We start from the raw sequence: 114,058 nt of genomic DNA, 5'->3' as shown, positions 1-114,058 counted from the left end.
CGGTCAGGATCTGGCTGGCCTGCCGGGCGGTGCGGCGGGCCTCAGGCAGGTACGGCGGGCGCTTGTTGTCGATCTGCACGATGTCGCCGGAGAGCGTCACCCGGGCCCGGCCGTGGTCGACGATCAGCACCGCGTAGACGCCGCCGGGGCCGATGGCGAGGAAGCGTTCGCGTACGTCGTACTCCGTGCCGGCCCACGCGAAACCGTCCAGCGGCCAGTCGATCAGCTGCCACGCGGGGCCGAGCCGCATGTGGGTGGCCGCGCCGACGTGTTTGCGCCGCGCCGCCCGGTCGGCGCGGCGGCGCCGGGCCCAGTCGGCGGGCGTGATCCGCGGGACCGCCGACCGGTCCAGGAGCGGCTCCCAGGGTGCGAGAACCTTGCGCACCAGCGGCCCGGTCTGCCCGTGGTAGCCGATCTCCCGCAGCAGTGTGCGCAGCTCACCGGCAGCCTGTTCGGCCTCCTCGGCGGTGCCGTTCGCGAGCCGCTCCAGCAGCTCCGCGACCCGGCGGATCGTCTTGCTGTCACCCTCGTCGGTCATGCCTCCTATGTAACCTCAGGACGGCTACACCGGAGGAGCACCGAGTTCGGCGTGGACAATCACATTCGGCCGATCGAGTGCCCTGGGGCCTCGGCCTCCCACTGCTTCACCGCTCGGATCTCGTCCGCCACGGACGGGGTGACTGCTCGTGCACGATCACGGCCGTTCACCATGGTCGCGGGCCGGGGTGGGTCAGAGGAGGTCGGCGGCCTCGGCGATCTGGCAGACGGCGAGCAGGCGGAGCAGGTGCCAGTCGGCGGTGAGCCACTCGGCGGGGGTCTGCGGGGCCGCGCCGGGCTGCGGCACCGAGCGGCCCATCCGGACCGCGCCGGCGGCGATCGAGCGGGCGTACGCGGACAGGCCCTCGGCGTCGATGGCGCGGCCCGCGTCGGTCAGCGCCTCACGTACCTCAGCCGCGTGCTGGTCGATCCGGGCCAGCAGGGCCGGCGAAGCGTAGGCGGCGACGAGACCGTCGACACCGACCCGGGCCATCATCTCGTCGAGGTGGTCGGCGGCCGGCAGAGCGGCGGCGGCAACGGCGGCGATCGGGGCGAGGGCGATGTTCTCGGTCGTCATGCGGACGACACTATGAGGCGGTGACCAGGAAAGACAGGGGGGTAACCGAACGGCACCCGGGTCACCACCGGCTTGTCACAGGTCGAGCACGAGGCGAGCGCCGGCGGCGCGGGAGACGCAGATGAACATGGTGTCGTGGGCGGCCCGCTCGGCGGGGGTCAGCAGGCTGTCGCGGTGGTCGACCTCGCCGTCGAGGACCGGGGTCTCGCAGGTGCCACAGGTGCCCTCCCGGCAGGAGAACGAGACCGGGGCGCCGGCCTCGTCGGCCATCTGCAGGATCGTGCGGTCCGGCGGGACGGTGACGGTCACGCCGGTGCGGACCAGTTCGACCTCGAACCTGCGCTCGGCGGACGGCGCGAGTGGGACCGGGTCGAAGCGTTCCAGCCGCAGCATCTCGGCGGGGCAGCGGGCGGACACCGCGTCGAGCAGGGACGACGGGCCGCAGCAGTAGACCAGGGTGCCGGGTGACAGGTCGTCGAGGATCCGGTCCAGGTCGAGCAGGCCGGGATGAATGGTGACCTGTGCGCCGTACCGTGCGGTCAGCTCGTCCCGGAAAGGCAGTGTGCGGCCGCCGTAGTGCAGCTGCCAGTCGGAGGCGGCGGCGAGCATGGGCAGCAGCGGGGTGATGCCGATGCCGCCGGCCAGGAACAGGTAGCGCGGCGCGGGCTCGAGGGCGAAGTTGTTCCGCGGGCCGCTGACCTGCACCAGGTCGCCCTCGGCGAGCTGGTGGGCGTGTATCGAGCCGCCACGGCCGTCCGGTTCGAGTTGCACGGCCAGGCGCCACACCGAGCGGTCGGCCGGGTCGCCGCAGAGCGAGTATGGGCGTACCAGAGAGGGGTTGAAGCGCAGATCTATGTGCGCACCCGGCGCCCAGGAGGGAAGCGCGCCACCCTCGGGGCGGCGCAGGTCGAGCGCGACCACACCCTCCGCGATGGCCGAACGCCGGTCGATCCGCAGCTGCATGGTGATCAAGTCCACCGGAGGTGAGCCTGCGGCAGGCGCAAGCATTGCTTACCCGGTGGGCGGAAAGGTTGCGATCGACGGCTGTCCCTCTTCTGACAGCTGTCCCGGCCGCTCAGGCTGGCATGGTGAGTGGCGGCGCGACGCACGCGCCGGACACACCGGGCCGCCGGGGAGGTCGATGTGGTTCGGCTGGAGCTGCTGGGCGGCTTCCGGGTGACGTACGGCGACGCCGCCGTCCCCGACGAGTTGTGGACCCGCCGCAAGACCGCCGCCCTCGTCAAACTCCTCTGCCTGGCACCGCGCCACCGCCTGCGCCGGGACCGTCTCGCCGCCCTGCTCTGGCCGGGCGTCACCCCGCGGGCCGCGGCCGCCAACCTCCGCAAGACCGTGCACCTGGTCCGCCGGATGTACGCGGGACGCTACGACGTCCTGCCCATCGAGTCGATCGGCGACATGATCGGTCTGCCGGCCGAGCGGATCTGGGTCGACGTGGTGGAGTTCCGGGCCGGCATCGCGCGGGCCCGCCGGTCGCAATCCCCGCACGACTACGCGTCGGCCGTCTCGCTGTATCGCGGTGGGCTGCTGCCGGGCGAGGACGACGACTGGCTTGAGCCGCACCGCGCCGACCTGCACCGGGACCACGTTGCAGCGCTGGAGGAGTACGCGGGACTGCTGGAGGCCACCGGCCAGCTCGCCGAGGCCGCGCGGGTGTCCCGGCTGCTGGTCGCCGACCCGTCGGCGCAGGTCCGGCTCCTGCGGGCGCTCACGCTGGACGGGCGGCGGGAGGAGGCGGTGCGGGCGTACCGGGCGATGGCCGCGCCGGGGCCGGAGACGCGGAAGCTGCACGTCGAAGTGCGGGTCCGGCATCTGCCGCGGCTGTCGGCGCTGCTCTGGGAGCAGATCGGCGACGCGCGGATGGCGGCCGGGGACAACCGGGGTGCGCTCTCGGCGTACCGATCCGGGCTGGAACTTCCCGCTCCCGCGCCGGAGGTGGCCCGCCGGCATCGCGCCGCGGCGGCCGCGTGCCTGGGCGAAGGCGACGCCGAGCAGGCCGAACGCCACCTGCGTCTGGCCGAGGAGCTCACCACCGACCCGGCCGAGCAGGCCCGGATCGTCGGCCTGCGCGCGGAACAGGCCGGGCTGCGCGGCGACATCGACACCGCGCTGGCCCTGGCCGACGTCGCCCGCGCGCACGCGGGCATGTACGGCACGGCCGACGACGCCTGCCGCGCCGAGGAGGCGATGGTGCTGGTCAGCGAGCTGCGCGGTGAGTGGCGTGCAGGCCTCGGCGCCGAGCTGAGCCGCTCCGGTCCGGCGCTGGACGCGGGCGTCTTCGGCCGGGCCTTCGACCGTCACCAGTGCATCGGCCTGCGCCGTCTGCATGCCGGGGAGGACGTCGAGGAGTTCGCACGGCAGATCCTCGCCGAGACCAAGTCGGTGCGGGCGCAGGCGTTCGCCTGGTGCCTGCTCGGCGAGTCGCTGCTGCTGCGCGGGCGTTTCGACGAGGCGGCCGGTTGTCTGGACGAGAGCACGGACCTGCACGCCCATCTCGCCGACGAGGGTTCCGCCGCCGCGGCGGTGGCATGGCAGCGTCTGGGGGAACTCGCGGTGTGCCGGCGACGGTTCGACGAGGTCGGGCCGACGCTGCGGCAGGCGTCGGCGGTCGCCGCCCGCGCGCCGGCGCCGCGGCACGTGTGGACGCGGATCCACGCCACCGCGGCGTTCGCCCGGGTCGAGCTGGGCGAGCCGGAGATCGCAGTCCGATCGGTACGCGCGGCGGCCGCCGCCGCTGCCCGGCACGGGGACTGCCCGTCCTGCGGGGCGTTGCTGCATCCGGTGGCTGCGGAAGCGTACGCGGCTCTGGGCGATGCCGAGCAGTCCTGCGCGCACGCGTTGGCGGCGGCGGAATCGGCAGCCCGGTTCGACGGCCCGGTGTGGCAGGCGATGGCCGCGGCCGCGGCCGCAGGCGCGGCACTGTCCACGGGCGACAGCGCGGCGGCCGAGGAGCGGTTCCGCACCGCGGCCGATTTCTACGAGGCCGCCGGGTACGTGTACTGGGCCGGACACGCCCGCCGGCACGCCGCAGCCGGAATACCTGGGCTCGCCATCTGACCACCATCAGCCAGATTGATGATGGCCGCCGCCGCGCCGGTCGCCTACCGTGCCGGTATGGCGAGTGAGACCGGGGTGGACGGTGGCGTTCGGATCGAGGTGGTCGACGATCCGACCGGTGAGGAGATCGCCAAGCTGCGGGACTGGCTACGCGTGGACGTGCCGCGGCTGCGGATGACCTCGGTGCACCACCCGGTCCGGCCGGGCGAGATGAGCGGCGGCGTGCTCGCGGCGGTCCAGACCGCCGCGCTCTCCCCCGAGGTGTTCGCGGCCCTGATCACAGCGGTCGGGGGCTGGCTCGCCACCCGGACGATGAGCCGCCGCACCCGCATCCGGATCAAGATCGACAATCGCGAGTTCGAGTACGAGGGACCCGCCAACGCCAGACCGGAGGAGATCGCGCGCCAGTTGGGTCAGGCTGTCGGTGCGCCGCGACCGCCGCAGACCCCGCCGAGGTGACGGTGCGACTCTCGGCTGAGACGCAGCCGTCCGGGCGCGGCGAGTAGTGGCGCGGCTGCCCGACCCGCGACGCTCCCGGGTGGTGCTGATCGGCGCCGCCAAGTACGTGCACCCCGGCCTGGACGACGTGCCCGCCGTAGCCGGCAACCTCGCCGCGCTGCACCGGCTCCTGACCGACCCGGACGCCACCGGCATTGACCCGGCGGTCTGCCGGATGGTGCCCGACCCGCCGGACCTGGCCGCCGTGATGGAGCCGCTCCACGAGGCCGCGAGTCAGGCCGAGGACATGCTGCTGGTCTACTTCACCGGCCATGGCCTGCCCAGTGACGACGGCGGCCTGCGTCTCGCCGTCTCCGGGACCGATCCGCGCCAGTCGTGGACCTCGGTGCCGTACACCGAGGTCGCCGAGCAGGTGCGCAGCAGCGCCGCCGAGGTCAGGCTGGTCATTCTGGACTGCTGCTACAGCGGGCGGGCGATCGGGCAGTTGTCGCAGTCCGAGCTCGGGCCGCAGGTGGACATCTTCGGCGCGTACGTGCTGACTTCCAGCTCAGACGTGTTGCCGTCGTTCGCGCCGCCGGGCGAGCCGCACACCGCGTTCACCGGCGCCCTCCTCGACGTCCTGACCGCCGCACAGCGCGGACCGGGCGGGCCGCTGCCGATGTCCGCGCTGTTCGACCGGGTCCGCCGACGGGTGCGGGCGGCCGGCTTCCCGGAGCCCCGGCAGGTCAACACCGACCGGGCCGGTCTCCTGGCGCTGGTCTCCGGCACCGGCCAACCGGACGACGCGCCGGTCCCGCAGCAGCAGCCGGCCGGGCTCCTCAGCCGGGTCATCGAGGCGGCCGGCTACGACCCGGACCTGGCCGGCACCGAGGTGAGCGTCAGCGTCCGGTTCGGCATCGAGCACCTGTACGCGAAGGGCCACGTGCAGTTCCGGCAGCGGCGGTTCCCGGTCGAGCACGTGCTGCTGGTCCGGGACGGCGACGTCGGACCGGAGGACGTGGCGACCGCCGAGTCGCTGCTCGCCCGGTACCGGGCCCGCGGGTACGACATCTCGGAATGCACCCTGATCCACACCGGGCGCCCGGCCGACGCCGGGCTGCGGGAGCAGGCCGCGCAGTCCGGCGTCGACCTCCGCTCACTGCTGCTGTTCCAGACCGGTGTCGACCTGCCCGCCTTCGTGGCCAGCCAGCACACGGTCCTGACCGCCGACAACCGCTATCCCGCAGCCGGCTACGTTCCGCAGCGCTACCGGGAACCGCCGGGCCGGGAGATCCTCGCCGAACCGCTGCGGGACCGGCTGCTGTCCTGGGTCGCCGACCCGGACGGGCACCTGATCGTGGTGCTGGCGCCGTTCGGGCACGGCAAGACCTATCTGCTGCACGAGCTGGCCCGGGCGATGCACGAGCGACCGGGCTATCCGGCGGTGCCGGTCCTGGTCCGGATGGCCGATCTGCAGAACAGCCACGATCTGGACCACCTCGTCGCGTACCAGCTCAGCCAGGACGGTCAGCGGCGCGTCGACCTGGACCGGCTGGCCTACCTGCGCCGCGAGGGCCGGCTGGCGCTGCTGCTGGACGGCTTCGACGAGCTGGCCCGCCGGGTCAGCTACGACGAGGCCGGTGCGCACCTGGCCGCGATCGTGCGGGCCTGCGAGGGCCGGGCCAAGGTGGTGCTGACCAGCCGGCGCGAGTTCTTCCTCACCGACGCCGACACCGAGCTGGCGTTCGGCCGCCAGCTCGCCCCGGCCACCGGCCGGCGCATCGTGACGATCACGGACTTCGACACCACACAGGTACGCCGATTCCTCAGCACCCGTGCCGCCGACCCGGACCGGTGGGTGGACCTGCTCACCGAGCTCGGCCTGCTCGAGCTCGCGGCCAACCCGCGGATGCTGGACCTGATCGTGCGGACCGGGCACGAGCAGTTGCGGGCGGGGGCGGAGCACGGGACGGTCACCAGGTCCTGGCTGTTCGAGAGGGTGCTGACCGTGTGGCTCGAGCGGGAGCACGAGCGCGCCAACCCGTACGTATCGAGACCCGGACCGTGGCTGGCCGCCATGCGCGTGGCTCTCACCGAGCTGGCCCTGCGGCTCTGGGCCGCGCCGCTGCTCTACCTGACCTCGGCCGATCTCGCCGCCGTCGCCGAACCCCTCACCCGGCTGCCGGGCGCCGAGTCGCGCACCGTGGAACAGGCCGTGCACGTGCTCGGCTCGGGCACGCTGCTGGTCCGCATCGGCGACGACCAGTTCGAGTTCGTCCACCGGTCGATCATGGAGTGGCTGGTAACGAGCCACCTCGCCTCGCTCCTGTCCGGCGATGACGCCGAGGCGGACCGCTACCTCGCCACCGCGCTGAGCCCGGTCCAGATCGACCTGCTCGGCGAACTGGTCGAGCCGGAGCGACTGGCCGCCTGGCTGGGGACCGCGCTCGGCGACGCGGCGCTGCGCGGTAACGCCCTGGCCGTCGCGCAGCAGCTCCAGATGCCGTTGCACGAACGGCTCGTGCTGCGCGGCCAGGACCTGCGGGGCCGGGACCTGCGCGGACGCGACCTCACCGGGGCCGATCTGACCGGCGCTGACCTCTCCAACGCCGACCTGACCGGCGCGGATCTGACCGGCGCCGACCTGACCGACGCCGTGCTGGCCCGGGCGCGGCTCAACGAGGCCAAGCTCACCGAGGCCCGGGTCGGCGGCGCCGACCTGACCGACACCCACCTGCTCGGCGCCGACCTGCGGTCGGTGCACTGGTCCGGCGTGGGCCGGGTGCGGGGCGCCGCCGCGGTGGCGGCCCAGATGGATGCGGCCGCGAACAAGGCGCTCGCCACCGCCGGTTTCCTCCCGCGGTTGCAGCTGCCCACCACGACCACGGCGCTGAGCCTCGCCTTCGATCCCACCGGAAGGTTCCTGGCCGTCACCGCCGGCGCCGGCGTGCAGATCTGGGATGTCGCCGACGGCCACTACCTGTGCACGCTCACCGGGCACGACGGTCGTGTCCGGCAGGTGGCCTGGGCGCCGAACGGCGCGCTGCTGGCCACCGCCGGCACCGACAGCGTGATCCGGATCTGGCGGGTGACCGACGGTGCACCGCTGCGGATCCTGACCGGTCACAGCGGCCGCGTCTCCTCGGTGACCTGGTCGCCCGACAGCGCCTGGGTGGCCAGCGGCGGCAACGACGGCACGGTACGCATCTGGGCGCCGTCGGGCGGCATGCAGACCCAGCTTCTGAACAGCCACAATGCCCGCGTCCGGGCGGTCGCCTGGTCCCCGGACGGCGAGTTGCTCGCCGCCGCCGACGAAGCCGGAACCGTCCTGCTCTGGGGACCGGACACCGGGCGCCAGGAAGTGACCATGGCGCCGAACTCCGCGAAGGTCGAGACGCTGGCCTGGTCACCGGACGGCGCGCTGCTGGCCACCGGCGGCAGCGACCGGATGGTGCGGATCTGGCGGCGTGACGGCACCCAGGACCGGGCCCTCGCCGGGCACACGAGCGGGGTGAGCGCGGTGGCCTGGTCGCCGGACGGCCGCATGCTGGCCAGCGGCGGCTACGACCGGACGGTCCAGCTCTGGCCTTCCGACAGCAGACAGCCGCAGGAGATCGTGACCGGACGGGCCGGTGCCATGCGTGCGCTGGCCTGGTCCCCCGACGGCGAACTGCTGGCCGTCGGGGACGAGAGCCACACCGTCCGGCTCGTGCAGACCAGTGACCTGACACAGGTGCGGGAACTGTCCAGTGAACGGCCGGGCATCACCTCGGTGGCCTGGTCACCGCGCAGTGATGTGCTGGCCGCCGCGGGCGCCGGCCAGGAAATTCGGGTGTGGCGGGCCTCGTCCGGCACGCCGACCCGACCGCTCTTCAGGGGCAGCGGCGGCGTTTCGGCGATCGCCTGGGCCCCGGACGGCGCTTCGCTGGCCGGTTCCGACGGCCGATCGGTACGTGCGTGGCACGCCGATTACGGCGTCTCGCAGTGGAACCCACCGGTCGCGGCGAGCGGCGTGCGGTCGTTCGTATGGTCGCCGGACGGGCGGCACGTCGCCACGGTGGCCGACGAGATCCTCGTCCGGGTATGGGACCCGGCGACCGGCGACGTGCGGAATCTGACCGGGCACACCGATACCGTCCGGGCCGTGGCCTGGTCGCCCAACGGCACCCACCTCGCCTCCGGCGGTAAGGACCGGGACGTCCTGCTCTGGAAGGCCGATCAGAACACACCGTTGCGTGCCCTCCGCGCGGGCTCACCCCCGATCCTCACCCTGGCCTGGTCACCGGACAACCGGTTCCTGGCCGCCGGCGGAAAGGACCGGCTCATCCGGATCTGGGACGCACCCGCCGGAACCCTGCTGCGGAGGTTGACCGGGCACACCGAGAGCGTCCTCGCCGTGTCCTGGTCACCGGACGGCCGGATGCTCGCCAGCGCCGGGCAGGACGGCACCGTACGGATCTGGCGGACCGGGGATGGCAGCGTGGCGCACACGTTGACCGGGCACGCGGACACCGTCCGCTCGGTCAGCTGGTCGCCGGACGGCACGCACCTGGCGTCGGGCGGGGACGACGGGACCGTACGGATCTGGCGTGCCGACGGCGAACCGGTGGCGATCCTGCTGGCCTGGACCGACGGCTGGGCCGTGCTACGACCGGACGGCCGCGAGTACATGCTGTCCGGCGCTCCCCGCGGGGCGTTCTGGTGGGCGGCCGGGCTGGCCCGCCTGGAGCCCGGCGAGCTCGACGCGCACACCACGGCGGTCACCCGGCTGACCAAGCCGCCCTCGCTGCTGAATTCGTGACGGTTGCCTCCGGGCATCGATGAGGTTAACTTGGGAGCGCTCCCACCCAGGCTTTGCCGTTCCCCCAGGAGTAGTGCATGTCCCCAACCCGTTCCCTCATCGCCGCCACGGTGGCCGGTGCGACCGTCGCGGCCGGCGTCTGGCTCGCCACCGGCACCGCCTCCGCCGACACCATCAGCGGCACCCTCTACCGCGACCCGGACACCGCAGTGGCCCGCTGGCTGCAGTCCAACCCGAACGACTCGCGCGCCTCGGTCATCCGCGACCGGATCGCCAGCCAGCCCGCCTCCCGCTGGCTGTCCAACTTCAACCAGTCCACCATCCGCAGCGAAGTCTCCGGCTACGTCAACGCGGCCAACAGCGCAGGGCAGATCCCGGTGCTCACCGTCTACGGCATCACCAACCGGGACTGCGGCGGGGCGAGCTCCGGCGGGGCGCCCGACCTCGCGCAGTACCAGACGTGGATCAGCAGCATCGCTCAGTCGCTCGGCAACCGTACGGTCGTGCTGGTCCTCGAGCCCGACTCGATCGCCCTGCTCACCTGCCTGAACAGCTCAGAGCTCGCGGCCCGCAACGCCGCGCTGCGCACCGCCACGCAGACGCTGAAGGCGGGCAACCCGAACGCCAAGGTGTACCTCGACGCCGGGCACTCCGCGTGGAACAGTGCCGGCGAACAGGCGTCCCGGCTCGCCGCGGCGGGCGTGGCAGACGCGGACGGGTTCTACACCAACGTGTCGAACTACAACTCGACCTCGGCCGAGACCGCGTACGGGCGGGCGATCATCAGCGCGCTCAACGGTCAGGGCATCAGCGGGAAACGGCAGGTGGTCGACACCAGCCGCAACGGTGGGGCCAGCGGTGACTGGTGCGGTGACGACAACACCGACCGGCGGATCGGGCAGTACCCGACGGTGAACACCGGCGACGCCAACGTCGACGGCTTCCTGTGGATCAAGCCGCCGGGTGAGGCGGATGGATGCCGGTATTCTGCCGGGTCGTTCCAGCCGGAGCTTGCTTACAGCCTGGCCAGTTCGGCGCCCAACCCGCCGTCGTCGCCGCCGCCGTCCTCGCCTTCCTCCTCGCCCTCGTCGCCGCCCTCGTCCTCGCCGCCGCCTTCCTTGCCGCCGTCTTCTTCGCCGCCGCCGTCCTCTTCACCGCCGCCGGTGGGCGGGGCGTGCGCTGCGAGCTACCGGACGACGAGTTCGTGGCAGGGCGGATTCCAGGGTGAGGTCACTGTGCGGGCCGGCAGCGGCACGCCCAGCGGCTGGGTCGTGTCGTGGACCCTCGGCTCCGGGCAGTCGATCAACCAGGCCTGGGGTGGGGTGCTCAGCGTGACCGGGTCCACGGTCACCGTGCGCAACGCGGCCTGGAACGGTCAGCTGCCCGCTAACGGCAGCACCACGTTCGGCTTCATCGGATCAGGCAGCGCGGGGTCGCCGACGTTGACCTGCGCCGCGGGCTGATTCTTTCGTCGAGGCCGGGTGCGGGAGGATCTCCCGCACCCGGTCCCGGCGGGCTGCGGCGCTTCTGCCCTCGCCTCCCACAGGCCGAAGCGCGGCGGCGGCCCACGCCTGTCCACAGGGCCGCGCGGAGCCGGTCGGTGATCGCGGCGGCCTGCCCGCGCGCATGGTCAAGCCTCGCCCTTCCGGCGATCGGCGAACCGCCAGAGGTCGGGCTACAACCACCTTCCCAGTGGCCGGCACGCGCAACCGCAGCCCACGCCTTTCGAGCGGGCGGGCGCACTGCCGCAACCTCAACCTTCCAGCGGCCGGGCCTTATCACGTCATGTTCCATGATCGCGGTGTCCGGTCGTACACCGATGGTCTTTTGCCCTTGCGTTGCGGCCTTGGGCCGCTGTCACCAGGCGGTTGCCTTGTATACCGCGGCCGCTACGTCGGTGGGGGTGCCTGACGTGGCGTCGATCAGGATGTCCTCGAGCTTCTCCCGGGTCAGGATGTGGTCGAGTTCGGCGGCCCGGTCCAGGAACCACGGCTCGTCCGGATTGCGGCGGCGGAGGCGTTCGCGGACCACCGGCAGGCCGACGTGCAGACGGCAGACCTGCAGCGGCACACCCAGCGCGTCCTGGTAGGAGGCCCGCTCGGCCCGGCTCTCGATCACGCCGGCCAGGATGAGCCGGCGCGCGCCCGCCTCGACGAAGTTCGCGGCCACCGCCCGAAGGTTGCGGAGGGTGATCGCGCCGTTGAACGGGTCACCGGGTGGGGCCGGCCAGGCGCGCCGAAGCCAGTCCACGTCCAGAACGGCATGCGGGATCCCCTGCGCCGCCAACAGATCGCCCAAAGCTTCCGCTGCCGAGGTCTTACCCGAACCCACCGTTCCGGTGATCAACAACGCCCGAACGGGGATCTCCGTCATGCCGCCACGGTAGCGATCCCCGGAATTGTCATACCCCGCGCCTACAGTGGCGGCCATGACGGAGGCAGCGGCCCGGGCCCACATCACCCGCTTCAACACCGCGGTGACCAGCGGCGACTGGTCACCGTTCATCGCCGCCCTGCACCCGGACGCGGTGATGACCTTCATCGGGCCGCCGGCCGGCCCGTTCCACGGCCGGGAGGCGATCGCCGAGGCCTACGCCGCCGACCCACCCGGCGACACCCTCAAGGTCGTCGACATCCGCTCCGACGGTGAGACTGACCTCGTCACGTTCGAGTGGTCACGTGGTGGCACGGGCACGCTCACCCTGCGCCATGCGGCGGGGCAGGTCACTGCGCTCACCGTTCGCTTTGATTGACCGGATTCCCCTGAAATCTGCATGTCGCGGCTTTGCTTGTTCGGGCGGCCTCGCAGATTGCATTGTGCGGCGTTCGGTGCCAGGTGCTCAGGCCGGTTCTTTGGACCGACTGCTTGCGCCGGTAGCTTGGACAGGCCCCTCGGACCGGCCGCTTGCGATGGCTGCTTGGACAGGCCCCTCGGACCGGCCGCTTGCGACGGCTGCTTGGACAGGCCCCTCCGACCGGCCGCTTGCGACGGCTGCTCCGACCGGCAGCTGGACTGGCCGGTGCGCTGCCCTGGAAACCGCAACGCTGCTGCGCCGCACCGTCCCATTCGGCGAGCGGTTGCGCAGGCAGCCTGCGCGGGTGCTTGGATCGGTAGCCTGCGCCGGTTGCCTATATCCCGCTCCCTGCGCCGGCCGCTTGGGGCGAGTCAGATCGTCACGGCCGACCGGTCGGTGTGGTTCCCGTGGCCCGGGCCGTCTGCGGGGCGAGTCAGATCGACACGGCCGACCGGTCGGTCTGGTTTCCGTGGCCCGGGCCGTCTGCGGGGCGGCGGGTCAGCACACGCGGGCCGGTCTCCGTGATGGCGACGGTGTGTTCCGAGTGTGCCGTGCGGGATCCGTCCGCCGACCGGATGGTCCAGCCGTCCTTGTCGAACCGGATCTTGTCGGTGGTGGCGCAGAACCAGGGCTCGATAGCGATGGTCAGGCCCGGCTGCAGTTTCATCCCCCGGCCGGGACGGCCGTCGTTGTGGATGTGTGGGGCCTCGTGCATGGTCCGGCCCAGGCCATGCCCACCGAACTCGTCGTTGACGCGGTATCCGTACCGCCGCGCGACCCCGCCGATCGCGGCGGAGATGTCACCGAGCCGATTCCCCGGGTGGGCCACCTCGATGGCGGCGTCGAGCGCCACCTCGGTCGCCTCGATCAGTTTCAGGTCGGCCTCCGCCGGAGTACCGACGATGACCGAGACAGCCGCATCAGCCACCCAGCCGTCGATCCCGACAGCCATGTCGATGGTCAGCAGGTCGCTGTCACGCAGCACGTAGTCGTGCGGAAGCCCGTGCAGCACCGCGTCGTTGACCGACAGACACAGAACGTTGCGAAACGGCCCGTTCCCGAACGACGGCGCGTAGTCCCAGTAGCAGGACTGAGCCCCGCGCTCCTTGATGCGCCGCCGAGCGTGGTGCTCAAGGTCCATCAGGTTCATGCCGACGGCTGCGACCCCGCTCAGCTCCGCAAGCAGCTCCCCGACGAACTCGCCGGTCACCGCCATCTGCTCGATCTCCGTGGGCGATTTGAGCTCGATCACGACGGCTCCTCCTTCTCCGATGCGGTATTTTTATACCACGCCTGATCGACCGCAGCCGGTCGCGCCCCGACAAGGGAAACCGCGGCCCTTTCACCGCCGCCGCCTCCGGCCAGTTGCGTCATCGCCCGCCGAGAATCACGGGACCGGACCCCTCGCCGCCCTGCGTAGCCGGTCGGTGACGCCGACGGGGCGTGGTCTTCTGACAACCGCTTCAGGTTCCGCGCTGCCGTTCGCGTCCCCGCTCGTAGCGCTCGTAGCCAGGACCTGGCCACCAGTGCACGCCCGTCGATCTGGTCGCGTCGCGCACCCGTAGTCGGCACCTTGATCGCCGCTGCAGGCCCGATTCGAGCCGGGCTCCCCGCGCAGCCATCAGCTTGAACAGCGCCGGAAACCCGCTGGTGTGGGTCGCGTTGCCGCGTGGCACGTGGGGCTCCTAGACTGCTGGCATGGTTCGCCGACCGTTGACGCCCGGACAGATCGCTGCGGGCCAGCGTCTCGGCGCAGCCCTTCGGCTGGCCAGGGGTGGTCGCAGCATTGTCGAGGTGGCTTTGGCCGCCGGCATCTCACCGGAGACTCTGCGCAAGATCGAAGTTGGCCGCCTGCCCGCGCCGGCGTTCGGCACTGTGGTCTGCCTGAGCGAGGTCCTCGACGTTCCGCTGAGCGATCTGGCCGAAGTATGGCTGGCCGACATGCCCGCCCGCGCCGCCTCCTGACTACGCGCGCCGCCTTGCTGATGCGCAGCGTTCTGATCGCCAGTCCGGGTCCTGACGGCCAGTCCGCCGCCTGAACTCAGTCGGCCGCCCAACCGCTGGTCCCTTCCTGGTCTCAGCCCATCGCCCGACTGCCAGACAGCACGCTGACCGCGGTCCGCCGCCCGACTGCCAGCCCGCACCTGACCACGTCCGTCGGCCCGCTGCCAGCCCACACCCTCACCACGTCCGTCGCCCCACTGCCAGCCCGCACCCTGACCACGGTCCGTTGCCCGGCTGGCAGCGGTCTCCTGGCCGGGGTCGACCGCCCACTGCCAGCCCGCGTCCTGATCACGGACCGTCGCCTGGCCGGCTATTCAGCTCCTGACCGCGGCGTTACGTGATCGGTCGCATCCGCCTTCGCTCGGTGGGAGCCGCACCGGGTTCGCGGTGACGATCAGGCGCCGGGAGGGTGGTTGCTTCCGGCGTCCTGCCACAGGTAGACGGCGAGGGACAGTGCCGCGAGCGCAATCGCTACCCGTAGCGGACGTTCCGGCATGCGCCGTACCAGGGCCAGCCTAGCCAGCTGCCGAGCAGACAGCCGGCCGCCAGTAGCGCCGCGGCGGTCCAGTGCACAGGGGCGATCAGGGCGTACAGGATTGCGGCGGCCAGGTTGGCGGCGCCGAGGACGACGCTTTTGACGGCGTTCGTCACGGCCAGGGCTTCGGTGGCCGCCAGGGACATGGCTGCCAGCAGGAGGACTCCGGCCGCCGCGCCGAAGTAGCCGCCGTAGATGGCGATCATGAAGATCGCTACGCCCAGTGGTGGGCGAAAGCCGGGTTTGGCATACCAGGTGCGCAGCGGCTCGCGCAGTAGCAGCGTGATCGCGCCGAGGACGATCAGCCAGGGAACGATTCGTTCGAATGCTGACGAGGGGGTGCTCAGCAGGAGCACCGCCCCGGCAGTGCCGCCGGCAACAGCGATCGCGCCGTGCCGGAGGTTGCGGCGGCCCTGGCCACGCAGTTCCCGGCGCGAGCCGGCTGCGGCGCCGGCTGCGCTCGACAACAGGGCGACCGTGTTGGTCATGTTCGCGGCGACGGGCGGGATGCCGACGGCGAGCAGGACCGGGTAGCTGACGAGCGAGGCGAGTCCGGCCATTGAACCGGTCAGGCCGGAGCCGACGCCGCCGAGAACAAGCAGAACGGCGTGATCAACATCCACGCGGTGTCACGGTACCGGCTGGAAACGGCCGTCGACCCGGCGCGGGATGTTGTCGTAGTCGTCACGCAGCTCGGCGGGGAGCAGGTCGGCGGGCGCGTTCTGCCAGGTCACCGGTCGCAGGAAGCGGCGGATGGCGGACGTGCCGACTGACGTGTGCTGGGTGTTGGTGGCCGGCCAGGGACCGCCGTGGTGCTGGGCCCAGGAGACGGCCACGCCGGTGGGGTAACCGTCGTAGATGATCCGCCCTACCTGCGAGCGGAGCCGGCGGGTGATTTCGGCGGGCAGTGCGGTCTCGCCGGGGCCACGCTGCACGGTGGCGGTGAGCGAGGACGGCAGAGTCGCCAAGGCGGCGAACAGGTCGCCCTCGTCGGTGTAACGGGCGATGACGGCGACGGGACCGAAGCATTCCTCGGTGGCCTCGCGAGGCAGATCGTCCGCGGTTGCGGTGAGCAACAGCGGCGCGCCGCGGAAGCCGTTTTGGGGAGTCGGCATGGTCGCGGAGGCGGCGTCCGGCGCGGACGACAACGCGGAGCCGGCGGAGCCGGGCGCGGACGGCGGCTTGCTTATCGGAGTATCCGCAGCCGAGGCGGCCAGGGAGAGGCCCGGCGTGTTGCTCAGGGCGGCGGTTCCGCGCTGGTAGGAGTTGGCTATGCCCTCATTGAGCATGATCATTGGCTCGGTGGCGGCGATAGCCTCGCGGGCCGCCTCCACCAGGGCGTCGCCGTCGGGGCCGGCTGGGACGAAGGCCAAGCCGGGTTTGGTGCAGAACTGACCGGAGCCGAGGGTGAACGAGCCGGCCAGGTCGGCGCCGATACGAGCGGCTCGGTCGGCGGCCGCAGCGGGCGTGACCACGACCGGGTTGAGGCTGCTCAGCTCGCCGTAGAACGGGATCGGATCAGGGCGCTTCTCGATAATGGCGACCAGCGCCCGGGCACCGCCGGTAGAGCCGGTGAAGCCGACCGCGCGGATCGCCGGGTGGGCGACCAGGTCTGCTCCGGCCTGCTGGCCGTGCACGATGCCGAGGGCGCCGTCTGGTGCGCCGGCTTTGCGGGCGGCCTCCACCAGCACGTCGAAGACCAACTGGGACGTCGCAGGGTGTGAGCCGTGAGCTTTCACCACGACCGGGCAGCCGACGGCGAGCGCAGAAGCCGTGTCACCGCCGGGAACGGAGAAGGCCAGCGGGAAGTTGCTGGCGCCGAAGACGGCGACCGGGCCGATCGGCACGAGCATCCGCCGCAGATCCGGCCGCGGTCCCATGGGGGTGTCGCCGGCGTGGTCGACGGCGGCTTCCAAATATCCGCCGTCCGTGAGCACCTCAGCGAACAGCCGCAGTTGGTAGGTAGTGCGGGTGAGTTCCCCGTTGAGGCGGGTCGCGCCGAGACCGGTCTCCCGGTCGGCGACCGCGACGATGCGGTCCCGTGCCTGCTCAAGGGCGTCGGCCAGCGCAGACAGCAGCGCGGCACGACCATCGCGGCCGAGCGCCTCTAGGGGCTCCGCCGCGGTAAGGGCAGCAGCGCAGAGACGGTCGACTTCGGCGGTGGTGGTCTCCCGCGCCACGATCTCGACGGTTTCGCCGGTGCGCGGGTTGATGCTGGGTACCTCGGTCACTGGGTTCCTCCGATGTCGGCGCGGTCGACGGTCCATTCACGTACCCGGTCGCTGAGGGTCACACCGAGCCCGGGCCGCGCGGAGAGGTGGATCCGACCGTCCCGGATCTCCAGCTTCTCGTTGAAGAGCGGATACAGCCAGTCGAAGTGCTCCACCCACGGCTCGTGGGGGTATGCCGCTGCCAGGTGCACGTGGATCTCCATGGCGAAGTGCGGCGCGAGCATCAGGTTGCGGTGCTCGGCGAGGGTCGCGAGCCGCAGGAACTGGGTGATGCCGCCGATGCGTGGCGCGTCCGGCTGGATGATGTCGACCGACTCCTGCTCGATCAGCCGGTAATGCTCGGCGACGCTGGTCAGCATCTCCCCCGAGGCGATCGCTGTGTCCAGACTGCGGGCGAGGGCCGCATGCCCCTCCGCGTCGTAGGCGTCGAGCGGCTCCTCGATCCAGACCAGGCCGAAATCCTCGAGCGCCCGCCCGACCCGCTGCGCGGTGGGCCGGTCCCACTGCTGGTTGGCGTCGACCATGAGCGGCACGTCATCGCCGAGGTGCTCGCGAACCGCCCGGACCCGGGCCAGGTCGACCGCCGCCGACGGATGCCCGACCTTGATCTTGATGCCGCCGATGCCCGCTTCGAGCGAGGCAGTGGCGTTGGCTTTGATCTGCTCGATCGGCTCGTGCAGGAAGCCGCCGGAGGTGTCGTAGCAGCGGACCGCGTCGCGGTGGGCGCCGATCAGCTTGGCCAGCGGCAGCCCGGCCCGTTTGGCCTTGAGGTCCCAGAGCGCCACGTCGATCGCCGCGATGGCCTGGGTGCTGGCGCCGCTGCGGCCGACTGACGCGCCGGCCCAGACGAGTTTGGTCCAGAGCCGGCCGATGTCGCTGGGGTCCTCGCCGATGAGCTCGGGGGCGACCTCACGGGCGTGAGCGAACTGGGCCGGCCCGCCGGCCCGCTTGCTGTAGCTGAACCCGACGCCTTCGTGGCCGCTCTCGGTGCGGATCTCGGCGAACAGGAACGCGACCTCGATCATCGGCCGCTGCCTGCCGGTGAGCACCTTGGCATCGCTGATCGCGTTCTTCAGGGGCAGGGTGACCGAGGAGAGGGTGATTTCAGTGATGCGGTCGGACATGTGATCACCGGACCAGACAAGGGCGCTTGGGGTCGAAGCGCCAACCGGGAAGGAGGTACTGCATGGCGGCGGTGTCGTCACGCGCGCCGAGGCCGTGTTCGAGGTAGAGCTCGTGTGCGGCGGCAAGAGCATCGCGGTCCAGCTCCACACCGAGGCCGGGGGCTCGGGGTACGCCGATACGCCCGCCCCGGATCTGCAGCGGCGACCGGGTGAGCCGCTGCCCGTCCTGCCAGATCCAGTGCGTGTCGAGCGCCGTGATCTCCCCGGGCGCCGCGGCGCCGACCTGAGTGAACATCGCCAGCGAGATGTCGAAGTGGTTGTTGGAGTGCGAGCCCCAGGTGAGCCCGAAGTCGTGGCACAGCTGGGCGACGCGGACCGACCCGCGCATGGTCCAGAAGTGGGGGTCGGCGAGCGGGATGTCGACAGCGTGCGCCCGCACGGCGTGCGCCATCTGCCGCCAATCGGTGGCGATCATGTTGGTGGCGGTCCGCAGCCCGGTGGCCCGGCGGAACTCAGCCATGGTCTCGCGACCGGACAGATCACCCTCGGCGCCGACCGGGTCCTCCGCGTAGGCGAGCACGTCACCCAGGTCACGACAGAGCCGAACCGCGTCCGCCAGGAGCCACCCGCCGTTGGGATCGAGGGTGATCCGGGCCTGCGGGAACCGGGCGGCAAGGGCGCGTACCGCCTCGATCTCCTGCTCGCCGGAGAGGACGCCGCCCTTGAGCTTGAAGTCGGTGAACCCGTAGCGGGCCTGGGCCGCTTCGGCGAGCGCCACGATCGCGTCCGGGGTGAGCGCCGGCGCACGGCGCAGCCGCTCCCAGTCGTCGGCCGGGTCGGTCTCGGCGAGGTAGGACAGGTCGGTCTGCGCCCGGTCGCCGATGTAGAAGAGGTAGCCGAGCATGGGCACGCTGTCGCGCTGCTGTCCCTCACCGAGCAGCTCGGCCACCGGCACCCCGAGGTGCTGCCCTAGCAGGTCGAGCAGCGCGGACTCCAAGGCTGTGACCGCGTGGATCGTGGCGCGTAAGTCGTACGTCTGCTGTCCTCGGCCCTGCGCGTCGAGATGGGCGTGGGTGGCAGCGATGCTGCGCAGCAGCGAGCCGTATCGGGCGATCGGCTCGCCGATCAGTGTCTCGCCGGCGGCTTCCAGAATGCGCCGGATGGCCTCGCCGCCGGGCACCTCCCCCAGTCCCACGTTGCCGGTGCTGTCGGTGAGGATCACGACGGTCCGGGTGAAGAACGGCCCGTGCGCGCCGCTCAGATTGAGCAGCATGCTGTCGTGACCGGCGACCGGAACGACCTCGACCCGCGCGATCGTGGGAGAGCTGGTCACGACCTGACCTTGTCGATCAGCGCGGTGAGGACGGCACGCTCGTCGGCGTCCAGCTCGGTCAGCGGCGGCCGAACCCGGCCGCCGTTGCGCCCGACCGCGTCGAGGCCGGCCTTGATGATGGAGACCGCATAGCCGCGGGACCGGTCGCGAATGTCGAGATAGGGAATGACGAAGTCGTTGAGCATCCCGTAGACCGCGGCGCGGTCCTGAGCGCGGACCGCGGCGTAGAAGCGCAGCGCGAACTCGGGCAGGAAGTTGTAGAGCGCCGAAGAGTAGGTGCTGACGCCGAGCTGCAACAATGGCAGGGCGAACGTCTCCGCGGTGGGCAGCCCTCCGACGTAGATGAGCCGGTCACCGACCTTGGCGTAGGTGCGGGTCATCCGCTCGATGTCGCCGACCCCGTCCTTGAGGCCGATGAGGGTCGGGTTGCGGTCGGCGAGCTCGGCGACGGTCACGTCCTCGAGGACGGCGTTGGCCCGGCTGTAGACGATGACGCCGAGATCGGTCGCCCGGCAGACCGCGTCGACGTGCGCGATCAGGCCGGACTGGCTGGCCTCGGTCAGATACGGCGGGAGCAGCAGGATCCCCGCGGCGCCGGCGTCCTGAGCGGCCTTGGCCTGCTCGATCGCCTGCGCGGTGCCGCCGGTGGCCGGGGCGACGACCGGCACCAGGTGGCCGACCTCGTCGACCGCGGTCCGGACCACGGTGTCGATCTCCGGAGACGTGAGGCTGAAGCCCTCCCCGGTGCCGCCTGCGGCGAAGAGGCCGGCCACACCGAAGCTGGCCTGCCAGGCGAGATGTTCGCGATAGCGGGGTTCGTCGAAGGCGAGGTCATCGCCGAAATGGGTCACGGGGAACGACAGCAGTCCGGAGGCAAGCCGGGCGGCAAGGTCGGGAGGGGGAATCTGCGTCACTCGGCCACCGTAAGAACGCCCGGTGATGCCTGTCCAACATCGTTTCGGCATTGCTTGATACCCTCAAGGCATCATGGCTTCGAGCGCCGTCAGGACGCGCGGGAGAGCGGGATTGCCCGACTGGCGCGGCCAGAGCAGGTGCAACTCGACGGGCTCATCGATCGGCGTGATGATCTCCAGATAGGCGACATGCGGAACGCCGATCCGTACGGCTGACGCGGGCACGAAGGCCACGCCGCGCCCGGAGGAAACCAGCGACAGCATGGTCATCACCTGGCTGACGGCGTGCACCACGTTGCCCTGGTCGACCGGCACCATGCTGACGATCAGGTCGTAGAAGTACCGCGCCTTCTGTTGCGAGTGGAAGATCAGCGGCTCACCGGCCAGGTCGGCGGCGACCAGCGGCCGGTTCAGGGCGGCCAGGCGATGATCCTCGTGCACGGCGATGAGCAGGGGTTCACGGTGCAGCAGACGGGACTCGAACAGCTCCGGATCGAAGGGCGGCCTGGCCAGGCCGAGATCGAGGTCCCCGGCGGCCAGGGCGGCCACCTGCTCACGGGTGACCATCTCGAACAGCTCGATGTGCACCTCCGGCAGTTGGCGCTCCAGTTCGTTGAGCAGCCGGCCGAGAACCTCGAAGGTGGATGCCGAGGTGAACGCGAGCCGGACCAGGCCGTAGTACCCGGACGAGACGCGCTGGGCCAGATCCGGCGCCGCCTCGGCGATCGCGAGGATGCGACGGGCCTCGGCGAGAAAGGCCTCACCGGCCGGGGTGAGCGCCACTCGCCGGTTGTCCCGGTCCAGCAACTGGGCGCCGACCGCGGCCTCCAGCTTCTGGATCTGGCGGCTCAGCGGCGGCTGGGTCATCCGTAACCTGGCCGCAGCACGGCCGAAATGCAGCTCCTCGGCCACGGCGACCAGGCCGCGCAGCTGTTCCAGCGTGTACGTCATACCTTCAAGGTATCAATCGATGCAGGAATGGGTTTGGACATGCATGAACGGGCGGTCATACGCTCGCCGGACAAGTGACACCCCTCACAGCGGAAGACTCCCCATGAATAAAAGACTTCCCGCACTCGGACTGGCCACCGCGCTCGCCCTCGCCGGCTGCGGCGGCAACCTGGACTCCGACGACTCCGGCTCCGCTGCCGCGGCGTACCCCGAACGTGCCATCACCCTGCTGATCGGGCAGGACGCCGGTGGCAGCACCGACCTCATCGGCCGCGCTCTGGCCGATCCGGCAAGCGCCGACCTCAAGCAGCCGATTACCGTCACCAACCGGCCGGGCGCCAACGGCGGTGTCGCCGCCAAGGAACTCGCCGCGGCCAAGGCCGACGGCTACACGATCATGGTGTTCGTGGGTTCCCTCGCGTACATCACACCGCTAGCGGTGCCGGCTGACCAGGCCGTCGACATCAACAACTATGAGGTCGTCTCGGGCATCTCGCAGGACGACTACGTGCTGATCACTAACCCGAAGACCGGCTTCAAGACGGTCAAGGACATCGTCGACGCCAAGCGTGCGATCAAGTACGCCACCACGGGCGTCGGCACCGGCAGCCAGCTCACCTCCAGCCTGCTGTTCGCGCAAGCCGCCGTGAACGCGACGGCCGTGCCGTTCAACGGTGGCGCGCCGGCACTGACGGCGGTCCTCGGTGGCCAGGTCGACGTGGCTGCGGTGCAGCTCGGCGAGGCCAAGGAGCAGATCGAGGCGGGCAAGGCGGTCCCGATCGTCACCTTCGCCGAGAAGCGCCCGACCTACATGCCGGACACCCCGACCGCCGCCGAGGCCGGCTACAAGGTGCCGGTGCAGCAGTCCCGGGCGATCGTCGCGCCCAAGGGCACCCCGCAGGAGGTCCTCGACCGGCTGCGCAGCGCCTTCCAGAAGTCGTTCGCGGAGCAGAAATACAAGGACTTCAACACCCAGCGGCTGCTCACGCCGAACGAGGTCGACGGCGCCACCCTGCTGCAGCAGTGGAACGGCTCGCTCCAGACGTACAAGGATCTGGTGGCGCAGCACAACCTGGACTTGAGCGGCAAGTGAGCACCGAGCCCGTCGACGAACGGCCCCCGCCCGCGGGACCGCTCAGCAACATGATCGCCGCCGCCGTCGTGGTCATCCTCGGCGGCGCGGCGATCGCCGGCTCCCTGGCACTCGGCGCCGGCAGCATCGCCGAACCCGGTCCGGGCACCTGGCCGCTGATCATCGGTGCGATCCTCGTCGTGCTCGGGATCGCCCTCGCGGTCCAGGCCAGGCACACCGGCGAAGCCGAACGCTTCACCCGCAGCGGGCTGCTCGTCGTCGCCGCGGTGGCCAGCATGATCGCGTACGTCGCGGTCATCGCCACCATCGGCTTCGAGATCCCCACCCTGCTGCTGGCCTTCGTCTGGCTGCGGTTCCTCGGCCGCGAGTCCTGGCGTACCTCGATCATCACCAGCATCGGCATCGTCGTCGCCTTCTACGCCCTGTTCGTCGGCGCGCTCGACGTCACCATCCCCCACCTGTTCTGAGTCATTGGGAGGACCGTTGTCCTCGGTGCTCGACGGCTTCGCCGTCGTCCTGGAGCCGACGAATCTGCTCTACTGCCTCGTCGGCGTCGTCATCGGCATGCTCATCGGTGTCCTGCCCGGTCTGGGCCCCGCCGCCACCATCGCCATCCTGCTGCCCGTGACGTTCGGCCTCGAGCCGGTAACCGCGATCATCATGCTGGCCGGCATCTTCTACGGTGCCCAGTACGGCGGCACCATCACCTCGGTCCTGTTACGGCTGCCCGGCGAGGCGTCCTCCGTGGTGACCGTCTTCGACGGGCACGCCCTGGCCCGGCAAGGCAAAGCCGGGACCGCCCTCGGCATCGCGGCCATCGGCTCGTTCGTCGGTGGCACCCTCGCCATCGTCGCGCTTACCTTCGTCGCCCCGTTCGTCGCCGATTTCGCCCTCGACTTCGGCCCACCCGAGTACACGGCTCTCGCCCTGCTCGGCATCCTGCTGGTCGCCACGATCAGCAGTGGTGGCCGACTGCGCGCGCTCACCGCGGCAGCAATCGGCCTGCTGCTGGCCACCGTCGGGCGCGACGACTTCACGAGCGCCGAGCGCTTCACGTTGGGCAACCTCAACCTTGCCGACGGGCTGGACTTCGTGCCGATCGCGATGGGCCTGTTCGGTCTCGGCGAGATCCTCTACAACCTGGAGGAGCGGCACCGCAAGGTGCAGGCCCCGGCTGCCGTCGCCAACGTCTGGCCCAGCCGCGCCGACCTGAAACAGTCCAGCGGCGCCATCGGCCGCGGCTCGGTCCTGGGCTTCTTCCTCGGCATCCTGCCCGGCGGCGGCGCTGTGCTCTCCTCGCTGGCCGCGTACGCCTTGGAGAAGCGCCGGTCCAAGCATCCGGAACGGTTCGGCAAGGGTGCCATCGAGGGCGTCGCGGCGCCGGAGACCGCGAACAATGCCGCCGCGACCTCGTCGTTCATCCCGCTGCTGTCGCTCGGCATCCCCGCCAACGCGACGATGGCAGTCATCTTCGGCGCCCTGCTCATCCAGGGCGTCACTCCCGGCCCGCAGCTGGTCACCGACAACCCGGAGCTGTTCTGGGGCGTCGTGAACTCGATGTACATCGGCAACATCCTGCTGCTGATCATGAGCATTCCGCTGGTCGGGCTGTTCGTGCGCATCCTGCGGGTCCGCGCCGCCATCCTGGCGCCGATCACCGTGCTGATCACGCTGGTCGGGGCGTACACCGTCAACAACAGCGTCTTCGACATCGGGCTGGTCATCGCGTTCGGCATCATCGGCTACCTGATGAAGAAGCTCGGCTTCGACCCGGGTCCGATGGTCCTCGCCTTCGTCCTCGGCAGCCTGCTGGAGACTTCGCTGCGCCGGTCGCTGCTTCTCTTCGACGGCGATCCGACCGGCTTCTTCACCCGTCCGATCTCCGGCGTCCTGCTGGCGCTGCTGATCGCGGTTGCTCTGCTCCCCCTCGCTCAGACAATGTTGCGCCGCCGCCGACCAGCCTCGGACGGCCAGGGTGCCGGCGCTACGGCGCCCGGCGAGATCGCACCAGCCGGCGAGGCAGCGCCGGATGAGACAGCGCCCAGCGAGAAGGCGCCAGCTGGGAGGGCCCCTGGCACCGAGAAGCCTGATGGTACGACGCCCGCCGGGAACGGCCCTGAGAAGAAGGAAACCCCCACATGACCGTGCTCGTCGGATACCTGCCCACCGCCGAAGGGGAGGCTGCCTTCGCCGCCGGCCTCGACGAGGCAAAACGCCGTGGCGAAGACCTGCTCGCGATCAACTCGCCGCGCAGCGGCGCACCCGTCAGCGTCGAGGCCGCCGACCCGCACCGCCTCGACGACCTCACTGCCCGCGCCGAGCGGAGCGGCGTCGAGCTGCGCATCCAGACCACCCCGCACACCGGCGAGTTGGCTGACGAGCTACTGCACATCGCTGCGTCGGAGAACGCCTCGGTGATCGTCATAGGGCTGCGCCGGCGGAGCCCGGTCGGGAAGTTGTTCCTCGGCAGCACTGCTCAGCGCATCCTGCTGACCGCCGACCGCCCGGTCCTGGCGGTGAAACCCTGACGCTAGAGTTCGATCATGCGAGTGGCCCGGGATCTTGCTTCGCTCCCGTACGCGCGGTACCTGCAACCGTTCACCGGTGCGCTGGAACCCGGCGACGACCACAGCGAGATCCACCTCGACGACGTCGAGGTGGATGAGGCTCAGGCAGGCGGCTCCCGCTTCTCGGAGAGCGCGATGACCGCGGTGACGTTCACCGGTGGGAACTTCGAGCGGGTCCGGCTCGACGACGTGTGGATCTCGCGGAGTCGCTGGATCGGTGGCAGTTGGGCCGAGTCGGGGCTGCTCAACGTCACGATTCTGGACGGGGTGCTGGCGGGCGTGCAGGCGTACGGTGCGACGTGGCGCCGGGTCGTCGTGCAGGACTGCAAGGTCGACAGCCTGAACCTGCGGGGTGCGAAGCTGCAGGACGTGGAGTTCCGCGACTGTGACCTGTCGGAGGTCGACTTCGGTGGCGCCACCCTGAACGGGGTCACCTTTCCGGGTACGGCGCTGCGGCGGGCCCGATTCGGCAGGGCGACGGTCAAGAAGCTCGACCTGCGCGGAGCTCGCGAACTCGACATCGCCGAGGGGTGGGATTCGCTGCGCGGGGCGGTCATCGACAGCGGCCAGCTCGCGGAGGCCGCGCCCGCCTTGGCACAGACCCTCGGCATTGTCGTCCGCGATCGATAGTCGGGCGGTCGCTGAGAGAGCGCGCGCGATGACAGAACCGTCGGTCGCGCGCGGTTCCCCGCGACTTCGGCGAGGGCACGGCGCCGACAGCGGCCGTTGCTGAAGACAGCGGCCGTTGCTCAAGACAGCGGCCGTTGCTGAAGACAGCGGCCGTTGCTCAAGACAGCGGCCGTTGCTCAAGACAGCGGCCGTTGCTCAAGACAGCGGCCGTTGCTGAAGACAGCGGCCGTTGCTGAAGACAGCGGCTCGGGCGAAAGCAGGGCGACGGCCGGAGCGGGGGCGAAGGCGGAGGCAGGGCCGAATTCCGAAGCGGGGTTGAAGGCTGAAACGCGGCCAAGAATCCGAAGCGGAGCGGGAATGAAGGCCGACACGGTAGCGAAGCCCGGCGCAGGGTGCGGGCCGGAGCGGGACCGAAGCCGGAGTCGGAGTTGGAGGGCGCAGGCGATGGCAAAGCTACGGGAAGATCCACCAGTCGCGGTCGGGCAGTTCGACCCAGTAGTCGGGGGTTCCGGTGAACGGCCGCGGGTCCGTCAACCGAAGGCCTGCGTAAAAGCAGCAGTAGGCGACCGAGTGTCCGCGGTAGAGGTACGTGTGCAGGATTTCGGCGGGCGGGTCGTCAGCCGCGGACCAGCCGCCGCCGGGGTGCAGATCCGAGCCGATGGTTGACCCGTCTCGCATGATGCTGCCCTGGTTGCCGCTCTTCGGGTTTGCGTACATCGCGTAGCAGACGGTGTCCGCCGACAGCCGGCCTGAGACGCCTGGTGTGCTGGCCAGGAAGCCGTAGCGCTGGCTGAGTACGCAGCCGCCGGGCACGTCGGTGACGGCTACGATCCGGTTGTCGTCGTCGTAGTCCGGGTCGTCGGGCTCCTCGTAGTCGATCACTACGCCGCCGAGCCTGTTGATTGCTTCGCGTGCGGTCAACCCGGATACGCAGCAGAAGCTGTCGCCGTCGTCGTCGAACGAGCCGAGTGCGGTGATCAGCCGGTGCGCCTCCTGAGCGGCCTCCGCCTCCGCCGGCGACAGACCGGAAGAAAGGCCGGACGACGACAACCCGGGCCGAAGGGCAGGGGACGATCCGGGCGGGAAGGCAGGCGACAAGTCCGAGGACGATCCGGGCGGGAAGGCAGGCGACAAGGCCGAGGACGATCCGGGCGGGAAGGCAGGCGACGGGCCCGGGGACGATCCGGACCGCGGGCCGGGTGAAGGGTCTGGCGTGCCAGCGGGGGCTGTGAACAGGTCAGGGGTGGGTCCGGCCAGGCTGAGCCGCCCGGGTGACCAGCCGCCCATCATCGGTCGCCACGGGTCCGCGCCGGCGGCGGCCAGCGCCCGGGCGTGCGGGGCGTTGCGGGCCTGCACTGCGATCCACAGCGCGGTACGCCCGTCATGCATCGCATCCACGTCACTCGTCAGGGCGGCCAGCTCGGCGACCACCGCGGCCGAGCCCCATTCAGCCGCCAGATGCAGTGGCCGCCGGTTGTCGCCGAGGTCCGCGTCGGGATCCGCGCCGGCGGCGAGCCGGGATCGGACCTCTGTGATGTCGTCCCAGAAGCCCCACGACAGACCTGGCCAGGCGTGCGATTCAGTCACGATGGTCGATCATAGGCGGGTCACGGCCTGCTCAGGGGGCACACGGAAAACGTGATCCCGGTGGGTGTCCCGCTCACCGGCGCAGGTCGCCGAACTTGCAGCACGATGGGAAAGGCTAGGCGGCAGACCGGAGCAAGGGCGGAGAAGGAAGTGTGGCTAAGCGTGGGGCCCGACCGCCACCGTCCCGATGGTCAGGGACGGCGTGCCTTCGAGGATCCGGCCGAGGCGCTGCACCTGCTCGTCAAGGTCGGCCAACTGGCCACGCGTCAGCCGGCCCAAGGGCTCCACCGTCACCGCTATCCGCCGGCCGGAGCGGCGCTGATGCCACACCCCGGCGACCACGCCGTCCACCAGGAGGACCGGATAGTTGCCGGCCTGCCCGCCGGCGAGCGCACGCGTAGCCGCCGCGCCCGGGAACAACACCTCGCGAGGGCGGCCGCCAACGGCATAGCTGTCGAAGTACGGCAGCAGCCGTACCCCGGACGGCTCCTCCCCCGCCGACAGCGGTTCGTCGGCGTTCTCCCAGGCAGGCTTCCCTTCCAGCAGCACCGAGCGCAGCGCTTCGCCCAGGGAATCGAAGAGCGACACCGCCCAATCCCGCGATGCCGCCAGCCACTTGGCGAAGGCCTCCGGCGTCGCCGGGCCGTAGGCGTGCAGGTACTGCCGCACCAGCCAGGGCAGCGCGACATCGCCGGCCGCCGGGCGCGAGCCGACCGGGCTGGTGAACGTGACCTTGCGACCACGCCCGGCACCGAAACACATGGCCCCGCGGAACATGATCACGTCCATCGCCGCGTACCACCGCGGCCACGTCGTCTGGAAACCCTCCATCGTCGGATCGGCCGCCCACCCGCCGACCCGGTCCGCGAGGGCCACGGTCAGCTCGTCCGCAGTCATCTCGGTGTTCGGCAGGACAGCGGCGGCACCGGCAACCAGCTCGGAGATCTGCTCCGCGGTCAGCCCGAACCGTTCCGCCGGCAGCGCCGAGAGCGCGCCGCACCACATCGGCAGGTCGGCGGTGGGGAGGAGGTGCACGGTTCCCCGTACCCCTCTGGTCTTGATCAAGCTCTTGTCTGTGCCGACCGCGGCACGCACGTCGGCCCGGGTGGCTGCGGCCGTGCGCATCGCGATGGAGATCTCGGCCGCGGACATCACCTGGGCATGCGCGCCGCACATGGCGCGGGCGGCATCGGCCGGCCCGGCCTGCGGATCCGGCGAGGCCAGCAGGTGGCGAGCCAGGCGGCGGGCACACGCTTCCTTCCAGGACAACCGGGGTACGTCCACGCGGCCGAGCCTAGACCGCCGATCCGAAAAGCCCCGGCCTCGACCGACGGCGCGAGAAGAGCGTCCGCGTAGTCTGGATCGGGTGAGTATCGCCGCCGTGAGTTTCGACAACCGGTTCGCCAGTGAGCTGCCCGAGCTGGCGATCCCCTGGCAGGCCGAGAAGTTCCCCGAGCCCCGCCTGCTGGCCCTCGATGAGGCGCTCGCCGCGGACCTGGGCTTCGACCCCGAGTGGCTGCGCAGCGAGGAAGGCGTCCGGCTGCTGGTCGGCGAGGGCGCTCAGCCGGTGGCGCAAGCTTACGCCGGGCATCAGTTCGGCGGTTACTCGCCGCGGCTCGGTGACGGTCGCGCGCTGCTGCTCGGCGAGCTCACCGACAGTGCCGGCCGGCTGCGCGACGTGCATCTCAAGGGTTCCGGGCGCACACCGTTCGCGCGCGGCGGGGACGGGCTGGCGGCGGTCGGGCCGATGCTGCGTGAGTACGTGATCAGCCAGGCCATGCACGCCCTGGGCATCCCGACCACCCGTGCCCTGGCCGTGGTGGCCACCGGCGGCACCGTGTACCGGGAGTCACCACTGCCCGGCGCGGTACTCGCCCGCGTAGCCGCCAGCCACCTGCGGGTCGGCAGCTTCCAGTTCGCGAGGGCGACCCGCGACCTCGAACTGCTGCGCCGCCTCGCCGACCACGCGATCGCCCGGCACTACCCGGAGGCGGGCTCCTACCTCGGGTTGTTCGAGGCGGTGGTGACCGCGCAGGCGTCGCTGATCGCCCGCTGGATGCACGTCGGCTTCATCCACGGCGTGATGAACACCGACAACATGACGATCTCCGGCGAGACCATCGACTACGGGCCGTGCGCGTTCCTCGACGCCTTCGACCCGGCGACGGTGTACAGCTCGATCGACCACGCCGGCCGGTACGCCTACCGCAACCAGCCCGTCATCGCCGAGTGGAACCTGGCCCGGCTCGCGGAGGCGCTGCTCCCGCTCTTCGATGACGACGAGGAGCAGGCCGTCAAGCTGGCGACCGAGGCGCTCGGCCGGTTCCGGCCGCAGTACCAGGAGGCCTGGGTCTCCGGTATGCACGCCAAACTCGGTCTGCAACAGGGCGCCGAAGAGCTGATCGACGACCTGGTCGAAGCGATGCAGGCCGACAAACCCGACCACACCAAGTTGTTCCGGACCCTGTCGGCAGCCGCCCGCGGCAACGCGCCCGCACCGATGCCGGAAGCCTGGATGTCGCGGTGGGGTGCGCTCAATCCGGACCTGGACGGGATGGACCGGGTCAACCCGGTCTACATCCCGCGTAACCACCTGGTCGAAGAGGCCCTCGCCGCCGCCACAGCCGGTGATCTCGACCCGTTCCACCGCCTGGTCGAGGTGATCAGCGCCCCCTTCGAGGAACGGCCGGGCCTGGAGCGATACACCGAGCCGGCCCCGCGCGAGTTCTGCGACGGCTTCCAAACCTTCTGTGGGACCTAAGGGGCCCGCGATCCTCGCGCCTTCTCCTGCTCGACAACCGCATCAAGGTCGCTCAGCCGGTGCAGGCCCTGCAACGGCTGGCGCATCCGATGATTGCCGGCCAACGCTGCCTCGTGATGCGCCAGATAGTTCCAGTATCCCGCGCTGTACGGGCAGGCGTCCTCCCCGATCCGCACCTTGGGGTCGTACCGGCACCCACCGCAGTAGTCGCTCATCCGGTTGATGTAGGCGCCCCCAGCCGCGTACGGCTTGGTGCTCATCCGCCCACCGTCAGCGAACTGGCTCATCCCGATGACGTTCGCCGTCATCACCCACTCGTAGCCGTCGACGAAGCACCGGTGGAACCAGTCAGCCACCGCCCCCGGCCGCCACCCCCGCTGCATCGCATAGTTCCCGAGCACCATGAGCCGCGGAATGTGGTGCACCCAGCCACGATCACGAACCCCGGCCAGCACGTCGGACAGGCAGCGCGCCTGCACCGCGTCGGCGTTGAGCTCGGCGAACCACTTGGGCAGCTGCCGGTGCGCGCGCATCTCGTTCGCGGCCCGGTAGTCCGGTTCGAAATACCAGTAAAGATGCCAGACGAAGTCGCGCCAGCCGAGGATCTGCCGGATGAACCCCTCGGCGCTCGCCAGCGGCACCGACCCGTCCCGGTACGCCTGCTCGACCCGTTCGATCACCTCGAGCGGATCCAGCAGTCCCAGGTTCAGTGCCGCGCTGAGCATGCTGTGCGCCATCAGCGGGTCACCGGCCAGCATCGCGTCCTCGTGCGGCCCGAACGCCGGCAGCCGGTGCTCGACGAAGTGCCGCAGCCGGGCGAGTGCCTCCGCCCGGGTGGCCGGGAAGATCCGCGGGCCGTCGTTGCCGACGAACGCGATCCCCTCCCGCTCCCACTGGTCCAGGTCCGCGCGTACCTGTTCGTCGATCTCGTCCTCGGTGATCGGCGGAGGCGGTGGTACGCCGAGCGTGGCGGCGCCCCGCGGAGGTGCTTCCCGGTTGTCGGTGTCCAGGTTCCACCGGCCGCCGGCCGGCTCACCGCCGTCCATCAGCACGTCGTGGTGCTGCCGGGCGTGCCGGTAGAAGTCCTCCAGGCGCAGGTGGTCCCGCCCGTGCGCCCAGGCCACGAAGTCCTGCGGCGCGGTGACGAAGCCGCGGGGCGGCAGCATCTCGACGTCCGGAAGCCGCCGGACCAGGCCGCGGGCGGCCCGGGAGGTGGGGTGGCAGACGCTGAGTGGTTCGGTGACGGCTTCGGCGTACGTCTCCGCCTGCACCAACCGCACGTTGGGCTGCTGGGCCCGGTGCCGCAGGGCCGACAGAATCAGATGGGCCTTCTGCCGGTGGAACCTGCGGCGCCGGAACACCGCTTTCGACTCGACGAGCAGGACCGGCTGGCCGGGCGAGTCGAGGAAGTGCGGGCCGAGCTGGTCGGCGAACAGCCAGCGACGTCTCATCCCTGCATGCTGCCGCAGACCAGCCCGCTCCGGGCCTCAGGCGCGCATCACCGTCGCGATCGGGATGCCGGCCGCGCGCAGCGCCGGGATGAACCCGCCCAGCACGCCCGCGATGATCCCGGCGATGATGCCTGCCACCCCCGCGTCCCACGGGAACTGCACGTTGCGCAGCAACGGCTCGGAATCGCCGATCACCATCGACACCACTTTCAGGCCCGCGATGCCCACGCCGATGGCCGCGGCCGCGGTCAGCAGCCCGGTCAGCATCGTCTCGGCGAGCACGATGCCGGCCAGCAGCAGGCGCGGCGTGCCGACCGCGCGGCGCAGCGCGAACTCCTCGACGCGCTCGCCGACCGTGGCCAGACCGACGTTGAGGATGCCGGCGACGCCGATCAGCAGGACCAGGCCGGCCATCGAGAGGAAGACCAGGCGCAACAGCTTGAGCTGGTTCTCCATGTCCTTGCGGGACTCGGTGAGGTTGGCGTACGACTCGATGCCCGCACCGCGCAGTTTGGCGGTGAGCACCTGCTCGACCGTGCTGCCCTGGGTGGTCATGACCTGCACCGGCATGCCGAACTCGGGGTTGCTCATGCTGCTGACCGGCACCCAGTTGGCCAGCTCGTCCTGCCGGACGTAGGCGCGCGGCTGGTAGTCCCCGTCCTTGACGACACCGATGATCTGCGGGGTGATGTTCGCCGTGGCGCCGCGCATCCGCATCTCGGCCGGGATCCGGTGGTCGGCGAAACCCTTCGCGGCCTCCTCGTTGATCACCAGGCGCGGCGACAACGAGGGGACCGTGCTGAAGTCGAGCCAGGAACCGGAGACCTGTCGCAGCGGCCGGTACGTCATCAGGTCACCACTGACGGCGGTCAGCATCACCTCGATGGCCTCACCGGTCGGCGGACCGGGCACGCAGACGCCGTTGTTGTCGCAGACCTCGGTGCTGCCACCCCAGCCGGGCTGGTCGAACGGCCCGGCGCCCGGGTTGATCGGGCTGACTCCGGGCTCGCCGATGATCGCCTGGGACGCCATGAGCGCGACCGCGTCGCTGCCGGTCACCGTATCGGCGACGATGCCCGGGGACTTCTCGTGCGGCATCACGTCGATGACGAGCGTGCCGTCGTACCCGGAACGCAACTCCAGGTCGGACATCATCGCGCGCTCGGCGATGCTGGCGCCGGCCTGGACCGTCACCACGGCGAGCACGCCGAGGAAGAGGCTGATCATGGAGAGCAGCGTGCGCAGCTTGCGGGCCCGGATGCCCTGGACGCCGATGATCAGCGCGGACCGGTAGCTGCCGGAGAATCGCCTCATACCGGCACCCGCTCGGTCAGCACGCCGTCCACCAGGCTCATCGTTCGGCCCATCCGGGCGGCGTGGTCACGGTCGTGGGTGACCAGGACCAGGGCGCAGCCGCGGTGGGTGGCGTTGAGCAGCACGTCGATCACCGCGGTGCCGGTCTCGGTGTCCAGGGCGCCGGTCGGTTCGTCGGCCAGCAGAATTTGCGGGTCGCGGACCAGCGCGCGGGCGATCGCCACCCGCTGCTGCTCGCCGCCGGACATCTTGGCCGGCCGGTTCTTCGCCAGGTGGGCGATGCCGACCTGGTCGAGGGCCTCCAGGACGCGGGCGCGGCGCTGCCGGCGCGGCAGCCAGCCCTGGCCGTTGACCAGCGCCATCGCCACGTTCTGCGCCGCGGTCAGGTGCTTGAGCAGGAAGAAGCGCTGGAACACGAAGCCGAAGTGGGAGCTGCGCAGTTTGGCGGCCCGGCGCTCGGGCAGGCGGCTGATGTCCTGCCCGTCCAGCCGGTAGGTGCCCTCGTCGGCCCGGTCGAACAATCCGAGGACGCTGAGCAGGGTGCTCTTGCCGGAGCCGGACCGGCCGACGATGGCCACGCTCTCCCCGCGGTGAACCGTGAGGTTGACGCCGTCCAGGATCGTCCGGGGTTCCTCCTGCCCCTTCAGGATCCGGGTGATGCCGGTCAGGTCGATCAGTGGCTCGCTCATCCGGGCTGCCCCTGGGCCGGGTCGGCGGTCGGCAGGTTCGGGCCGGGGATCGCGATGGTCTCGTCGCCCGTCAGCCCCTTCTTGATCTGGACGACCTTGCCGTCGGTGAGGCCGAGGACCACGTCGACGGTCGTGCGGGTCTGGTCCGGCCCGACCACGTCGACCTTGCCCTTGCCCTGCGTGCCGGCGACCGCCTCGACCGGCAGGACCAGCACGTCGGTCGCCTTGTCGGTGATCACGTCGAGGGTGACGGCGGCGCCGTTGATCAGCTTGACGTTCTTCGGGGCGGTGCAGACCAGCTGCATACCGGTGGCCTCGGAGCCCTCCGGCGCGGCCGGCGCTTCCGCTTCAGGCTTCGGGACCGGCGCGCCCGACGGCCCACTGGTCGGATCCGGTGAGGGCGGCGGCTCCGGAATGCTCCCGGCCGGCAGCGCGGCGATGGTGCCGCGCGCCTTGCACTTGAACGGCCCCGGACCGTTCTTGATCTGCGCCGACACCGACTTGACGGCGCCCGAGATCCGGTACGCCTGCTCGCTGTCGATATCCGCCACGATCGCGTACCCGGCGTGCCGCGCGGACACGATCGGCATGCCCTCGGTGACGGTGGACCGGTCCTCCATCAGGCGGCCCGCCATCGTCGAGTTCGCCGGGATGGTCACCTCGTTCGGGTGGCCGTCCTGCCAGACCGTGGCCACCCACACCTTCTCGGTGGACGCCTTGGTCGACGGCTGCCGCTGCACGTACCGCACCTCGCCGTCGACCGGCGAGACGATCCCGAACACCGGGTTGATGGCGACCTTGCCGGCCAGGCTGATCTGGTTGCTCAGATCCTGCTTCGTCGGCTTCACGGTGGTCTGCACCGTGCCGCGCTCCTCCAGACCCGGTGTCTGAGCGGTCTCCTCGCCGGACGAGCAGCCGGCCAGCAGGACCAGCGCCGACATCACCACCCCCGAACGGGCCAGCCTGCGTCGATTCACGGTTCGCCTCTCCCCCGACACGTCACGAAACCACCCGAACACTCAGAGATGATCTCGAATGGCCGGTGCGGCGGAGGAGACGGTACAGGTTCGACGCAACCCGGCCTAGTCCACGGTGACTCTCTTCTCTGGGCGGCGCCGCCGGTCCCGGATCCAGATGACCGCCGGCTTGCCGTCGCCGGAGTCGCGGCGCTCGATGTCGAACAGCCCGATCGCGGTCACCAGCCCGCCGAGCTTCGGATAGCCGTAGCTGCGCGGATCGAAGTCCGACCGCTGCTTGGTGATGATGTGCCCGACCGCGGCGAGCGGCGCCCACCCGTCGTCACCGGAGGCGGCCTCCACAGCCGCGCGGATCAGGTTCATCAGGCTGGTGTCGCCGCGCAACTGGGTCGCGCTGAGCAGCACCGGGCTCTCCACCGGCGCCACCTCCACCTGCTCCACCAGGTTCTCCGTATAGATGAACTTGTCGCACGCCGCGACGAACGGTTTCGGGGTCTTGCGCTCGCCGAACCCGTAGACGGTCAGCCCCGACTCCCGGATCCGCGACGCCAGCCGGGTGAAGTCACTGTCGCTGGAGACGATGCAGAACCCGTCGAACCGCCCGCTGTACAGCAGGTCCATCGCGTCGATGATCATCGCGGAGTCGGTGGCGTTCTTACCGACCGTGTAGGAGAACTGCTGGATAGGCTGGATCGACTGCGCCAGCAACTGCTCCTTCCAGCTGCGCAGACTCGTCCCGGTCCAGTCCCCGTAGGCCCGCTTGACGTGCGCCGTCCCGTACTTCGCGACCTCGGCGAGCAGCCCGTCCACGATCGCCGCCTGAGCGTTGTCCGCATCGATCAGAACGGCCAGCTTCGCCGAGTTGTCGTTTGCCACCGGCACATTATCGGGGCACGCCCCGAGCTCAGCGAATCGGTCACCTTCCGCAGTCCGCGGAAACCCATTCGGGGTACGGGCATGCCCCGCACCCGCAGAATCGTGCCCGTCCCGCCGTGGCCCCGCGACCATTGCGCCACTCCAGGCCGCAGCGCGGCCGCCGGGCTTAAGCAGTAGTCTCGCGAGCCGTGCACTACTACGTGACGTCCGCACCGGACGGTCTGGTCGCCGAGGAATTCGTCCGCGACGCGGACTACGTGACGCTCGGCCTGCGCGGCGCGGTGTGGAGCACGGATTCGCCGCGCTGGCGCAGCTCGGCGTCCTTCTGCTGGGGACTGCGCCACGATCCGGACCTGCGTTCCCGGGTGACCCCCGCGGACCGCGACACCGCCGAGGACGCCTTCCACCGCTTCGGCGGCGGCGAACTCCCCGGCGAGGACGCTCTACGGGCCGGCTTCCTCGAGTACGAGGCCATCGCAGCCGCTCCCCCGCTGCGACTCGGCGCGCCGGTCGTCCCGGGCGGCTTCCACGAGCGGCGCCACTACCGGGTCCTGTTCGCCGGCGACGGCCCGGCAACCCTGCCCGCCGACGACCGCACCACCGGCTCGGACCACTTCAGCTGGGAGCTGCGCCGCGTCGGCCGGGACATCGCCTGGGCCCTCGACGTAACGGCGCTGCTCGCGACCGCCAACGGCAACACGGTGGGCCCGGTCATCGACGAACTGATCGCGACGCTGCACCGGCAGGGCCTGATGCCCGTGACCACTGAACGCTTCGCTTGAGGTCAGCTCATTCGCCGGTCGAGTTCGGCGAAGAGCTCCGCGGAGCCCGGATCCATCAGGCCGACGTCGACCATGTACGACGGGAAGCCGCGACGCCGCCGGTCCGGCTGCATGCGACCCGGTCCGGGCAGCACGGACACTGCGGTCGGATCGGTCGGGGTGATGATCAACCGGGTGAACGGGCCGAACCCGGACCGATGCACCGACTGCACCGCCGACCAGGGCAGGAACATCGGCGCGAAGCCGGTCGAGGCGAACTCGAGCCCAGCCTCCGACGTGCGTACCCATCCAAGGTTTCGCATGGTGAGGCCGACGCCGGTGCCGATCGCCAAACCGAAGACCGCGGTGCTGCCCACCGCGCCCGCGATCTGCCCGGCGGCGAACTGACGCCCCTGGGCCGCCAGGATCAGGATCGACAGCCCGCGCCCCACCGCGCTCAGCGCCACCATCACGAGCGCCATGGTCAGCCAGACCCACCACCGGCGTACCCGAAACTCTTGATCAACTAGAACCATCGGCAGAGAGTAGTCGCAGCACACCGTGGGTCGGCCGGTACCCCAGCCCGGCCATGGCCGCGCTGGAGTCATAGATCCGGTCCAGGCTGCGCGGCACCGGAAGCCCACGCCGGCGGAAGGCCTCGACCACCTGAGGGGCGCGCTCCGCCAGCACGGCAGGGGCATCGTGATGTACGCCGGCACAGTCCTCCCGCCGGAACGGATAGGGCCCGGCGATGTTGAAAGTCCCGCTCCCCCGCGAGACGGCGAGCGCGGCCGCCGCCGCAACGTCGGACAGCCCGACCGCACGGTGCAGCAGGTGCGCCGCGAGCACCGGCAGCGGTTCCGGAAAGCACCGGGCGATCCGCAGAATCACCCCGCGCCCGGCGACCAGCTGCTCGGCGGCCAGTTTCGTCTCGTCGTAGATGTCCCGCGGCCGCGGCGTCACGGTCTCGTCGACCCAGACCGCCCGGCCGGCCGGCACGAGCGCATGGCCGTACACGCTGGTGCTGCTGATGAGAACGAACCGCGCCCCCGGCGCCTCCTCGGCCAGCGCCGCGGTGACACCGACGTTGACCGCCCGGAACTCATCGTCCGCGACCCGGCCGACGTGCGGCGCGTGCAGCGCGGCAGCATGCACGATCACGGCGGCGTCCCGGAGCGCTTCCCGGCGCACCGCGCGCTCACGAAGGTCCCCGACCAGATCCGTCCGCCGGCCCGGCAGCCGGTCGACGCCGCGGACCACGCGGCCGACGTCCCGCAGGGCCGCCGCGATCGCCGCACCGACCAGCCCGGACGAGCCGGTCACGACAACAGTGGGCCTTGTCTCGTCCACGCCGACGAATGCTTCCAGCCGAGCCGGGTGTTCAGCGACCGGTTATCGGTGATCGCGCAGCCAGGTGCGGGCGGCTTCGCCGGCGCCGGTCCAGGCGTCGCGCAGCATCGGCCGGTACAGCAGGCCGGCGATCGCGCCCGGATACTCGAACAGGATCGGCAGGCGGTGGCAGGCGTCGGCGACGACCTCGATGGTCTGCCACGCCGGGCGGTCGGCCGTGGCCGACCGGTATATCTGAGCGAGCCCCTGCAGCGCGAGGTCCTCGGCGAGGGCCGCGCGGCTGGGCCGGCTCCGTGCCGCGAATGTCCCCTCGTCGCGCAACGCACCCAGGCTGTCGGCCCAGTGGCGACGGAGAGTTCCGTCGGCCGCGGCGCCGTGGTGGCCGGTCCGATCCTCGATCCAGGCGCGCCCGAGCGGATCCGAAAGCTGCCAGGTCGCGGCGAGGACTTCTGCCGGGCTCCAGCGGCCGCCGAACCAGCGCCGCCGCCCGCACGCCACGCGCAGGTGGCGCGGGAACGCGGAGGCGACGGCGATGTGCTGGACCAGCCGGGCGGCGTCAAGATGGCCGGGAGCGCAGCCCAGGTCGCGGGCCTCGGCCGGGATGACGCCGTACCGGGCGATGGACCGGATCGCGACGAAGCCCTCCCGGGCCAGGCGGTGGAGGGTCAATCCCGGGCGTCGATGGCGTCGTAGGCGTCGCCCTTGGCGACGAATCCGTCGTCCTCCCAGAAGACATGCTGCCCGCGGGCGCGGACCAGTTCCTCGAGCAGCTCAGTGAACGAGAAGGCCAGGATGGCGGAGTCGCCGACCAGGCCGTGCACCTCGGTGTCGCTGTCGTAGCACCAGCCCAGCCGGTCGGCGCCGAGGTCGATGCTGATCAGGGCGCTGCTGTCGTCGTCCTGCCGGGCGATCACCCACCAGCTGGCGGTGATGTCGTCGTCGACCTGCTCGCCGAGCACCTCGATGTTGGACGGCACCAGCTCGTGCGGGCCGCAGACGCGCCACGCGAACGGCGCGCCGGTGAACAGGGTCAGGCCGCCGCAGGCCCGGTAAAACTCCTGCAGGTCCTCCGGCAGGACGGGCAGCTGCGGCGGGATTTCGCCGGCCGGCTGCGCGAAGACACACGTCGGGTCCTCGCGCAGCCGCGCGACGAGCTCACTCAACTGGCTCAACGGTCCGGTCTCACAACCCGTAGAGGTATCTGGTGAATTGCGAATAGTACTGCTGGCGGGCCTCCTGCGAGACCCCGGCGGCGTCGAACATCCGCTCCGACAGATCGTAGATCTCGCGCGGGCTGACCGACTTCCAGTTCACCTTGCCGCCGACGCGCTTACCGGTCCGGGCCTCCAGCCAGTCGCGGTAGACCGCCTTGGTGGCGTCGTGCTCGGCCTTGGTCAGCGCAACCGTCGTGCTGGCCGCGGCCCGGCTCTTGTAGCCCTTCACGTTGTGCTTGGCCCACACGTCCAGGACGCCGTGGTGGTTCTCTAGTCCGGTGTGGGTCGGCCGGTACGGCACCGTGTCCCCGGATTTACAGGTGCACGGCCGCCCGGCGCCACAGTTGTGCACCAGCAGGTCGTGCTCGCCGGCGTGGACGTAGTAGGTGTGGGTGGCGTTGACCGTCAGGTTGTAGACGGTCGTGGTGGCGGACCGCTCGGCCAGCCGGGCGACGGTGACGACAGCGCCGGAGTCGTCGCGCAGCTTCTCACCGGGCCGCAGGTCAGCAGCCGGCACCCAGCCGCGGTCGAGGCTGTAGAACTTGTGGCCCGCCGTGGCGGTGACGGCGGCCGCCCGGTCCCCGGTCAGGGTCAGGTCGACGAGGTCCTTGTCGCCGGTGCCCTCGACGGTGGCGATCACCTGCTGCGGTTCGGTGCGGCCGGTGGCCGGGTCGGTCGCCTGGACGGTGTCGCCGGGCTCGAGGTCCTCGATCGTCCGGGTGGTGCCGTCGGCGAGCAGCACCGGGGTGCCGGCGACGAACGAGTTGGAGGTGAGCCGCTGCGTGTTGCCCTTGGCGTTCTTGCAGCTCTCGCCGGTCGTCGTCTCCTTCTGTTTGGCCCGTTTCGCGTCGGCCGCTTTCTGCGAGGTCGCCTTGGCCTGACCGCCCGCGTCCTTGGCGCCCTTGGCCGCCTTGGCCGCCTCGTCGGCGTACTTCTTGCTGTCGGCGGCTTCCTCGGTGGTCTGGACCGCCTTCTTGATGTAGCGCGGGATGTTCGCGAGGGCGTTCTTCGCCGATTTCAGGCGGCTGTAGGCGTCGATGAGCCGTCTGCCCACGCCGATCGCCTTGATCGCGACCTTGGCGGCCTTGAACATCTTGCCCCAGGGCACGGCCTGCAGGGCGGTGGAGATGCAGGCGACGATGTCACCCTCGGTGATGCAGGCCTTGGCGTCGTTGAAGCCGACCAGATCGAGGATCAGATTGACGATCTCGTCGCCGATCTGCTTCACGAAACCCTCGGCCTCGTCGACGATCTTCTTGGCGTTCAGCCAGTCCGGGTTGTCGGTCTCCTGTTCGCCCTCACCGCCGGCCGGCGTGTTGGCGTCGGTGGTGGAGCCGGCCGCGTTCGGGTTGTTCATCCGGTACTCGGCGGCGGTGACACTGCCGTAGAAGGCGCCGCCGGAGTCCGGGTCCAGGCCGGTCGGGTCGGTCAGGACGGTCGGGCGGGCGTTGGTGTACGAGTACGTCGACACCGCCTGATCGGTGGCCGGCTGGGTGACCGGGTCCTTCGCGGCGAACCGTCCGGTGCCCGGGTCGTAGCTGCGGGCGCCCATCGCGTACCGGTCGCCCTGGCTGACGTCCTGATAGCTGCCGGCGTACTGCAGCGGGTTGGCCGGGGCGTCGTCGTCGGCCTTGGTGGTGCCCCGGTCGACACCGAAGGCGTCGTAGTCGTAGTTCCACTGCGCGGCGCCGGTCGGCGAGACCACCCCGGCGACACCGCCGAGCCAATCTCTGAGGTACGAGTGGGCGTTCAGCCCGTCGGCCGACGGTACGAGCAGCGCCAGAGGTTGCCCGGACGGGTCGTACAGATAGTCACGTTCGACGGTGCCACCCGCGCCGGTCTGCCGTTCCTGGGCGAGCAGCGGCCGTTCGCCGTTGATGTCCCAGAGCCAGCTCTGCGTGATCGCCTCAGCGCCGGTGCCGGTGACCGCGGAGATCCGGTTGCCGGTCGCGTCGTACGCATAGTTGGTCGTCTTCCCACCGCTGGTGGCCGACGTCATGGTGTGGTCGAGGGCGTAGGTGAACCGGTCGGTGCCGGCCTCCACCTGGTTGCCCTCCAGGTCGTACGCGAAGGCGCGGGTGCTGGCCCGGCTGCCGGTGACCGTCTCCCGGGTGAGCTGGTCCGCGCCGTCGTACTGATAGGTCGTGGTGGTGTTCTCCCCCGGCGCCACCCGCTTCTTCGTGGTGCGGTTGCCGACCAGGTCGTACGTGTAGTCGGTGCGCTCGGCGCTGGCCCCGTCACAGGTCTGCGCGCCGAAGCACTCCGCGGTCAGCCGGTTCGCCGCGTCGTACTTGAACGCGGTCGCCTCGGTGATCGTCGGCTGGCCCGGCTCCCCGGTGGTCTCGACGATCCGGGTCGGGTTGCCCACCTTGTCCAGCGTCAGGTCGAACGCGCTCAGCGTGGTGTCGCCCTTGTCGGCGGCGATCCGGGTCAACTGCCCCGCCCGGTCGTACTGGCGGCTCTCGGTGATGCCGGTGGAGGCCGGGTAGGTGATGCCGGTCAGGTTGTCGGCGACGTCGTAATCGAACCGGTACTCGGCGCTGGAGCCGCCGCGCGCGGCGGTGAGAGTGCGGACCCGGTCGCCGTCGTCGTAGGTAGCGCCGATCTTGGTGCCGTCCGGGTAGGAGCGCTGGGTCACCCGGTCGCTGCTGTCGTACGTGTACCCGAAGGTCTGCTCCCCACGGCTGAACCCGGTGAGCCGGTCGGTCGTGTCGTACTCGTAGGACTGCGTGCCCGCCGGATCGGCGGCGCTGACCAGCCGGTTCTTGGCGTCGTAGCCGAAGCTGTAGGTGACGCCGCCGGAACCCAGCTGCTTGCTGATCATCCGGCCGAGGTTGTCGTAGGCGTAGAAGATCGTCCGGGCCGGCCGGTTCGGGTCGGGCCGCCCCTCCTCGACGATCCGGGCGGTGACCTCCTGGACCAGGTTGGAGTCGGCGTCGTAGACGTACTCGCGGCGCCGGCCCAGCGGGTCGGTGGTGACCGTGGTGCGGTTGGCCCGGTCGTACTCGGTGGAGGAGACCCGGCCGAGCGGGTCGGTCCGCTTGATCACCCGGCCGTTGGCGTCGTAGCCGTACACCAGGGACTGCCCACCGGGCGCGTCCGGCCCGGTCACCTTGGTGAGCCGGTCGGCGTCGTCGTAGCCGAAGCGGGTGACGTTGCCGGCGGCGTCGGTCTGCGTAACGGGCCGGTTGAGCGGGTCGTATCCGGCGCGGGTGACGTTGCCCAGCGGATCGGTCACCGTAGCGGGGTTGCCGGCCAGGTCGTAGCCGTAGCGGGTGGTGTAGTCGCCCGGGTCGGCGCCGGAGACGTTGCCGCGCGGCTCGGTGACCGCGACGACCCGCCCGTCGTCGTCGTAGCTGGTGGTGACGACCCCACCGGTCGGGCTGGTCTGCTTGACCGGGTTGCCGGCGTTGTCGTACTCGATGCCGGCGGCGCCCGCGCCGGGGCCCTCGCTGCCGGTGCGGCGGTTGGCCTCGTCGTAGCTGTTGGTCAGCTTCTCGCCGCGCTCGTTGGTCATCTCGACGACGTTGCCGTTGTTGTCGTAGGCGACCGTGGTGCCCTGTTTGAACTGGTCCTGCTGCTGGGTGGGCCGGTCCAGGGCGTCGAAGGCGGTGTCCACCTCGACGCGCTGGCCGCCGCTGCCGTACGGGCGGTCGGCGCGGATCAGGTTGCCGTTGAAGTCGTAGTGGAAGATCGCGGTGAACAGGTCCTTCTGCGCCGGGTCGGCGTTGCCGCGCGGCGAGGTCTCGGTGGCGACCCGGCCGTTGCGGTCATAGGTCCAGCTGGTGGTGAGGTTCTCGCCGTCGGTGACCGAGGTCCGCCGGCCGCCCGCGGTGTACTTGGCCGCGGTGACGTTGCCGACCGGGTCCTTCACCTCGACGAGCCGGCTGGCCTTGTCGTAGGTCAGGCGGGTCGAGTTGCTCAGCGGGTCGGTGGTGACCACGACATTGCCGAGCTCGTCGTACGTCGTCCGGGTCGGCTGGCTCTTGCCCGGCTCCCAGATCTCGGTGATCTGGTTCTGCTGGTTGTAGACGTACCGGGTGCGGTAGGCGTCCTTGTTGCCGCCGGACACCGTGCCGCGCGGGTCGACCAGCGAGGTGAGCCGCCCGGTGCCGTCGTAGGTCATCTCGGTGCGCCGGCCGGTCGGGGCGATCTCCGCGGTCCGGTTGCCGTGGGCGTCGTACTCGTACCGGGTGACCTTGCCGCGCGGGTCGGTGCGGCTGGTCAACTGGCCCTTGTCGTCGTAGGCGTACCGATATCCGCTGTCCTGCTTGGGGTCGCGCTGGGCGACCATCTCGTTGAACTCGTTGTACTCGTACTTCCAGTCGTTGCCGCGGCCGTCCTTGAACGAGGTCAGGTTGGTGCGGCTGTCGAACGTGCTGGTCTCGGTGAAGGCGAACGGCTCCGGCGCGGTCCGGGCGACCGGGTTGCCGCTTTCGTCGAAGCGGGTCTCCTCCTGGTTGCCCTTCGGGTCGACCACCAGGCTCTTGTTGAGCCGCCCGGTGTAGCGGTGGTTGACCACGTCGTTGCCGCCGTTGCGGCTGTAGAGCAGGACGTTGTTCTTGTAACCGTCGGTCACCACCACGCCGTCCGGGTCGGTGGTCGTGGCGATCTGCTCGGCGGCGTTCCAGGCGAAGCTGGTCTTGCCGCCCTCCGGGTCCAGCTGCTCGGCGACCCGTCCGGCGGCGTCATAGGTGTTGCGGATCAGCTTCGCGCCGCGGGCGTCGGTGATCTCGGCGAGCCGGCCGGCGGCGTCGTAGCCGTAGCTGGTCACGTAGTTGCGCGGGTCCTGCACCTTGAGCAGGCGCCCGTCCTGGTAGTCGAACTGGGTGGACCGGCCGTCCGGCAGCGTGATCTTGGTGATCAGCCGAAGGTCGGCGCGGGACTCGAAGCGGGCGACCCGGCCGCTGGCGTCGGTGACGGTGCTGAGCACGCCGGCGGTGTTGTAGCCGAGGGTGACGCCGTGGCCGCGGGCGTTCTTGATCGACTGCAGCTGACCGTCGGCGTTGAAGCGCAGCACGCGCCGGTCCGGCGGGACGAGTTGCCAGCCTCCGTCGATCTTGGTGAGCCGGGCCCGTACGCCCGCGGGCGGCTGGTAGGAACCATCCTCGTTGGTGGTGTAGACCGCCTCGGAGCCGTCCTCGGCCCGGACCCGGGCCGCGCCGTTGTCGGCCGCGATCACCCGGATGTCGTAGGAGGAGCTCCAGCCGGCGCCGAACATGCCGGTCGCGGTGTTGCCGGACGAGTAGTAGCGCGAGTGGTTGAACGGGATGCCGTAGGACGGCAGCGCGAAGTCGCGCTCGACGCGCAGGTAGGCGCCGGTCGCAGTGTTGACGGTGGCGCCGCGCAGCGCCTGGGCGACCACGGTCGAGCCGAGCACGGTGGCGCAGCCGCAGCCGGCGGCCTGCCCGGCCGGCACCGCCGGCACGTCGTCGATCTTGCGCGGCTTGGCGGGAGCGCTCGCGGCGCTGGTCAGCTCGGTGCCGTCGGCAGCGATCTCGGTGACCGTGACCGTGTAGGTCCGCGCCGGGTCGAGCACCCAGCCGTCCGCCGCGCCGAAGCTGCGGCACAGCAGCGCCGGGCTGTAGCAGCGGCTCAGATCCTTCTGCGCCAGCTCGGCGGAGCGCTGCTCGGCGCCGGATTCGGCGTCGGTGACCGTGGCGAACCAGCGGCCCCACGAGTTCGGGTCGCCCTCGTTGACCTCGGCGTCCCAGTAGACGACCAGCGAGGTGTCGCCGAGCAGGAAGCCCGGGCGGGCGATCGGCCGGCCGGGCAGCGCGGCCACCTGCGCGGAGACCTTCTGCGCTGCGGCGCGCGCTTCGCTCTTGCGCTGCGCCTTCTCGGCGGCCGAGGGCACGCTGGGCTTGCCGTCAGCCTGCACAGCCGGGGGTACGGGTGGCAGAGCTTGCCCGTCCGGAAGGCCATGGTTCGGCGTGGCAGTGGATGGCAGTGGGCTGTTCACCGGTCCGGCGCCTGGCGTGGCCACCGGAGCGGCCGCGGCCGGCGACCACGGCTGAACGGCGAGGAACGCCGACAGCAGAACCACAACCAGGACATGGCAGAGCAGCCTGAATCGACTCGACACGCGCACCGACACTCCCCCGTGTTTGGGCGTTTGAAGTCCGCGAAGGACGATGTCGCATCGAAGTCCATCTACGCATCCCCTTTAGGGGGGATTGACATCTACCACTGGGAGCGTTCCCATCGCGCGCGGGATCACCCCCGGCGGGGGATCACAGCGCGGCCCGGTTCTGCAACGATCCGTGGCTATGAGTGCGCAGGCGACGCTGCTGTTCGTCGTGGTGGTGGGCGCCAGGTTCGCGGTGCCACTGTTCATCCCGCGGTATCCGCTGCCCGCGATCGTGGCGGCCCTGGTGCTCGACGGCGTGGACCAGACGATCTTTCAGGCATTCGGGTACGACCCACCCGGCTACCAGGGCTACGACAAGGCGATGGACATGTTCTACCTGTCCGTCGCGTACCTGTCGGCCCTGCGGAACTGGACCAGTCTGCCCGCCATGCGGGTGCTGCGGTTCCTGTTCTTCTACCGGCTCGCCGGGGTGGTGCTGTTCGAGCTCACCGAGTGGCGTCCACTGCTGCTGATCTTCCCGAACACCTTCGAATACTTCTTCATCGCCTACGAGATCGTCCGCCTCGGCTGGGACCCGGCGCGGGTGAGTATGCGGCGGTGGGTGGAGACCGCGGCCGCCATCTGGATCTTCGTGAAGCTGCCGCAGGAGTGGTGGATCCACGTCGCCCAGCTCGACGTCACCGACACCCTGGCGGCGTACCCGTGGCTGATCCCGATCATCGCGCTGGTGCTCGCCGGCGCGGCCGCCTTCGGCTGGTTCTGGCTGTGGCCGCGGCTGCCGCAGCGCGCCTGGTCCTGGCACGTCGCCGCGGACCCGCTACCGGTCGAGATCGACACCGCGGCCGAGCGGGACCAGTGGATCGCCGCGCACTGGCGGGTCTTCTCCGCGGCCACCGCCGAGAAGGTGGCGCTGATCGGCTTCCTCTGCGTGATCTACGGGAACGTGCTGCCGGAACGCCGGTCCAGTCACCTCGAGCTGTTCCTCGGCATCGCCGGCTTCGTCGTGATCAACGCGCTGATCAGCCTCAGTGTCGCGCGGCGCGCCGGAAGCCTGGAGTCGACGGTCGCGGCGTTCGGCGTACGGTTGCTGATCAACGCCGGTCTGGTCGTGGCCGCCGACTGGCTGCTGCGCCGCTTCGGCGGCGACCTCAACACCGGCATAGCCCTGTTCTTCGCCGTGCTGATCAGCCTGCTGGTCACCCTGGACGACCGATTCCGCCCAGTCTCCCAGGTGCGCTTCTCCGACGAACCGGACCCGGCCGGTGAGGTGTCCCGCTCGGGGACACCTCACAGACCGGCTACTTCTTGACGTAGTTGCGCAGGGCGGAGACGGCCGCCCGGTCACTCACCTGGGCGTAGATCTTCTTGTCCGGGCCGACGAGAACCACGTACGGGCACTGCTTGTCGTCGCCCGACAGGATCCTGGTGACCAGCACCTTGCCGGTCGCGACCTCGATGACGCGCAGCTGCCAGTTCGCCTTCATCAGCGAGACGTTCAGCGGCTTCGGGTCGTCGTACTTGCAGGTGCGGATCTTCGCGCCGGCCTTGACCCGGTCCAGACAGGCGACCATCTGCACCTTGCCGGGACTGTCGGCGGCCCAGACGTTCTTCACCGACTTCGACAGGCCCTCGTCGAAGTAGTACGTGCCGTCCTGGCTGCGAACCCCGTCACCGTCGTCGACCAGCAGAACCACCGGGTGCGGGGCCTTGCCGGCCCGTTTCGGCGACTGCGGGTAGTAGACGTTCTCGTCGCAGACCCGGTTCAGGTCGTAGATCTTCTCGGCCGCGTACGTGCTCGCCTCCGGGCCCAGCGGCGCGTTCTCGGTCGGCTCCGCGGACGGGCTCGGGTCGAGGTCCTCGCCGAAGGTCGGCGGCGGCGTCGGCCGGTTGACGTCCGGCGAGGCGGCGGTGTTACCGGTGTCCTTGAGCAGGAAGTAGCTGCCGATGCCGCCGCCACCGGCGATCACCACGAGGATCGCCACGACCACCGCGGCGAGCACACCGTTGCGGCTGCGGCGCGGCGGTGGCGTCGGGGTGAAGGGCGCGCCGAACTGCGGCTGGCCCGGGCCGGGCGGCGGACCGAACGGCGGCTGGCCGGGCTGACCCGACACCGGCTGACCGAAGGGTTGGCCGGACACCGGCTGGCCGTAGGGCTGACCCGACACCGGCTGGCCGTAAGGCTGGCCGGAGGAAGGCGCCGGGAACGGCGGCGGCGCGTCGCCGCCCGGCGCTGCCGAGACGTATGGCGACGGGAAGGGCGGCGGCGATCCGGCCTGACCGGGCGCGCCGGGCTGCGGCCAGGCAGGCGGCGCGGACTGGAACGGGGTCGTGCCGGGCGTCTGCGGGCGCTCCCAGAACGGGGCCGACGATCCGCCGGGCGCCGGCGGGTACTGAGAGGTCGGCTCAGCCCCGCCCGGAGGCGCGAACTGCGAGGTCGGCTCCGCACCGGGCGTCGGCGGACGCTCCCAGAACGGCGTCGCCGGGTTGGCGGGCGGGAACTGCGAGGTCGGCGGCAGCCCGGTGACCCGCGGCTGCTCCCAGAACGGCGCCGCAGGCGCCGTCGTCTCCGGCGTCTCCCCGGCCGGCGTCACCGACGCCGAGCCGACAGCCGGCGCCTGCGCTGCGAACGGGGTGGTCGAATCCGCATCCCCGGCCGACGGTTCCGGCTGGAAGGGCGTGGTCGCATCCGCTTCGCCGGGCTGCGACGCGAACGGCGTGGTCTCATCCGCGGCCTGCTGCGACCCGAAAGGCGCGGTCGGCTCCGCCTCACCAGCCGAAGGCGACGCGAACGGCGCGGTCGGCTCAGCATCGCCGGCCGCTGGCTGCGACGCGAACGGCGAGGTTGCATCTCCATCGCCAGCCGACGATCCCGGGGCGAACGGCGTGGTTTCATCCGCGGCCGGCTGCGACCCGAAAGGCGCGGTCGGCTCCGCCTCACCAGCCGAAGGCGGCGCGAAAGGCGTGGTCGGGTCCGCTTCGAACGCCGGCTCGGACGGCGTCACCGGGGCCGCATCGGGAACCTGCGGTGCGGTGGGTTCCGCGGTCGAATCCGGGCCAGGCACCGGTGCGGCGCCGGACGCCGGGTCCGGCGCCGGGTTGGTTCCCGGGTCCTCCCCCGTGCCATTCATTTCTGTTCCTCCCCGTCAGCGACGAGGCCCGACTCTATCGAAAGGGCTTCACATCCCCCGTGACCAGGTACCCACGCCCCGGAAACCTGCCGGAAACAGGCCGCGACCTGCACATTCCGGGCGGCACAACACGGCCCTCGCCGACAGTAACCCTCGCTGACCTGGCAAAAGCAGCAATCCGGGCGTCGCTGCCCCAGCGGGCCGGGCCCGCCGGGACAGCGGTCGCTCCGCGAGGAGGGTGGCGGCCAAACGTGCCCGGAGCGGACCGGTCACTCCGCGCGCAAGGCGGTAGCCGCCCGCGCCCGCGAAGCCCATCCCGCCGGAAGCAGCGCGCTGAGCACCGCGAGCAGCACACCAGCACCGGCGAGTGCCGCGAGCAGGGCCGGCGGATAGACCGCGAGCACGCTGGACGGCAGCGTCACGCCCGCGGCGCCGGCCATCACCGGCACGGCCCAGCCATGCAGGAGCCACCCCAGGGGTACGGCGAGCAGCCCCCCGACCGCCCCGATCACCAGCATCGAGCTGATCACCATGACGCGAACCTGCCCCGGTGTCATCCCGATGGACTTGAGCACGCCGATCTCGTGGGTGCGCTCCCGCGTGTTCAGGACGACCGTGTTGAGAACCCCGAGCCCGGCAACCGCGGTGAGCAGCAGCGTCAACGTCGCGATCAGCCCGATCATGACCGCGATCAGCTCGTTCTCCTGGGTCTCCGCGCTGAGTTCGGCGCCCGCGGCGAGGTCGCCGAGCGCGCTGGTGAGGCTGCCGACGTACGCGCCCGCATCGGTGCCCTCGTCCAGACCCACCTCGAAGTTGCGCGGCGTCAGCTCCTCGTACAGCCCGTCCAGTTCGGTCACGTTCGTGATCAGCACCGGGTCGGAACCGTTGCTGAACGCCTCGCCGACAAGCGTGAGGGTGCGACGGCCCAGCTCGGTGCTGATGGTGATCGTGTCCCCCACCTCCGCGCCGGTATGCCGCAGGAGCCGGCCACCGGCGACCGCCTCGCCCGCCGTCTGGTACCAGCGCCCGGAGATCAGCGGATACCCGGTCCACGAGGAATCCCCGTCGTACCCGCGCACCTCGACAGGATCGGCCGACCCGGCGAGGTTGGCGTCCACCTCGGTGATCGCGGTGACGTGGGCGGTGCCGCTCTGCGCCTCGATGACGGACCGGACCTGTGCCGGATCGGCCGGAGCGTTCCCACCGCCCGGCGCCGGCTGCGCGCCCGGTGGTGCCTGCGCGCCCGGCTCCGGCTGCGCGCCCGGTTCCGGCTGCGCGCCCGGCTCCGGCGGCCCGCTCATCCCGCCCAGGTTGACCAGCACCGGCACCGCCTCGGTCCGGTTTCCGGCCTCGGCGACCCGGGTCAGCGACGACGACAGCCCGACCGCGAACACCACCGTGCTCACGCCGAGCAGCACAGCGACGACAGTCACCGCGGCCCGGGCCGGCCGGGCGAGCGGTGTCCCGATGCCGAAGCTGACCGGCCGGGGCAGACCGGTACGGGCGAGCGCGCGCCGGATCCGGAACCCTCGGCCGCTGCGCGGGGCACGCCCGACCGCGATCGCCTGAGCTGCGGAGAACCGGCCGGCCCGGATCGCCGGCCCGGCCGCGGCGAGCACCAGCAGGACCACCGCGCACGCCACCACGGTGAGATCGATCCAGATCGGCACCGACGGTTTCGCGTTCGTCGCGTACGCCTGCTCGGTCTGATTGAGCAGCGGAAGCGCGACAAGACGCCCGACCACCACGCCGAGCAGCGCCGCCGGGATGCCGACCAGCAGGATCTGCCCGGCGTACGCGCCCACCACCTGCCCGGGCGTCAGCCCGAGCGCCTTCTGCACGCCGATCGTGCGGAACCCGGCGACCACCGCCCCGGAGACCACGTTCACCACGATGAGCACCGACATGACCAGGCCGAGCACGGCGAATGCCACCACGAACGGCACCATCACCTTGATCCGGCCCTCCAGCTCCAGCTTCACGGCCAGATAGGAGACGGACCCGGTGAGCGAATCCGCGGGCAGGCCGGCAGTCGCGGTATCCAATGCGGAGGCGACCGCGGTCTCGCTGCCGGCGTCGGCGAACCGGTAGAGCATCTGCCGGCCGCTCGCCGCGGCCCGGGAGTGCAGCACGTCGGTCTGCTGCGGCGAAACCCAGGCGATGGCGCTGTCGGTGGCCGAGGAGGCGATCCCGGCGACCGTCAGCGTGGGCCCGTCGTTCACGGTGACCTGGTCGCCGACCTTCCAGCCGTGCCCGCCCGGCCCGGCGATCTCCGGGGAGAGCACGATCTGCCCGGTGCCGCTGAGCCACGAGCCGTCGGAGATCTCCAGTCGGTCCACCGTGGAGTCCGCGTCGGCCCGTCCGGCGATCGTGCCCGGCGGCCGCTTCTGCCGGCCTCCGCTGAGCTGGCCCTCGACCGTCTCGTACGGTCCGGCGGCCGCGGCGACACCGGACCGGGACGCGGTGGCGGCCAGGTCGGCGGCGCTCACCTTGGTGGCGTCGAACGCGGCGGTGACGTGCGCGCCGTTCTGGCTGCGGAACGCACGGTCGAACGGCGCGCTGGACCCGACGATCAGACCGAGAGCGAGTACGGCGGTCGCGCTGGAGAGCAGCACGACCGCGAAGACGACGAGGCTCTGCAGCCGGCGCCGGCGCGCAGCCGTCCAGGCGGTCTTCAGTACGGCTCTCACGACGGCACCTTCTCCGCGAGGTGGCCGTCGCGCACCTCGACCGTGCGGGTGGCGCAGCGATGCGCGAGGTCCGGGTCGTGCGTGACCAGCAGAATGGTCTGCCCACCACGGCTCAGGTCGCGCAGGATCTGCATGATCTGCTCCCCGGCCGCGGCGTCGACCGCGCCGGTCGGCTCGTCGGCGAGCAGCAGCGGCGGCTCGTTGATCAGCGCCCGGGCCACCGCCACCCGCTGCCGTTCGCCACCGGACAACCGGGCCGGGTACGAGTTCGCCCGCGCCGCCAGACCGAGACTGTTCAGCAGTTCGTCCGCCCGGGTCTGCGCAGCTCGCCGGGACGCGCCGATCAGCTGGGCCGGGAACAGCACGTTGTCCCGGGCGGTCAGGTCCTCGAGCAGGTGGAAGAACTGGAAGACGATGCCGATGTTCGCCCGCCGGAACCGGGCCAGGGCCTTCTCGGACAGCTTGTTCAGCACCGTCCCGGCGACCTCGACCTCGCCGGTGGTCGGCCGGTCCAGGCCGGCGATCAGGTTGAGCAGCGTGGACTTGCCGCTGCCGGACGGTCCCATCACCGCGACCGCTTCGCCGGGCGAGACGGTCAGGTCGACGCGGTCGAGGGCCGGGGGCCCGGCGGACTCGTACTGTTTGCCGACGGCTCGTAGCCGTACCAGGTCAGTCATGGTTCCGAAAGTTAGGGCCGCGGCCCGGCCGCGGTCGTCGGCCGCGGGTCGGGACCACGCGCGCCGGGTCATCCCTGAGATGTAGACGCCACGATGGATGTTCGCGGCCGGACCGGACGGCAGAATGAGGCCGTGGTTCAGTCGCTGTGCACCCGCCTCACCGCGAAGTGGCGCGCCGGTGAGCTGCGGGTGTGGGCCGATCTGGTGCTGGTCCTGGTGCTGACGGTGTTCGCCGTGGCGCTCGCCGTCGAGCGCGGTGACGCGGCGCAGCCCGATTCGATGGTCTTCTGGCCGGGCCGGCCGGACGCTCCACCGGACGTCCGGCTGATCCTCGAGGAGGAACCGTCGAAGGCGGACCTGTTCGCGACGAACCTGCTGGCCATCGCGCCACTGCTGGGCCGGCGACGGTGGCCGCTGCTGTGCTTCGCCGTCCAGGTCGCGGTGCTCGCCGGCTTCGACGTCGAGGCCAACCTGGCCAACCTCGCCGCCCTGCTGATCGGCGCCTACGCGCTCGCTCTGCACGGCCGGTCGGTGCCGGTGTCGATGACGGCGCTGCTGATCACCTGTGTGGCGGTCGCGGCCACCTCGGACAGCACCTGGCCGCGGCTGCCGGACTGGGCCGGCGGGTTCTTCATCCTGGTGCCGATCGGGCTGCTGGGGGTCACGGTCCGGGCGGCCCGCAGCCGCGCCGTCGCCTCCGAACAGCGGGCCGAAGCACTGGAACGCGAGCAGCATGCGGCCACCCGGCTCGCGGTCGCCGAGGAGCGCGCCCGGATCGCCCGCGAGCTGCACGACGTGGTCAGCCACCACGTCAGCGTGATGACCATTCAGGCCGGGGCGGCCGGGAAGGTGATGGACGCGCATCCGGAGATGGCCCGCGAGGCGCTGTCGGCGGTCGAGGCGAGCGGACGGGAGACGATGGCCGAGTTGCGGCACCTGATGGGCGTGCTGGCGCCCGGCCCGGACGACGAGCTGCTCCGGCCGCAACCGGGCCTGGACCAGTTGGATTCGCTGGTGGAGAACGTGCGGCGGGCCGGGCAGCCGGTGACCCTGCGGACCACGCCGGTGTCGCTGCCGCACGGCGTCGACCTGGCTGCGTACCGGGTGGTGCAGGAGGCCCTGACCAACGCGCTGCGGCACGCGCCGGGAGCGCGTACCTCGGTCGACGTCGCCGTCGGCGAGGACGAGCTGGTGATCTCGGTGGACAACGACGCGCCACCGCCACGAGCCCGGCCGGCGGAGAACGCGGGCGCCGGGGCCGGTCTGCTCGGTCTGGCCGAGCGGCTGCGGCTCTACGGCGGCACCCTCGACAGCGGCCGGCGGGTCGGCGGCGGCTTCCGGGTGTGCGCGCGGATCCCGCTGCCCCGGCAACCCGGCGCCGCGCGGCCGGACCGGCTCGAGGAGAGCAGCCCGTGACGCGCGTGGTGATCGCGGACGACCAGGCGCTGGTGCGTACCGGGTTCACGATGATTTTGGCGGCCGAGGGCATCGAGGTGGTCGGGCACGCCGCGACCGGCGCCGAGGCGATAGCCGCCGCCCGGCGGCTGCGCCCGGACGTCGTCCTGATGGACATCCGGATGCCGGAGATGGACGGTCTCGAGGCGACCCGGCGCATCCTGGCGGACGCGCCGTCGACCGCGGCCGGCGATCCGGTCCGGGTGGTCATTCTGACCACCTTCGATCTCGATCAGTACGTGTACGCGGCGCTCGCGGCCGGCGCCAGCGGCTTCCTCCTGAAGGATGTGACTCCCGACCACCTGATCCACGCGGTCCGCCTGGTCCGCGACGGCGACGCGCTGCTCGCCCCGGCGATCACCCGCCGGCTGGTCGAACGCTTCACCCGGCCGGATGCGGAACGGACCGCCCTGCACCGGGACCTGGCCACCCTGACACCGCGCGAGCTGGAGGTCCTGACCCTGCTGGCCGGCGGCCTGAGCAACCTGGAGCTGGCCGCCGAACTGCAGCTCAGCGAGGCGACTGTGAAGACCCACGTGACCCGCATCCTCACCAAACTGCAGTTGCGCGACCGGGTGCAGGCGGTCGTCGTCGCGTACGAAACCGGTTTGGTGACACCCAGCGCCCGGCGGCCCGGCTGATGCCGGGCCCACAGCGGATCCTGGTGCGCCGGTGGCTGCGGGCGCTGTCGTGATTCTCCGGACATCCGGGCGCACCCTGGATATATCGCGGCGATCCACTACAGTGCACGCGAACTGAGATCGTCGGCGAAGGGCCGGGGCCGTGGGCAAGACAATCGGGACGCTGCTCGTCGCCGTGCTGCTCACCTTCGCCGTGTACATGGCGATCTTCCGGGGCTGGGGCGCGCACCCGCCGGAGCCCACGACCAGCACCGTCGCGTCTCTGCCCTCGGCCAGCCAGCCGCCGCTCGTGGCGGCCGCGCTGCCCGGCGTCACGGCATCCACGATCCGGGAGGCGTGGCGGCAGCGCTGGGAGGTGCCGATCAAGGAGACCAGCCGGCAGGTGACCCTGTCGCCGGCCTACCCGAACGGCAAAGGGAACCTGCGGCTGACCATGACCCGTGTCCCGGAGGATGCCGAGGCGGTCTGGGGTGTCTCGTGCGCCCGCTCCGGCAAGCCGGCCCCGTACAGCAGGGCTGATCTGACCGAACTGCTCGACTTCTGCCTGCCGCCCGAGGTGGCCGGCGAGCGCCGGGCCGAGATCGTCGCCTGGCTGGCGCCGCTCGACGACAGCACGTGGCGGGTGCACCGGCAGTTCACCGGGTTCACCGCGGTGGTCAAGCACTCCCAGCCGAAGGACAAGGCGCCTCCGTCACTTCAGCTGGCCCTGACCGGCGGCACCTACTTCCCCGCCTGAACGGCCTGCCTACGCCGGCTTCCAGTTCGGGTCGCGGCCGATGAAGCCGAGCAGCCGGGTCTGCACGTCGGCGTCGTCGGGCACCGGGACCGCCGCGCCGTACTGACCGGAGGACCGGATCACCTGCTCCATCTGCTGCATGCCGCCCAGCAGGCCGGCGCTGAAGCCGGCATCGAGCTCCTCGTCCTGCCCGGTGGCGCGGGCCAGGTCCCAGGTGTGCATGAACACGTCAGAGGTGTAGAACTGGTCGATCGCCCGGTCCAGCGGGATCTCGCCGATGTGCTGGTTGACGAGGATGCGCTGCGGCGTGCCCGGGTCGTCCAGCAGCTCCTGCACCGCGGCCTGATGCACCCGCCAGGCCTCGACCGGGTCCTCGTCGACGCTCGGGCCCTTCGGCAGCTGCACGTCACTGCCGGCAGCGAGGAACCCGGGCAGCCACTCGACCAGGTGGCGCACGACGTCGCGGGCGGTCCATCCGGCCACCGGCGCCGGCGCGTCCCAGTTGGCGGCGCCCTGGACCCGGGCGGTGAACGTGGCGGCGATCTCGCGGTGCCGCTCGGCGGGCGAAAGGTCGGACAGCGTCATCTCGGCTTCCTTCCAGGTTTCAACCGTTCGGTTGAAAAGAACCTAGCACGCGCTCACGCCAGGACGAAGACGTAACCCTTCGCCTTCAGCTTGCGGATGGTGTTCGGAAGCGACGCGACGGTGGGCCGGCGATCTCCACCACCGTCATGCATCAGGATGACCGCGCCCGGACGGGTATCGCGGACGGCACGCCGGGTGATCGTGGGCGCGGGCGGCCCCTGCCAGTCCCGGGTGTCGACCGTCCACCCGAGAATGCGCAACCCCTCGCCCCGGACCACAGCACGGGCCGCGGGGTCGCTGGCGCCGTACGGGAAACGGAACGTCTTCGGACTGCGTCCCGCAGCCTTGCGGATCTTCCGTTGCGCCCGCTCGACGTTGTCCCGCGCCGCCGTGCGGGACAGCTTGGTGAAATCAGCATGATCCCGGCTGTGGTTGCAGATCCGGTGCCCCTCGCGAACGATCCGCCGCACGGTCCTGCGGTAGTCACCGACATTGTTGCCGAGCAGGCAGAACGTCGCCTTGACCCGGTTGCGGCGCAGGATGTCGAGCACTTGCGGCGTGTATGGCGACGGCCCGTCGTCGAAGGTGAGCGCAACTGTCTTGGGCCGCCGTGGCTTCTTCGCCGCCCTCACCTTCACAGGCTTCTTCTTGACCGCGGCAGTTGCGCGGCGCGGAGCCTTCGCAGCTCGCGGCCGGGCGGCCGGGGCCGGAGCGGTCGAGGCTGGAGCGGTCGAGGCTGTAGCGGCAGGCGGCTCGGCGGTGACAGTCGGATGGATGCGCTGGTCATGGTGATCGGCGACCGCCACCACCAGCGCTCCGAGAAGCAGGGCGGTCACCACCTTGGCCGGTCCTCGCATCAGCGATCAACTCCTGAGCCCCCCGACGGCCTGGCCTCAGCCCTCCTTCTTAGCGCCCCGACGCAAACCGGCCGGGCGCAGACCGGCCCGGCGCAGACCGGCCCGGCGCAGACCGGCCCGGCGCAGACCGGCCCGGCGCAGACCCGCCCGGCGACCACCCGGTTGTAGCGGCCCACTCCTCCGCCACCGCGACGACCAAGTCGACGACCGGGTCCTTGACGTCGGTGTAGACGCCGAGGTCGCCGACCGCTGCCGCCAGCACCTCCTTGAACCGCGCGTACGCCGGCACGGCATGCGGATGCGCCCGGAACCAGTCACGGAACAGCAGGGCGAGCCGCTCGTTCGGCGACCCGGCGAGCCGGCAGTGCAGGTTGACCTCGGCCAGACCGGGCCGCCGCCGGTTCCAGTAGCGCTTGGCCCACAGCTGCGGCGCGTCGTCGCAGCCGGCCGGCACGTGATCCTGCTCGTACGGCAACCGGCTGAACCCCAGCCCGGCCAGCGGACCGTCGAACGCCGCAGCCGCCGCCTCCAGGCCGGCGACGCTGACCTGCAGGTCGAAGACGGGCTTGGCCGCCATCCCGGGAATCGAGGTGCTGCCGATGTGTTCGACCCGCAGAGCCAGAGGTGCGAGCGCCTCCTGGAGCTCAGCAGCCAGCTCGATGCCCTGTCGCCCCCAATCCTGCTCATAGGGAACGATGAACGCGGCAACGGAAGCATCTGAAGACGGCACGCCAGGAGACTAACGGGAGTCTGAGTGATCATCATCGCTGGAACGCTGCACGTCGAGCCCGCGCAGCGGGACCGCTACCTGACCGCGGCCGCCGAGTCCACGGAGCTGGCCCGGCAGGCACCCGGCTGTTTCGACTTCGCGCAGTCCCCCGACCCGCTCGACCCGGGCCGGATCAACATCTACGAGCGCTGGGAGTCCGACGCCCACCTGGACGCCTTCCGCACCGCGGGCGGCACCGAGCCGGACTTTCCGCCCCTGCTGTTCGCCGACGTCAGCAAGTATCGAATCGACGGCGTAGAGGCGCCATGAGTTGATCACCCGGCGGCCCGCTCCGTAAGGTGCAGGCCATGGCCCAGTCCCGCCGTGCGCTCCCCATCGTCAGCCTGACGCTCGGCGCCGTGGTGGCCGTCAGCGTCGGCGTCGGCCTGGCGGTCAAGGCGCGGGCCGGGGACGCGGCGCCCGACAGTCCGTACCGGCTCTCCAGCTACAGCATCTGGGCGGGCCAGTCGACCACGCTCGTCGAGTCGGCGCCGGCCGGGACCACTCAGCGCATCGACTGGGGTGACGGCTCGGTCGAGACCGTCCCGGGGGCCGCGCAGGTCGCGCACGTCTATGAGCGCGTCGGTACCTTCACCCCCACGGTGACCGTCGGTGACGAGGCGCCTGAGCCGCTCGGCAGCGTCACGGTGTCGACGGTCATCGGCGGCTACGAGATCGAGAAAGCGACGACCTGGCCGGGCGAGGCGGTGACGCTGGCGTATCAGACCTACGACGAGGCCGACAACGTCAAGATCTCGTGGGGCGACGGCACGACCAGTGTGGTCCGGGCCAGCGTCACCAGGACGACGGCGTCACACACGTACAAGGCCGCGGGCGCCTTCGAGATCACCGCCGCTCCGGCGAACGAGAGCGGCACCGCGACGCCGCGCGCCGTCGGCACGGTCACCGTCCAGAAGGACGGCAGCCGGCCGACGATCAGCATGACCACACCGTCACGACCCGCCCTGGCCCGGTCCTGGGCGTCGCTGACCGGCAAGGCGTCCGACACCGGCGTCGGCCTGCAGAGCGTGGCGCTGACCGCGGTCTTCAAGCGCGACACGACCTGGTACGCCTACACCAGCGCAGGATGGACGAAGGTCAAATCCGCCGCGGTCGCCACGCGAAGGGCCCGGCCCATCGTGGTGACCCCGGACGCCGAGGGCGTGTGGCGGACCCGGTTCAGCGCGCCGGCCAACGGCACGCTGCGCATCACCTACACCGCGATCGACAAGGCGGGCAACCGCTCGGTTCCGAAGGCAGTGGCCCAGACCATCACCGGATGACGGCGCGGATCCAGGCGGCGATGTTGTCCGTCCGAGCCGCGCTCTCCACACCGGTGTGCGGGCAGCTCGGCCCGCTGCTGACCACCGCCACGAGCGCCGGCCGCGCCCGCTTCGACTCGGTGAAGAACGGCCCGCCCGAGTCGTAGGGGCAGGGGGTCGTGTCCGGCTGCGGGGCGTACCCGCTCAGGCCCACCACCGACTCGGCGACCGACACCACGGCCATCTGCCCGGTCCGCAACCGCGTCACCGGCGCCGGGTTCACGCTGGTCGTCGACCCGTACCCGGTCAGTCGCAGCACGTCGCCGGCCTGCGGCGCCCGCTTGCCCAGCCGGATCGGCCGCACGTCGCGCACCGGTTTCGCGAGCCGGGCCAGCGCCACGTCCGCGGTCGGCGACTGCCGCACCGCGACCACCGTCACCTCGTGTCCGCCGGTTCCCTCCAGGTCGGTGCGTCCCACGGTCGCCGTGGTCAGATCCGCGACGGGGTATTCGACCCGCACCCCGTTCGCGTCCCGGAAGCAGTGACCTGCTGTGATCACCCACTGGGCCGCGACGAGCGCACCCGAGCAGGCGCTGTTGCGCCGTCCGCCGGTGGGGGTCGGGATCCCGGTCATCGTCAGTTTCACCGAGAACCGGTACTTCCCGTCCGGCACGGGTTCACCGTTCGCGATCGCGTACGCCGCGCCCGGCACCCCGAGCACCCCGGCCAGCAGCAGGGCGAGAAACGTGATCAAACGTCGCATTCACCGACGATAGTCCTCTAAGGACGATCAAGCATCGCGAGAAGTTTCTCGACCGTGTTCCAGTTGCGTACGGTCGCCGAAGGCCCGGTCTTGATCTTGCCGAGGGCTTTCATGGTGGGGCTGTTCTGCTGGCCGCCGGGCAGCCACAGGTACATCTCCGAGCCGTCGATGACATACCGTTCCGCTCCCGTCTCGACGCCGGCCAAGGGGTCATCCTTGCCCGCCGCCGACGCGAGGAAGGCCACCACGTATCGAGAGCCGTCGTCCGCCACCTCGCCGAGCGGGTTGAACGCCACCACCCGCGCCATCTCGTCACGGCTGCGCAGGATCACCTCGATCGGCATCCCGAACCGGTCCTGCAGCGACGACTCGAGCGCTGTCTTGAGCCGGGCCGGAGCGAGATCCGAGTCGAGCACCACGTTGCCGCTCTGCAGGAGGGTGCCGACTCCCTCGTACCCCTCCTCGGTCAGCGCCGCACGCAGGTCGGCCATGCCGACCCGCCGTGATCTCCCGAGATTGATGCCGCGCAGCAGGACCGCGTAGCGAGTCATCGTCATCTCTCCCCGGTTGAGGAAATGGCCACCGCGCCGAGCGATTGATGATATCCGCGGCGGGCGCCCGCTTCTCTTGGGATCATGGAAGCGTGACTGGCCGTACCTTCGGGATCCTGTCGCCGTTCGTCGGCGGCGACTACTACGGCGCGATCATCGAGGGCATCAACGCCGCGGCCGTGGCCGGCGGTGACCGGATCATGGCCGTCCAGACGCTCAATCCGGGCGCGCACAGCGCCGACCGCAGCGGCCTGCCCGATTTTCACCGGCCGGTGGCCTGGAAGCACCTTTCCGGCCTGGTGGTGCTGCCCGGCGCGGTCGCCGGCGGCTATGCCGCCGACGCGCTGCGCGCCGGGCTTCCGGTGATCTTCGTGGCCCAGGAGGCGGCCGGCACCGGCGCGTCGGTGGTCCTGGCCGACAACCGCAGCGGCGTACGCGCAGCCGTGCGCCACCTCGTCGAACACGGCCACGAGCGGATCGCCTTCGCCGGCTACCTGGCCCACTTCGACCTGCGGGAACGCCACGAGGGATACCGGGAGGGCCTGCTCGCGCACGGCCTCACGCCGCAACCGGACCTGCTGTTCGACACCGGCGACAACCACGAGTCCGGCGGTGAGGCGGTCGCCGACGCGCTGATCCGGGCGGGCATGCCGGCCACCGCGATCGTGCTCGGCACCGACCGCAACGCGATCGGGCTGATCGGGCGGATGACCGCGGCCGGCTTCGACGTGCCGCGGGAGCTGGCGGTGGTCGGGTTCGACGACATCGCGGACGCGGCCTACCTGCGGCCGGCGTTGTCCAGTGTGCGGCAGCCGCTCGACCAGGTGGGCGCGGCTGTGTACGACCTGCTGGCCGACCCGTCCCCGGAGCCACGGGAACGGCATGTCGCCACGCTGTTCCAGCGGCGCAACTCGTGCGGTTGCCCGAGCACCGGGCTGCCGGTCTCCGAGCCGCACACCCGGTCGCTGTTCGGGCAGGTCCAGTACCTGCAGGGCACCCTCAACATCCAGTACGAGCTGGGGCTCTCGCTGCTCGGGACTCGCGAGCACGATGCCCGTACGCTCGACTGGCTCGGCCTCACCCCGGCGCTGGCCGGCTGCCTCGGGCTGTGGCAGGCCACCGACGACCGGCTGGATCTGGTCGGCGAGTTCCGGATCCACGCCGGCGCACCGGACGCCGTGGTCCCGGTCGAGGCGTTCCCGCCGGCGGAGCTCTTCGACCTGGCCGACGGCGCCGCCGGCGACATCGTGTTCGTCGTCCCGGTCCGCACCCGGGCCCGGGACTGGGGCCTGCTCGCCGCGGTCGGACGGATCCAGTCGACCACCCCGCCGGGCCGGGAGATGATGAACCACTCCGGCGCCCTGCTCGCGACCGCGCTGGACTACCACGTCCTCGAGGACAAGCTGCGCAACGCCGCCCTGCGCGACCACCTGACCGGCCTGCCGAACCGGCTGCTGCTGGAGGACCGGCTGAACCAGGCCGGGGCGCGGGCCGCGCGCGAGGCCGGTTACCGGTTCGCGGTGCTGCTGCTGGACCTGGACGGGTTCAAGGCGGTCAATGACAGTCTCGGGCACGCCGCCGGTGACGTGCTGCTGATCGAGATCGCCCGCCGGCTGACCGGGCTGGTGCGCCGCACCGACACGGTGGCCCGCCTCGGCGGCGACGAGTTCGTGGTGCTCATCGACGGGCTGACCGAGCCGGACGCGTACCAGCGGGTGTGCGCCGCCATCCAGGCGGCGGTGGGCGAGCCGGTCAGCGTCGACGGACAGGTGGTCGAGGTCGGCGTGAGCATCGGCGTCGCGGTCTCCGGCGACGGCACCACCGACCCCGACCACCTGCTACGCGAGGCGGACGCAGCCATGTACCGGGCCAAGTCGGCGGCCCGGCGCCGCTGATCAGCCGCCTGTCACCCGCCGATCCAGGAGGCGCCGCGCCAGATGCCCTGGCCGAAGCCGGCCGGCGGGCGCGCGCAGACGCCCGTCGTCAGGTCGCACCGGGCCGTCACCACGCCGTCCAGTTCGCCCTGGGCGGTGAGCAGCACGTCGTCACCGGCGAGCCAGGACGGGTTGAGGCCGGCAGCCGGCCAGGGCCGCACCACGTTGTCCCGGACGTCGAGGAACCCGTGCCGGTTGACGCCGGTGCCGTCCGCCCACTCCACCGACAGGCGACGGCCGTCGGGGGAAACAGCGCCGGCACTGCGCCACTCGTGGCAGTTCGCGCCGATCACCGCGGCCCGGCCGTCGAGCCGCCGAAGGCATCCGGTCGCGGCGTCGAAGGCGACGAGTCCACCGTCCACGGCCATCGCGGTTCCGCTGCGCACCGCCACCGGCTCGCCCGCTGTGGTCCAGGGCGCGCGCCAGGCAAGGCTGGTGGTGCTCTCCGGCGCGCCGCTCAGCAGGACGGCTTCGTCGGACGCGAACACGACCTGGGTGAAGGTGCCGGCCACCCGGTGGACGACCCGGCCGGTGGCCACATCGACCAACTCGGCCCCGCGGTCCGGGGTGGTGGCCGCCATCAGCGTGCCGCCGGGTGAGACGGCGAGACTGAGGACCCGCTTCACCTGGTAGATCTGGCGCCGGGAGTTGTCCGGCGCCACCACCTCGACACGGACGTCGAAGAGGCCGTCCTGGCCGTCGTGCCCCGGTCCCAGCAGCATGATGAACGATCCCTGATCACGCTGGGCGAGCAGGCGCACCGCCTTGGTCGTGCCGGCATCGAACCGGATCGTCCCGGCCGAGGTCACCAGGGTCGGCTCCTCGGCCAGCTCGGGCACCAGTTGCGGGTCGACGGCGTACGGAACCGGCAGGTCGACCGGACCTCCCTCGGGCAGCTGGTCGAACGGGCGGGACGGTTCGTCGGAGACGCGGAGCTGCCAGAGCGGATGCGTCCCGTCGGAGGTGCCGCGCAGCACCCCCACAGACGGCGACGGCTCGGAGTGCACGACGGGCGCGTCGTTGCGGTTCAGCGCCGGCACCCCGGCAGCGACGCCCACCGCCACACCCACCACGGCCAGGGCCGACGTGGCGGCCACCCAGCCGGTGCGCAGCCGGCCGAACCGGGACCGCCGCGGCGACGACGCCGGGTGACGCAGCCTTTCGGCCGCCGGGTCCGCACGCTCGCTGACCTTCTGCAGCACGTTGCTCAGCCGCCGTTCCAGCTCGTCCATCACTGCGCTCCCTTCGGGCTGTCCAGAACCCCGGTGAAGGCGGCCGCGAGCCGGGCGCGGGCGCGGGAGGCGCTGGACTTCACGGTGCCGGCGCTGACACCGAGCACCCGGGCGATCTCCGCCTCGCCGAGATCGCACCAGTACCGCAGGACGACCACCTCCCGCTGGCGGCGCGGCAGCTCCTGCACCAGATCCCACAGCCAGCGGTCCTCGAGCGGCGCCGCCGCGGTCTGCTCACGCTCGGCGAGGAACGGCGCGAACCTGCGGGCCACCGCCCGGCGCCGCAGCATGCTGCGGGAACGGTTCACCACCGCGGTCCGCGCGTACGCCATCGCGGTGTCCTCGCGGATGTCGGCCCACCTGCGGTACAGCTCCTCCAGCACCTCCTGCGCGACGTCCTCGGCATCCGCCAGGTCGCCGACGAGCAGATAGGCGAGCCGCACCAGATGCCGCCCGCTGTCCTGGAAGAAGCGGGTGAACGTGGCACCGCTCACCTCGTTCACCCGCACCCCTGCCTCCACCCTCATGCCACTGTTACGCCCGAGCCGCTCCTCAGGTTGTCAGACCCCGGAAACAAAGTCTCAGCCGTAGAGTTTCTTGTCGAAGGCCTGCTGATAGGGCTGCACACAGGTACGCCAAGCCGCGTCGTACCGGTCCTCCAGTGCGATCTCGGCGGCCGAACTGCCGTGTTCCGCCTCGGCGACGTGCTGCGGCACCAGGAACGGGTCGCTGTCCACAGTGAAGCCCTGCCCGCCCATGCAGGCGACGTACGTCCGTGCCGCCGCCTGCACCTCCGGGCTCGCCGCCGCCGCGCGCTGCGCCTGGGCGACCCGGGCCCGGCCCTCGGCCCCGCCCGACTTCTCCTCCTCCAGCTGGGCGCTGCAGTCGTTCACCGCGCCCGACCAGGCCGCCTGCGCCTGCGGCGACATCGTCGCCATCAGCGGCTCGTTGGGGTCGTCGGGCGTCGACGCGATCTGCGTACGGATCTTCTCGGGCACCTCGCTCTCCGGAACAGAGCTGTACGCGTCGATCACGTCCGCCTTGGCCAGGCCGGGGTGGAACTCGAGTCCCTTGCCGTTCATGCAGGTCGCCAGCCACTGGTTGGTCTTGCCGTAGAAGACCAGCAGTTCCCTGGCGTGTGCCGTCGGGTCCGGTTTCGGCTCGGCGAACGCCGAACCGACCAGCTGCGACACGATCAGGGTGGCGGTGATCCCGACAAGGACTCCTGCGCTACGAATTCTCATGCCCGGCTCCTCAGGGGACGACGTTCAGCGTGTTGTTGGCGGCCCCGTAGATCGGGATGTCGAAAAGGTCCTTCAAAAAGCTCCGGTCCGTCTGGTTGATCTTGATACAACCCGCGGATTTGTAATTCGATTCGGACCAGCCGCCACCGTTGCCACCCTGCGAGTGGATGAACAACTCGGTCCGGGTCACGGTGCCGGCCGCACACGTCTTGTTGCCCAGGTTCCAGACCGAACCCTTGACCACCGCGCTATCCGTCTGGTGGTTCTTCTCGTAGCGCGCGTTGTACTTGCCGTTCGGCAGCCAGCCACGGTTGGTGGTGCACTCGTTGCTGGTGCCGTCGCCGGAACCACCCTTCATGGTGATCTTGTGACGGTTGGCCATCAGCGTGGATCCGCAGTAGACCGAGCCCGAGTAGAACGCGTAGAAGGTCCCGTACGGCGCGGTGCCCTTGTCGAACGTCATGGTCGGGTTCGTCTTGGACGCCATGCACGTCGTCGCGACGACATCGGTGTAGGCATTGGCCTGCGGAATTCCCGAGATTCCCAGCGATATGCCGAGTAATGCCGCCGCCAAATAGGCGCGGCCCAGCCGTGACGTGCGCATTTTACCCCCGGTTCAGACAGCCGAAAGGCAGCCGCAACGCATCCCGCGATCACGGCCGCCATACAATGCCCGCGATCTTGTCAGTCACATTGACGGCTGTCTACCCCGGGTGAATTGACCCGTTACGAGCGGAGATAGAGCAGAACCGCGAGCACCCGGCGGGATTCGCCGCCGGTGGCCGGGATGCCGAGTTTGCCGAAGATGCTGGAGACGTACTTCTCGACGGCTCGCACGGTGATGAACAGCCGGTCGGCGATTCCCTGGTTGGAATGACCGGTGGCCATCAGTTCCAGCACCTCGCGTTCGCGCGGGGTGAGCGCGCCGAGCGGGTCGGACGGGCCACGGCGCGACACCAGTGCGGAGAAGATCAGCGGGTCCACCGCAGCGCCGCCGGCGCCGATCCGGCGGACCGCGGCGAGAAATTCGGCGACGTCGCTGACCCGGTCCTTCAGCAAGTATCCGACGCCGTCGGCGGAGTCGGCGAACAGGGTCATCGCCAACGCCGGCTCGATGTGCTGCGACAGCACCAGCACGCCGGTCGACGGGTACGTGGCACGGATCTCGACGGCGGCCCGCAGGCCCTCGTCGGTGTGGGTGGGCGGCATCCGGATGTCCACGACGGCGACGTCCGGGGCGAGCGCGGCGACCGCCTTGCGCAGCTCGTCGGCGTCGCCGCACCGCGCCACCACGTCGAAGCCGGCGTCGCGCAGCAGCCCGGCCAGACCTTCGCGGAGCAGGACGCTGTCCTCGGCGATGGCTACCCGCACGGCAGCTCCGCCCGGACCCGGGTGCCGCCGCCGGACGGGCTCCAGATCCGCAGGCTGCCGCCCAGCGACTCGACCCGGTCGGCGAGCCCGCGCAGCCCGGTGCCGCGCTCGGTGTCCACACCGCCGTCGCCGTCGTCACTGATCTCGACGACGATGGTGTCACCGGTCCGGGACAGGTCGACGGTCGCACTGGTCGCGTGGGCGTGCCGGCCGATGTTGGTGAGGCTCTCGCACACCACGTAGTAGGCGGCCACCTCCACCGGCTCGGGTGGCCGCTCGTCGAGGTGGACGCGCAGGCGTACCGGGACCGGGGTCTGGGCGGCCACGGACTCCAGCGCGACCGCCAGGCCGTGCCCGCTGAGCACGGCCGGGTAGAGCCCGCGGGCGATGTCGCGCAGCTCGCTGAGCGAGGTCGCGACCTCCTGTTTCGCCTCGGTCACCGCGCGGCGGGCGGCCGGGTCGGCGCCGAGCTGCGTCTCCAGGATGCCGAGCCGCATGGACAGGCCGATCAGCCGCTGCTGGGCGCCGTCGTGCAGGTCGCGTTCCAGGCGGCGGCGCTCCCGCCGGCCGGCTTCGACGACCCGGGCGCGCGAACCGCGTACCTCGGCGAGGCTCGCCTGGAGTTCGGCGCGCAAGCGGCCGTTGTCGAGGACCATCTCGGTGGCCGCGGCCACCGCGCGCAGCAGCTCGGGTTCCTCAGTCAGCGCCGGATGGTGGACCAGCGCGGCCACCGGCGCGCCGTCGCGTTCGATCACCGTGACCGCCCGCGCGCTGTCGTGTTCGGGCGGATCAACAGGCACCCCGTCGGAATCCACCCAGGTGCGGTAGCGCGGCAGCCAGTACAGCAGCGCGACCGAGGGGTCGCGCAGCGCGCGAGCGAGCGCCGGTTGCGGGTCGTCCGGCGCGGCACGCAGGTCCATCACCAGATCAGCCACCGAGGTACGCGCCAAGCGCGCATCCAGCAGACCGATGAGGAACGCCACCGGGGCGAGGCCGAGGAGCAGCAGGGTGACCCGCTGCACCACCACGAATCCGGTGCCCGCGAACAACCCCATGACCAGCAGGATCGCGAGTGACACCAGCCCGAGCGCGAACGAGTCCACGAGCAGCCGCACCCAACGGCGCAGCGGCAGTCCCCGCGATGCCAGAACGGCCACCCCGGCGAGGAGCAGGCCGCTGAGGGTGAGCAACTCGACCGCGTGCACCGCGTTCGCGGCCGCCGGCGCATCGGTGACCGCGAGCAGGTTGTCCGGTCCGAAGCCGCCGAGCAGCATCACGGTGAGCTGCAGGCCGACCGCGACCACGTACCCGGCGACGACGATCGGCCGGGCCGGCCCGGTCAGCCGGCCGGTCGGGAACGCCAGGAACACGTGCAGGAACAGGGCGACGACCAGCAGGTCACAGGCCTGTCCGACGGTGAACAGCAGCGGATTGGCGGACCAGGCCAGGTTCGACAGGCCGGCGCCGAAGCCGGCCAGGACGAGCAGGCGCCCGAAAGCGCTGTCCGGACGGCGGCGCCAGGCGACCAGACCGCTGAAGACGTAGAGCAGCATGATCCACACGAACAGCCCGGCCTGGACACCGGGCTGGTCGTCGCTGGACCGGGCCAGGGCGATCGACATCGCGGCGGCGGCGAGTCCGGCCACTGCCAGCGCCGTCACCAGCACACGACTCGGCGCGCTGTCCCTGATGCCAGCAGGCTAGGCGAGCCCCGATCTGCCCGGACAGACCGCGTTCACCTACCAGAAAACCGAACCCCGGGTGGCCGGGCTGCCGGGTACCCGGCGCCCGCCGGAACAGCGAGCGTGGAGGCATACCCATTGATGAGGAGCCCACCATGATCCGCCGTCATCCGCTCGTCGCGTTCTTCGTTCTCACCTTCGCCATCGGCTGGTCGCCGTGGCCGTTGTACGCCGCCGGAGTCCTGCCGGACACCAACTTCCTGCCGATCGCCCCGCTCATCTCGGCCCTGATCGTCGCCGCTGTCACCCAGGGTCTGGCGGGGCTGCGCGACATCGGCGTCCGCATGATCCGCTGGCGGGTCCCCTGGTACTGGTACGCCGTGGCAGTCGGCCTGCCGCTCACCGTGATCTTCGGAACCGCCTGGGCGAACGTCCAGCTGGGCGGTACGCCGTGGTCGCTGGCCGCCTTCGCCTGGGGCAACCTGGCCATGATGTTCGCGCTGCGCTGGGTCAACCCGCTCGACGGCCCGCTGGCCGAGGAACCGGCCTGGCGCGGCTACGCCCAGCCGCACCTGCAGGCACTGCGGTCCCCGCTGGCCACCGCCGGAATCCTCGGCGCGATCGTCGCCGTCTGGCACCTTCCGCTGGTCTTCTTCACCGAGGGCAACCCGATCGGCTGGCTCGGCGTGCCGACCACCTTCGTGATCACCATCGTCTACAGCTGGCTGTTCAACCGCGCCCGCGGCAGCGTGCTGATCGTGATGCTGTTCCACATCGTCCAGGGCACGTTCGTCCCGGCCACCTTCGGCTACGAGGGCGGCGCCGACCTGGACCGGATGATGTGGCTCGGCCTGGCCGCCTGGACCGTGATCGCCGCCGCCGTCGTCCTGCTCGACCGGGACGCCTGGCGGACCGCACCCCACGACGCCGTCGACCCGCCGAGCCGCCGCCCGGCAGGCCAGGTGCTCGCCACCCCGGTCGTTCAGCCCTGACCCCACCCGCCACCGGCCGTACCCGTATCGATGGGTACGGTCGGTGGCATGCCGACCCTGACCAGCGCCGGGCGTCGGCGATCGATCATCACGCTGGTGGTGGTCTGCCAGAGCACCCAGGGGCTGATCTTCGGCGGGCTGGCGCTGTTCCTGCCGCTGATCCGCAGCGATCTGGGGCTCAGCTTCACCCAGGCCGGCACGCTGGCCGCGGTCACCAATCTGGTGTACGCGCTGATGCAGGTCCCGTCCGGCTACCTGGCCGACCGGTTCACGCCGCGCCGCCTGTTCCTGGTCGGTCTGCTCGGGACGAACCTGCTGGCAGCCATGTTCACCGTGCTCACCTCGTACGAAATGCTGCTCTTGAACCAGGCTCTGTCCGGATTCTTCCGGGCTCTGGTGTTCGCGCCCGGCCTGCTGCTGATGACCCAGCAGTTCCCGTCCGGGCGCCGGGCCACCGCCATGGGCCTGTACGTGGCCGGCGGCTTCTCCTCGAACATCCTGCTCAGCTCGCTGGGCCCGCTGCTGGTCCGCCCGCTCGGCTGGCAGTTGCTCTTCGTGCTCTTCGCCGCCGGTGGCCTGCTGGCGTGCGCGCTGTACTCGTGGGTGGGTGCCGGCGACAGCCCGCCCGCCAACGGCAGCGTGCGGATCCGGGACCTGCCCGCCCTGCTCCGGCATCCGATCATGTGGCTGACCGGCGTCATCCAGTTCGCCCGGCTCGCCGTCGCGCAGGGCTTCACGTTCTGGCTGCCGACCTATCTGGTCGTCGACCGCGGGCAGTCACTGGCCACGGCCGGGCTGGTGGCTGCGCTGGGTTCCGCGGTGACCGCTCCGGCCAACTTCCTGGGCGGGTACGTCTCCGACCGCATCGGCCGTCCCCTGCTGATCATCGGCGGTTCCCTGGCCGGGCTGACCGCCGGTCTGGCGCTGCTCACCTATGTGTCCGGCATGGTCGGGGTGCTGGCCGTCGTCGCGCTCGTCTCGGTGTTCGTCCAGGTCTACTTCGGGCCGCTGTTCGCCGTACCGCTGGAGGTTCTCGGCGCGGAGCGCGCCGGCCTGATCAGCGGCTTCGGCAACTTCTGCGCCAACCTGGGCAGCTTCGCCTTCGTCTATGCGCTGGGCGCGGTGAAGGACGCCACCGGCTCCTTCCGGGTCGGCTTCCTCAGCCTGGCCGCCTTGTGCCTGGTGGCCCTGGCCGCCACCTGGATGGCCCGCCCGCTCATGCGCCGCTGACCGCGAGCAGCCGGTCGGCCAGCTCGGTCCGCCGGTAGAGCACCGATCGCCCGTGCCGGGCGCTGGTCAGCAGGCCGGCGGCGCGCAGCGCACGCAGATGCTGGTTGACCGCGGCCGAGGTGACACCGAGGCCGACGGCGAGCTCGGTCGACGAGGCCGGCACGCCGAGCCGGCTGAGCAGGCCGGCCCGCGGCGCGCCGAGCAGTTCGGCGAGGGCGCCCGGCGCCGGCAGCGGTTCGGGTTCCCAGAGCGTCCCGATGCCCCTCGCCGGATACATGATCATCGGCGGCTCGTCCGGGGCGATCGGCGTGGAGGCGCCCGTGGTCCACGTGCTCGGCACCAGCGTGAGGCCGCCGGTGGCCGGGCGGGTGTAGTTGTGCGTGCGGGCCCGCAGGTTCACCTCGACGACGCCGCCGGTCAGGGTGACCCGCTCGGAGAGGCCGGCGAACATCGCGGCCAGCCCGTGCTGGGCGGACTCGCGACCGCGGTACGTGACGTCCGCGTCGAGCAGCGCCCGCATCCGGGGCCAGTGCGGGGCGAAGCAGACGTCCCAATATCCGGTCAGCGCGTCCATGATCCGACCGAGTGGCCGTTTTCCGCGCAGCGGCTCGGGAAGCGTCGTGTACAGCAGGCGCAGATCGCGGTCGACCACGGCCGGCCGGGTGACAGCCACCACGGCGAGTTCGTCGTCGAGGCGGGTCAGCGGGGACCGCGGCCGCGGGGTCAGGAAGTCCGGGGTCCACAACCGGTCGCTGACCAGTGCGTTCAGCATCGGGACGTCGAGCTGGTCGCGGAGGTGGTGCAGCTCGCGCAGCCACGGCAGGTGCATCGGATAACGGCCGGGGTCGCGCCAGGCCCGCAGCGACAGGACCAGCTCGTTGAGCGGGGAGATGGCGAACCGCACCCCGGCCAGGTCCGGGCCGGCCAGCTCGTAGCGAACGACCATGAAGCCATACGCTACATCAATCGTGTCGATCGGCTCGGGCTGCGAGAACTGGTGGGTGACCATTCGCAGCCCGATCGAACGGGCCCTCACCTGGGCGACGGTGACCGGCGCCACCGCCAAGGGCGTCCTCTTCGGAGTCAGCGCCCTGTACTTCACGACCGTCGTCGGGCTCAGCCCTGGCGTGGTCGGCGCGGGCCTGACCGTGGCGGGCGGCGCCGGGATCATCGCCGCCTTCGGCGCGGGGCGCCTCAGCGATCGCTTCGGCGCTCACCGCGTGTTGATCACGGCAACGGTCGGCCAGGGCGCCGCACTCGCGGTCTACTGCTTCGCGCGTACGCTCATCGCGTTCTTGATCGTGGCATGCCTGGCGGCCGGCACCCAGGCCGCGCAGCGCACCGCCCAGGCGACTCTGCTGGCCCGGCACTTCACCGGACCGGGCCGGATCGAAACCCGGGCCCGGTTGCGAGTCGCCACCAACGTCTTCGTCGGTGTCGGCTCGGCGCTCGCCGCCGCAGCGCTCGCGGTCGGAACGGCCGCCGCCTACACGACAGCGATGCTGGTCGCGGCGCTGCTGGTCCTCTACTCCACGGTCCCGCTGCGCGTGCTGCGCGGACTGCCGCACGAGAGCGCCGCCGCGCCCGGGACCACACCGGCCGCCGGCCGCTCCCCGCTGCGTGACCGGCGCTATCTGGCGGTGGCCGGGCTCAACGCGGTGGTCACCCTGCACTTCGGGCTGCTGACGGTCGGGGTGCCGCTGTGGATCGCCGGGCACACGGACGCGCCCGCGGCGACCGTGGCTCTGCTGCTGGTCCTCAACACGATCGTCGTGGTGCTCTTCCAGGTGCGCGCCGCCCGCCTCGTCCCGGACGTGCCCACCGCCGGCAAGGTGGTCTTCCAGGCCACCCTGCTGCTCGCCCTGGCCTGCCTGCTGTACGCGGCCGCGGCACTGGGCAGTGTCGTGATCGCGGTCGCCGTGCTGATCCTCGCCGTGCTCGCGCACAGTGCCGCCGAGGTCCTCTCCGAGGCCGGCGGCTGGGAACTGGCCTTCGAACTGGCGGATCCCCGCAACGCCGGCGCCTATCAGGGGGTGAGCCAGACCGGTTTCGCGATCGGCGCCGCGCTGGCCCCGGCGGTGGTGACGGCCACCGCGATCGGTCACGGCACCGCCGGCTGGCTGCTGCTCGGCGGGATCTTCCTGGCCGCCGGCACCGGCACGCACGTGGTCACGGCCCGGTCCTCAGCGCGGCCCGTCGTGCGGCAGCGCTGAGGACCGGCGTGGAATCAGGAAGCGGTACGCGACCACTGCTGGTTGGTGCCGGATCCGCAGGTGTACTGCTGGATGTCGGCGCCGTCGGCGGTGTTGGCACTGACCACGTCGAGGCACTTGCCGCTGTGCCGCGCGACCAGGCGGAAGTAGCCGCTGTACGACTGCCACTGCCACTGCTGATTGGTGCCACCGCCACACGTGTACTGGATGACGTTGGCGCCGTCGGCGGTGGACGAGGACGCCACGTCGAGGCACTTGCCGCTGTTCTGGTTGACCACGTTGACGTAGCCACCACCCGCGTCGCGGAACTCCCAGCGCTGGTTCGCGCCGCTGTTCCAGCCCCACTGCTTGATCTCGGCGTTGTTCGCGACCGACGAGCTGATCACGTCCATCACCTTGCCGCTGTTGCGGTTGGTCACCCGGTAGTAGGTGACCGGGTTGCCGGCCACCGTCCCGGCCGCCGTGTCGATCGTGACGGTCGGGTACCAGTTCAGGCTCATGCTGGTCGCCGACGGGAAGGTGATCGGCAGCCAGACGTACTGGGAGTCGTTGACCGGGCCGCTCCACGCGCCCGCCCAGCGATCGCCCATGTAGAGGAAGCTGTTGCCGACCGGCAGCACGTAGGTCGGCTGCGAGCGGAACGTGGTGCTGTCACCGGTGTTGGTCCAGCCGGTCCACGGGCCGCTGATCGACGACGCGGTGGCGTACTTGGCCTGGTTCGGATTCCAGCCGGTGGCGCCCGAGGTGAGCAGGAAGTACGTGCTGCCCCGCTTGAACATGGCCGGCGCCTCGCGGTGCGCGTCGTTCCAGAAGTTGCCGACCAGCGTCGCCACGTTCAGATAGTCGGCGGTGAGCCGGTAGATGTGCAGGTCGTAGTTCTCGTCGGCGGCGGAGATCATGTACGCGGTGCCGCCGTCGTTGTACAGCGTGATGTCCCGCGACATGTGGCCGAGGGGGCGGAAACTGCCGTGGTACGTGTACGTCCCGTCGATCGTCGCCGACGACGCCACCGCGGCCCGGGCCTCGCTGTAGTTCTGCCCGTTCTCCTTGTGCATCCACATCACGTACCGGCCGGTCGACGCGTTGTAGATGACCTTCGGCCGCTCGATGTTGGCGCCCTGCAACTCGGCGCCGGCCGACGGGGTGAGCACGTTGTTGCGGAACTCCCAGGTGCGCAGGTCGGTGGAGCGGTAGACGGAGACGGCCCGGAAGGTGTTGTCGGCGTTGCGGTTCTCGCCGAACCAGTAGTAGTAGCTGCCTTCCTTGAGGATGCCGCCGCCGTGGGCGTGCACGACGTTGCCGCTGGTGTCGGTGAACTGCACGCCATTGGTGACGGTCACCGGCGCGGCGTGAGCGACGCCCGGGGTCAGGAGGAGAAGGACCATTACTGCCGCGAAGATCTTCTTCATGACGTCACCCGCGTCCACTGTTGATTCGTTCCGGAGTGACAGGCGTACTGGCTGATGTCCACGCCGTCCGCCGTGCCAGAAGCCACTACATCCAGACATTTGCCGCTGTGTCGCGCCACGAGCCGAGAGCCTTGCCATTGCCACTGCTGGTTGGCGCCGCCACCGCACGTGTACTGGATGACGTTGGCGCCGTCGGCCGTCGATCCCGACGCCACATCCAGGCACTTGCCGCTGAAACGGTTGACGATCCGCAGGTAGCCGGTGCCCAGATCCTCGAAGGCCCACTGCTGGTTCAGGCCGCCGTTCCAGCCGTACTGCTTGACCTCGGCGCTGTTGGCCACCGACGAGCCGACCACGTCGAGGACCCGGCCGCTATTGGTGTTGACGACCCGGTAGTGCGGCAGCGCGACGTTGCCACCGCCGTCCAGGCCCCAGGAGTGCCGCAGCTGATCACGACCGGACACGCTGGTCGTGGAGAGCGACAGATTCGTGCCGCTGCCGTTGATCTGCTGCAGGCGGTACCAGTCGTTCGGGCGTACCCCCGGCCAGTAGACCGTGCCCAGCCCGAGCGATCGGGCCTCCGCGGCGGTGCCGCGGATGAAAGCGACGAAGCTGTCGGTCGCGGTGGGCGCGTTGTAGTTACGGCCGTCCGTCATCGGGGCGCCGAATTCGGTGATCAAAACCCGGTCCGCGTACGGGCCGACGCTGGTCTGCAGCGATTCGCGCCAGGCGTCCTCGGTGAGCCTGGCGGTGTCGAAGAACTGGTAGGTGTGCCGTGAGATCAGCGTCCCGTCGAACCGGCTGTCGCTGCCGATCGTGGTGAGCCGCTGGTTGTAGCCGGCGCCGCTGATGATCACCCGGCCGCGGGGAACGTTTCCATACCGGCTGAGCCACTCGGCGGCCAGGTTCTTCCAGTCCGCGTCGCTGTAGGCGTACGGCTCGTTGAACGGCTCGAAGTAGATGTTGGCGTTGCCCGCGTAGCGGTTGACGATGGTCTGCCACATCGACCAGAACTGGGGAAGATCGTCGACTGATCCGTCCCGGTCGGCGGCGCTCTCCCAATAGCTCAGGATGACCCGCATGCCCTTGCTGCTCGCCATGTCGATGGCGCCGATGTACGAGTTCCAGTAGGCGCCGGAGACGGTCGGGTAGTTGACCGGCATCCGGACGGTGTTGGCGCCCAGGTTGTTCTGGAAGCCGGTGAGGATGTCGTCCGCCTTGGCCTGCGTGGTGGCGTAGCTGTCCGATGTGCTCAGCCCGCCCAGGACCAGGGTGTCGTTAACAAAGTTGTCGCGTTCGTCGGCCCAGTTGACGCCGCGGAATCCGTTCGTCGCCGCCTGCGCTGCCGGCGCGCCCGGTACCACCAGAAGGGCTGCGACCAGTAAGCCGCCGGCCCAGAACCGCCCATGTCTCATTGCGCGGCCTTTCCTCGGGGGGAGGGGATTGCGGCGATGTTAACGTAACCATCCACGCTTGACTATGTGTTACCGCGATGTTTCGCTCGTTACGTCCGAGCTTCGGGAGTATCGATGCGTACGCCGGCTCTGCTTCTGTTCGCCGCCGGCCTTCCCGCCGCGGCGGCCGCGCACTACACCTACGACGACGTACCGGGCGATTTCGCCCTCCGGCACTTCAGCATCGAGCACGACCCGGCCCAGATTCTGCCGCTGCTTACGCTCGCTACCTGGTCAATTACGTTCAGGAGTATGCCGGGGTGCCGGTCGACTACCTCACCGTGCAGAACGAGCCGCAGAACCGGCACCCGAGCGGCTACCCCGGCACCGACCTCCCGGTCCGGCAGGCGGTCCCGGTCTCCACGGCGCTCGGCCGACTCCGCCCGGCGACGGCCCGGAGACCGATTACCCACGCCGTCTGCTCGCCCGGCGGCGCCCTGGCCACCTTCACTGGCCCCGCTGCCCGCGGGTCCCTCTTGATCGGCTTCGCCTGACCGGCGCCACCGCCGTCGCGCATCCTTCGGGCGAGAACGTCGCCGCCGCGATCGACGACGACGCGTCCACCCGCTGGTCCAGCGGCACCGCCCAGGAACCCGGCCAGTTTCTGCAGGTCGACCTCGGCCGGATCCGCGAGTTCCGCCGGTCGCGATCGAGAGCGGCGGCCACCTCGGCGACTACGCCCGAGGCTGGGAGCTGGCAGTCAGCACCGACGGCACACGCTGGCGGACGGTCGCGACGGGCACCGGCGCCGGTCAGCTAACGAACGTCGACCTGCGGGTTGTCCGAGCCCGCCATCTACGGATCACCACGACCGCGGTCGCCGCCAACTGGTGGAGCATCGCCGACCTGCGGCTCTACCGGTGAGCCCAGTTCGCGGACCGGCCGCCAAAGCCAATGCCAGCTGGTCAACAGGGCTGTTCCGGGCGCCCGGAAGCAGCCGTGAGGGCCAGCTGGGCAAGATCTCGCCCGGGTGGCGCAGGGGTGCGCCGGGGCCGGCTCGCTGCGGTCTGCTGGCGTGCACGCACCGAACGGGAGCGCTGTAGCGTGCGCTGGTGCTGGGTCGGCGCGGGGCGGAGGCGCGGGGCCGGCTGGTGTGGTGAGTCTTGATCATGGGGTCGCGGCGGAACCCGGGGTGCGGGTGCCGCGTCGTAGGTTGTAGCGGCTGTGCGGCCGGCGGAGCCAGGGTGGGGAGTTCTCATGCGGTTGCGGGTGATCGGCGTGATGCTTGTCGGGGCGTTCGTCGCCGGCTGTGGTGGTCAGACTCCTGATGGAGGGCCGGGTGAGGCGCCGGCGACCACGGGGGCGTCAGGCAGTGCGCCGGCGGCGGTGAGCAGTGGGAGTGACGTTTCGGCTCTGGTCGGGCTGTGGAAGTTGGCGGGGACGGATGAGGCTGACGGGGTTGTGCTCCGGATCGCCAATGATGAGATCGGGGTTTTCCGGCCCTGCATGACGCTCATGGGGCAGTGGTATGCGAACACCGACGGGCAGTTCGTGGCGGATCTGAACGCCTTCAGTTCGCATCCGGACGAGAAGGGATGCGCCTCGGTCAAGGAGCCGGCGGACACCGCGGAGGTCGTGCCGGAGTGGCTGGCGCGGGCTGCGGCGTTCCGGGCCGAGGGGGGCGAGCGGCTGCTGCTCGACCGGGACGGTGGGACGGTTGCGCGGTTGCAGCCGGGGGCCAAGCCGGTCAAGCGGTCCACGATGGCGTCCGAGGTGACTGGCGTTCCGGTGGTCACCGATGAGACGCGCGCGGAGCTGAACGCCGTGGCGGCGCCGCTGCCGGCGAACCTGACCGCGGCGACCAGCGCGACTCTGCTCGGCAAGTGGAAGCCGGACCCGATGCCGCAGGGGACGCAGGAGCCGGGGCCGTTCGCCGAGTTCCTGGCGGACGGGAAGTGGACGGGCAGCGACGGCTGCAACGGGCAGGGTGGCCGCTGGCTGTCCGGGCCGAACGGGTCGCTGCTGGCCACGCAGGGGCCGATGACCCTGATCGGATGCGCGGGCGCCCCGATCGGGCAATGGATGACCGAGGCGCGCCGAGCCGGGTTCGACGGTCAGACGCTGGTCCTGCTGGACGGTGCCGGTAAGGAGGTCGGGCGCCTGGTCGAATGAGCCGTGCTTCAGCCCGGCGGCCGCGCTGGAACCGGGCGTAGCTGCTTGATCGCGAGGCGGTCGGGGCAGAGCGCGTAGGCGTACCCCGCAAAGGTCAGCCCCAGATCTCCTCGGCGGTCTCGGCGATCAAGCGAAGCTTGGCGACCTCTTCCTCGTAGGTGAGGACGTTGCCCTCGACGGTGGACGAGAAACCGCACTGCGGGGAGAGGCAGAGCTGGTCGAGGGGTACGTATTCGGCGGCTTCGTCGATGCGGCGTTTCAGGGTGTCCTTGGATTCGAGAGCGCCCTTTTTCGTGGTGACCAGGCCGAGGACGACCATCTTGCCGGGCGGGACGAACCGCAGGGGGGCGAAGCCGCCGGAGCGCTCGTCGTCGTACTCGAGGAAGAAGCCGTCGACGGCGAGTTCGCTGAACAGGGCCTCGGCGACGAAGTCGTAGCCGCCCTCGGCGGCCCACGAGGAGCGGAAGTTGCCGCGGCACATGTGGGTGGTGACGGACAGGCCGGCCGGGCGGTCGGCGATCGCCGCGTTGATCTGGCGGATGTAGCGCAGGTGCTGGTGTTCGGCGTCGTCGCCGCGGGCGTTGAGCAGCTCGCGCTGGGCCGGGTCGTTGAGGTAGGCCAGGCTGGTGTCGTCCAGCTGGAGGTAGCGGCAGCCGAGGTCGGCGACGCGGCGGACCTGCTCGGCGTAGGCGGCGCTCAGGTCGGACCAGAACTGCTCCTCGTCGGGGTACACCGAAGGGTCGATGGCGGCGCGGCCGCCGCGGTAGTGAACCATGCTCGGTGACGGGATGGTGAGCTTGGCGGTGACGCCGTCACCCACCTCGTTCGCCAGGAAGGTGAAGTCGTCGCCGAAGATCGTCTCGGTGAGCCGGACCGGAGCGTCGATCGCGAGCGCCGCCGACTCGAAATCCAGCTCACCGTCGGCGTTGCGGAAGTGGACCTGGATCTTCTCGTCGGTCGGCCGGATCCCGCCCAGGCGGTAGATGAAGTCCATGTGCCAGGAAGTCCGGCGGAACTCGCCGTCGGTGGCCGAGCGCAGGCCCACGTCGCGCTGCATGCGGACCACGTCGCGGATGGCCTCGTCCTCGATGGCGCGTAACTCGTCGCCGGTGACGCCCTGCGAGCGGGCTTTCAGCAGGTGGGGCGGGCGCAGCAGGCTGCCGACGTGGTCGGCCCGGAACGGCGGGGTGTCACGAAGCGTCATCGTCGATCCTCCCGTGGAGATTCACCCTGCTGGATACCCTAGCCGCCGATCAGGCGGTCGACGAAGGCTTCCACCACCTTGTCCGGGTCGGCGTCGGCGCCGATCGAGGTGGTCAGCAGGTCGAGCAGCAGACCGTCCAGGGCGTAGTGCAGCAGGGCGATCTCGAACGCGCCGCCGGCCAGGCCGGTGGTGGCGTGGAAGGCGACGTCGTCCTGGTAGCCGCGGCGCAAAGTGTCGCCGAGGATCGCGGCTAGGCCGGGACGACGGGCCGCTTCCAGCCGCAGTTCGATCAGGGCGCGGGTCAGCTCAGGCTGCCGGGTAGTGCGTTCGACGATGTAGCGCAGGTAGTCGACCCAGAGCTCCCGGCTGGGCTCGCGGGCGGCCAGTCTCGCCACCACCTCGGGATCAGGAGCGAAGCGTTCCATGATCCGCTCGCCGAGGGCGCCGAGCAGGGCGTCGCGGGAGCGGAAGTAGTTCGACGCGGTGCCGACGGGCACGCCGGCCTCGGTGTCGACGGCCCGGTGGGTGAGGCCGCGAGCACCGCTGTCGGCGAGCACCCGCAGACCGGCGTCGGTGAGGGTGCGGCGGCGTTCCGGATTTCTGGGCATGCGAACAGGCTAGCAATAACCACTACAGGTGCTGTAGTTTCTCAACCACAACAGCCATAGTGGTTATCGTGAAGGAGTTCTGATGCGAAAGCTCGTGTACTTCGTGGCCAGCACGATCGACGGCTACATCGCGGCGCCGGACGGCACGTGGGAGTGGATCGGCATCCACGACGACGTCACGGCGTTCATGAACGCGCAGTTCCCCGAGACGGTGCCCACGCATGTGCGCGCCGCGCTGGGCCTCGACCTGACGGACAACAAGGTCTTCGACACGGTGCTGATGGGCCGGCACACGTACGATCCGGCCCTACAGGTCGGCATCACGAGTCCGTACGCACATCTGCGCCAGATCGTCTTCTCCCGCTCGATCACCTCCTCGCCGGATCCAGCGGTGGAGATCGTCGCCGAGGATCCGGCCACTTTCGTGGGCAAGCTCAAACAGGAGCCCGGCAAGGACATCTGGCTGGCCGGCGGCGGCAACTTCGCCGGCCAACTGCTGGCGGAGATCGACGAGCTGGTGATCAAGCTGAACCCGATCATCGCCGGGGCGGGCATCCCGCTGGCCGCGGCCGGGTTCGACCCGCACCGGTTCGCGCTCACCGACGCGACGCCGCTGGGCAGTGGTGTGGTGGTGCTGCGCTACCGGGCGCTGTAAAGGGCGAGGTCACCGACCAGGACAAGGGCGGCTGCCACCGACAGCCGCCGCGTCGAGAGCACCGGATCCCTGGTGCGCATCGCGACCGCGGCGATAAGCACGCCGGCCAGGTTGACCGGTGCGGCGATCAGCACCGGGATCCAGGCCCGGGCCGCCTCCGCCTCGGCGGCGGCCAGGGCCGGGCCCAGCATCGGGACGATCGCCAGGAACGCCAGGAACAGGCCGACCGACCAGCGCAGTTCCCGGGTGTCGTCCACGGGCCTCCCCACACTCGGCTCATATTGACCAGCGTCGCGCCCCACGGGAACGTCACTAACTGGAGCGCGGCGGGGTGTCCGGGCCGGTCACCCGGCCGGGCAGGTCGTTGTCGTCCGGGTGGTGCTCCGGGGTCGGGGCGGGGCCGGACTTCTTGTCGTCCGGCGTATCGGTCAGGTCGATCGGGCGTTCGTCGGGTTCGCTGATAGTCATCACCTGGGCGTACCCGTCAGTCGAGGACGGCAATCGCCTCCACCTCGACGAGCAGGTCCGGCTCACCCAACCCGGCGACGCTGAGCAGGGTGATCGGCTTGACCGGGTCGACGCCGAGCTTCGCGGCGGCTCGGGCCACACCCTCGCCGAGCAGCGGAAACTTCTCCGGGGACCAGTCGACGACGTAGATCGTCAGTTTGGCCACGTCGTCGAAGGTGCCGCCGGCCGCGGCCAGCGCCGTACCGATGTTGAGGTAGGCCTGCTCGACCTGGGCGGCGAAGTCGCCGGGACCGACGGGCGTGCCGTCGGCGTCGCGGGCCACCTGGCCCGCCAGGAACACCATCCGGGAGCCGGTGGCGATCGACATCTGCCGGTACACATCCGGCTTGGGCAGTCCGTCGGGGTTCATCAGCGTCACAGCCATGCCTATGTATAGCACTGCTATGTATAGTGGCGCCATGGCACGCACCAAGGACCCGGCGGTTCGCACCCTGCTGATCGAGCGGGCCGCGCAGATGCTGCGGGCCCGCGAGCCGGTCACCCTGCGTGCCGTGGTGGCCGGCACGGGTGTGTCGACGATGGCCGTGTACACGTACTTCGGCGGCATGGACGGCCTGTGGCGAGCCATGCGCCAGGAGGGCTTCACCCGCCTGGCAGCCGAGCTCGCCACCGTCCCGCTGTCCACCGACCCGGTCCGCGACCTGGCCGCTCTCGGCTCCGCCTACCTGGCGAACGCCGTGGCGAACCCGGATCTGTACCGGGTGATGTTCGACGCCGGCTTCGACCTGGAGGACCCGGCCGCCGCCGACGAGTCGCTGCACAACCTGGTCCGCGCCGTCGAGCGGGCCAGGGAGCAGGGCCGGTTCCGCGCCGACGTCGACCCGCCGACCGTGGCCGTCCAGGCCTGGGCCATCGGTCACGGGCTGGCGTCGCTGGTGACGACCGGCCCCCTGCCCCCTGCCGCGCTCGGCAACGGCGTGCCGATGCTGACCGCCCTCTACGTGAGCTGCGGCGACGACCCCTCGGCCTGCCGGCGCTCGGTCGAGTCCGGCTGGCGGCTGGGGTAGCGGTCGAGCATCGCGCGCACCTCGGCGGCGTCGACGTTCGCGCCGAACAGTTCGGTGCCGGGCTCCATGCGTACGCCTTCGCTCAGCGGCCCGGCGATCACCGGGTCGAACCCGAGTGCGTCGACGACAGCTGCGGCCTCGTCGACAGCACCGGCCGGCCCGGCGACGGCGATGCCCTTCCGCTGGTTCGCCTCCAGATCGTGGTAGCCCATGTGGTTGAAGCCCTTCACCACCCGCGACTCCGGGAGGAACCGCTGCACGATCTCGCTGGAGGAGGTCAGGTCGTCGCGGATGCCGTCCACCTCCCACCAGTAGTTCATCGCGTCGATGACGAGCTTGCCGCGCAGCGCCTCGACCGGCAGGGTGCGGTACTTGCCGAGCGGCAGAGCGAGGATCACCACGTCCGCGCGCCCGGCCGCCTCGGCAGCGGTCACCGCGGCGGCGCCCGGCGTGACCACCTCGACGATCAGGGCGATCTTCGCCGGGTCGCCGGAACCCGCGATCAGTACGTCGTACCCCGCTCTGATCGCCAGCCGGGCCAACGCCGTGCCGAGCTTGCCGGCGCCCAGAATGCCGATCGTCGTCATCGCTGCACCAACTCCCGGACCATCGGCGCGACCTTGGCGCCGAACAGCTCCACCGCACGCAACCGGGCACTGACCGGCTGAGCGCCGGCCGTGTAGATCATGTCGAACCGGCCCACGCCGAGCGCGGTGATCGCCGCGGCCATCTTGCGGGCCACCGTCTCCGGCGAGCCGATGTAGAGCGAGCCGTGCTCCACCTCGGCGTCGAACTCGGCCTTGCGCAGCGGCGGCCACCCGCGCAGCGCGCCGATCCGGTCCCGCTGCACCTTGTAGTACGGGTAGAAGATCTCCTTCGCCTCCTCGTCGGTGTCGGCCAGGAAGCCGGGCGAGTGCATGCCGACCGGGTGCGCGACCGTGCCCAGCTGATCGGCGGCCCGCCGGTACAGGTCGATGTACGGCGCGAACCGCTCCGGCTGCCCGCCGATGATCGCGAGCATCAGGGGCAGACCGTGCCGGGCGGTACGCACCACCGACTGCGGTGACCCACCGACACCGACCCAGGTGGCCAGTCGCCCGGACTCGGTCTTCGGGAACACGTCGGCGTCGGCCAGCGCGGCCCGGGTGGTGCCGTTCCAGGTGACCGGCTTCTCGTCGAGCAGCTTCACGAACAGGTCGAGCTTCTCCTCGAAGAGCACCTCGTAGTCGCTCATGTCGTAGCCGAACAGCGGGAACGACTCGGTGAACGACCCGCGCCCGAGGATCACCTCGGCCCGCCCGCCGGCGAGGGCGTCGACCGTGGCGAAGCGCTGGAAGACGCGTACCGGGTCGTCGGAGCTGAGCACGGTGACGCCGGAGCCCAGCTTGATCCGCTCGGTGCGGGTGGCGATCCCGGCGAGCACGGTCTCCGGGGTGGAGATCGAGTACTCCGGGCGGTGGTGCTCGCCGAGCGTGATCGCGTCGACGCCGAGCTGGTCGGCGAGCACCGCCTCGTCGACCACCTGCCGGATCGCGGCGGCGTGCGAGACGAGTGCGCCGGAGTCGTCCTCCGGCACGTCGCCGAAGGTGTCGAGGCCGAGAACGAGGTCGGTCATGGCACTGCCTCCAAGACAATTGACGTGTCAATCAGTATGATTGACGTGTCAACAGCAGGAGGTGTGTGGTTATGCCCGGGGCACGCAAACTCCCCACCCGCGACGAGCTCGCCGTCTGGCGGGAGTACATCGAGACCGCCGAGGTGCTGCGCGCCCGGCTCACCGCCCGCCTGCACCAGGACACCGGGCTCTCCCCCGGCGACTACGCGGTCCTGCTCGCGCTCAGCGAGGCCGACGGCAACCGGGTGCGTTCCTCCGAACTGGCCGACCGGATCAACTGGGAACGCAGCCGGCTCTCCCATCACCTGGCCCGGATGCAGCGCCGCGGCCTGATCCGGCGGGAGGAGTGCCTGGACGACAACCGCGGCGCCGAGGTGGTCCTGGAGAAAGCCGGCGCCGACGCCTTCCACCGGGCGACCGTTCCGCACCTGACCGCGGTCCGCGAGTTGTTCGTCGACGCACTCGACGCCGAACAGCTGGAGTCCCTGGCCGGGATCACCGGGGCGCTGCGGGCCCACCAGGGTGCCTGAACCAGGGATCTCCACGGGCTCGATCAGCCGCCGCGCCGGGCAGGCTGAACGCATGTCGACGATTCGATTCCACCAGGTCACCACCGCCACCCCCGAGCAGTTCGTCGCCGGGCTCACCGACTTCGGGCCGGGCCGGCAGGAGCTCTTCGCCAACAGCGCCGACGAGTCCCTGATCGTGCACTCGCGTTCGCCCTACTCCGCCGACGTCACCGAGGGTTCCGGCGGCATCTGGGAGCGGCTGAGCTACGACTGGTCCGACCCGCGCCGGGTGACGATGAAGACGACCGACTCCAATGTGTGGGGTGGGGAGTCGGGTCACACGTACACGCTGACGCCGCGACCGGACGGAACCACCGCGGTCGATGTGATCGTCGTCCGCGAGGGCAAGAACCTGAAGGGCCGGATCGTCGGGTTCCTGCTCGGCACGGTCGCCAAGGCGTTCCTCGGCAAGGCGCTGAAGCAGACCGTCAAGGCCATCGAGCAGCGGCGATAGCTCGCCAGAACCTGCCGCAGCCGGTGCGGCTCGGTCACCCTTGGCTTCCCGGTCGCGGTTTCCCCCATTTCCGGTACGGGCCGAGTCCGTCCCAACCCCAGCTACCCCGTTCCGCCGCACCGCGCGATCAGGCACGCATCACGGCCCCAGCGCGGCCGCCGGGCCCATGTAGCCACTCCAGGCCGACGACCCCGCCCCGGCCGGGCCTCCAGCGCATCTCCGGCCGGGTCGCGGGTCGAGCATTGTTATAGTAGAATGCAAACATGTTGTTCCGGGTGGACGTCGCGGCGGCCGAACCGCTGGCTGATCAGATCGCGGCTCAGGTGCGAGGCGGCATCATGCGCGGCGACGTGTCGCCGGGTGAGCGCCTGCCCTCGGCGCGCGAGCTGGCCGACGTGCTGGACGTCAACCTGCACACCGTGCTGCGGGCATACGCGCAGTTGCGTGACGAGGAGCTGATCGAGCTGCGCCGCGGCCGGGGCGCCGTGGTGCGCGGCGACGCCGACGCCACCCGGCTGCGGCTGGTCGAGTTGGCCCGGGAGTTCGTCCGCGAGGCCAAACGGCAGGGACTGGAGGAGGCAGAGATGCTGGCGATCGTGAAGGAGGCACAGCCGTGAGAAGACTGTGGGCAGCGGCGGCATTGGTCTGGCTACCCCTGGCCGTCACCGTGGCCACCTGGTCCGCGTGGTCCGACCGGCTGCCATCCAGGCTCGCCACGCACTGGAACGGCGCCGGCGACCCCGACCGATTCAGCTCCACCACCGGTTTCCTGGCCGCCATGCTGACCGTCGGCATCGTGGCCGGGGTGACTGCGCTGGTCGCGGCCTTCATCGCAACGCGCGCAGCCCACACCGTCGCAAGCGCAGGCCACACCGTCGGAAGCGCAGGCCACACCGTCGGCAGCGCAGGCCACACCGTCGGCAGCGCAGGCCACACCGTCGGCAGCGCAGGCCACACCGTCGGCAGCGCAGGCCACACCGTCGGGAGCGCGGGCTTCGCCGGAGACAAAGCGGGCCAGGCGGGGAACGAGGCGGGCCTCGCCGCGGTTGAGCGTGCGGCGCGGCTTCTGTCGGGTGCCCGGTTCATGCTGATCGCGGCGGGCGCAGTGTCCGGCGCTGCGGCCGGGATGTGGGTTGCCACCGCTACGGCGACGCTCGCGGACCCGGGCGACCCGCGGCTCGGGTGGCGGCTGCTGTACTTCGGGGTCGGCCTGGCCTGGGGTCTCGTGGTGCGCGCGGCGGCCGGCAAGAGTTCACGCCCGGTGCTGCCGGTGGCGCCCGCGGTCGATCCGCTCGACCTGGGGCCGACGGAGCGGGCGGCGTACAGCACGACGCTGCGTTCCCCGATGCTCGCCGGTGTGACGCTGGTGTCCGCCGCAGTGGTCGCCGTGCTCGCGGTGACGACCGAGTCGATGCTCTGGCTCGTGGCGGTGGTTCCGTTGCTGGCCGGGCTGACGTTCGGGCGGATCCGGGTCAGCGTCGACCGGCGGGGGTTGCGGCTGGTGGCCGGCCTGATCGGCGTACCGATCAAGCAGATCCCTCTCACCGACATCGCCGGCGCCGAAACTGCGGAGATCGTCCCCACGGAGTGGGGCGGCTGGGGTTACCGCGTCATGCCGGGCCGGACCGCCCTGGTGCTGCGCGGCGGCCCCGGTCTGGTGCTGCAGTTGCGCGACGGGCGCCGGTTCGCCGTCACGCTGGACGACCCGCGTACCCCGGCTGCCCTGCTGACCGCACTCCTGGCCCGGGCACACAGTTGATCGTTGTCCCGATTCGCCGTCGCGCCGCCGCGTGCGGGACGACGATGAGGAGATGACAGCGAAACACGAACCCGCCGAACCGAAGAAGATCCACGGCGACAAGTTGGCCGCTTTGTTCCGGCCCGCTGCGCAGCGCGAGGAAGACGAGAACGGCGCCGACAGCGACGTCCGCCTGCTGCCTCGGCACCCAGCGGCCAAGAACACCCACGTCGTCCGCCGCTGACTTCCAGCCCCGGCTGGCTCTCAGTGCTGCTTCCGCCGCCGCCAAACAGCCGTCAGAGCCAGCCGGGTCGGTTCGGCTGGCGCTGACGGCTGTTTCCAACGCGCCAAAACAGCCGTGAGAGCCAGCCCTGATTGCTCAGCTGACCCTGACGGTCGCTTCCCGCCCACGGAAACAGCCGTGAGCGCCAGCCCGGGATGCTCGGCTGACCCTCACGGTCGCTTCCCACCCACGGAAACAGCCGTGAGCGCCAGCCCAGGATGCTCGGCTGACGCTCACGGTCGCTTCCCACCCGGAAACAACCCTGAGAGCCGGCCGAACCCGCCCGGCTGACGGTGACGGCTGCTTCCGGCACGACGAAACGACACTGAGAGCCAGCCGGACCGGACCGGCTGGCGGTGAGCGCTGCTTCGGGCGCGCGGAAACGACACTGGGAGGCAGCTGGGCAAGATCGGGTGGTGGGTGCGTACGTCAGAGGAAGCCGTTGTCGCGGCCGAGGGTGACGGCCTCGCTGCGCCGGCCCGCGCCGAGCTTGCGGTAGATCGCACGCATGTGCGCTTTGACGGTGTTGACCGAGACGCCGAGTTCGACGGCGATCTCGGCGGCGGTCAGCATCGTGGGGAGGTAGCGGAGTACCTCGGCCTCGCGTTCGCTGAGGCCGTAGGCGGCGACGGCGGCCGTGTGGTTCGTGGTGCCGCGCACGATCTCGTCGACCAGGGGTGCCCGGCCGGGGTCGAGCAGCCGGAGCCGGTCCAACAGGTCGTCGAGCCGACCGCCGGCGTGGGTGGCGAAGGGGCGGCGGATGCCTTCCCGGGCGGCGAGCGCGACGGCTTCGGCGAGCAGGTCGACGGCTCGGGTGGCGTCGCCGTGGGCGTCGGCCAGCAGCGCGCCGAGTACACCGGCTGCCACGGTGGCGGCGGTTTGCGGCAGGGTGTCCGGTTCGGTGGCGAGTTGCTCTTCGGCACGGCGTGGTGACTGGGTGGCGAAGATTGCCCGGGCACGGACGACCCGTTCGTCGAGGTCGAACATCCGGCCGGCATTGCGCGGTTCAACCTGGCCGGACGCGGCGCCGACGGAGCGCAGGGAGTTCTGGCCGGAAGCGTCGCCGACGGAGCGCGGCACGACCTGGCCGGGAGCGGCGACGGCGGAGTGCGGCGCAATCTGGCCGGGAGCGGCGACGGCGGAGTGCGGCGCAACCTGGCCGGGAGCGGCGACGGCGGAGTGCGGCGAGACCGGGCCTGGGGCGGTGCCGGCGGGGCGCGGATCGGCCCGGGCGGCGGGGACGGTGGAGTGCCGCGAGACCTGGGCGGGGGTCGGGGTGGTGAAGCGTGGGCCGACCTGTTCGGGGTGGCCGGTGGCCAGGTCGACCTCGGCCTCGATGATGGTCAGCCAGCGGTCGAGGGCCGGCGCCACGAGCCGGGCGCTGCGTTCGCGCCGGGCCTCGTCGACGAAGACGCGGGCGCGGGCGGGCACGCCGCGCGCGATCGCCAGCCGGGCCTGAATACCCCGGATGACGAGCAGCAGCGCCGCCTCGCGGTCGGTCTGGTGGGCGCGGATGCCGTGCCGTAGCGACTCCTCCGCAGCGTCGAGGTCGTGGTGTTCCAGGTCGACCAGGGCCTGCGCGAGGTGGGCGGCGACCGCCTGCAGGGTGTACTGCCAGCCGCGCTGGGCGGCCAGGTCGCGGGCGGCACCGGCCAGTTGGGCGGCTTCGCGTACGGATCCGCAGAGAACCTGGAGCAGCGCCAGATGGCCGGTGGCGTTGATCTCGGTGAGTTCCACACCGCCGGCGCGGGCGCCGCTCACCCCGGCCCACAGGTCCCGGCCGGCCGCGTCGGGTTCGCCGGTCCAGAGCCGGGCCAGGCCGCGGTTGTTGGTGGCGACGGCACGTTGCTGCGCGGCGGCCGCTCCGTCGGCGGCGCCGAGCAGTTCGAGGATGGCGTCGTTGCCGGTGATGACGGCCGGCATGTCGCCGACGGCCCGGTCGGCGGCCTGTTGCAGGGCGAGCAGGACGGTCTCGGCCTGCCGCCCGGCGAGGTCGTCGGGGCGGCGGCGCAGCATCTCGCGGGCCCGTGCGACGCGGGCCGGGAGGGCGTCGAAGTCGCCGGCGTGGAACAGCAGCAGGGTGCCGCAGACCATCAGTTCCGGTGTGGAGGTGAGCCGGTCGACCGGGATCCGGTTCAGGATCTTGATGAGGGCCGCCCGGTGCGAGGAGACCACGAGGTGCGAGGCGTGCGCGGTGACGGTCCGGCCGATGTACTGCCAGTCGCGGGCGGCCGCGGCGTGGGTCAGCGCTTCCATGACCGAGTTGTTGGCGGCGTACCAGCGGGCGGCCCGGCGGTGCAGTTCGGTGACCGTGCCCGGCGACTCCCGGGCCAGGCGGTGTTCCAGGGCTTCCCGCAGCAGGTGGTGGTAGCGGAACCAGAGCGGTTTCGCACCGAGGCGCACCACGAAGTTGTTGTCGTTCTCGAGCTGCTCGAGGACCCGCTGGGCGTCCTCCTGGTTGGTGATCGCGCTGGCCAGGTCGGCGCAGACCCGCTCGCAGATGCTGGTCTGCAGCAGGAATCGGCGCTGGCGCCGGGAGCGGCCGGTCAGCACTTCCTCGATCAGGTACTGGTCGATGCCGCGGACGTCCCCGGCGAAGTCGGCGATCGAGCGGCTGCCGCCCGGCTCGGCGAGGAATCCGGCGCCCAGGTGCAGGCCGACCGCCCAGCCCTCGGTGCGTTCCAGCAGGGTGCTCAGGTCGGCGGGTTTCAGGTCGAGGCCGTGCCGGCCGACCAGGGCGGTGGCTTCGGCGCCGGTGAACGCCAGGTGGCCGGTGCGGATCTCGGCGACGCGGCCCGCGGTCCGCAGGCGATGCAGGGACAACTGCGGTTCGGTACGCGTGACGAGCACGATCCGCAGCGGCCCAGGCGGATGCCGCAGCAGGTCGTTCATCTCGGCCAGAACCCGCGGGTCGTCGATCTCGTGGAAGTCGTCGAGGACGAGCACGGTGTCCTCGGGCAGACTTCCCAGTCCCGCAGCCAGCCGGCGGCCGCGCTCGCGTTCGTCGGCCGGAACCGAGCTCATCCCGGCGAGCGGGTTGTCCCCGGTCACCGCACCGGCGACGCGCAGGGCGGCCAGCACGTACGCCCAGAACAGCTCCGGCTCGTTGTCGTGCCGGTCCAGGCTGAGCCAGGCCACGTCCGCCTTCCGGCTCTGCGCCCAGGCCGAGACGAGTGTCGTCTTGCCCCAGCCGGCCCCGGCGCAGATCACCGTGACCGGTTCGCGGACGGCCGAGTCGAGCAGCCGGAACAGCCGCTGGCGGTCCACTTCGGCCCGCAGGGTCTGTGGGCGGGCCGTCTTGGCGACCGTCAACGGCAGCGTTGTCATGACCGCAACCACCCCGTCACCGTACGAGAGAACCCGGCTCGGTGGGACAGCCGATTGCGCGGGCCCACCGATTCACCGCCCCCGTGGCGGTCCCCGCGCGTCAGGCAATCATGACCGACTTCGCCGGGGCAAGGAGCGTCAGCAAAGCGACAACCGTGAGCGTCCGCTGGGGCCTGTCCGATTCAGATCACTTGATCCGGGGTGATGCGGTCCCGCACCACCCCGGAATCAGGCGATCAGACCCGGCACTGCCAGGTGTTCGCGTCGTAGAAATTGACGAAACGGTCGAGGGTCGCGTACCCGAACGTCGTCTCCCGGCAGACCTTCGCCACGTCGACGTCGAAGTAGGTCGGCCCGGCCCGGTTGTAGTTGACGCAGTGCCAGTCGTACGCGGTGGTGCCGAGCAATGCCGAGGCGCTGTGGCCGTTGGCGGTGCAGTACTCCTCGAAGTCCGGCGCGACGATGTCGGGCTGAACCATCCAGCAGGTCACCGAGTGCGGGTCGGTGAAGACGCCGATCCGGTCGACGGCGTGCTCGTTGCCGTACGTCCATTCGCAGGCGGCCTCGAAGCTGAGGTCACCCTGGCGGCCGCCGGCCACGCAGTGCCAGTCGTACGCGGTGGCGCCGGTCAGCGCGACATCGGTGTAGCCGAGCGTGCGGCAGTAGCCGCCGAGGTCCGGGCCACCGAGCCGGCTGGGCGGTGGCGGTGAGGCGGCAGCCGGCCCGGAGATGGTCAGCAGGCTCGCGACCCCGACGAGCAGGGCAAGAAGGAATGAACGCATAGTTCTCCCGCGAAGAAGGGTGGATCACGGCGAAAGCGGCCATAGATTAAGGTGCAAACGTCGATCTTTGCAAGATCTTGCGTAAGGTGAAGGAACTTGCGAGAACGCGGGTCCGGGTCAGGTGCGCCTGGCGGAGCACGATCGCGGTGGCCGGTTCGGGTGCCGCGCCGAGAGCCGTCAGCGCTTCACGCACCCGGCGTACCGCCCGTTCCAGACCGGTCGGGTCCCGGCGCTGCGTCTCCACGGCCAGCAGCAGGCGCATGCCGCGCTCGGCGTACGGTTCCGCGGTCAGCGCACGCCGGGCCAGTTCCCCGGCCGCGGCGGTGTCGCCCTGCGCCAGGCGGCGCTCGCCGAGCGTCAGGGCGGCCTCGGTGAGTTCCGCCAGCAGCGCCGCGACCGGGCCCTCGAACTCCGGACGGCCGGCCAGTTCGGCGAGCGGTTCCCCGCGCCACAGCCGGATCGCGGCGGTCAGCGCGGCGTCGGCCGCGCCCGGGTCGCCGCGGCCCCGGGCCCGGCGGGACTCGTCGAGGTTCTCGCGCAGTTCGGCCAGGTCGACGGTGAGCGATTCGGAGCGGACCAGGCGGATCCGGCACCGGTCGGCGCGGACGTGCCCGGCCAGCACCCGGCGCAGGTAGGTGAGCGTGACCCGCAGGTTGCGGGCGGCGGCCTCCGACTCGAGGTCGGGCCAGAGCAGATTCATCACGCGGGAGCGGTCCAGCTCGCCGTGCAGCGCGAGCACGGTGATCAGCTCGCGGACCCGGCGGCGGCGCAGGTCGGCCGGATGCGTCTCGGCGCCGTCGGCGAGCACCCGCAGCGGCCCGAGCACCTCGACCCGGGTCCGGCCGTCCGGGGCCACCGGGACGGCAGCGAGCAGTTGGCGGGCGCCGGGATGGTGCCCGGCCAGCTGCCGCAGGGCTTCGTGGGCGCGGCGGCCGAGGTTGTCGGCGAGCCATTGCAGCAGCTCCCGGCCGAACGGCAGACCGGCCGCCTCGGCGTGTGCGGCCAGCTCGACCGACCAGGGCAGCGGGAAGGAGATCAGCACGGTCTCCGGGGTGACGTCGCCGGTACCGGTCAGGCAGCCGGCGCGGGCCGCCACCAGAAGGCGGGCCGCCTCGCGGACCCGTTGGTGGGCGGGTCCGAGCGGCTCGGTGTCCCAGAGCTGCCGGGCGGCGGGTGAGAGCACATATCCGTACGCCAGAAAGCGGCGCAGATGGACCGCGGCAACCGGATCCGTCAGTGGATTGCCGGCGAGGAAGTCCGCGATCGCCGCGCCGGCGGCGGGCTCGTCGCCGAGCAGGACGTGCCTGGCCGCGGCAGCGACCGTCAGCATGGCGGCGTCGCGGGTGTCGGCGCCCAGCCCGCTCGCGTCCAGCTGCCCGGAGACGTGGTGCAGCGCGGCATGATCGCCGAGCGAGGCGGCCACCACCGCAGCGAAGGCCAGGAAGTTGAACCGGTAGCGGTCGTTGGCGTCCGAGTCCGGCAGGTAGGCCGGCCTGTCGGCGGAGCCGTCGGCGCCGGGCAGGAAGTCAGCCGGGTAGCCGGCCATCCAGCGGGCGAACTGCGGCATCCGCCGCACGTGCGCGTAGGGCGAGGTGGCCAGGTGCGCCGCGGCCACCGACGCGGCCTCGTCCGCGCGCCCGGCCAGCAGCAGCAGGTAGACGTGGAACCGAACAATGATCTTGCCGGGCTGCTGCTCGATGTCCTCCGGCGACAGCGACTCCACCAGCGCCAGCGCCTCCTCCACCGAGCCCATCAGCTCGAAGATCGCCCCACGCACCCCCGCCAGCAGCATCCGCAGGGTGGGCTCGGCGTCGGCGCTGGGCAGCTCGAGCGCCTCCTGGAAGAGTTCGGCCAGCCGCGACTCGTCGCCCCGGGCGTGCGCCGCGATGGTGGCCAGGCTGAACGCCGCGGTTCTGGTCCGCAGGTCGCCGGACTCGTACGCGGCCCGCGCCGCGGCGTCGACCATGGCGTCCACCGACGCGTCGTGAGCGCGCGAGGCGTACCGGGTGGCGGCGGACAGCAACCGCAGGCCCGGCCGGGCGTGCTCGACCTCCGGCACCGCGGCGAGCCAGCGCTCCCCGGTGTCCTGCGGAAACGTCGCCAGCGTCGAGGCCACCAGGGACGTGGCGGCCCGGTCGAGCAGCGCCACGTCCCGGGCGGTGATCGCGATCGACCCGGCCCGCAGCGCGTCCCCGCGGTCCAGCAGCAGATCGGCGGCCCGGGCCCGGACCTGCGCCACCCGCTCCGCCGGCAGGAGCCGGACCAGCGCGTTCGTCCACAGCGGGTGCGCCCGGATCTCGCCGTCGCGGAAGCGGGCGACCAGCGGCACCCGCTCCGCGAGCCGGTCCAGGTCCGCGTCCACGCCGGCCAGATCGTGCAGGGTCCCGGCGTCGGCGGAACCGAGCACCGCCAGGTGCAACAGCAGGTCCCGGTCGGCGTCACCGAGCCCGGACACCACCTCGTCCCACAGGTAGTCCCGCGCGACACCGGCCGGTGCGGCCAGCGTCAGCCGTACCAGCGCCGGCCAGCCACCCAGCCCGGTCACGTCCCCGGCCGGGCGGCCGGCGTTCAGCGCGGCCCGGTCCAGTTCGTCCGCGTCGAAGGCCAGACCGGACTCGCCGAGACACCGCAGCCGCTCCGCGGCGTGCAGCCGGGCCAGTGGCAACGGCGGCAGGGTTCGCCCGGCCAGCACCAGATGGGCGCCGGCCGGAAGGCGGGGTACGAGCTCCGCGATCATCCGATGCCCCGACGACCCGGGCGCCACCTCGTGCACGTCGTCCAGCACCAGGCAGGACTCGACCGGCGACGCCGACCGGAGCGCCTCGACCACCATGTCCAGCGGCGCCACCGCGGGCGCCTCCACCCCGAACGCCTCGCAGATCGCCGTGGCCAGCCGCCGGGCGTCCTCGTCACCCGGCTCGCAGGTGACCCAGGCCTCCAGCCCGCGCGGGTCGACGGCGTGCAACCGGACCGCCTGGGCCAGGGCGGTGGACTTGCCGAAGCCCGGCCCTGCGACCACCGTCGTCACCGGCACGTCCCAGCGGGCGCCCAGCTGATCGATCAGACCGGTCCGCAGGATCTCACCGCTGATCGCCCTTGGTGGCCCGTCGAGACGCCGGGCGGATGTTCGCACTCCCCCATCAGGCGGCCGGAACCCGGCCCGGACAACCACCTCGTCGCGTAACGGACTGACGGCTTCGCCCGAACGCCAACAATTACGCACTCACGGCCGTGGCTAGCGATCGGCTAACGCGCGGTCCTGACGCTGAGGGACATCCGAAACACCCGTCACCCGAGGGGGGAACGAAAGATGTCCGAGTCACGAGTCGAGAAGCACACCTTCGTCTACAACGGCGAGCGGTACTTCCGGGACAAGTCGGAGGACGTACTGATGTGCTCGTACGGCGAGAAGGAGGACCCGCTGGGCACGAAGGCGAGCCTCAACGTCACCAACCACGTCGACCGCAAGGTGCTGAAGGGCCGGGTCCGGTACGTCACCACCGCCGACATCGACTGGAGCCGCCAGGCGAAGGCGGACGTGGAGGCCCAGGGCGGGCTGAAGTACTTCGTGGTCAGCGGTGAGGCCGGCACCAGCTTCTCGTACGAGAAGGCGAAATCGGCGAAGCTGAAGCTGGCCAAGTTCGTCATCGACGAGGGCCCGCTGCAGCAGATGCTGAACACCGAGGCGACCGGGGCGCGCCGGTTCCTCGCCCAGGAGGGCCGGGACGGCCGGATCGTCTCGACCATCTGGGTCGTGGTGGAGGCGAAGATCGCCGAGTCGTTCGCCGCGTCCGGCACCAAGACCGCCGACATCGAGGCCGAGGTGCTCAGCGCCGCGAAGGTGCGGATCAGCACGAAGGCGTCGGGCAGCGCGAAGGGCCGGACGACCATCGTGTGGGAGCCGGGGACCACGTTCGCGTACCTGATGCACCGGGTCAGCAAGTGGAACAAGGACAAGTCCCGGGTCGAGGAGCTCGACATCGACGCCAAGGGCCTCAACTGAGCGCCCGCGCGACCGATGAGGCGGTAGATCAGGGCAACGTCGGACGCACACCGGGAGGGTCATGCGCACTGTTCCGGTGTGCGTCGCCGCGGTCACCGCGCTGCTCAGCTGCCTCTTCCTGCTCCCGGGCGGAAGCCCGGCGGTGCAGTCGATCACCGCCTGGGTCGCCGTCGCCTCGTTCGCGAGCGTGATGACCTACTACTCGTTCCGGGCCGTCCGGCTGATGGGCCACGACGACCCGGAACGCCGGTTCTGGCGGGCTTTCGCCTGGGCCGGGGTGTTCTTCAGCGTCGGCGACTGGGTCCAGGTCGGTTTGACCCTGGCCGCTCCCACCGGCGCGGACGCGGTGAACGGCACCGGCGTCGCCCGCACTGTTGCTCTGGCCTGCGGCGCGGTGATGGTGCTGGTCGCCTCGCTGACCTACCGCCTGCCGCACCGATCGGCCCGCGACCGGCTCTGCTACCTGCTCGACCTCGCGACGATCGTGGTCGCGGCCGGCGCGTACGCGCTGTACTGGACCATCGCGAGCGGCTGGGGCGAGGGAGTCATCACCGCGAGCGATGTGCTGGGCGTGGTCACCGGCCCGGTCGTGGTGCTGCTGGTCGTGTTCATCGTCAGCCGGCTCTATCTGAGCGGGGTCAACCCGTTCCGGTGGAACGTCGGTGTCCTCGGGACCGTGGCCGCGGCCGTGGAGGCGGTCGCCCGCGCCCTCGGCCCCGAGTTGGCGCGCACCGGACGGCCCGGCTGGGTGTTCGCCATGAGTGTCGGCTCGCACGCGATGCTGCTGCTGGTCGCCTGGTTGCAGCACCGCTGGTACCGGACCGGCCGAGGCGCGCGACCGGCGACGAAGAGCCGGCCGTACAGCGTGCTGCCGTACCTCGCAGTGGCCGCCACCTACGTGCTGCTGGTGGTCAGCCTGGCCATCTCCGGGCTGGATGTACGCGCCTGGACCATCCTGGCCGGCGCGATCGGGAGCACCGGCATCGTGGTGGCCCGGCAGCTGGTCGCCTTCCTCGACAACGCGGACCTGCTCGCCGAACGCGACGCGCTCGCCGCCCGGCTGCACACCATGGCGTTCACCGACAGCCTCACCGGGCTCGCCAACCGGGCGATGTTCCTGGACCGCCTGGACGCGGCGCTTGACGCGGCCGAACCGGTCGGCGTGCTCCTGATCGATCTCGACGACTTCAAGCCGGTCAACGACCGCTACGGCCACTCAGCCGGCGACACCGTCCTGGTGGAGACGGGCCTGCGCCTGCGGGCCGTCACCGAGGACGAGGACCTGGTGGCCCGGCTCGGCGGCGACGAGTTCGCGGTCCTGATCCGGCACCGCCCACCGGACGGCTTCCCGGCCGTCGCCGAGCGCATCGGCACCGCCTTGCAGGTGCCCATCCGGGTCACCGAGCACGACGAGGCACGGATCGGCGCCAGCGTCGGCGTGGCCGTCGCCGCACCAGACTCGCGCAGCGCGTCGTCCCTGCTCGATCTCGCCGACGAGGCGATGTACCAGGCCAAGCACTCCGGCAAGGCCTCCTACCGGGTGGCCGGCTGAGGTAAGCCGGGCGGCGTGTCCTCCGCGCCGAGAAGCGCGGCATGCAGGGTGGCGGGGTCGATGCCCGGCAGTTCCCGCGCGGCCAGCCAGGCGGCGGCCGCGGCCGGGTCGCGGCTGATCAGGGCGGTGGCGCCGCGGGCGTCCAGGACGGCGAGCAGGCCGTCGCGAACCGGGGTGTCTGCCGCCAGCAGACCACCGGCCAGGACGACCGGCCCGTCCGCGCCGAGGCTGTCCAGGGTCGCCGTCAGATGGCGCACGGCCGCGGTCACGATGGCGGCCGCGGACGGGTCGCCGGCCCGGGCCTGCGCACAGACCAGCGGCGCGAGGGCGGCGATCCGGGCGTGCGGCAGACCTTGAGCCCAGCGGATCAGCTCATCCCGGCCGGTGACGCCGGCGTGGGCGGCGACCAGCGACGCGAACGGGGACGGCCAGGAGTGGACGGCCGAGCGCAGCGCGCTCATCCCCAACCAGTGGCCGGACCCTTCGTCGCCGAGGAGCCAGCCCAGCCCGTCCGCCACGCGTACCGTCTCGTGGTTCTCGATGGCCGCGGCGACCGCGCCGGTGCCGGCGATGAGCACCGCACCGGATGGCGCGCAGGTGCCCGCCGCGAAGGCCGTCACCGCGTCTCCGACCACCGTCTTCGGGCAGGTCAGGCCGGCGTCGGACCAGGCCTGCGCGAGCGCCGCGCTGATCACCGGGTCGGCGCAGGCCGAGGTGCCGGCCAGGCCGAGCACGCCGCCGGTGACCGCCGCCGGGTCCACTCCGGACAGCGCCTGGCGCAGCGCGCCGGCGATGGCGTGCGCCGCGGCCGGCCCGGCGGCGAGCGGGTTCCCCGGCCCGGCGCTCCCCCGCCCCACCACCCTGCCGGCCAGGTCGGCGACCACCGCGCGGGAGGCGGTGCCGCCGGCGTCGACACCTACCACGAGATTCATGGCCTGGATCGAAACACAGAAATTGATTGTTGACTAGGAGTGAAGACGGTCGTAATTTTCATCGGCAACGGCAATCGATGAAAAGGATGACCAACCGATGACGGGTGAGAGCGGCGGGCTGCTGGGGCGGCTGCGCATCGAGGGGCCGCAGATGCCGGAGGCGCTGAGCCGGATCGCCGAGACGATCCTGGCCGACCCGGAGACCGCGGCCCACGCCTCCATCGTAGACCTGGCCGAGCGCTCCGGGACCTCCACCGCGACCGTCACCCGGTTCAGCCGCACGCTCGGCTTCAAGGGCTACGCCAGCCTGCGCGTCGCCGTCGCCACCGAGACCGGGCGCGCCGAGCAGGCCCGCTGGGAGACCGACATCAGCGGCGACATCTCCCCCGGCGACCCCCTCGACCAGGTGCTCGGCGTGGTCGCCGCGGCCGACACCCGGGCCATCCAGAGCACCGCGGCAGCCCTGAAGATCGAGGACATCGAGCGGGTGGCCGCGACCATCGCCGGTGCGCAGCGCGTCGAGCTGTTCGGGCTCGGCAGCAGCGGCACGGCGGCCCGCGAGATGGCGTTCCGGCTGGAGCGCATCCGGGTGCCGGTCTGGCACCGGCAGGACAGCCACACCGCGCTCACCAACGCGGCCCTGCTGCTGCCGGGCGACGTGGCGATCGGCCTGTCGCACTCCGGCCGCACCCGCGAGGTGATCGAGACCCTGGCCGAGGCCGCCGACCACGGCGCCCTCACCGTCGCGGTGACCAGCTTCAACCGGTCGCCGCTCGCCGAGGTGGCCGACGTCGTGTTCACCACGAGCGTGCTGGAGACCACGTTCCGGCTGGCCGCGCTCTCCGCCCTGCACTCGCAACTGCTCGTCCTGGACCTGATCTACGTGGCGGTGGCGCAGCGCACCTACGAGCGCACCGCCGACGCCCTCGAGCTGACGGTCCGCGCCGTGGACGCCCACCGCCTGCCGGAGAAGCTGCCGACCCGCAAACGGCGGGTGGAGAAGGGAACGACGTGAGCGGGGACTACTTATCCAAGATCGAAGCACTGGTGTCCAGGGTCGGCCGCGGCCAGCAGGAGGCGAAGTCCCAGGCCGCCGAGCTGCTGGCCACCTCGATAACGGCCGGCGGCGTCATCCAGGCGTTCGGCTGCGGGCACTCCGAGGCCCTGGCCATGGAGATCGCCGGGCGGGCCGGCGGGCTGGTCCCGACCAACCGGATCGCGTTGCGCGACATCGTCCTCTACGGCGGCGAACCCCTGGAAGCGCTCGCCGACCCGATGGTCGAGCGCAACACCGAGATCGCCCACCGGCTCTACCGGCTCGCGCCGGTCAAGCCGGACGACGCCTTCGTGATCGCCTCCAACTCCGGGATCAACGGCGCGGTCGTCGAGATGGCCCTGCTCGTCAAGGAACGCGGCCATCCGCTGGTCGCGATCGTCTCGGCGGAGCACTCGGCGGGCGTCGCGTCGCGGCACCCCAGCGGGCGCAAGCTCGGCGACATCGCGGACGTCGTTCTGGACAACGGAGCTCCGTACGGCGACGCCACGCTCCCCCTGCCCGGCGGCGGCGCGGTCGGCGCCGTCTCCTCGATCACCGCGGCGCTGCTGGCCCAGCAGATCGTCGTCGAGGTGGTCGACCGTCTGCTCGCGGCGGGGATCGTCCCGCCCGTCTACCTGTCGGACAACGTGCCCGGCGGCAAGGAACACAACGCAGAACTCGAGGCGCGGTACGCCGGGCGCATCCGGCGTACCGCATAGGAAGAGAGCCCACTGTCATGAACCCTGAATCCCAGCTCAGACCGTACCCCACCAGGCGAAGCCTGCTCAAAACGGCCGGTGCCGCGGCAGTGACCGCGCCCCTGCTCGCGGCTTGCGTCACCACCAGCGACGACGGCGGCAAACCGGCTGACACCGGTGGCGCCAAGAGCGCCGAGAACCCCCTGGGCGTCAAGCCCGAAGCGTCCCTCGAGGTGGTCGTCTTCAAGGGCGGGTACGGCGACGAGTACGCAATCAAGGCGGAGAACAAGTACAAGGAGAAGTACCCGCAGGCCACGATCGACCACAAGGGACTGCAGAAGGTCGGCGAGGCGATGCAGCCCCGCTTCGTCGCCGGCAACCCACCCGACGTCGTCGACAACACCGGCGCCGGCCGGCTCGACATCGCCACCCTGGTGAACGCGAAGCAGGTCACCGACCTGGCCGAGTTGCTCGACGCGCCGGCGTTCGACCAGCCCGGCAAGAAGGTCCGCGACACCCTGCTCCCCGGCGTGGTCGAGGACGGCACGTTCGGCGGCAGCCCGGTCGTGCTGAACTTCACCTACACCGCCTGGGGCGTCTGGTACTCCAAGTCGCTGTTCGCCGAGCGCGGCTGGACCTACCCGACCACCTGGGACGACATGCTCGCCCTCAGCGAGACGATCAAGAAGGCCGGCATCGCCCCCTGGACCTACCAGGGCAAATACCCGGAGTACATCAACGACCCGCTGCTCACCATGGCGGCGAAGGCGGGCGGGCTGGACCTGGTCAAGGCGGTCGACAACCTGCAGCCGGACGCCTGGAAGCAGCCGGGTCTGGTGCAGGCCGCCGAGGCGTTCGCCGAGCTGGCCGGCAAGGGCTACCTCATGTCCGGCTCGGAGGCGCTGTCGCACACCGAGGCGCAGGCCGCCTGGTGCCAGAAGAAGGCCGCGTTCATCCCGTGCGGCTCCTGGCTGGAGGCCGAGCAGAAGGACGTCACCCCGGCCGGCTTCGACATGCTGATGGGCACCGTGCCCGGCGGCGCCGGCGACAAGCTCCCGGTCACCGCGGTGCAGGCCGCCAGCAGCGAGTCGTACCTGGTCCCGGCCAAGGCGAAGAACGTCGCCGGCGGCCAGGAGTACCTGCGGATCCTCTTCTCCCTGGCGTCGGCGAAGGAGTTCGCCCAGGCGAACAACACCCTGCCGGCGGTGGCCGGCGCCACCGAAGGGCTCACCCTGACCAGCGGGCTCGGCTCAGTGCGCGACACGGTGGTCGCGGCCGGCCCCAACGCCTTCAACTACCGATTCCGTACGTGGTACGCGCCGCTCGCCAAAGCGGTCGACGACGCGACCGGTGAGCTGGTGAACCGGCGGATCAGCCCGGCCGACTGGTCCACCCGGATCCAGAAGGCGTCCGACGCCCTCGCGAAGGACACCACCGTCGTCAAGTACACCCGCTGATGAAGCACGGCCGGTGGCGGTTCCTGCTCGCCGCACTCGTGCCGGCGCTGGTGCTGCACGTCGTCTTCGTGCTCTCGCCGTACGCCCAGGCCTTCTATCTGTCGATGACGGACTGGACCGGGGTGGCCGGCGAGGCGCACTTCGTCGGGACGGACAACTTCGCCCGGCTCGGCGGCGACACGCTGTTCCTCGACGCCGTGCGCAACAACGCCGTGATGCTGCTGGTGGTCCCGGCCGCGACGATCGCGATCGCGCTGTTCCTGGCGAGCATGCTGAACGGTCGCCGGCCGGTCCGCGGCTCCTCGGCGTACCAGATCGTCTACTTCTTCCCGCAGATGCTGTCGCTGGTGATCATCGGGGTGCTCTGGGCGTTCGTCTACAGCCCCAACACCGGGTTGCTCAACTCGGGGCTGCGGGCGGTCGGGCTGTCCGGGCTCGCGCAGAGCTGGCTGGGTGAACCGTCGTGGGCGCTGATCGCGGTGATGGCCGTGGTGGTCTGGTCGTCGGTCGGGTTCTACGTGGTGCTGTTCAGCGCGGCGATCGACGCGATCCCGCGCGAGTTGTTCGAAGCGGCGACGCTGGACGGCGCCGGCCGGTGGGCGACGTTCCGGGGGGTGACGCTGCCGCTGGTCCGGGAGAGTGTGCAGGTCGCCTTCGTCTACCTGGGCATTCTCGCGCTGGACGGGTTCGTGCTGGTGCAGGTCATGACGGTCGGGCCGGGCGGGCCGGACGGGGCGACCGAGGTGGTCGGGCTGTCGCTCTATCGGACCGCGTTCACGTACGGCAAGTTCGGCTACGCCACGGCGATGGGGGTGGCGCTGTTCTTCGCCTCGCTCACGCTCGCGGTGTTCGCGCTCCGCTGGGGCCGTCGGAATCAGGTGGAGATGGCATGACGGCTCTTCTGGAACGTCCCCCGGTTCGTTCTGATTCTTCCGCGCCGCCTTCTGCACGGCCGAATCCGCTACCCCACCTGGCCATGTTCGCGTGGGCCGTGGTGACCGCGTTGCCGCTGATCTGGGCGGTGATCAGCTCGCTGAAGACGGACGAGGAGATCCTCAACTCGCCGTGGTCGCCGCCGTCGTCGCTGCACTTCGAGAACTGGTCGCGGGCGTGGACGGCGGCCAGCATCGGGCGGTACTTCTTCAACAGCCTGATCGTGGTCGGCGGGGCGCTGGTGCTGACCATGCTGCTCGGGTCGCTGGTCGCCTACGCCCTGGCGCGGTATCGGTTCCGGGGCAACCGGGTCGTCTACTACACGTTCGTCGCGGCCATGTTCTTCCCGGTGTTCCTCGCGCTCGTGCCGCTGTTCTTCGTGGTGGAGCAACTCGGGCTGCTCGGCACGTATCACGGGTTGATCCTGGTTTACACGGCTTACGCCGTACCCTTCACCGTCTTCTTCTTGCATGCCTTCTTCCGCACGCTGCCCACCGAGGTCGCCGAGGCGGCCTTCCTGGACGGCTGCGGGCACGGCGCGGTGTTCTTCCGCGTGATGCTGCCGCTCGCCCGGCCCGGGCTGGTCGCGGTCGGCATCTTCAATTTTCTGGGTCTGTGGAACCAGTACCTGCTGCCGCTCGTGCTGAATCCGGACCCGGAGCGATATGTCCTGGCGCAGGGATTGGCCGCCCTGTCGGTCAGCCAGGGCTACGACAGTGACTGGAGCGGCCTGTTCGCCGGCTTGACCATCGCCATGCTGCCGGTGCTCGTCGCCTACGTCGCGTTCCAGAGGCACATCCGCGCCGGGATGACCGCCGGCGCGGTCCGGTAATCCCCCTCTTAGGAGTCATCCATGTCCATGGGTAGACGTCTCTTCGCAGGCCTACTGGTGTCCGCTTTGTCCACCTTCGGCTTCGTCGCTGCCAACGCCGGCAGCGCCGCCGCCGCTGACTGCGGCTACCTCTTCGACGACTTCCACTACGCCTCGTCCGCCGACCCGGCCCTGACCGCCAACGGCTGGACGCCGCGCACCTACCAGGGCGGGCCGGGTGTGCCCGGCGCCAACTGGTCGGCGTCGGCGATCACCTTCCCGACCTCCGGCGGCCAGAAGGTCATGCAGCTCACCGCGTCGACGGACGGCACCGCCGCCGGCACCAAGCACGCCGAGCTCTACTCCACGCAGAAGCGCTATCTCGAAGGGACCTACGCCAGCCGGGTCCGGTTCACCGACGCACCGGTCAGCGGCAACGACGGCGACCACATCAACCAGACGTTCTTCACGATCAGCCCGCTCAACGGGGACATGGATCCCACGTACAGCGAGCTGGACATCTCCGAGTACCTGCCGAACGGCGGCTGGGGCGAGACCGGGCCGATCAACTACCAGACCACCTGGTACACGTACCGCGCCGACCCCTGGTACGCCGACAACCTGCACTCGTCGCAGCGGTCCAGCCTGGACGGCTGGCACGACCTGGTCGCCCAGGTGGCGAACGGGCAGGTCGTCTACTACATCGACGGCGTGCAGGTCGGGGTGCACGGCGGCAAGTACTTCCCGCGGCAGACGATGACCATCAACTGGAACCTGTGGTTCATCGACCTGGCCACCCATACCGGCGGGCTGTCCACGTACATCGAGCAGGTGGACTGGGTGCTGTTCGCCAAGAACCAGGTACTCAGCCCGTCGCAGGTCTCCTCGCAGACCGGCTCCTACCGCTCGGCGGGCACCGCGTTCCACGACTCGGTCGCCTCGTCCGGACCGTGCTCGAACCCCTCCCCCTCACCCTCCTCCCCGTCGCCGTCCTCCCCGTCCCCGTCGCCGTCCACCAGCCAGCCTCCGGCCGGCAACTGCACCTCGGCGCCGGCCTGGCAGTTCGGCACGGTCTACACCGGCGGCAACGTCGTGAAACACGAGAAGAGCAAGTACGGCGACCCGTCCGGCCCCAAGTCGGGCGACGGCGTGCACCTGTGGAAGGCCAGGTACTGGACCCAGGGCTCCGAACCCGGCTGGACCGAACAGTGGCAGGACCTGGGCCGCTGCTGACCTGAACCCGGCGGCGGGGCGCTCTCCGCGCCCCGCCGCCAACCCGGCCACCGCGCCCCGCCGCCAACCCGGCCACCGCGCCCCGTCACCACCCCAGCCACCGCGCCGCGCCACCAACCTGGCCCGCCCGGCCTCCGCGGCCGCCGCTCTCTGGCGCGGTCCGCGCAAAGCTTCGCGTCCTGTCGCGGCCGCGGTTATATTCGGCGTGGCCACGTTTGCGCTCCCGACCCCAGGTCGACGCGGCCCGCCCGGCCGAGCGCCTCAATCTCGCGAGGTGAACGGACCATGGAGTCTTTTCTCGGTCTCACAGCGGCCGCCTGGGGCGTGGTGATGGCCTTGGCCCCCGCCCTGCAGATCAAGCGCATGATCACCCGACGTTCCTCAGCCGACATCTCGCTGGGCTACTTCGCCCTGCTGCTGCCCGGCTTCGCGCTCTGGATCGCCTACGGCTGGACCCGCGCCGACTGGCCCCTGGTAGTCCCCAACATTCTGGCCTTCACCGTCACCCTGACCACGATCATCATCGGCCTGACCCTGCGCCGCCGCTCTCAGCGCCACCATCAAGGTCACCGGTGACGGTCCGCGGCCACCAGTCGTCCGGATCGGTGGCCCGGATCTCGGCCAGCATTGCGCGGCCCACCTCGGTCTTCACCGAGGCTGCCAGGTACTCCACCCAGCGCCTCGCCAACTCCGGCCGCTCGGCCAGACTTTCCCGCAGATGCAGCACGGACTCGATGACGTCGGCATCCTTGGCGATCCGGGCCTCCACGGAATCCTGCTCGACCCACTGCAGGGCCCGGTCCCGGATCAGCTCCCGAACCCCGTCCGGAAGCCCCGCGGTCTGATCCTCGATCACCCGCAGGAACGGCTTCGGCTCGTCAAGGTACCGCCGCGTGAGATGGTGCATATCGCCCAGCCGGGCCTCCGGCAGGTCGTGCAACAGCGCGAGGGTGGCCGCCCGGTCCGGGTCGGCGCCGGCCATCGTTGCCATCGTCATCGCTATCAATGCGGTGCGGAACGAGTGATCCGCGACAGACTCCCGGTTGGCCATCCGGGCGAGCGCCCACCCGCTGCGCGGGGTCCGCTTCAAGACGCCGGCCTCATAGAAGAAGTCCGCGGCTCCCCGCACTCCAAGATCATCGAACTCGCCCACCGCTTCCCCGGAAATGCCAGCATTACCAGTCGCAGCAGCTCGGCCGAGCGGGGCCGCGCCGCCAGGCGGCGCCGGGTCGCCAGGCGGCGCCGGGTCGCCAGGCGGCGCCGGGTCGTCAGGCGGGGCGGCGGCGCCGGATCGGGACGGTTCCTCAGACATCCGGCTGGTCAGCCTGTCGTGATGGGGAGCTTGGCGTAGCCGCGCAGCACCAGACGATCGCGGAGCACGGGCTCACCGGCCAGAGCGAGCCGGGGCAGCATGGTCAGCAGGAGCGGGAAAGCCACCTGGGCCTCCAGCCGGGCCAAGGGTGCGCCCAGGCAGTAGTGGGCGCCACCGCCGAAGGAGACGGGCTGGATTGCTGGGCGGTCCGGGTCGAAGCGGTGTGGGTCGGGGTAGCGGGCCGGGTCGCGGTTGGCAGCGCCGAGCAGCATGGTCAGCGCAGCGCCTCCGGGCAGCCGCGTCGGGGCGGCGCCGGAGGGCAGCCCCGTCGGGGCGGCGCCGGAGGGCAGCCCCGTCAGGGCAGCGCCGGAGGGCAGCCGTTCGCTGTCGCCCACGTCGAGCGGGGTGGACGTGAAGCGGGTGGTCAGCTGGACCGGTGAGTCGTAGCGGAGGATCTCCTCGACGTACGCCGGAGCCAGCTCGGGGTCCGCACGCAGGCGGGCCGCGTGGGTGGGATGGTCGAGCAGGATGCGCAGGCCGGTGCCGAGCAGGTTGGTGGTGGTCTCGAAGCCGGCGACCAGCAGCAGCACCAGGTTGGCGAGCAGCTCGGCGCCGGTCAGGCCGGAGCCGGTGGCGGCGAGAGCGCTGGTCAGATCCTCCTGCGGGGAGCGCTGGCGCTCGGCGATCAGGCCGATGAAGTAGTCCTCCAGGTCGCGGCCGGCGGCGTCGGCGCGGCGCATCTCCTCGTCGGTGCTGATCGGCTCGAGGACGACGGTCAGGTCGGCGGCGCGCTGCCGGAACCACGGGCGATCGGCATCGGGGACGCCGAGCAGGGCGCAGATCACGCCGATCGGCAACGGGTACGCGAACGCGCTCATGAATTCCACCTCGGCCGGCATCGCCTTGATCAGGTCGGCGGCCTGCGAGGCGATGACGTCGCGGAGCGCGGCCACCCGGCGAGCGGTGAAGGTGGCCGCGGCCGCCCGGCGGACCCGGGTGTGGTCAGGCGGGTTGTACTGCAGCATCGACTGGACGATCGAGGCGACACCGCGGTTCTCCCGCCAGTCGGGCCAGAAGCCGTCGTAGTCGGCGGCGTCGGCGACACGCAGGTTCGGATCGCGCAGCAGCCGGTTGGTGAGCGCATGGGTGGTGATGAACCAGCGCCCGTCGAGCGCCTGGAACATCGGCCCGTGCGTTCGCAGCGCGTCATACGCGGGGTACGGATCCTGGCGCCCCTCGGCGGAGAACAACGACGCCAGCGCGGTCTCGAAATCCATTCCCGGTGCCTCCCCGATCGACGCGTCCCATCATGCCCTGTGGCCCCCAAGTCACCCGCCGGTCAGCGCCGGGGTAGGACAGAATCAGCGGCGGGCGAGCAACGCGAACGCGTTCGGCAGGCGACCGTTCCAGGCGGCCGCGGCCAGATCGCCCATCCGCCAGAACGGCTCGGCGTACTCGTGCAGTTCCTGAACCTGCAGCCCGGCGGCGGCCAGGACGGTGACGAACTCGCCCAGCGTGCGCTGCGTCTGCACCGCTCCCCCGGCCGGGAACGTGTCGTTGACGTGGCTCGCCGCGAAATAGCTGCGGTCCGGCCGGATCCCCGGCTCGTCGGCGTCCCACGTCCACAGTGGCGCCGCCGGATGCTCCTCGTAGATGAACAGATGCCCGGAGGGCCGCAGCAGCCGCACCACGTCCCGGGCCCAGGACGAGAGGTCCCGGATCCAGATCAGTGCGCCCTTCCCGGTGTAGACGAGGTCGGCGCAGCCGTCGGCCAGCGGCGCGCCCGGCAGCGCACCGACCAGGTAACGGCAGGCCACTCCCAGTTCGTCAGCCCGGCGCTGCGCCGCGCGTACCGTCACCGCGCTGTAATCGACGCCCATCACCGACCTGGCGCCGGCGTGGATGAGCGCGACATCGTCCGTGCCGTTGCCGCTCTGCAGGTGCACCACCTGCGGTGACGTGCGCAGCACGTCGCGCAGGATCGGGCGCTCGGCGTCGGTCAGCGACACGCCGGAGGCCGCGACGGCCAGCATCTCCGCATCCTCCCGGACGTACTTCTCGGAGGCGGTCTCCCACGCGTCCCGGTTCGCCCGGGTCACCGAATCCATGGTTCGGACGGTGGTCGAGAAGAAGGAGAAGTTCAAGCGAGTTACGGCCGGCGCCCGAACGTGTGCACCGCGGCGCCCATCTCCAGCTGCTCCCACATCGTGACCGCGTCGCGGTGCAGCAGGTTCACGCAGCCGTGCGAGCCGCGAGCCTTGTCGTGCAGGTAGGTGGTCGTCTCGTGGAAGCCGATCCCGCCGACGAACCGCTGCCAGTACGGGAGCCAGACCTCGTACGGGTTCGACCACTCCCGCTCAGTCCGCTTGTTGATCGTGTATTCGCCGGCGGGAGTCGCGTGGCCGCGGTAGCCGGTGCGGACCACGGTCGGGCCGAGGACCACGGCGCCGTCGCGGACCACCCAGGCAGTCTGCGTGGTGAGGTCGACGCAGGCGGTCACGCCCTGCGGCGCGGCGTCGCATCCGCCGAGCCGGGTTGAGGCGGTCGCGATCCGGCGGGCGACGTCGGCGGTGGTCGCGTCGGCTTGGCCGCGCGCCGGGCGGATGCCGAAGCGCTGCTGGAAAGCCCGGATGGCGGCGCAGTCGATGGCGGTGCCGAGGGTCGCGAGGCTCTGCTCGATCGCACGCTGATGACGGCCACCGCCGCAACCCGGCGCGGTCCCGGCCTCGGTCTCGGCTTCGACTGGTTCGGCGGCCGGCACGCCTTTGACGATCTTGACGAACGACGGGCCCGCCGCCGGAGACGCCTCCGCGACAGCAACGGCCGGCTGCGGCGACGGAAGCAGGCCGGTCACATCGACCGCCCCGAAACCGACGGCGGCACCCGCCACCGCGACCGCCCCCGCGAGCCAACTTGCTGCAGACCTCGACACCCCGGTGTGATCGGTCCCTGACGAGCGTCAGAGCAGACACACCGGGGTGCTTTCCAGGAGCGGTACCTCAGTCGAGCGTCCGGTCATGCCGCAGCGACGTCCGCGCGGTCTCCTTCGCCAGCAGCACGGCCACGATCGTGATCACCGACGCCACGGTCATGTAGATCGCCACCGCCGTCGTGTTCGGCGCCTCCACATCGCCGAGCAGCTTCAGCGCGATGATCGGCGCCAGCGCTCCCGCCACGATCGACGCCAGCTGGTAGCCGACCGACGCGCCCGTGTACCGCACCGACGTCCCGAACAGCTCGGAAAAGAAGGCCGCCTGCGGCGCGTACATCAGAGCGTGCAGGAACAGACCGACCACCACCGCCAGAATGATCTTCGGCTCGGACTTGCTGCCGACCAGGTCGAAGAAGAAGAACGACCAGATCGCGATGCCGGCCGCGCCGACCAGATAGATCGGCCGGCGACCGACCCGGTCGGAAAGAGCACCGATCAACGGAATGATCACGAACTGTACGCCGGAGCCGACCAGCAACGCCGTCAGGATCAGGCTCTTGTCGGCCGAGGTCCCGGCGAAGGTGGTCAGGTAGGTGATCGAGATGACCGTGACGATGTAGTACCCGATGTTCTCGGCCAGCCGCATACCCATCGCGAGCAGCACCTCCCGCGGGTACCGCCGGATCACCTCGAGCAGCGGCTGGTGGTTGCGCCCGGCGAGCTGGGTCTGCGCCTGCTTGAAGACCGGCGACTCCTCGATGCTGAGCCGCACCCACAGCCCGACCAGCACGAGCACCGCGCTGAGCAGGAACGGGATCCGCCAGCCCCACGCCTCGAACGCCTCGTCCGGCTGCACCAGGGCGAGCAGCCACAGCACCCCGGTGGCGAGCAGGTTGCCCAGCGCCACCCCGGCCTGCGGCCACGACGTCCAGAAGCCGCGCCGCGCGTCGTCGCCGTGCTCGGCGGCCATCAGCACCGCGCCGCCCCATTCGCCGCCGACCGCGAAGCCCTGCAGGAGACGGCAGGTGAGCAGCAGGATCGGCGCCGCGATGCCGATCGTCGCGTAGGTCGGCAGCAACCCGATCGCGATGGTCGCGCCGCCCATCAGCATGAGCGAGACGACCAGCATCTTCTTGCGGCCGACCCGGTCGCCGAAGTGGCCGAAGACGATGCCGCCGAGGGGGCGGGCCACGAAGCCGAGCGCGTACGTGCCGAACGCCAGCAGGGTGCCGGTCACCGGGTCGGAGGACGGGAAGAACAGGGTGCCGAAGACGAGGGCGGCCGCGGAGCCGTAGAGGAAGAAGTCGTACCACTCCACCGCGGTGCCGACCAGGGACGCGAAGACAACCTTGACGATGGACGCACGTTCGGTGCCGGCCGCCGGCGCGGAGGTTATGGACATGCTGATCCTTCCTGGATCGCAGGGGGATGCGGTGATGAACGGGACGTTACGTCCGCGTCGGCGGTGAACCCATGGATGCGGGCCACACATTGACGACCGTTCAGGTGTGGTCGGCGTCCAGAGGGCCGCGCAGCCGGTGCAACCGCAGGGCCAGTTGCAGGTCGAGAACCCGCCGGGGGTGTTGCCAGTCGTCGCCGAGCAGCTGGGTCACCCGGTCCAGGCGCTGGGTGACGGTGTTGACGTGCACGTGCAGGCTCTCCGCGGCCTTGGCCAGGCCGCCGCCGGCGTCGAAGTAGACCTCGAGCGTGCGGATCAGCGCGGTCCCCCGCCGCGCGTCGTAGTCGATCACCGGCCCGAGCGCGCCGTGCACGAACCCGCCGACATCGCGGCGGTCACCGAGCAGCAGACCGACATAGCCGAGCTCGGCGGAGTCGGCGCCGGACCCCGCACGGCCCAGGGTGATCAGCGCGCTCAGGCATTGATCAGCTTCCCGGTACGCCGGAGCCACCCCACCCGCGCCCCGGGCCGGTCCGGCGCCACCGGCGGTGACCGGGCGGCCGAGCGTACGGCTCAATTCTTTGGCGATCAGCCGTGCGGTGCCGGCCGGGTCCTCGCCGGGCAGCAGCAGCGCCACCCGGCCGTCGCGCGACATCGCGAGTCCCCGTTTGGTGGCGGCGAACGTCCGTGCCCAGGAGACGGCCCGCTGCCCAAGTCCGTCACCGGTCTCGTCACCGGCGGCGACCACCACATACGGCGCGTCCACGTCGAGACCGAGCCGGGTGGCCCGGGTGCGGACCGCGTCGGGGTCGCGGACCGGGCGGCTGATCAGGTCGTCGAGCAGGTCGCCGCGGACCTGGGCCTCGGCTTCGGCGACCGTGCGCCGGAACAGCAGCAGCAGCGCGGTGACCTGCGCGGCGCGTTCGAGGATGCGCTGGTCCACGTCGGCCAGGGGCCGGTCCGGGCGGAAGACCAGCGCACCCAGGTTGTCGGCCCCGGCCACCACCGCGGCGATGATCAGGTCGCCCCGGCGTACGCTGCGCCCTTCTCCGCGAGAGGCCGCGACCGCCTCGCCCACGGTGGATCCGGCGGGCTCGGGCAGTTCGACGTCGCAGTCCGGCGTCAGCGCGGTCGCGAGCGTGCGCCCCTGCGCGTCGATCACCAGCAGCGCGCCGTGCAGCACATCGACCAGGTCGGCGGCGACGTCGTCGACCCCGCCGCCGCGCAGCACGACCGCGGTCATCCGGTCGTGCGCGGCCGCGGCGCGTTCCACCGACTCGCTGTGCGCCTGAATCACCGCGTTGGCCGTGGAGAGTTCGGCGAGCGCGGTCTGCGTCTCGCTGAGCAGCCGGGCCGTGTCCAGCGCGACGGCGGCATGCGCCGCCAGCGACAACAGCAGCGCGACCTCCTCCCGCCCGAACGGCCGTTCGGCGCGGTTCGCCGCGAACAACACGCCGATCACTGCCGAGCCCAACCGCATCGGTACGCCCAAAATCGCCACAAGCCCCTCGTCACCGACACCTTGGTCGATGTCCGTGGTGTGCTCGAAGCGGCTGTCGGTCGGGTAGTTCGCGGTGGCGTACGGCGCTCCGGTCAGCGCGACCAGCCCGCCCAGCCCGGCTCCCGGCGGCAGCCGCAGCTTCTGGAAGCTGGCCGCCACCGACCCGTCGGTGACCCGCATGTACGTGTCCCCGCGCTCCGGATCGTTCAGCGTCATGTACGAGACGTCGACGTTGAGCAGCGTCCGGACCCGGTGCACGATGGCGCGCAGCACCGCGTCCACGTCGCGCAGGCCGGCCAGGTCGCCGGCCGTGTCGTACAGCGCCGACAACTCCTCCTCGCGCCGGCGACGCCGTTCCAGCAGGGTCCGCACCTTCAGAGCCAGCAGTTTGGTCTGCTCGAGCTCGTCGAGCTGCGTCCCGGTGGCGCCGGCCGTCCGCGCGGCGACGAGCGGACGTTCGAACTCCACCAGGGCAGCTTCCCGGGCAAGCAGATCGAGATATTCGAATCCGGGCGACGTGCTGGTCATGGCCGACACCATAGGGCCCGGTGACGCAATGCCATATGTGTCTGGCCTACATGCTCAAGGCCGCGCTTATGTCGTCATCTCACAGTGCGGCGAGCACCTTCTCCAGGGCGGCGGCCACGCTGCGCGACTCGGCGCCGGTCATCCGCGAGGTGAAGTGGCGCTGGATACCGTCCAGGTAGACCGGCGCGGCGGCACGCAGACGGTCCCGACCGGCGTCGGTGATCGTCGCGTAGGCAGAACGCCGGTCGTCCGGGTTGCTCTCCCGCGTGACCAGACCGGCGCCGGCGAGGGCGTCCACGACACGGCTCACCCGGGTGCGGCTGACCACCGCCTTCTGTCCCAGCTCACCCATGCTGAGTCGCCGGCCAGGCGCGTAGTTGAGTTCGAGCAGTACGTCGTACCAGGTCAGGGGCAACCCGGTGGCGGACTGGAGCTCACGGTCGAGCACCGGGACCAGTGCGGCGTGGACGCGCAGCAGGGCCGCCCACGCGGCCACATCGGTGTCACTCATCACGCCAGCGTAGCGAATTCTTGTGCGTGCGCACGCACTGGTGTAAGAATGTGCGTGCGCACGCATCCTCTTCTTCCAGGAGTCGACATGCTTCTTCACATCTCTGCCTCGCCGCGCGGCCCCAAGTCCGAGTCCCTGGCGATCGCCCACACCTTCCTCGAGACGGTGCGGGAGGTGAACCCGTCGCTCCCGATCAAGGAGTACGACCTGTGGGACGGCACGCTGCCCGCCTTCGGTCCGCCGGCCGCGGCCGGCAAGATGGCCGTCTTCGCCGGCGAGGAGCCGCAGGGTGAGGCCGCCGCAGCATGGGACGCCGCGATCAAGACCTTCCATCGGTACGACGAAGCCGACCGCTACCTCTTCAGTGTGCCGATGTGGAACGCGGGCGTGCCGTACATCCTCAAGCAGTTCATCGACGTGATCAGCCAGCCCGGCATGGTGTTCGGCTTCGACCCCACGCACGGCTATTCCGGCCTCCTGCAGGGCAAGCGCGCCGCGATCATCTACACCAGCGCGGTGTACGGCCCGGACCGCGGCCCGGCGTTCGGCGCCGACTTCCAGGCGCCGTACCTGGAAGAGTGGCTGCGCTGGACCGGCATCTCCGACATCGAGTCCATCCACTTCCGCCCCAACCTGGCCACCGCCGACGCCGAGACGGGTCGCCGCCTGGCGCACGAACGGGCGCGCGACGTGGCCAAGCGTTTCGTCGCATAGTCGTTCTGTCGGCTGCCGGCCGGCGCTCCCCGGCCGGCAACGAACCCCAAGAAAGAGAGATCACCATGTCAGCCACCGTGCGCGCCGCGAAAGCGGGCCTGTGGGCGCTGCCCGCCTACGGTGTCCTGCTAGGCCTGAGCACCATCACCCACCAGCCGTCCATCGACGACTTCGACGCCTACGCCCGCTACATCACCACCGACATATTCCTGATCAGCCACATCGGCGCCAGCATCTTCGGCGCGGCCCTGGCGATCCTCGGCGGCATCGCCCTGACCACGTTCCTGGTCCGCGGCCGCGCCGCGACCAGCGCAATCGTCGGCCTGGCACTGACCACGATCGCCAACGTGTTCCTGGCAGCCGCCTTCGGCAGCTCCGCCTTCGTCCAGCCAGGCCTCGGCCGGGCCCACCTCGCCGGCACTCCCGGCATGGCAGCCCTCAACGACGACACCGCGTACGGCCCGCCGTTCTTCGCCACCGCCCTGTCCGCCTCGTTCCTGCTGATCGTCGCCGCAATCGTGCTCGGCGTGGCCACCGCCCGCACCGACCGCCGCCTCCGCTGGCACGGCGTGGCCTACGCGGTGCTCATCCCGCTGTTCGTCCTGTCCGGCTTCGCCTTGCAGATCGCCCAGCCGGTAGCCGGCTTCCTCCTGGCCGCCGCCACCGCCGCCCTGGCCTTGCGCCTCCCCCAGGTGGCCCGCACCCACCCCGCCGACACCCCGGTATCGGTCTAGCCCCCTGGTCGCGAGCGGATCCGCCGCCCAGCTCAACCCACACCCAGCTGACGCCGAGCGTCGCTCCCCACCCACCGAAGCAGCCCTCACGGTCAGCCGCGCCCTCCGGCTGACCGTGAGCGTCGCTTCCCCGCCCCCGAAGGAACACCCACCGTCAGCCACGCCCTCCGGCTGACCGCGAGCGTCGCTTCCCCGCCCCCGAAGGAACACCCACCGTCAGCCGCGCCCTCCGGCTGACCGCGAGCGTCGCTTCCCCGCCCCCGAAGGAACACCCACCGTCAGCCGCGCCCTCCGGCTGACCGCGAGCGTCGCCTCCCCGCCCCCGAAGCAGCGCTCACGGTCAGCCGCGCCCTCCAGCTGACCGCGAGCGTCGCCTCCCCGCCCCCGAAGGAACACCCACCGTCAGCCCACGCCCTCCAGCTGACCGCGAGCGTCGCTTCCCCGCCCCCGAAGGAACACCCACCGTCAGCCCACGCCCTCCAGCTGACCGCGAGCGTCGCTTCCCCGCCGCCGAAGGAGCGCCCACGGTCAGCCACGCCCTCCGGCTGACCGTGAGCGTCGCTTATCGGCTGCCGAAGGAGCAGCAACCGTCAGCCGGCGAGATTGGCTGACGGCCAGCGCTGCCTCCCGGCCGATGAAGGAGCGCTCAGCGTCAGCCTGGGTGGGTGGCTGGGGCAGCGGTGCCGCCCTAGCGTCTGCGGCGGTGGCTGCTTGTCGGCGGCCGGAAGCGGCTGGGCCCGGCCGCAGGGTCACATGCGGGCAAAGGCAGCCGGCTGGCTGGGGGATACGGCGGCTTCGGTGGAGCCAGGCCGGTGAGGGCCGGGTGGCCGGCCGAGCCGGGCCGCGAGTGGGGACAGGCGGTGAGCTGGTTGGGCCGCGGGCGGGCCCGGCGGGTGGGCAGATCCGGGGGTGCGGGCGGGCTCAACGGGCGGGCTCAGCGGGCGAGCTCAGCGGGCGAGCTCAGCGGGCGAGCTCAGCGGGCGAGCTCAGCGGGCGAGCTCAGCGGGCGAGCTCAGCGGGCGGGTAAGTTGGGGTGGGGCGCGGGTGAGGGCTAGGCGGGTGGGCCGGCGATCAGCAGGGCGGAGACCGCGAGCCAGCCGATGTGCCAGGCCTGGTCGAGTTCGAACAGGGCGGTGCCGGGGCCGGTGCTGGCCGCCCCGGCTGGGCGGACCACGCCGACCGTTTCGATGTAGCCGGTGCGGCCCAGCAGGCGGCCCAGGCGGATCAGCGGGACGCGCAGGTCCGCCACGAAGTGGGTGAGCGCGTTGAGGCCGATGCCGGCCGCCAGCCAGCCGGGCTGCAACGGCACGCCGAGCCACCAGCAGGCCGCCAGGAGGAAGATCGTGGTGGTCGCCGTCCACGAGGCGACGTGTTTGGCGCAGTGCCACATGGCCGCCTTGCGGACGCAGCCGGCGTTGTCCAGGGCCTTGCCGTACGCCTGACCGCTGGTCTGCACCCAATGGTCCCCGATGTAGTGGCCGGCGAGCATCACGCCGAACGCGACCGCCGCCGTGACCGCGCGGATCAGATCGTCCTCGTTCACGGTGTGGCCCTCCACTCGACAAGGGATGCAGTTGCGCTTTCCACTGCAACACCGAAATCCGCTATCGGCGCCGAAACGTGTCGGTGTACACCACGTCACCTCCGTCACATCGGGTGTTCCCTCCCCGGCCTGCCGAGGTCACGCCGATGATGGAGCCGAGGGGGTGGGCGCTGTGCCGATCCGGTGGTTCTCCGACCGGAGCGTACGGTCCAAGGTTCATGTGGCGGTGGCGCTGGTCGCGCTCGTCGCCCTGGCGGTCGGGGTGCAGTCGCTGATCCGGCTGCGCGACGCGGACCACCAGATGAACGGGGTGACCGGCACGATCATCCCCCGGATCCGGGCGATCGGCGCGTTGCGTGGCGCGCAGGCGCAGCTCAACGACGCCGCGGCGAACCAGATCGCCGGCCAGTTCACCAAGGACGCGGATGCCACCGCGAAGGCGCAGACCCTGTTCGCGGACGCCGAGGCCGACATGAACGCCGCGATCACGAAGCTTCAGGGTTCGGTGACCAGCGACGCGGACCGGGCGCGGGTGGCGGCGGTGGTCGAGGCCTGGCAGGTGTACGACAGCAGCGTACGGGTCAACCAGTACGGCCTGGACGCGCTGGCCGGCATCACCCCGGTGGGCCAGGACGAGACCGGCGACCTGGTGGCCAGCATGACCGCGGCCTTCGACGAGCTTGCGGCCAACGCGGACGCCGAGGCGCGGACCGCGGCCGCCGAGGGGCACGACTCGTACCGGGCGGCGGTGCTGCAGATCGCGATCCTGCTGCTGGTCGGCCTGCTCTGCGGGATGACCATCGCGGAGCTGGTCGCCCGGACCATCCGGCAGCGGGTCCGGGACGTCGGAACCGCGCTGCGGGCGATGGCCGAGGGCGATCTGACCGGGACCGTGCCGGTCACCTCCCGCGACGAGCTGGGCGTGATGTCCGGGGACATGAACGAGGCGCTTAGCGGCGTACGGGCGGCGGTCACCGCGATGGCGGGCAGCGCCGACACCCTGGCCGACCAGGCGGCCCGGCTGTCCAGCAGCAGCGACCAGATCCTCAGCAGCGCGCGGCAGACCAGTCAGCAGGCGCGCGGCGCTGCGGCCACCGCGGACCTGGTGTCGGCGAACGTGTCGACCGTGGCGAGCGCCTCGCAGCAGATGAGCGGTTCGATCGAGGAGATCGCCCGGAACGCCAGCGACGGGGCGTCGGTCGCGGCGACCGCAGCGGAACGGGCGGTCGCCACCAACGCGGTGATCAGCAAGCTGGGCGACTCGTCCGCGGAGATCGGCGACGTGATCAAGACGATCACGTCGATCGCTGAGCAGACGAACCTGCTCGCGCTGAACGCGACCATCGAGGCGGCCCGCGCCGGGGAATCGGGCAAGGGGTTCGCGGTGGTCGCCGGCGAGGTGAAGGATCTGGCACAGGAGACGGCCCGGGCGACCGCGGACATCTCCGAGCGGGTCCGCGCGATCCAGACCGACACGCGGGGCGCGGTGGAGGCGATCGCCGAGATCACCACCATCATCGGGAAGATCAACGAGTACCAGAGTTCGATCGCGGCCGCGGTGGACCAGCAGACCGCGACGACGAACGAGATGAACCGCAGCGTGTCCGAGGCGGCCGGTGGCAGCAGCGACATCGCCGGCAACATCGCCCAGGCCGCACAGGCGGCCGAGCAGACGACGACGGCCGTGGCGCAGAACCGGGAGGCGGCGGCCAGTCTGGCGGCGATCTCCGCCGAGTTCCGCGAGCTGGTGGGCCGGTTCCGTTACTGACCGGGCGGCTGGTGGTGCCGGGCGCGCAG

103 protein-coding genes (1 of these 103 running past the window's edge) are annotated in these 114,058 nt (G+C 71.1%); 44 read left to right on the top strand and 59 right to left on the bottom strand.

The features are described 5' to 3' along the window. The 3 genes from OHA21_RS08055 to OHA21_RS08045 form a co-directional block, all read right to left on the bottom strand. Positions 1-538: the 5' portion of a hypothetical protein gene (locus OHA21_RS08055; RefSeq protein WP_328471770.1), read on the bottom strand. Its footprint begins 200 nt before the window's first position; the window shows 538 of its 738 coding nt (coding positions 1-538); it begins with the start codon at positions 536-538; its stop codon lies off the left edge, out of view. Positions 539-730: 192 nt separating this feature from the next. Further along, a complete protein-coding gene (locus tag OHA21_RS08050; protein ID WP_328471768.1) occupies positions 731-1,114 on the bottom strand; it encodes a DUF6401 family natural product biosynthesis protein in 384 nt (127 codons plus the stop codon). Positions 1,115-1,189: 75 nt separating this feature from the next. Next, positions 1,190-2,092 (bottom strand): PDR/VanB family oxidoreductase, encoded by a 903-nt coding sequence (locus OHA21_RS08045; RefSeq protein ID WP_328471766.1) that lies wholly within the window; start codon positions 2,090-2,092, stop codon positions 1,190-1,192. Positions 2,093-2,257: 165 nt separating this feature from the next. Between OHA21_RS08045 and OHA21_RS08040 the strand changes: the two genes are divergently transcribed. The 4 genes from OHA21_RS08040 (at position 2,258) to OHA21_RS08025 (ending at position 10,891) form a co-directional block, all read left to right on the top strand. Continuing rightward, positions 2,258-4,189: a BTAD domain-containing putative transcriptional regulator gene (locus OHA21_RS08040; protein ID WP_328471764.1), complete on the top strand. Its 1,932-nt coding sequence runs from the start codon at positions 2,258-2,260 to the stop codon at positions 4,187-4,189. Between the two features lie 57 nt (positions 4,190-4,246). Beyond that, positions 4,247-4,648 (top strand): effector-associated constant component EACC1, encoded by a 402-nt coding sequence (locus OHA21_RS08035; RefSeq protein WP_328471762.1) that lies wholly within the window; start codon positions 4,247-4,249, stop codon positions 4,646-4,648. Between the two features lie 46 nt (positions 4,649-4,694). Next, positions 4,695-9,428 carry a caspase, EACC1-associated type gene (locus OHA21_RS08030; RefSeq protein ID WP_328471760.1) on the top strand — a complete coding sequence of 1,578 codons (4,734 nt, stop codon included), beginning with the start codon at positions 4,695-4,697 and terminating at the stop codon, positions 9,426-9,428. Positions 9,429-9,505: 77 nt separating this feature from the next. Then, positions 9,506-10,891 carry a glycoside hydrolase family 6 protein gene (locus OHA21_RS08025; RefSeq protein ID WP_328471758.1) on the top strand — a complete coding sequence of 462 codons (1,386 nt, stop codon included), beginning with the start codon at positions 9,506-9,508 and terminating at the stop codon, positions 10,889-10,891. A 394-nt stretch (positions 10,892-11,285) separates the two neighbouring features. Here OHA21_RS08025 and OHA21_RS08020 read toward each other — a convergent pair whose 3' ends face one another. Further along, complete coding sequence (locus tag OHA21_RS08020; RefSeq protein WP_328471756.1) at positions 11,286-11,801, bottom strand: adenylyl-sulfate kinase; 516 nt, start codon at positions 11,799-11,801, stop codon at positions 11,286-11,288. Positions 11,802-11,856: 55 nt separating this feature from the next. On the opposite strand from OHA21_RS08020, the gene OHA21_RS08015 reads away from it, so the two are divergent. Then, positions 11,857-12,180, top strand: a complete 324-nt coding sequence (locus OHA21_RS08015; protein WP_328471754.1) for a nuclear transport factor 2 family protein — start codon at positions 11,857-11,859, stop codon at positions 12,178-12,180. 475 nt (positions 12,181-12,655) lie between these two features. On the opposite strand, the gene map is transcribed toward OHA21_RS08015, so the two are convergent. Next, a complete protein-coding gene (map, locus tag OHA21_RS08010) occupies positions 12,656-13,474 on the bottom strand; it encodes a type I methionyl aminopeptidase (RefSeq protein ID WP_328471752.1) in 819 nt (272 codons plus the stop codon). A 446-nt stretch (positions 13,475-13,920) separates the two neighbouring features. Between map and OHA21_RS08005 the strand changes: the two genes are divergently transcribed. Next, positions 13,921-14,187 carry a helix-turn-helix domain-containing protein gene (locus tag OHA21_RS08005; RefSeq protein WP_328471750.1) on the top strand — a complete coding sequence of 89 codons (267 nt, stop codon included), beginning with the start codon at positions 13,921-13,923 and terminating at the stop codon, positions 14,185-14,187. A 510-nt stretch (positions 14,188-14,697) separates the two neighbouring features. On the opposite strand, the gene OHA21_RS08000 is transcribed toward OHA21_RS08005, so the two are convergent. From OHA21_RS08000 to OHA21_RS07975, 6 genes are all read right to left on the bottom strand, one after another. Beyond that, positions 14,698-15,384 (bottom strand): sulfite exporter TauE/SafE family protein, encoded by a 687-nt coding sequence (locus OHA21_RS08000; RefSeq protein ID WP_328471748.1) that lies wholly within the window; start codon positions 15,382-15,384, stop codon positions 14,698-14,700. A 6-nt stretch (positions 15,385-15,390) separates the two neighbouring features. Continuing rightward, positions 15,391-16,992, bottom strand: a complete 1,602-nt coding sequence (locus OHA21_RS07995) for an aldehyde dehydrogenase (NADP(+)) (protein WP_328471746.1) — start codon at positions 16,990-16,992, stop codon at positions 15,391-15,393. Next, positions 16,989-18,116 carry an L-talarate/galactarate dehydratase gene (locus OHA21_RS07990; protein ID WP_328471744.1) on the bottom strand — a complete coding sequence of 376 codons (1,128 nt, stop codon included), beginning with the start codon at positions 18,114-18,116 and terminating at the stop codon, positions 16,989-16,991. The genes OHA21_RS07995 and OHA21_RS07990 overlap by 4 nt, the downstream gene beginning before the upstream one ends. A gap of 4 nt (positions 18,117-18,120) precedes the next feature. Next, complete coding sequence (locus tag OHA21_RS07985; protein ID WP_328471742.1) at positions 18,121-19,449, bottom strand: enolase C-terminal domain-like protein; 1,329 nt, start codon at positions 19,447-19,449, stop codon at positions 18,121-18,123. Further along, complete coding sequence (gene kdgD / locus OHA21_RS07980) at positions 19,446-20,363, bottom strand: 5-dehydro-4-deoxyglucarate dehydratase (RefSeq protein WP_328471740.1); 918 nt, start codon at positions 20,361-20,363, stop codon at positions 19,446-19,448. The genes OHA21_RS07985 and kdgD overlap by 4 nt, the downstream gene beginning before the upstream one ends. Positions 20,364-20,426: 63 nt before the next feature. Next, a complete protein-coding gene (locus tag OHA21_RS07975; RefSeq protein ID WP_328471738.1) occupies positions 20,427-21,314 on the bottom strand; it encodes a LysR family transcriptional regulator in 888 nt (295 codons plus the stop codon). 103 nt (positions 21,315-21,417) lie between these two features. On the opposite strand from OHA21_RS07975, the gene OHA21_RS07970 reads away from it, so the two are divergent. From OHA21_RS07970 to OHA21_RS07950, 5 genes are read left to right on the top strand one after another with little or no spacing between them, the layout of a single operon-like run. Next, positions 21,418-22,407: a tripartite tricarboxylate transporter substrate binding protein gene (locus tag OHA21_RS07970; RefSeq protein ID WP_328471736.1), complete on the top strand. Its 990-nt coding sequence runs from the start codon at positions 21,418-21,420 to the stop codon at positions 22,405-22,407. Next, a complete protein-coding gene (locus tag OHA21_RS07965; protein ID WP_328471734.1) occupies positions 22,404-22,874 on the top strand; it encodes a tripartite tricarboxylate transporter TctB family protein in 471 nt (156 codons plus the stop codon). The genes OHA21_RS07970 and OHA21_RS07965 overlap by 4 nt, the downstream gene beginning before the upstream one ends. A gap of 25 nt (positions 22,875-22,899) precedes the next feature. Beyond that, a complete protein-coding gene (locus OHA21_RS07960; protein WP_328478331.1) occupies positions 22,900-24,549 on the top strand; it encodes a tripartite tricarboxylate transporter permease in 1,650 nt (549 codons plus the stop codon). Beyond that, positions 24,546-24,935 (top strand): universal stress protein, encoded by a 390-nt coding sequence (locus OHA21_RS07955; RefSeq protein WP_328471732.1) that lies wholly within the window; start codon positions 24,546-24,548, stop codon positions 24,933-24,935. Before OHA21_RS07960 ends, OHA21_RS07955 begins: the two co-directional genes overlap by 4 nt. A 15-nt stretch (positions 24,936-24,950) precedes the next feature. Then, positions 24,951-25,604: a pentapeptide repeat-containing protein gene (locus tag OHA21_RS07950; RefSeq protein ID WP_328471730.1), complete on the top strand. Its 654-nt coding sequence runs from the start codon at positions 24,951-24,953 to the stop codon at positions 25,602-25,604. A gap of 453 nt (positions 25,605-26,057) precedes the next feature. Here the strand turns inward: OHA21_RS07950 and OHA21_RS07945 are convergent, their stop codons facing one another. Continuing rightward, complete coding sequence (locus OHA21_RS07945; RefSeq protein ID WP_328471728.1) at positions 26,058-27,191, bottom strand: ankyrin repeat domain-containing protein; 1,134 nt, start codon at positions 27,189-27,191, stop codon at positions 26,058-26,060. Positions 27,192-27,347: 156 nt separating this feature from the next. Beyond that, positions 27,348-28,475 (bottom strand): winged helix DNA-binding domain-containing protein, encoded by a 1,128-nt coding sequence (locus OHA21_RS07940; protein ID WP_328471726.1) that lies wholly within the window; start codon positions 28,473-28,475, stop codon positions 27,348-27,350. Positions 28,476-28,557: 82 nt separating this feature from the next. On the opposite strand from OHA21_RS07940, the gene OHA21_RS07935 reads away from it, so the two are divergent. Then, on the top strand, positions 28,558-29,952 hold the full coding sequence (locus OHA21_RS07935; RefSeq protein WP_328471724.1) for a protein adenylyltransferase SelO: 1,395 nt from the start codon (positions 28,558-28,560) through the stop codon (positions 29,950-29,952). Here the strand turns inward: OHA21_RS07935 and OHA21_RS07930 are convergent. From OHA21_RS07930 to OHA21_RS07910, 5 genes are all read right to left on the bottom strand, one after another. Further along, a complete protein-coding gene (locus OHA21_RS07930; protein ID WP_328471722.1) occupies positions 29,949-31,403 on the bottom strand; it encodes a cryptochrome/photolyase family protein in 1,455 nt (484 codons plus the stop codon). The two genes, OHA21_RS07935 and OHA21_RS07930, sit on opposite strands and share 4 nt — an antisense overlap. 36 nt (positions 31,404-31,439) lie before the next feature. After that, positions 31,440-32,717, bottom strand: a complete 1,278-nt coding sequence (locus OHA21_RS07925; protein ID WP_328471720.1) for an ABC transporter permease — start codon at positions 32,715-32,717, stop codon at positions 31,440-31,442. Beyond that, complete coding sequence (locus OHA21_RS07920; protein WP_328471718.1) at positions 32,714-33,406, bottom strand: ABC transporter ATP-binding protein; 693 nt, start codon at positions 33,404-33,406, stop codon at positions 32,714-32,716. Before OHA21_RS07920 ends, OHA21_RS07925 begins: the two co-directional genes overlap by 4 nt. After that, positions 33,403-34,383, bottom strand: coding sequence for an efflux RND transporter periplasmic adaptor subunit (locus OHA21_RS07915; RefSeq protein ID WP_328471716.1), 981 nt, complete (start codon positions 34,381-34,383; stop codon positions 33,403-33,405). The genes OHA21_RS07920 and OHA21_RS07915 overlap by 4 nt, the downstream gene beginning before the upstream one ends. A gap of 105 nt (positions 34,384-34,488) precedes the next feature. After that, positions 34,489-35,259 (bottom strand): NYN domain-containing protein, encoded by a 771-nt coding sequence (locus tag OHA21_RS07910; RefSeq protein WP_328471714.1) that lies wholly within the window; start codon positions 35,257-35,259, stop codon positions 34,489-34,491. Between the two features lie 188 nt (positions 35,260-35,447). Between OHA21_RS07910 and OHA21_RS07905 the strand changes: the two genes are divergently transcribed. Next, positions 35,448-36,041, top strand: a complete 594-nt coding sequence (locus tag OHA21_RS07905; protein ID WP_328471712.1) for a hypothetical protein — start codon at positions 35,448-35,450, stop codon at positions 36,039-36,041. 2 nt (positions 36,042-36,043) lie between these two features. Here OHA21_RS07905 and OHA21_RS07900 read toward each other — a convergent pair whose 3' ends face one another. The 5 genes from OHA21_RS07900 to OHA21_RS07880 are packed head-to-tail and all read right to left on the bottom strand — an operon-like array spanning position 36,044 to position 44,669. Then, positions 36,044-36,556, bottom strand: coding sequence for a hypothetical protein (locus OHA21_RS07900; protein WP_328471710.1), 513 nt, complete (start codon positions 36,554-36,556; stop codon positions 36,044-36,046). Beyond that, positions 36,543-37,370 carry an NAD-dependent epimerase/dehydratase family protein gene (locus OHA21_RS07895; RefSeq protein WP_328471708.1) on the bottom strand — a complete coding sequence of 276 codons (828 nt, stop codon included), beginning with the start codon at positions 37,368-37,370 and terminating at the stop codon, positions 36,543-36,545. Before OHA21_RS07895 ends, OHA21_RS07900 begins: the two co-directional genes overlap by 14 nt. Positions 37,371-37,412: 42 nt before the next feature. Further along, complete coding sequence (locus OHA21_RS07890; protein WP_328471706.1) at positions 37,413-38,039, bottom strand: hypothetical protein; 627 nt, start codon at positions 38,037-38,039, stop codon at positions 37,413-37,415. Beyond that, on the bottom strand, positions 38,036-38,533 hold the full coding sequence (locus tag OHA21_RS07885; RefSeq protein ID WP_328471704.1) for a hypothetical protein: 498 nt from the start codon (positions 38,531-38,533) through the stop codon (positions 38,036-38,038). The genes OHA21_RS07890 and OHA21_RS07885 overlap by 4 nt, the downstream gene beginning before the upstream one ends. Positions 38,534-38,552: 19 nt before the next feature. Continuing rightward, a complete protein-coding gene (locus OHA21_RS07880; protein WP_328471701.1) occupies positions 38,553-44,669 on the bottom strand; it encodes a DUF6531 domain-containing protein in 6,117 nt (2,038 codons plus the stop codon). A 184-nt stretch (positions 44,670-44,853) separates the two neighbouring features. Here OHA21_RS07880 and OHA21_RS07875 point away from each other — a divergent pair, with 184 nt between their 5' ends. Beyond that, positions 44,854-45,984: a hypothetical protein gene (locus OHA21_RS07875; protein WP_328471699.1), complete on the top strand. Its 1,131-nt coding sequence runs from the start codon at positions 44,854-44,856 to the stop codon at positions 45,982-45,984. Here the strand turns inward: OHA21_RS07875 and OHA21_RS07870 are convergent. The 3 genes from OHA21_RS07870 to OHA21_RS07860 form a co-directional block, all read right to left on the bottom strand. Next, positions 45,974-47,803, bottom strand: coding sequence for a hypothetical protein (locus OHA21_RS07870; protein WP_328471697.1), 1,830 nt, complete (start codon positions 47,801-47,803; stop codon positions 45,974-45,976). The two genes, OHA21_RS07875 and OHA21_RS07870, sit on opposite strands and share 11 nt — an antisense overlap. A gap of 269 nt (positions 47,804-48,072) precedes the next feature. Next, complete coding sequence (locus OHA21_RS07865; RefSeq protein ID WP_328471695.1) at positions 48,073-50,493, bottom strand: ABC transporter permease; 2,421 nt, start codon at positions 50,491-50,493, stop codon at positions 48,073-48,075. After that, complete coding sequence (locus OHA21_RS07860; RefSeq protein WP_328471693.1) at positions 50,490-51,170, bottom strand: ABC transporter ATP-binding protein; 681 nt, start codon at positions 51,168-51,170, stop codon at positions 50,490-50,492. Before OHA21_RS07860 ends, OHA21_RS07865 begins: the two co-directional genes overlap by 4 nt. Before the next feature lie 132 nt (positions 51,171-51,302). Here OHA21_RS07860 and OHA21_RS07855 point away from each other — a divergent pair, with 132 nt between their 5' ends. The 3 genes from OHA21_RS07855 to OHA21_RS07845 all read left to right on the top strand — a co-directional run bounded on the left by OHA21_RS07855 (position 51,303) and on the right by OHA21_RS07845 (position 54,002). Further along, positions 51,303-52,586, top strand: a complete 1,284-nt coding sequence (locus tag OHA21_RS07855) for a sensor histidine kinase (RefSeq protein ID WP_328471691.1) — start codon at positions 51,303-51,305, stop codon at positions 52,584-52,586. Beyond that, positions 52,583-53,266, top strand: a complete 684-nt coding sequence (locus tag OHA21_RS07850) for a response regulator transcription factor (protein ID WP_328471689.1) — start codon at positions 52,583-52,585, stop codon at positions 53,264-53,266. Before OHA21_RS07855 ends, OHA21_RS07850 begins: the two co-directional genes overlap by 4 nt. Before the next feature lie 142 nt (positions 53,267-53,408). Then, positions 53,409-54,002, top strand: coding sequence for a hypothetical protein (locus OHA21_RS07845; protein WP_328471687.1), 594 nt, complete (start codon positions 53,409-53,411; stop codon positions 54,000-54,002). Positions 54,003-54,011: 9 nt separating this feature from the next. On the opposite strand, the gene OHA21_RS07840 is transcribed toward OHA21_RS07845, so the two are convergent. From OHA21_RS07840 to OHA21_RS07830, 3 genes are all read right to left on the bottom strand, one after another. Then, entirely contained in the window at positions 54,012-54,587 is a 576-nt protein-coding gene (locus tag OHA21_RS07840; protein ID WP_328471685.1) for a TIGR03086 family metal-binding protein, read from the bottom strand. Positions 54,588-54,640: 53 nt separating this feature from the next. Beyond that, positions 54,641-55,225: a polysaccharide deacetylase family protein gene (locus OHA21_RS07835; protein WP_328471683.1), complete on the bottom strand. Its 585-nt coding sequence runs from the start codon at positions 55,223-55,225 to the stop codon at positions 54,641-54,643. 268 nt (positions 55,226-55,493) lie between these two features. Then, positions 55,494-56,174, bottom strand: a complete 681-nt coding sequence (locus OHA21_RS07830) for a GrpB family protein (RefSeq protein ID WP_328471681.1) — start codon at positions 56,172-56,174, stop codon at positions 55,494-55,496. A gap of 24 nt (positions 56,175-56,198) precedes the next feature. Between OHA21_RS07830 and OHA21_RS07825 the strand changes: the two genes are divergently transcribed. Both OHA21_RS07825 and OHA21_RS07820 read left to right on the top strand, forming a co-directional pair. Beyond that, entirely contained in the window at positions 56,199-56,483 is a 285-nt protein-coding gene (locus OHA21_RS07825; RefSeq protein WP_328471679.1) for a putative quinol monooxygenase, read from the top strand. Between the two features lie 38 nt (positions 56,484-56,521). Continuing rightward, on the top strand, positions 56,522-57,496 hold the full coding sequence (locus OHA21_RS07820; protein ID WP_328471677.1) for a hypothetical protein: 975 nt from the start codon (positions 56,522-56,524) through the stop codon (positions 57,494-57,496). On the opposite strand, the gene OHA21_RS07815 is transcribed toward OHA21_RS07820, so the two are convergent. Together OHA21_RS07815 and OHA21_RS07810 are read right to left on the bottom strand one after the other, a co-directional pair. Further along, complete coding sequence (locus OHA21_RS07815) at positions 57,486-58,238, bottom strand: S1 family peptidase (RefSeq protein WP_328471675.1); 753 nt, start codon at positions 58,236-58,238, stop codon at positions 57,486-57,488. The two genes, OHA21_RS07820 and OHA21_RS07815, sit on opposite strands and share 11 nt — an antisense overlap. A 17-nt stretch (positions 58,239-58,255) precedes the next feature. Beyond that, complete coding sequence (locus tag OHA21_RS07810; RefSeq protein WP_328471673.1) at positions 58,256-58,789, bottom strand: DUF1697 domain-containing protein; 534 nt, start codon at positions 58,787-58,789, stop codon at positions 58,256-58,258. 92 nt (positions 58,790-58,881) lie between these two features. Between OHA21_RS07810 and OHA21_RS07805 the strand changes: the two genes are divergently transcribed. After that, the gene (locus OHA21_RS07805) at positions 58,882-60,684 is read left to right on the top strand and encodes a GGDEF domain-containing protein (protein ID WP_328471671.1); all 1,803 of its coding nucleotides are present in this window, start codon (positions 58,882-58,884) and stop codon (positions 60,682-60,684) included. A gap of 11 nt (positions 60,685-60,695) precedes the next feature. Here the strand turns inward: OHA21_RS07805 and OHA21_RS07800 are convergent, their stop codons facing one another. From OHA21_RS07800 to OHA21_RS07775, 6 genes are all read right to left on the bottom strand, one after another. After that, the gene (locus tag OHA21_RS07800; RefSeq protein ID WP_328471669.1) at positions 60,696-61,955 is read right to left on the bottom strand and encodes a hypothetical protein; all 1,260 of its coding nucleotides are present in this window, start codon (positions 61,953-61,955) and stop codon (positions 60,696-60,698) included. Beyond that, complete coding sequence (locus OHA21_RS07795) at positions 61,955-62,449, bottom strand: SigE family RNA polymerase sigma factor (RefSeq protein WP_328471667.1); 495 nt, start codon at positions 62,447-62,449, stop codon at positions 61,955-61,957. Before OHA21_RS07795 ends, OHA21_RS07800 begins: the two co-directional genes overlap by 1 nt. Positions 62,450-62,536: 87 nt before the next feature. After that, entirely contained in the window at positions 62,537-63,199 is a 663-nt protein-coding gene (locus OHA21_RS07790; protein WP_328471665.1) for a hypothetical protein, read from the bottom strand. Positions 63,200-63,209: 10 nt separating this feature from the next. Next, positions 63,210-63,803: a hypothetical protein gene (locus tag OHA21_RS07785; protein WP_328471663.1), complete on the bottom strand. Its 594-nt coding sequence runs from the start codon at positions 63,801-63,803 to the stop codon at positions 63,210-63,212. Positions 63,804-63,925: 122 nt separating this feature from the next. Continuing rightward, a complete protein-coding gene (locus OHA21_RS07780; protein WP_328471661.1) occupies positions 63,926-64,570 on the bottom strand; it encodes a response regulator transcription factor in 645 nt (214 codons plus the stop codon). After that, on the bottom strand, positions 64,561-66,231 hold the full coding sequence (locus OHA21_RS07775) for a sensor histidine kinase (RefSeq protein ID WP_328471659.1): 1,671 nt from the start codon (positions 66,229-66,231) through the stop codon (positions 64,561-64,563). Before OHA21_RS07775 ends, OHA21_RS07780 begins: the two co-directional genes overlap by 10 nt. A gap of 176 nt (positions 66,232-66,407) precedes the next feature. Here OHA21_RS07775 and OHA21_RS07770 point away from each other — a divergent pair, with 176 nt between their 5' ends. Together OHA21_RS07770 and OHA21_RS07765 are read left to right on the top strand one after the other, a co-directional pair. Continuing rightward, on the top strand, positions 66,408-67,244 hold the full coding sequence (locus OHA21_RS07770) for a CPBP family intramembrane glutamic endopeptidase (RefSeq protein ID WP_328471657.1): 837 nt from the start codon (positions 66,408-66,410) through the stop codon (positions 67,242-67,244). A gap of 48 nt (positions 67,245-67,292) precedes the next feature. Beyond that, positions 67,293-68,474: an MFS transporter gene (locus OHA21_RS07765; RefSeq protein ID WP_328471655.1), complete on the top strand. Its 1,182-nt coding sequence runs from the start codon at positions 67,293-67,295 to the stop codon at positions 68,472-68,474. On the opposite strand, the gene OHA21_RS07760 is transcribed toward OHA21_RS07765, so the two are convergent. Continuing rightward, on the bottom strand, positions 68,461-69,420 hold the full coding sequence (locus OHA21_RS07760; RefSeq protein WP_328471653.1) for an ArsR/SmtB family transcription factor: 960 nt from the start codon (positions 69,418-69,420) through the stop codon (positions 68,461-68,463). The two genes, OHA21_RS07765 and OHA21_RS07760, sit on opposite strands and share 14 nt — an antisense overlap. A 22-nt stretch (positions 69,421-69,442) precedes the next feature. Here OHA21_RS07760 and OHA21_RS07755 point away from each other — a divergent pair, with 22 nt between their 5' ends. Beyond that, positions 69,443-70,687: an MFS transporter gene (locus OHA21_RS07755; protein ID WP_328471651.1), complete on the top strand. Its 1,245-nt coding sequence runs from the start codon at positions 69,443-69,445 to the stop codon at positions 70,685-70,687. Between the two features lie 14 nt (positions 70,688-70,701). Here OHA21_RS07755 and OHA21_RS07750 read toward each other — a convergent pair whose 3' ends face one another. Both OHA21_RS07750 and OHA21_RS07745 read right to left on the bottom strand, forming a co-directional pair. Continuing rightward, positions 70,702-72,096, bottom strand: coding sequence for an RICIN domain-containing protein (locus tag OHA21_RS07750; RefSeq protein ID WP_328471649.1), 1,395 nt, complete (start codon positions 72,094-72,096; stop codon positions 70,702-70,704). Next, positions 72,093-73,511, bottom strand: coding sequence for a ricin-type beta-trefoil lectin domain protein (locus tag OHA21_RS07745; RefSeq protein WP_328471647.1), 1,419 nt, complete (start codon positions 73,509-73,511; stop codon positions 72,093-72,095). The genes OHA21_RS07750 and OHA21_RS07745 overlap by 4 nt, the downstream gene beginning before the upstream one ends. 299 nt (positions 73,512-73,810) lie before the next feature. On the opposite strand from OHA21_RS07745, the gene OHA21_RS07740 reads away from it, so the two are divergent. Together OHA21_RS07740 and OHA21_RS07735 are read left to right on the top strand one after the other, a co-directional pair. Further along, the gene (locus OHA21_RS07740; RefSeq protein ID WP_328471645.1) at positions 73,811-74,044 is read left to right on the top strand and encodes a hypothetical protein; all 234 of its coding nucleotides are present in this window, start codon (positions 73,811-73,813) and stop codon (positions 74,042-74,044) included. Positions 74,045-74,996: 952 nt separating this feature from the next. Next, positions 74,997-75,662 (top strand): META domain-containing protein, encoded by a 666-nt coding sequence (locus tag OHA21_RS07735; protein ID WP_328471643.1) that lies wholly within the window; start codon positions 74,997-74,999, stop codon positions 75,660-75,662. A 94-nt stretch (positions 75,663-75,756) separates the two neighbouring features. Here OHA21_RS07735 and OHA21_RS07730 read toward each other — a convergent pair whose 3' ends face one another. After that, the gene (locus OHA21_RS07730) at positions 75,757-76,866 is read right to left on the bottom strand and encodes a 5-methyltetrahydropteroyltriglutamate--homocysteine S-methyltransferase (RefSeq protein WP_328471641.1); all 1,110 of its coding nucleotides are present in this window, start codon (positions 76,864-76,866) and stop codon (positions 75,757-75,759) included. A gap of 38 nt (positions 76,867-76,904) precedes the next feature. Beyond that, positions 76,905-77,474 (bottom strand): TetR/AcrR family transcriptional regulator, encoded by a 570-nt coding sequence (locus tag OHA21_RS07725; RefSeq protein WP_328471639.1) that lies wholly within the window; start codon positions 77,472-77,474, stop codon positions 76,905-76,907. Positions 77,475-77,556: 82 nt separating this feature from the next. Between OHA21_RS07725 and OHA21_RS07720 the strand changes: the two genes are divergently transcribed. Continuing rightward, entirely contained in the window at positions 77,557-78,129 is a 573-nt protein-coding gene (locus tag OHA21_RS07720) for a dihydrofolate reductase family protein (RefSeq protein ID WP_328471637.1), read from the top strand. Here the strand turns inward: OHA21_RS07720 and OHA21_RS07715 are convergent. The 3 genes from OHA21_RS07715 to OHA21_RS07705 are packed head-to-tail and all read right to left on the bottom strand — an operon-like array spanning position 78,114 to position 79,021. Continuing rightward, positions 78,114-78,386: a hypothetical protein gene (locus OHA21_RS07715; RefSeq protein ID WP_328471635.1), complete on the bottom strand. Its 273-nt coding sequence runs from the start codon at positions 78,384-78,386 to the stop codon at positions 78,114-78,116. The genes OHA21_RS07720 and OHA21_RS07715 overlap by 16 nt on opposite strands. A 55-nt stretch (positions 78,387-78,441) precedes the next feature. Next, positions 78,442-78,597: a hypothetical protein gene (locus OHA21_RS07710; protein WP_328471633.1), complete on the bottom strand. Its 156-nt coding sequence runs from the start codon at positions 78,595-78,597 to the stop codon at positions 78,442-78,444. A gap of 16 nt (positions 78,598-78,613) precedes the next feature. After that, complete coding sequence (locus tag OHA21_RS07705) at positions 78,614-79,021, bottom strand: RidA family protein (protein WP_328471631.1); 408 nt, start codon at positions 79,019-79,021, stop codon at positions 78,614-78,616. Positions 79,022-79,055: 34 nt separating this feature from the next. Here OHA21_RS07705 and OHA21_RS07700 point away from each other — a divergent pair, with 34 nt between their 5' ends. Beyond that, entirely contained in the window at positions 79,056-79,664 is a 609-nt protein-coding gene (locus OHA21_RS07700) for a TetR/AcrR family transcriptional regulator (RefSeq protein ID WP_328471629.1), read from the top strand. Here OHA21_RS07700 and OHA21_RS07695 read toward each other — a convergent pair. Both OHA21_RS07695 and OHA21_RS07690 read right to left on the bottom strand, forming a co-directional pair. Beyond that, a complete protein-coding gene (locus tag OHA21_RS07695; RefSeq protein ID WP_328471627.1) occupies positions 79,595-80,251 on the bottom strand; it encodes an NADPH-dependent F420 reductase in 657 nt (218 codons plus the stop codon). The two genes, OHA21_RS07700 and OHA21_RS07695, sit on opposite strands and share 70 nt — an antisense overlap. Beyond that, positions 80,248-81,279: an LLM class flavin-dependent oxidoreductase gene (locus OHA21_RS07690; RefSeq protein WP_328471625.1), complete on the bottom strand. Its 1,032-nt coding sequence runs from the start codon at positions 81,277-81,279 to the stop codon at positions 80,248-80,250. The genes OHA21_RS07695 and OHA21_RS07690 overlap by 4 nt, the downstream gene beginning before the upstream one ends. A gap of 71 nt (positions 81,280-81,350) precedes the next feature. Here OHA21_RS07690 and OHA21_RS07685 point away from each other — a divergent pair, with 71 nt between their 5' ends. The 5 genes from OHA21_RS07685 to OHA21_RS07665 all read left to right on the top strand — a co-directional run bounded on the left by OHA21_RS07685 (position 81,351) and on the right by OHA21_RS07665 (position 84,284). Continuing rightward, a complete protein-coding gene (locus tag OHA21_RS07685) occupies positions 81,351-81,809 on the top strand; it encodes a MarR family winged helix-turn-helix transcriptional regulator (protein WP_328471623.1) in 459 nt (152 codons plus the stop codon). 52 nt (positions 81,810-81,861) lie between these two features. Beyond that, positions 81,862-82,302 carry a hypothetical protein gene (locus tag OHA21_RS07680; RefSeq protein ID WP_328471621.1) on the top strand — a complete coding sequence of 147 codons (441 nt, stop codon included), beginning with the start codon at positions 81,862-81,864 and terminating at the stop codon, positions 82,300-82,302. 263 nt (positions 82,303-82,565) lie between these two features. Continuing rightward, a complete protein-coding gene (locus tag OHA21_RS07675) occupies positions 82,566-82,919 on the top strand; it encodes a GntR family transcriptional regulator (protein ID WP_328471619.1) in 354 nt (117 codons plus the stop codon). After that, entirely contained in the window at positions 82,916-84,061 is a 1,146-nt protein-coding gene (locus tag OHA21_RS07670; RefSeq protein ID WP_328471617.1) for a DUF1648 domain-containing protein, read from the top strand. Before OHA21_RS07675 ends, OHA21_RS07670 begins: the two co-directional genes overlap by 4 nt. A 52-nt stretch (positions 84,062-84,113) precedes the next feature. Beyond that, positions 84,114-84,284, top strand: a complete 171-nt coding sequence (locus OHA21_RS07665; protein WP_328471615.1) for a hypothetical protein — start codon at positions 84,114-84,116, stop codon at positions 84,282-84,284. Between the two features lie 468 nt (positions 84,285-84,752). Here the strand turns inward: OHA21_RS07665 and OHA21_RS07660 are convergent, their stop codons facing one another. The 3 genes from OHA21_RS07660 to OHA21_RS07650 form a co-directional block, all read right to left on the bottom strand. Then, positions 84,753-87,650, bottom strand: a complete 2,898-nt coding sequence (locus OHA21_RS07660) for a LuxR C-terminal-related transcriptional regulator (protein WP_328471613.1) — start codon at positions 87,648-87,650, stop codon at positions 84,753-84,755. 236 nt (positions 87,651-87,886) lie between these two features. Next, positions 87,887-88,432, bottom strand: coding sequence for a hypothetical protein (locus OHA21_RS07655; RefSeq protein WP_328471611.1), 546 nt, complete (start codon positions 88,430-88,432; stop codon positions 87,887-87,889). A gap of 46 nt (positions 88,433-88,478) precedes the next feature. After that, a complete protein-coding gene (locus OHA21_RS07650; RefSeq protein WP_328471609.1) occupies positions 88,479-91,565 on the bottom strand; it encodes a BTAD domain-containing putative transcriptional regulator in 3,087 nt (1,028 codons plus the stop codon). Between the two features lie 177 nt (positions 91,566-91,742). Between OHA21_RS07650 and OHA21_RS07645 the strand changes: the two genes are divergently transcribed. Together OHA21_RS07645 and OHA21_RS07640 are read left to right on the top strand one after the other, a co-directional pair. After that, on the top strand, positions 91,743-92,435 hold the full coding sequence (locus OHA21_RS07645) for a hypothetical protein (protein ID WP_328471607.1): 693 nt from the start codon (positions 91,743-91,745) through the stop codon (positions 92,433-92,435). Between the two features lie 61 nt (positions 92,436-92,496). Continuing rightward, positions 92,497-93,987 (top strand): GGDEF domain-containing protein, encoded by a 1,491-nt coding sequence (locus OHA21_RS07640; RefSeq protein WP_328471605.1) that lies wholly within the window; start codon positions 92,497-92,499, stop codon positions 93,985-93,987. Here OHA21_RS07640 and OHA21_RS07635 read toward each other — a convergent pair. Next, on the bottom strand, positions 93,969-94,919 hold the full coding sequence (locus OHA21_RS07635) for an N-acetylglucosamine kinase (protein ID WP_328471603.1): 951 nt from the start codon (positions 94,917-94,919) through the stop codon (positions 93,969-93,971). The two genes, OHA21_RS07640 and OHA21_RS07635, sit on opposite strands and share 19 nt — an antisense overlap. Positions 94,920-95,016: 97 nt before the next feature. Between OHA21_RS07635 and OHA21_RS07630 the strand changes: the two genes are divergently transcribed. The 7 genes from OHA21_RS07630 (at position 95,017) to OHA21_RS07600 (ending at position 101,663) form a co-directional block, all read left to right on the top strand. Next, on the top strand, positions 95,017-95,934 hold the full coding sequence (locus tag OHA21_RS07630) for a MurR/RpiR family transcriptional regulator (protein WP_328471601.1): 918 nt from the start codon (positions 95,017-95,019) through the stop codon (positions 95,932-95,934). Then, positions 95,931-96,674, top strand: coding sequence for an SIS domain-containing protein (locus tag OHA21_RS07625; protein ID WP_328471599.1), 744 nt, complete (start codon positions 95,931-95,933; stop codon positions 96,672-96,674). Before OHA21_RS07630 ends, OHA21_RS07625 begins: the two co-directional genes overlap by 4 nt. A gap of 89 nt (positions 96,675-96,763) precedes the next feature. Continuing rightward, positions 96,764-98,110 (top strand): N-acetylglucosamine/diacetylchitobiose ABC transporter substrate-binding protein, encoded by a 1,347-nt coding sequence (ngcE, locus tag OHA21_RS07620; RefSeq protein ID WP_328471597.1) that lies wholly within the window; start codon positions 96,764-96,766, stop codon positions 98,108-98,110. Beyond that, entirely contained in the window at positions 98,110-99,003 is an 894-nt protein-coding gene (locus OHA21_RS07615; protein ID WP_328471595.1) for a carbohydrate ABC transporter permease, read from the top strand. Before ngcE ends, OHA21_RS07615 begins: the two co-directional genes overlap by 1 nt. Positions 99,004-99,086: 83 nt before the next feature. Further along, positions 99,087-99,875, top strand: coding sequence for a carbohydrate ABC transporter permease (locus OHA21_RS07610; RefSeq protein WP_328471593.1), 789 nt, complete (start codon positions 99,087-99,089; stop codon positions 99,873-99,875). Positions 99,876-99,896: 21 nt separating this feature from the next. Next, positions 99,897-101,087 (top strand): glycosyl hydrolase, encoded by a 1,191-nt coding sequence (locus OHA21_RS07605; protein WP_328471591.1) that lies wholly within the window; start codon positions 99,897-99,899, stop codon positions 101,085-101,087. A gap of 285 nt (positions 101,088-101,372) precedes the next feature. Further along, entirely contained in the window at positions 101,373-101,663 is a 291-nt protein-coding gene (locus OHA21_RS07600) for a SemiSWEET family sugar transporter (protein WP_328471589.1), read from the top strand. Here OHA21_RS07600 and OHA21_RS07595 read toward each other — a convergent pair. The 7 genes from OHA21_RS07595 to OHA21_RS07565 form a co-directional block, all read right to left on the bottom strand. Further along, a complete protein-coding gene (locus OHA21_RS07595) occupies positions 101,608-102,216 on the bottom strand; it encodes an HD domain-containing protein (protein ID WP_328471587.1) in 609 nt (202 codons plus the stop codon). The genes OHA21_RS07600 and OHA21_RS07595 overlap by 56 nt on opposite strands. A 191-nt stretch (positions 102,217-102,407) precedes the next feature. Beyond that, the gene (locus OHA21_RS07590; RefSeq protein ID WP_328471585.1) at positions 102,408-103,676 is read right to left on the bottom strand and encodes a cytochrome P450; all 1,269 of its coding nucleotides are present in this window, start codon (positions 103,674-103,676) and stop codon (positions 102,408-102,410) included. 84 nt (positions 103,677-103,760) lie between these two features. Beyond that, positions 103,761-104,507, bottom strand: coding sequence for a class I SAM-dependent methyltransferase (locus OHA21_RS07585; RefSeq protein ID WP_328471583.1), 747 nt, complete (start codon positions 104,505-104,507; stop codon positions 103,761-103,763). Between the two features lie 41 nt (positions 104,508-104,548). Beyond that, the gene (locus OHA21_RS07580) at positions 104,549-105,289 is read right to left on the bottom strand and encodes a L,D-transpeptidase (protein WP_328471581.1); all 741 of its coding nucleotides are present in this window, start codon (positions 105,287-105,289) and stop codon (positions 104,549-104,551) included. A gap of 109 nt (positions 105,290-105,398) precedes the next feature. Then, positions 105,399-106,733 carry an MFS transporter gene (locus tag OHA21_RS07575; protein WP_328471579.1) on the bottom strand — a complete coding sequence of 445 codons (1,335 nt, stop codon included), beginning with the start codon at positions 106,731-106,733 and terminating at the stop codon, positions 105,399-105,401. Positions 106,734-106,833: 100 nt separating this feature from the next. Continuing rightward, the gene (locus tag OHA21_RS07570) at positions 106,834-108,759 is read right to left on the bottom strand and encodes a helix-turn-helix domain-containing protein (protein ID WP_328471577.1); all 1,926 of its coding nucleotides are present in this window, start codon (positions 108,757-108,759) and stop codon (positions 106,834-106,836) included. 79 nt (positions 108,760-108,838) lie between these two features. Then, on the bottom strand, positions 108,839-109,270 hold the full coding sequence (locus tag OHA21_RS07565) for a MarR family winged helix-turn-helix transcriptional regulator (protein ID WP_328471575.1): 432 nt from the start codon (positions 109,268-109,270) through the stop codon (positions 108,839-108,841). 87 nt (positions 109,271-109,357) lie between these two features. Here OHA21_RS07565 and OHA21_RS07560 point away from each other — a divergent pair, with 87 nt between their 5' ends. After that, positions 109,358-109,984, top strand: a complete 627-nt coding sequence (locus OHA21_RS07560; protein ID WP_328471572.1) for an FMN-dependent NADH-azoreductase — start codon at positions 109,358-109,360, stop codon at positions 109,982-109,984. A gap of 65 nt (positions 109,985-110,049) precedes the next feature. Continuing rightward, on the top strand, positions 110,050-110,718 hold the full coding sequence (locus tag OHA21_RS07555) for a hypothetical protein (protein ID WP_328471570.1): 669 nt from the start codon (positions 110,050-110,052) through the stop codon (positions 110,716-110,718). A 1,051-nt stretch (positions 110,719-111,769) separates the two neighbouring features. Here the strand turns inward: OHA21_RS07555 and OHA21_RS07550 are convergent. Then, complete coding sequence (locus OHA21_RS07550; RefSeq protein ID WP_328471568.1) at positions 111,770-112,261, bottom strand: hypothetical protein; 492 nt, start codon at positions 112,259-112,261, stop codon at positions 111,770-111,772. Between the two features lie 172 nt (positions 112,262-112,433). Here OHA21_RS07550 and OHA21_RS07545 point away from each other — a divergent pair, with 172 nt between their 5' ends. Beyond that, positions 112,434-114,029 carry a methyl-accepting chemotaxis protein gene (locus OHA21_RS07545; RefSeq protein WP_328471566.1) on the top strand — a complete coding sequence of 532 codons (1,596 nt, stop codon included), beginning with the start codon at positions 112,434-112,436 and terminating at the stop codon, positions 114,027-114,029. Positions 114,030-114,058 lie beyond the last annotated feature (29 nt).

It is taken from the genome of Actinoplanes sp. NBC_00393, from assembly GCF_036053395.1.
Taxonomy (GTDB): Bacteria; Actinomycetota; Actinomycetes; order Mycobacteriales; family Micromonosporaceae; genus Actinoplanes.
Note: the sequence above shows the minus strand (reverse complement) of the source record. Positions and strands in the feature narration are given on the sequence as shown.

Excerpts from the sequence above, each read along its gene's own strand:
- OHA21_RS07970 (WP_328471736.1), top strand. The coding sequence starts at position 21,418 with ATGAATAAAAGACTTCCCGCACTCGGACTGGCCACCGCGCTCGCCCTC.
- OHA21_RS08020 (WP_328471756.1), bottom strand. The coding sequence starts at position 11,801 with ATGACGGAGATCCCCGTTCGGGCGTTGTTGATCACCGGAACGGTGGGT.
- OHA21_RS07930 (WP_328471722.1), bottom strand. The coding sequence starts at position 31,403 with ATGAGACGTCGCTGGCTGTTCGCCGACCAGCTCGGCCCGCACTTCCTC.
- OHA21_RS07590 (WP_328471585.1), bottom strand. The coding sequence starts at position 103,676 with ATGGATTTCGAGACCGCGCTGGCGTCGTTGTTCTCCGCCGAGGGGCGC.
- OHA21_RS07655 (WP_328471611.1), bottom strand. The coding sequence starts at position 88,432 with ATGCGTTCATTCCTTCTTGCCCTGCTCGTCGGGGTCGCGAGCCTGCTG.
- OHA21_RS08025 (WP_328471758.1), top strand. The coding sequence starts at position 9,506 with ATGTCCCCAACCCGTTCCCTCATCGCCGCCACGGTGGCCGGTGCGACC.
- OHA21_RS07745 (WP_328471647.1), bottom strand. The coding sequence starts at position 73,511 with ATGAGACATGGGCGGTTCTGGGCCGGCGGCTTACTGGTCGCAGCCCTT.
- OHA21_RS07840 (WP_328471685.1), bottom strand. The coding sequence starts at position 54,587 with ATGACGCTGTCCGACCTTTCGCCCGCCGAGCGGCACCGCGAGATCGCC.
- OHA21_RS07665 (WP_328471615.1), top strand. The coding sequence starts at position 84,114 with ATGACAGCGAAACACGAACCCGCCGAACCGAAGAAGATCCACGGCGAC.
- OHA21_RS07660 (WP_328471613.1), bottom strand. The coding sequence starts at position 87,650 with ATGACAACGCTGCCGTTGACGGTCGCCAAGACGGCCCGCCCACAGACC.
- OHA21_RS07690 (WP_328471625.1), bottom strand. The coding sequence starts at position 81,279 with ATGACCGACCTCGTTCTCGGCCTCGACACCTTCGGCGACGTGCCGGAG.
- OHA21_RS07810 (WP_328471673.1), bottom strand. The coding sequence starts at position 58,789 with ATGACTCGCTACGCGGTCCTGCTGCGCGGCATCAATCTCGGGAGATCA.
- OHA21_RS08035 (WP_328471762.1), top strand. The coding sequence starts at position 4,247 with ATGGCGAGTGAGACCGGGGTGGACGGTGGCGTTCGGATCGAGGTGGTC.
- OHA21_RS07635 (WP_328471603.1), bottom strand. The coding sequence starts at position 94,919 with ATGAATCTCGTGGTAGGTGTCGACGCCGGCGGCACCGCCTCCCGCGCG.
- OHA21_RS07680 (WP_328471621.1), top strand. The coding sequence starts at position 81,862 with ATGTCGACGATTCGATTCCACCAGGTCACCACCGCCACCCCCGAGCAG.
- OHA21_RS07610 (WP_328471593.1), top strand. The coding sequence starts at position 99,087 with ATGTTCGCGTGGGCCGTGGTGACCGCGTTGCCGCTGATCTGGGCGGTG.
- OHA21_RS07720 (WP_328471637.1), top strand. The coding sequence starts at position 77,557 with ATGCGAAAGCTCGTGTACTTCGTGGCCAGCACGATCGACGGCTACATC.
- OHA21_RS07695 (WP_328471627.1), bottom strand. The coding sequence starts at position 80,251 with ATGACGACGATCGGCATTCTGGGCGCCGGCAAGCTCGGCACGGCGTTG.
- OHA21_RS07900 (WP_328471710.1), bottom strand. The coding sequence starts at position 36,556 with ATGGTTCTAGTTGATCAAGAGTTTCGGGTACGCCGGTGGTGGGTCTGG.
- OHA21_RS07685 (WP_328471623.1), top strand. The coding sequence starts at position 81,351 with ATGCCCGGGGCACGCAAACTCCCCACCCGCGACGAGCTCGCCGTCTGG.
- OHA21_RS07765 (WP_328471655.1), top strand. The coding sequence starts at position 67,293 with ATGCCGACCCTGACCAGCGCCGGGCGTCGGCGATCGATCATCACGCTG.
- OHA21_RS07815 (WP_328471675.1), bottom strand. The coding sequence starts at position 58,238 with ATGCGACGTTTGATCACGTTTCTCGCCCTGCTGCTGGCCGGGGTGCTC.
- OHA21_RS07605 (WP_328471591.1), top strand. The coding sequence starts at position 99,897 with ATGTCCATGGGTAGACGTCTCTTCGCAGGCCTACTGGTGTCCGCTTTG.
- OHA21_RS07560 (WP_328471572.1), top strand. The coding sequence starts at position 109,358 with ATGCTTCTTCACATCTCTGCCTCGCCGCGCGGCCCCAAGTCCGAGTCC.
- OHA21_RS07615 (WP_328471595.1), top strand. The coding sequence starts at position 98,110 with ATGAAGCACGGCCGGTGGCGGTTCCTGCTCGCCGCACTCGTGCCGGCG.
- OHA21_RS07575 (WP_328471579.1), bottom strand. The coding sequence starts at position 106,733 with ATGTCCATAACCTCCGCGCCGGCGGCCGGCACCGAACGTGCGTCCATC.
- OHA21_RS07925 (WP_328471720.1), bottom strand. The coding sequence starts at position 32,717 with ATGAGGCGATTCTCCGGCAGCTACCGGTCCGCGCTGATCATCGGCGTC.
- OHA21_RS07675 (WP_328471619.1), top strand. The coding sequence starts at position 82,566 with ATGTTGTTCCGGGTGGACGTCGCGGCGGCCGAACCGCTGGCTGATCAG.
- OHA21_RS07790 (WP_328471665.1), bottom strand. The coding sequence starts at position 63,199 with ATGAGAATTCGTAGCGCAGGAGTCCTTGTCGGGATCACCGCCACCCTG.
- OHA21_RS07990 (WP_328471744.1), bottom strand. The coding sequence starts at position 18,116 with ATGTCCGACCGCATCACTGAAATCACCCTCTCCTCGGTCACCCTGCCC.
- OHA21_RS07870 (WP_328471697.1), bottom strand. The coding sequence starts at position 47,803 with ATGAATGGCACGGGGGAGGACCCGGGAACCAACCCGGCGCCGGACCCG.
- OHA21_RS07800 (WP_328471669.1), bottom strand. The coding sequence starts at position 61,955 with ATGGACGAGCTGGAACGGCGGCTGAGCAACGTGCTGCAGAAGGTCAGC.
- OHA21_RS07570 (WP_328471577.1), bottom strand. The coding sequence starts at position 108,759 with ATGACCAGCACGTCGCCCGGATTCGAATATCTCGATCTGCTTGCCCGG.
- OHA21_RS07640 (WP_328471605.1), top strand. The coding sequence starts at position 92,497 with ATGCGCACTGTTCCGGTGTGCGTCGCCGCGGTCACCGCGCTGCTCAGC.
- OHA21_RS07770 (WP_328471657.1), top strand. The coding sequence starts at position 66,408 with ATGATCCGCCGTCATCCGCTCGTCGCGTTCTTCGTTCTCACCTTCGCC.
- OHA21_RS07820 (WP_328471677.1), top strand. The coding sequence starts at position 56,522 with ATGGCCCAGTCCCGCCGTGCGCTCCCCATCGTCAGCCTGACGCTCGGC.
- OHA21_RS07860 (WP_328471693.1), bottom strand. The coding sequence starts at position 51,170 with ATGACTGACCTGGTACGGCTACGAGCCGTCGGCAAACAGTACGAGTCC.
- OHA21_RS07760 (WP_328471653.1), bottom strand. The coding sequence starts at position 69,420 with ATGGTCGTTCGCTACGAGCTGGCCGGCCCGGACCTGGCCGGGGTGCGG.
- OHA21_RS08005 (WP_328471750.1), top strand. The coding sequence starts at position 13,921 with ATGGTTCGCCGACCGTTGACGCCCGGACAGATCGCTGCGGGCCAGCGT.
- OHA21_RS07700 (WP_328471629.1), top strand. The coding sequence starts at position 79,056 with ATGGCACGCACCAAGGACCCGGCGGTTCGCACCCTGCTGATCGAGCGG.
- OHA21_RS07750 (WP_328471649.1), bottom strand. The coding sequence starts at position 72,096 with ATGAAGAAGATCTTCGCGGCAGTAATGGTCCTTCTCCTCCTGACCCCG.
- OHA21_RS07630 (WP_328471601.1), top strand. The coding sequence starts at position 95,017 with ATGACGGGTGAGAGCGGCGGGCTGCTGGGGCGGCTGCGCATCGAGGGG.
- OHA21_RS07975 (WP_328471738.1), bottom strand. The coding sequence starts at position 21,314 with ATGACGTACACGCTGGAACAGCTGCGCGGCCTGGTCGCCGTGGCCGAG.
- OHA21_RS07920 (WP_328471718.1), bottom strand. The coding sequence starts at position 33,406 with ATGAGCGAGCCACTGATCGACCTGACCGGCATCACCCGGATCCTGAAG.
- OHA21_RS07725 (WP_328471639.1), bottom strand. The coding sequence starts at position 77,474 with ATGCCCAGAAATCCGGAACGCCGCCGCACCCTCACCGACGCCGGTCTG.
- OHA21_RS07555 (WP_328471570.1), top strand. The coding sequence starts at position 110,050 with ATGTCAGCCACCGTGCGCGCCGCGAAAGCGGGCCTGTGGGCGCTGCCC.
- OHA21_RS07600 (WP_328471589.1), top strand. The coding sequence starts at position 101,373 with ATGGAGTCTTTTCTCGGTCTCACAGCGGCCGCCTGGGGCGTGGTGATG.
- OHA21_RS07645 (WP_328471607.1), top strand. The coding sequence starts at position 91,743 with ATGTCCGAGTCACGAGTCGAGAAGCACACCTTCGTCTACAACGGCGAG.
- OHA21_RS07730 (WP_328471641.1), bottom strand. The coding sequence starts at position 76,866 with ATGACGCTTCGTGACACCCCGCCGTTCCGGGCCGACCACGTCGGCAGC.
- OHA21_RS07705 (WP_328471631.1), bottom strand. The coding sequence starts at position 79,021 with ATGGCTGTGACGCTGATGAACCCCGACGGACTGCCCAAGCCGGATGTG.
- OHA21_RS07955 (WP_328471732.1), top strand. The coding sequence starts at position 24,546 with ATGACCGTGCTCGTCGGATACCTGCCCACCGCCGAAGGGGAGGCTGCC.
- OHA21_RS07585 (WP_328471583.1), bottom strand. The coding sequence starts at position 104,507 with ATGGATTCGGTGACCCGGGCGAACCGGGACGCGTGGGAGACCGCCTCC.
- OHA21_RS07785 (WP_328471663.1), bottom strand. The coding sequence starts at position 63,803 with ATGCGCACGTCACGGCTGGGCCGCGCCTATTTGGCGGCGGCATTACTC.
- OHA21_RS08050 (WP_328471768.1), bottom strand. The coding sequence starts at position 1,114 with ATGACGACCGAGAACATCGCCCTCGCCCCGATCGCCGCCGTTGCCGCC.
- OHA21_RS07735 (WP_328471643.1), top strand. The coding sequence starts at position 74,997 with ATGACGCTCATGGGGCAGTGGTATGCGAACACCGACGGGCAGTTCGTG.
- OHA21_RS07565 (WP_328471575.1), bottom strand. The coding sequence starts at position 109,270 with ATGAGTGACACCGATGTGGCCGCGTGGGCGGCCCTGCTGCGCGTCCAC.
- OHA21_RS08015 (WP_328471754.1), top strand. The coding sequence starts at position 11,857 with ATGACGGAGGCAGCGGCCCGGGCCCACATCACCCGCTTCAACACCGCG.
- OHA21_RS07875 (WP_328471699.1), top strand. The coding sequence starts at position 44,854 with ATGAGTGCGCAGGCGACGCTGCTGTTCGTCGTGGTGGTGGGCGCCAGG.
- OHA21_RS07710 (WP_328471633.1), bottom strand. The coding sequence starts at position 78,597 with ATGACTATCAGCGAACCCGACGAACGCCCGATCGACCTGACCGATACG.
- OHA21_RS07950 (WP_328471730.1), top strand. The coding sequence starts at position 24,951 with ATGCGAGTGGCCCGGGATCTTGCTTCGCTCCCGTACGCGCGGTACCTG.